Raw genomic sequence first — 115343 nt, 5'->3', positions numbered from 1 at the left:
TATTGGTTATCTCGCCAAAACCGGAGATACCTCCTTTGAGAATATGAAAAGTGCCATTATATATGGTTCTAATCTTGCTTCCTTTTGCGTGGAAAAATTCGGAACAGAAAGGATGCAATCATTATCAGGTAAAGAAGTAAGTAAACGGCTGGGCACTTTCAGGAAATTAACGCAATTCGAAACACAGCTTGATTAAATATAACGCCCTGTAATTTCAGGGCTTTTTTTATGACCAACACAACAACATCCCTAAAGGAAACTACAATATGAGTGATGCTTTAAAACACGAATGCGGAATTGCGCATATTAGGCTTTTAAAACCTCTTGATTACTACAAGAAAAAATACGGGACCGCATTTTATGGTGTGAATAAAATGTACCTGATGATGGAAAAACAGCATAACCGGGGCCAGGACGGTGCAGGTTTTGCCAGCATCAAGCTCAATACGATTCCCGGGGAGCGATACATTAGCAGAGTCCGTTCTAACCAGGCACAACCAATTCAGGATATTTTTGCCCAGATCAATCAAAGGATCAATGAGGAGATACAGGCAAACCCGGAATATGCTGATGATACCGACCTTCAGAAAAGATATATTCCCTATTTAGGCGAAGTATTCCTTGGTCATGTTAGATATGGAACTTTCGGAAAGAATAGTATAGAGAACGTTCATCCTTTTCTTAGGCAGAATAACTGGATGCACCGTAACCTGATCGTGGCCGGAAACTTTAATATGACCAATGTAAACAAGCTTTTTAATAATCTTGTGGAACTAGGTCAGCATCCAAAAGAAAGGGCAGATACGGTCACCGTAATGGAAAAGATTGGCCATTTTCTGGATTCTGAAGTCCGAAAACTATATAAAAAACTTAAAAAAGAGGGTTATTCTAAAGTAGAAGCTTCACCAATAATTGCAGAAAAACTAAATGTTGCCAAGATCCTGAAGAAATCATCCAAAAACTGGGATGGCGGTTATGCCATGGCAGGATTAATTGGTCATGGAGACTCCTTTGTTCTTCGCGATCCTGCGGGAATTAGGCCGGCATATTATTATAAGGATGATGAAGTGGTAGTAGTAGCTTCAGAACGACCGGTAATTCAAACCGTATTTAATGTAGATTTTAAGGATGTACATGAATTACCTCCGGGAAATGCCATTATTACCAAAAAGAATGGAGATGTTTCCATTACGGAAATTATTGAACCTTTAGAAAGAAAAGCCTGTTCTTTTGAGCGTATTTATTTTTCAAGGGGAAGTGATGCAGAAATCTATGAAGAACGAAAAATGCTGGGTAGGCTATTGATGCCTGAAGTTCTAAAATCCATAAACCACGATACGCTAAAAACCGTTTTTTCTTTTATTCCCAATACTGCGGAAACTTCATTCTACGGAATGGTGGAAGCGGCACAGGATGAGTTGAACAAACAAAAGAATGAAGCAATTCTTCAGGAAAAAGAATCCCTGACCGATGCCAGGCTTCAGGAAATACTCTCCCATCGCCTCAGAACTGAAAAAATTGCCATTAAAGATGTAAAGTTAAGAACCTTTATTACTGAAGATAGCAGCAGGGACGATCTTGTTGCCCACGTTTATGATGTCACTTACGGAGTTGTAAAGCCTGAAGATAATCTGGTGATTATTGATGATAGTATTGTTAGGGGCACAACCCTGAAGAAGAGTATCATTAAAATGATGGACCGGTTAAAACCTAAAAAGATCATCGTGGTATCTTCTGCCCCTCAAATCAGGTATCCAGATTGTTATGGGATAGACATGGCAAGATTAGAAGACCTGGTCGCTTTTAGAGCTGCCCTTGAATTGCTGAAGGACAATAACCAATATTACATAGTTGAAAAGGTATATGACAAATGCAAAGAGCAGGTAGATCTTGATGATAAGGAAGTTCAGAATTTTGTTAAGGAAATCTATGAACCATTCACCGATGAGGAAATTTCTGATAAAATTTCAGAACTTCTTTGCGATACCGATGTAAATGCCGAGGTGAAAGTCATTTATCAATCTGTAGATAATTTACATAAAGCATGTCCCAAGAACCTTGGAGATTGGTACTTTACAGGAGATTATCCCACTGCGGGAGGAAACCGTGTAGTAAATCGGGCATTTATGAACTTTTTCGAGGGAAAAAAGGACAGAGCCTATTAAAATTTACCTTTTAACTAATATAATTGCATTTGGTCTAATATTCTTTGGGTGTAGTATAATTCTATCTACTTTAGTGAGGCCATAACATAAGTAGGTTAAGTTCATGGTAGATTTGGGGCAAAAAAAGGTGGATTCGATCCGCCTTTTTTTATTTTCAGTCATCAATTATTTTGTAGAAAAAAACCACTTCTTCTTTTTACAATTTTTTAATTTTCAACTCTTTAACTAATTTTCAGGTACTTCATCTAAAAAGCCCGACACTAGAAATAATTCTGTTTATATTTACTATACCATAGCATAAGTAGGTTAAGTTCATGGTAGATTTGGGGCAAAAAAAGGTGGAATTTTAATTCCGCCTTTTTTTATGGAATTAAATCAAGCTGGATATTCCTTCAAATCATAAAATCATCGATAAAAATTCTCAATTTCCTTCAAAACAGCTTTTTAACTAATATCTATGCGTTTGGTCTAAAAAGTGAAATTTTTAAAATAATTGGGTTTATATTTACTATACCATAGCATAAGTAGGTTAAGTTCATGGTAGATTTGGGGCAAAAAAAGGTGGAATTTATTCCGCCTTTTTTTATGGAATTAACTGAGCAAGCATTAATTGAAAGCGATTCCCTATAACTTAATCAAAGACAAGTTATATTACTTTTCAATATACATTAGCGAAACAAGCTGCATCATTTTTTATCCTGATAGAAAAATTTCTACGGTACAGACAGATGTAGAATACAGGAACAGGTTATTAGTTTAAATTTTATTTACAAACGAGAATCCTGATTATTTTTAATACTGAAGAATAAAAAAAGGCCGCTAATAGCGGCCTTTTCTATTTATATGATATACTTAATTATTTACTTTTTGCCTTGGCATATCTACTGGAAACTTCTTTCCAATCAATTACGTTAAAAAATGCATCGATATACTCTGGACGCTTATTCTGATAATTCAGATAATAAGCATGTTCCCAAACATCAAGACCTAAGATTGGAGTGCCTCCACATCCTACTTCAGGCATAATTGGATTATCCTGGTTTGCAGTAGAACAAACTTCTACCTTTCCTCCTTCATGTACACAAAGCCATGCCCATCCAGAACCAAATTGTCCCGCTGCTGCATTGGAAAATTCTTCTTTAAAGGCTTCAAAAGAACCATAAGCCGACTCTATTGCACTAGCTAGTTCGCCTTCCGGTTTTCCGCCACCATCTGGCGACATAATTTCCCAAAAAAGATTGTGATTATAAAAACCGCCACCGTTGTTTCGAACGGCTTTATTAGACATATCAAGATTTTTTAAAATATTCTCAATATTTTTCCCTTCCATATCTGTTCCTTCTATGGCGGCATTTAGCTTTTTAGTATAACCTGCATGATGTTTACCATGGTGGATTTCCATCGTTTTAGCATCTATATGTGGTTCCAGTGCATCAAAGGCATATTTTAATTTTGGTAACTCAAATGACATAATTATCTGATTTTTTTAGTGATTAGTACTTAAACTCCTTCAAATTTAGCCATTCAGCTATTTAAAGGAAATTATTTAATGTTATAAAATACTTAAAAGCATCTGGGTTTTAAAAGTCATTTTTATTTTAAATTTATGCATTTACTGTTTTATCAATCCTCCTAACATATCACTTTTTTGAAGAATTCCTTTAATATTTATAATGCATCGGCAGGTTCCGGTAAAACTTTTACCCTCGTAAAAGAATATTTGGTTATCCTTTTTACATCTCCTAAAAAGGATCGATATAAAAATATTCTGGCTATAACATTTACTAACAAGGCTGTAGGAGAGATGAAAACCAGGATCATAGAAAGCCTTGCTGAGTTTTCCAAAGGTGAAGTAACTTCTGAAAATAATCCACTTTTTAAAATAGTGGTTGAAGAAACCCAGCTTTCTGCGGAAGCCATCCGAACTAAATCTGCCGAAATTTTAAAAAGTATTATTCATAATTATGCAGCCTTTGAAATTTCCACCATAGATGGTTTTACACATCGCGTATTAAGGACCTTCGCCAGGGATCTCGGGATTCCCATGAACTTTGAAGTGGAGCTTAGTGCAGACGATGTCCTCAAGGAAGCAGTAGACAGTCTTATTAATCGGGCCGGAACCGATGAAAAACTAACAAAGGTTCTAGTAGATTATACCTTGTCTAAAACCGACGATGATAAGAGTTGGGACATAAGCAGGGACCTTTTTAATATCTCAAAACTTCTGATTAACGAAAATCACCAGAAACCGCTTCAGGTTTTGAAAGATAAACGTCTGGAAGATTTTGAAAAATTTGGTAATAAACTAAGGAAGGATATCAAAATCGCGAAAGAAACTCTAAAACTTTCTGCCGATTCCTTTTTTGAGCTTATTCAAAATAATGGAGTTCAGGAAAGTGATTTTAGCGGTCAGTATGTTCCAAAACATTTCAGAAAACTACAAGCCGGAAATAATTCATTGAATTTTAATGCTAAATGGGCCGAGAAAATTGCTGAACAACCACTTTATCCAAAGAAAGCAGCTGCGGATGCAAAAATAGCCCTGGATAACATACAGGCTCAAGTAGTTGATATTTTCAATGCTTCCAAACAAGCCTACTTTCAACTTGAATTTTTAAACGAGATCAGGAAAAATCTTGTTCAGCTTTCCTTATTAAATGAAATTAATCAGGAAGTAGAATCGATTAAAAATGAGAGAAACCTGGTACTTATTTCAGAGTTCAATCCTAAAATTAGTGAACAGGTGAAGGATCAACCGGTGCCTTTTATTTATGAAAGGCTTGGAGAGCGGTATCAGCATTTCTTTATAGATGAATTCCAGGATACTTCCACCATGCAATGGGAAAACCTTATCCCTCTTATTAACCACAATCTTTCGGGTAGTGAAAATAACACCAGCCTTACCATTGTGGGTGATGCGAAACAAAGTATCTATCGATGGCGCGGCGGTCGTGCTGAACAGTTAATCGACCTGAGTTCGCGAAAAAGCCTGCCTTTTCAAATACAACAAAACGTGGTAAACCTTCCAAACAATTTTAGAAGTGGTTCTGAAATTGTGAATTTTAACAATAGTTTTTTTCAGTTTGCAGCGTCTGTATTAAGCTATCCTGAATATTCTGAGCTTTTTAAAGCTTCCCTACAAACTCCGAAAAAAGGTGATTTCGGCTCCGTGAATATCAATTTCGTAGAAGCAGCCAATCGCGAGGAAGAGTTTGAGATCTACCCGGAAAAGATCCTGGAGATTATACAGGGACTGGATTCCCAGGGCTTAAACAGGAGGGAGATTTGCATTCTTACCAGGAAAAGGAGCGAGGGAGTAGCCATTGCAGAGTTTTTAAGTGAAAAAGGTGTGTCGGTAATATCTTCTGAAACATTATTGCTCTCGCAATCACCAAAGGTGCAGTTTATAGTAGACCTGCTAAAATTTTCTATGAATACTGAAGACGATGTCTTAAAGCTTCAGCTCTTTGATTACCTGGCGGAAGAATTTCAATTAAAGGAGGAAGCGTATAATGTACTAATTCAGAATTTAGCAAAGCATGGTTCAGCATTTTTTGACTGGTTGATAGACTATGACATTCAGTTTAATATGAATGAGTTGAAAAGGCTTTCTTTATATGAAGCGGCAGAATATATCATTCGAAGTTTCAATTTAGTTGAAAGATCAGACGCTTACATTCAGTTTTTCCTTGACTTTGTATTTGAAACTGCGCAAAAAACTTCTAACAGTCTGAATGATTTTCTCGATAAATGGGAACAGAAAAAAGATAAGCTCAGCATTGTAGTTCCCGAAACCGACAACGCGGTGCAAATTATGACGATTCATAAGTCGAAAGGCCTGGAATTTCCAGTAGTTATCTATCCTTTTGCCAATTCCGATCTTCAGGATACCAAAAATGATAATTCCTGGTTAGAAATTAATGATGAAACCATTCCCGTTGCCTATGTAAATGCCTCTCAAAAAATGTTGAACTGGAACGAGAATGCGGCAGAAACCTATAAGGATTTGATATATAAAAATGAATTAGACACCTTAAATATATTGTATGTAGCATGTACGAGAGCTTCTCAACAATTGTATATACTTTCAAATTATCACGAAAAACCTAAGAACACTCCAAATATTTCAGATTTACTTATCGATTATCTCCGGTACTCTGGAAAATGGGATGATAACCTGAAATATGAATTTGGTAAAACGGGAATTTTCCAATCAGGGAAAATTGAAAATTTAAGTATTTCCAGCGGGCATTTTTATTCATCTTCCACACAAAATAAAGCGGTTAATATTGTTACACGAGCTGGATCTTTATGGGATTCCCGGCAACAGGAAGCTATTGAAAAAGGAGAACTCGCGCATGAGATCCTTGCAAGAATAAATACTTCAGCAGATGTAGATAAAGCGATAGACTGGGCAATAACTTCAGGAATGATGACCCCGGGATCAAAAAATGAAATTTTCGAACTTATTTCAGCAATTATATCCCACCCGGAATTGAAAAAATATTATTCCGAAGGGATAAAAAATATGAATGAACAAGAGATCATCACCATAGAAGGGCAAAGACTGCGGCCGGATAGGATTAATATGGAAGGAAAACGTATTACCATCATAGATTACAAGACTGGCGGATTTGTGAATCATCACGAAAGACAAATTTCAAATTATGCCACAGCACTAAGCTCCATGGGATATAAAGTGGATAATTGTCTATTGATCTATACCAATACCCCCATTATTATCAAGAATGTGTAAAAGAAATTTAAATTTGTGAATTGAAATAAAAGAGCAGTCCTTAATAAAAACAGAAAATAAACCAATATGTACGGAAAAATAAAGGAACATTTAGAAAAAGAAATTGAAGAGATCAAAAATGACGGGCTCTACAAACGAGAAAGGATCATTACGGGACCTCAGGATGCCGTTATCAAGATTTCAACCGGCCAGGAAGTCATTAACTTTTGCGCCAACAACTACCTCGGGCTTTCTTCTCACCCGGAAGTAATCCAGGCAGCTAAAGATACTATGGACACTCATGGATTTGGAATGTCCAGTGTACGTTTTATCTGTGGCACCCAGGATATCCATAAACAACTGGAGCAAAAGATCGCTGATTTCTACGGAACTGAAGATACTATTCTCTATGCAGCCTGTTTCGATGCCAATGGAGGAATCTTTGAACCGCTTTTAACGAAAGAGGACGCTATAATTTCAGATTCACTTAATCATGCTTCTATCATAGATGGGGTGAGGCTTTGTAAAGCTGCCAGATATCGATACGAAAATGGGAATATGGAAGATCTGGAAAAGCAGCTTAAAGACGCCAATGAAAAAGGAGCAAGATTTAAAATTATCGTAACAGATGGGGTGTTTTCTATGGACGGACTTGTAGCTCCTCTGGATAAAATTTGCGACCTGGCAGATAAATACGATGCGCTTGTGATGATAGACGAATGTCATGCGACAGGATTTATTGGAGAAAAAGGAATTGGAACACTGGAAGAAAAAGGGGTTTTAGACCGTGTAGATATTATTACTGGAACCTTAGGAAAAGCCCTTGGAGGAGCCATGGGAGGATACACCACGGCAAAAAAAGAGATCATTGAAATTTTAAGACAAAGATCCAGACCTTATTTATTTTCCAATTCCCTTGCACCAGCTATCGTAGGAGCATCTATTAAGGTGTTTGAAATGTTAGAAAATGATGATAATCTCCGCAATAAATTAAAAGAGAATACTGCATACTTCAAAAAAGGCATAAAAGAAGCAGGATTTGAAATTATAGATGGCGAGGCTGCGATTGTGCCCGTTATGTTACATGATGCTAAATTATCTCAGGATATGGCTGATAAGCTACTTGAAGAGGGAATTTATGTGATTGGCTTCTTTTACCCGGTAGTTCCTAAGGGAAAAGCCAGAATTAGAGTGCAACTTTCTGCAGCCCACGAGAAAGAACATTTAGATAAGGCCATTAAAGCATTTGTAAAAATTGGTAAAGAACTTAAAGTGATTTAATAAATCTTAGCCTCAAATTTTAGCAACTTAGAAGTGAAAATACCTGATTATCAGTTAATGAAAACACTATAAATCGCTTGGAAAGGCGCTGTAATTAAGAAAACTTTATTATTTTTACTTTTGTTAATATGGTTTAAGCATATACTTTTGCTTACGATTAACACTTAAAACTAAACTATTAAATATGAAACATCTTAGCAAAATTGTACTGGCCTCTTTACTGATATTGGGCTTTACTTCGGTTAAGGCACAGGATGCTGACAACCCATGGGCAATTGGTATTGGTGCCAATGCTGTTGATTTCTATCCAACTGGGGAGGATGCTCCTTTAGGTGGTATGTTTGACGAATATTTTAACACTGGTGAGCACTGGAACATTTTGCCAGCTGTATCAAAACTTTCTGTTTCCAGATATATTGGAGCTGGATTTGTTGGTGAAATAAGCGGTACGATTAACCAGATTGATAAGTATGGTGATAGATCTGTTGGAGATTTAGCTTACTATGCAGTTGATCTTAGTGCAGATTATAGCCTTAGAGCATTGCTAAATGACGGATGGATTGATCCCGTTCTTGGTATTGGTGGTGGTTACACATGGATAGGAGATCAGGATGGAGCTGATCTTGAAAATTTCAGTAATCCTACCTTAAATGGTAAAGCAGGATTAAATTTCTGGTTTTCAGATAATATCGCATTAACACTGGAATCTAAATATAAGCATACATTTGATACTGATGGTGCTCAGCATTTCCAACATGCTGCCGGTATTAAATTCATGTTCGGAGGAACAGATTCAGACGGGGATGGAATATATGATAAAGATGATGAGTGTCCAGAAGAACCAGGTCTTGAAGAATTCAACGGTTGCCCTGATACTGATGGTGACGGAATTGAAGATCGCCAGGATGCATGTCCTAACGAAGCCGGTCTTGCTGAATTTGACGGATGTCCAGATTCTGACGGTGATGGTGTAGCCGATCCTGATGATGAGTGTCCAGAAGTTGCTGGTCTTGCTGAAATGAATGGTTGTCCAGATGCTGATGGCGATGGAGTAAGAGATGATGAAGATAATTGTCCAGACGAAGCTGGTCCTGCTGAAAATGACGGATGCCCATGGCCTGATACTGATGGTGACGGAATCCTTGATAAAGATGATGAGTGCCCAGAACAAGCTGGTCCTGCTGCATCTAACGGATGTCCAGAACCAACTGCAGAAGTGATTTCTGAATTAAATGAATATTCTAAAACTGTTCTTTTTGACCTGAATAAAGCGACAATAAGACCAGATTCTGAAGATGCACTACAGTCAATTCACGATATCATGCATGAATACCCACAGACTATCTTCCATATCGAAGGACATACAGATAGTAGTGGTAGTGATTCATACAATATGAAGCTTTCTAAAGAGCGTGCAGCTTCTGTAGAAAAATGGTTAGAACAAAACGGTATCCCATCAAACAGATTAACTTCTGAAGGATATGGTGAAACTCAACCAATAGCTACTAATAGTACTGCAAAAGGAAGACAGGAAAACAGACGTGTTGAGATTTCTCTAGATAAAGACAGAGAGATGAAAAACAATTCTGGTGACGAGGAAATGAACTAATCTTCCTTAATAATCATAAACAAAACGCTCCGCATTGCGGGGCGTTTTTTTATTTTAGGCGTATGGAATCATTTATACGCGAAGTTTTACAGGATCTTAAAAATTCTCCTACCCCTTTATCTGAAATAATCTTTATTCTTCCCAGTAAACGGGCAGGTTCCTATCTTATAAAAGAACTTTCCATTCTCTCAGATGAAAATATCTTTTCCCCCACTATTTATAGCATTGAAGAATTTACAGAGGTTGTTTCCGGCCTCGAACCTATAGATAACACTATCACCTTATTTGAATTTTATGAAGTCTATAAGGAGTTCACCGATACTGAAAACAGGGAAGATTTCGAAACCTTTATCACCTGGGCGCAAAGCCTTATTCACGATTTCAACGAAATTGACCGCTATTTAATAGACTATAAACCTTTTTTTAATTATCTCTCCGAAATCCAGGATATCAATCACTGGTATTTAAAAGATGAAAAAACAGCCCTCATCAAAAGATACCTGGCCTTCTGGAAGAATTTACCTTTTTATTATGATGCACTCTCAAAGCGACTACTATCCAGGAATGAAGGCTATCAGGGACTTATTTATAGAAAAGCAGCCGCTAATATAAAGTCTTATGCTGCATCTCGCAAAAAGCATGTATTTATAGGATTTAATGCTTTAAATGCCTCGGAACAATACATTATCCAGTTCTTATTAGAAGTTGGCATAGCTGAAATTCATTGGGATTTAGATAAAACTTTTTATAATGACAGTGATCATGGTGCTTCCATATTTATAAGGGATTATTTAAAAAATTGGAAGTATTATGAAGAAAACACTCCAAATAGATTCTCAGCGAATTACGAAAAAGAAAAGCAAATTGAACTTATTGGCGTTCCGAAGAATATAGGTCAGGCGAAATATCTGGGGGAAATTCTAACTAATCTTGAGCCAGATCAATTGAAAAATACGGCAATTGTACTGGGGGAAGAGGAATTGCTTTTACCTGTTCTAAATTCTTTACCTGAAGAAATACAGGAGTTAAATATTACGATGGGATTTCCAATAAAAAATGCCCCTATAAATTCCCTGTTTGAAAACCTTTTTCAACTACATATCAATAAGAACAACTCTTTTTATTACAAAGAAGTAATTTCAATTATAAATCACCCTTCTTTAAATACTTTGCTGAAGGGAGATGCGGAAAAACTAATTATAAAAATAAATTCAGAAAATCTGGTGTATTTAGAACCAGCCCAGATCGTTTCTAATTTTTCAAAAGAATTGAAAGAACTTATTACTGCCTGTTTCAGCCATAAAAATGATTCAGTATCCTCATTCCTATCTGATATTCAAAAAATAATTCAGCAAATAAAAATTCAGCTGAAGCAGGAAAAAGATAAGATTTCCCTAGAATTCCTCTATCATTTTCATGTCCTTTTCAATAAACTAAACAACCTAAATGAAAAATATCCACACTTAAAAACCATTAAATCTCTTTATGGCTTTTATCGAGAATTGGTAGGCACCGAGACATTGGACTTTCAGGGCAGGCCATTCCAGGGACTTCAACTAATGGGAATGCTGGAATCACGAGCCCTGGATTTTGAAACGGTGATCATCACGTCGCTTAATGAAGGCGTACTCCCGGCCGGGAAATCTGATAATTCTTTTATCCCTTACGATTTAAAACAGGAGTATAATTTGCCCACCTATAGAGAAAAAGATGCGGTTTATACTTACCATTTTTATAGGTTGTTGCAGAGGGCAAAAAATGTCTATTTATTTTATAATACGGAAACCGACGGATTAAATTCTGGAGAGAAAAGCAGGTTTATTACCCAACTGGAAATTGAAAAACAGCCATCGCATCAGCTGAAAAAACTGCTTATAAGTCCGGAAGTTCCAACCACTGGTAAAGACCTGAAAAAAGTTGACAAAACTCCGGACATGATGGAGAAAATAAAGGCTTTGGCCTATTCCGGATTTTCGCCATCGGCACTAACTACTTATATAAGAAATCCCCTGGATTTTTATCAGCAATATGTACTTGGTGTTCGAGATCAGGAGGAAGTTGAAGAGACTGTGGCATTTAATACTTTGGGAACCGTGGTACACAATGCTTTGGAAAACCTTTATAAGCCTTTTGAAGGCAAACTGCTAACAGAGGAAATTACGAAGGATTTTATTAAGCAAGCTAACCGGGAAATTATAAAGGAATTTGCCGATACCTATAGTAAAGTTCCCCTGGATAAAGGTAAAAACCTGCTGATTTTTGAAGTGGCCAAACGCTATTTACATAATTTTCTGAGATTTGAATTAAAACGAATCGAGTCTGGTGAAGAAATTGAAATAATTCAGATAGAGAAAGATCTTAAAATAAAGCTTCCTATAGATGATTTACCTTTTTCGGTATATCTTCGCGGAAAAGTAGACCGACTGGAAAATTCAAATGGCACTTCCAGAATTATAGATTACAAAACTGGAAAAGTGGAATCCAGGCATTTAAACGTAACCGATTGGGAGGAAATAACAAAAGATTATGACAATTACTCCAAAAGTTTTCAGGTTTTAACTTATGCCTCCTTGATTGCGCTGGAGAAAGACCTTAAATTCCCCGCGGAAGCTGGAATAATCTCATTTAAAAATTTAAAGTCCGGATTTTTAAAATTTGAGAAAAAAGAAGCAGGAACAAGAAAAAAAGATTCTTTAATCACCCAGGAAACTTTAGAAATGTTCCAAAAAGAATTAAAACGTTTAATTATGGAGATCTGCGACCCGAAGATTCCATTCATAGAAAAGGAAATTAAAAAGAAATATGGAAGTTTCTAAAGAAAAGAACATCGTTATAGATGGCAAACATAATAAACCAATTGCAGCCGATATCATTTTTAAAGATGATGGTAAACCAAAACCTATAGTAATCTTTGCCCATGGCTATAAAGGTTTTAAAGACTGGGGCGCATGGGATAAAATGGGCGAGAGAATTGCCAAAGAGGGTTTTTTCTTCGTTAAATTTAACTTTAGCCATAATGGTACCAATCCAGATAATCCTACTGACTTTTTAAATATAGAAGCCTTTGGTGATAACAATTATGTGATTGAATTAGATGATCTTCAATCTGTAATAGACTGGATTCTTTTACCCAATTTCAAGTTTGCTCAACAAATAAAGCCAGATAATATTAATTTAATAGGTCATTCCAGAGGTGGTGGAATTGTGCTTTTAAAGGCTGCAGAAGATAAAAGAATTACAAAACTAATTACACTTGCTTCAGTTGCCGATTTCGGTTCTCGTTTTCCGGAAGCAAAAGAACTTGAAAAGTGGGAAAAGAAAGGAGTACGTTATATTAAAAACAGCAGAACCGGCCAGGAATTACCTCATCACTACCAGTTCTATAGGAATTTCAAAGAAAATAAAGAACGCCTAAATATTAAAAAGGCGGCTAAAAATCTTGAAATCCCCCATTTAATAGCTCATGGCAGCAGCGATACCAGTGTTTCTATTGGAGAAGCAGGAAATCTTTTTGAATGGAGCCCTGCGCCCAAACTCTTATTGGTGGAGAATGCAGATCATGTCTTCGGAATCCAACACCCATGGGATAAAGAAGAACTTACCAAAGAATTTAACCACGTGATCAGTAAAAGCATCGATTTTCTTAAAACCGATTCTAAAACCCTATGGGACGAATACGGAGATTCTAATGAGGATTAAAACTAAAAAACCACTGCAAAAACAGTGGTTTTTATTTGTGGAGAATATCGGAGTCGAACCGATGACCTTTTGGCTGCCAGCCAAACGCTCTAGCCAGCTGAGCTAATCCCCCGACTGGGGCAAATGTAATAATTTTTCGGAAATATAGAAATGTTTATTTTTTTCTCTTAATAATGATTAGAAAAGCCAAAATCACCGAACTTCAGGAAATAAAAAACCTCACCGAAGCCTGCGCCAGGGCAATGATCAAAAAAGGAATCCTTCAATGGAATGAACATTATCCTTCCCTTAAAAAATTAAAAGCTGATATTTTAAAAGAAGAGTTATATGTTTTCCAGGAACAGAATAAGATCATTGGAATAATTGTTATTACCGAAACAATGGATGAGGAATATATTCCTATCACCTGGTTAAGCAGAACATCTAATAACATCTATATACACAGATTGGCAACACATCCCGATTTCTGGGGACAGGGATATGCCCAAAAACTTATGGATTTTGCTGAAAACTATGCTAAAAAGAATCAATTTGAATCTGTAAGACTGGATACTTTCAGTCAAAATAAGCGTAATCAGAGGTTTTACGAAGCCAGGGGCTACAAACGCCTTGGTAATATTTACTTTCCAAAACAAAGTGAACATCCTTTTTACTGTTATGAATTGCTTATTTAATTCAGGGCATTCTATATTTGCCATTCATTTTCACTCCCTTTGGAAAATTCGGTAAGTTTTAAAAATATCAATAAGATCGCCATTCCCGCAATTATCGCGGGAATTGCTGAACCCCTTATTTCTCTAACCGATATTGCTGTTATTGGAAATGTAGATGATAATTCTATTGAAGCCTTGGCCGCGGCCGGAATCGTTGGATCATTTCTTTCAGCAATAATCTGGATAGTAGCCCAAACGAAAACAGCAATTTCGGCAATTGTCTCCCAACATTTAGGTGCAAATCGCTTACACGCGGTGAAAACGCTTATTCCACAGGCCATTTTTTTCAATTTTATTTTTAGTCTGCTTATATATGCTTTGACCGCCTTCTTTGCTGAAGCCATTTTTAGTGCCTATAATGCCGAGGGCCTCATTTTGCAATATTCTGAAGATTATTACCAGATTAGGGCTTTAGGATATCCTCTAACCTTAGTTACGTTTGCCATCTTTGGAGTTTTTAGAGGTTTGCAAAATACCTTATGGGCAATGAAATGCAGTCTTACGGGAGCGGTGGTAAACGTTGCACTTGATTATTTGCTTGTTTATGGAATAGAAGGTTTTATACCGGCCATGCATTTAAAAGGTGCCGCGTATGCCAGCCTGGCCGCCCAGGCAACGATGTTGATCATGGCGTTATGGTTCTTTTTTAAGAAAACACCTTTTCATTTAAAACTGAGCTTCAATATCAATCCAAGAATGAGAGGGCTCTTGCTCATGGCTGCTAACCTATTTGTTCGGACTGCTGCTTTAAATTTTGCTATTTATCTGGCAAACGCCTATGCTACAGATTACGGAAAAAATTATATCGCCGCCCAAAGTATTTTAATGAATATCTGGCTTTTCTTTAGCTTTTTTATCGATGGTTATGCAAATGCAGGGAATGCCATTGGCGGAAAATTATTAGGCGCCATGGATTATAAGAACCTATGGGAACTCAGCAAAAAGATCAGTAAATATGCTGTTTTGATTGCCTTGATATTAATGGGAGTTTGCACACTGTTCTATAATGAGATTGGTTTACTTTTTAATAAAGAAACTAGCGTGCTGGCTTTATTCTCTTCAGTTTTCTGGATCGTTCTACTTATGCAACCCGTAAATGCCATAGCTTTTATGTTCGACGGAATTTTTAAAGGTCTTGGAGAAGCAAAATATCTTCGGAATGTACTTTTAGCAGCAACATTTTTAGGATTTACTCCTGCTCTGCTTATTTCAGACCATTTCGGATTAAAATTATATGGTATCTGGATCGCTTTTTACGTCTGGATGCTTATTAGGAGTAGTACCCTGGTTATTTATTTCCGAAGAAAATATCTACAAAAGGACGTTTAGATTCTGTTAACGAACCGGCTGCTTTCCTTCAATATCCTTAACTTTGGTAAAAACTAACTATTTATGACCACCAGCCGCGAGAACGGAAGTTTATATACAAATATTGAAAATAAGATCGCCACGATTGAATTTGGCCATCCTGCAAGCAACTCCTTTCCTTCAGTTTTATTAGACCGCCTTGAAAAAGAGATCAATCAGCTTTCTGATAATGACGAAGTAAATGTAATTCTGCTTAAATCTGAGGGTGAAAAAGCCTTTTGTGCAGGTGCTTCTTTTAATGAGTTGATAGAGATCGAAGATCTGGCTACCGGAAAAACATTCTTCTCAGGTTTTGCCAAAGTGATTAATGCCATGAGACAGTGTAAAAAATTAATTGTAGGCAGAGTTCAGGGCAAAACAGTTGGTGGCGGAGTAGGCCTGGTAGCAGCCTGTGATTATTCCATGGCAACAGATGCAGCAGCGATTAAACTTTCAGAATTGAGTATAGGGATTGGTCCTTTTGTAATCGCCCCGGCGGTGGAAAGGAAAATGGGAGTAGATGCTTTGGCGGAATTAACACTGGCAGCCCATGAATGGAAAAATGCCTATTGGGCCAAAGAAAAAGGACTGTATGCAAAGGTGTTTGAATCAATTAAAGACTTAGATAAGGAAATAGCTCTTTTTACTGAAAAATTAGCTTCTTATAATCCCCAGGCTTTAGTTGAAATGAAAAAAATCCTTTGGGAAAATACAGGTAATTGGACCGGTCTTCTGGAAGAAAGAGCAGCAATTTCCGGAGAATTAGTACTTTCAGACTTTACCAAGAAGGCGCTTGCGAAATTTAAAAAATAAGTATGCGCTATCTATTACAGATTTCAAACGGGAATAAGGCTAATCAAATGGATTACGATTTGGGAAATTTTATTGCAGACAATATATTTCTTATTGTGGGTCTAATTGTTGGGATTATTGTGGCTGTTGTAATGAGAAAAAACTTAAAAGCGAAACCATGATGCAGGAACATCTACCAAAAGATAAAGATCCTAACGAAATACAGGAATGGGGATGGACGATCCAGGAATTTATTACTGAAAATTTCTGGTACTTACTGGCCATCCTGATATTGCTGGGCCTCTTTTTCTACGCCCGGCATCGATGGAATGTAAGAAACTCACGAAAATATAAAAATTAATGGATCAGGATACCTGGGAAGTTTTAAGCTATCTAAGCGGAATGGGGTTTTGGCTAATTTTAGCCCTTATCCTTATTGGTGTTTTTTTATATAAGAAATTCAAGAAATAATCACCTCGTTTTAAGCCATCCGGTAATACTCAGCCGTGGAACTTTTACCGGTTTCACTTCATGTTCCAGTTCCTGACTTTCAAATATCACTACCCGACCCGGAAAGGGAAAAATATTAATTTGATCCTCTTCTCCATTTTCCTGGGTATAAATTGCCAATTCTCCCCCATTTTCAGGTTTCCAATCTTCATCATTCAGGTAACAGACCATAGATAATTTTCTTCTACCGTCATTTTGAAATGTATCTAAATGCCGTTTATAGAAAGTTCCCTCAGGATACACCGCATAGTGAAATTCTTTGGCGAGAATCCCCATAAAGCAGGTCCTGTTGAGATAATCTATCAGGGAATTTATCTTATTAAAATAGGTCTTTTCAGCTATTCCTGCTTCGGCTTCATTGATCCAGAGAATAAAATCCCCACGAATAGATCGTTCAATCACCTCACTTGTTTTATTGCCGATCGCAGCTTTTTTGAAATTATCTTCCTCGTACTTTTTCAATAGCTGAGATCTAAGGATAGCAACCTCAGCTTCGTTAAAAAAACCATCAATAATACTATATTTCTTCTCTAGGATATCCTGAATAATCTGCTCATATAGCGGATTCTCTTTAAATTCCAGCTGTTCGAAAAGTTCCTGAATTGATTCTGACATGATCTAGAAAATTTCGCAAATATAATTCAGAAAGTAAATTGTAAAGTGTTAAAAAACCAGGCTTAAAAAATCAATTATCTTTGTACCAAAATATGCCTAGATGAGCAATATCAGAATCACCAAACAATTCTCTTTTGAAACCGGCCACGCCCTGTATGGTTACGACGGGAAATGTAAGAACGTGCACGGCCACAGCTATAAACTGAGTGTAACCGTAATTGGAAAACCTATTACAGATAGTGAAAATGTGAAATTTGGAATGGTGATAGATTTTGGCGACCTGAAGAAAATCGTAAAATCCGAAATTGTGGATGTATTTGACCACGCCACCGTTTTCAATAAAAACACTCCGCACGTTGAATTGGCCAACGAGTTGAAAGATCGGGGCCACGATGTGATCCTGGTAGAATACCAGCCTACCAGCGAAAATATGGTGATAGATTTTGCTAAAAAGATCAAAAAACACCTGCCTTCTCACATCCGGCTGCATTCCTTAAAACTTCAGGAAACCGAAACCTCTTTTGCCGAGTGGTATGCGTCTGATAATAATTAGGGCGCACCCCTAACGGGTCGGGCTATCCGCTCTTAGTCCCGCGAAAAAGCGGGAGCTATCCGCTGCTATCCCTTGCGCAATTCTTCTTAGAGTCATTGCGAGTGCAGCGAACCAATCTCATCAATTTAACTATTTGAGATTTCAACTAGCTTAGCAAAGGAGAAATCTCTTGATTAATTCAAACTCCAATGAGATCTCCCTCTGGTCGAGATGACAAAATTAACATTGCGAGTTAGGTAAAGCAATTGAGATTCTCCCATTGGGCATTTCGACGAAGCATAGCGAAGGAGAAATCTCTTGATTAATTCAAATTTTAACGAGATCTCTCCCTCTGGTCGAGATGACAGATCAATAGAGTTTGACTGAAATTACAAATAACTTCAGGGAAATTATAAAACAAGTTCAGCATGATTAAATTCAGAAATAAAATTGTTCAATGAATATTGGTATTATGAGCAAGGCGAAGCAATCTCGTTCTATTGATTTCAACTAAAAGGAGAAATCTCCTATCTTTATCCCGAATTACGTTTTTATGAACATTCCGTACGGCAAAAAAGTATATTTTTCAAGCGATAATCATCTTGGCGCGCCCACCATGGCTAAAAGTCGTGAGCGGGAAGCGGTATTTGTAAAATGGCTGGATGAAATAAAAAAAGATGCTGCTGCCATTTTTCTACTGGGCGATCTTTTTGATTTCTGGTTCGAATACAAACATGTGGTTCCAAAAGGCTTTGTAAGAACATTAGGAAAACTGGCAGAAATAAAAGACAGCGGAATTCCTGTTTATTTCTTCGTTGGCAACCATGATCTCTGGATGAACACTTATTTTGAAGAGGAATTAGATATCCCTGTATATCATCAACCAAAAGAATTCGAATTTAATAATAAAATTTTTTTGGTAGGCCACGGAGATGGGCTGGGACCGGGAGATAAAGGCTATAAACGCATGAAGAGGGTCTTTACCAATCCGCTTTCAAAATGGTTGTATAAATGGCTTCACCCCGATCTTGGCGTTCCTCTGGCACAATATTTTTCAGTAAAGAATAAAATGATTTCAGGGGATGAAGATCAAACATTTTTAGGTGAAGATAAAGAATGGCTTATTCAGTATTGTAAACGCAAATTAGAACAGAAACACTACGATTATTTTTTGTTTGGCCATCGACATTTGCCTTTAGAGATAGATCTAAACGGAAAAGCTACTTATATCAATACCGGCGACTGGATAAGCCATTATACCTATGCTGAATTTGATGGCGAAAAGACTATTCTAAAAAAATTGTAATTAAAAGTTCACTTTCTATAAGGATACCGGCAAGCGGCAATCATTAAACTTTCATTTTCATATTTATAAACCAGTCGATGTTCGGAAGTAATACGTCTAGGCCAGTAACCTTGTGAATCCCCTTTCAAAGCTTCAGGTTTACCAATACCTTCATAGGGTGTGGGCATACCGCTTTTTATTAGTGCATTTATTCGCTTAAGGATTTTTTTATCTGTGTTCTGGCAATATAAATAATCATCCCACGAGATTGAGGACCAGATTAGTTTCATTTCTCTATAAGTTCGTTTTGAACTACCGAACCAGATTCAAGCTCATTAATAGAATTTAATAACACCTCTCGGTTTTTACCAGTCAATAAATAGGTAATTTCTTTTAAGGAGTTATACTCATCCAGGGATATTAAAACAAGATCCCTATCCCCTTTTCGTCTAATAATCAATTCGCTAACATTATCTATTACCTTATCAAACCAGTATTTCAGGTTAGAGCGAAAATTACTATAGTTAACAGTTTCCATCCTACAAATTTATACGTAAGTACTTAAAATCGTACTTACGTATATGATATTTTTCTATGAAAAATTTAGTGAAATCTATAAATCCTAAAAACTCTCCCGAATATCCTTTAGCTTCAATTGAATTTTAGTATTCCCATTCCAGGTATTTTCATCCAGGCTGTAAACCGCATCGAATTTTTTTCCGTCCCCAATAATTTTAAGTTTTCCCCCAAGATTAAAGCCTATAACATCAAAAGCCGGCCCTCCTTTTTCCTGTTGAACCTGGCATTTTAAGTGGGATTTCTCCTCTCCCACGCACTTGCCAAAACCGGTATCTGTCAACCCCCGGCTAATAAAAACGGGGGACATATTTCCAGGGCCAAAGGGTGCAAATTGTTTTAAGATACGATAGAATTTTGGGGTGATATCTTTCAGAGAAAGTTCGGCATCTATACTAATTTCGGGGGTTAGAAGATTTCGGTCTATACTTCCCGAAACCACTTCCTCAAATTTTTGTTTGAAATTGAGATATTCAGATTCCATAAGGGTGAGTCCGGCGGCATATTTATGTCCGCCAAACTGCTCAATATAATCTTTACAGCTTTCCAGGGCTTCATAAACATCAAATCCTTTTACAGACCTGGCAGATGCCGCTAATTTTTCACCACTTTTGGTAAAGACGAGCGTGGGGCGATACCAGGTTTCGGTAAGCCTCGAAGCTACGATACCAATAACACCTTTATGCCAGTTTTCATCATAAACTACCGTCGTTATTCGTTCTTCTTCCTTCAGCCGAATGATCTGCTGCCTGGCTTCTTCTGTTATGGTTTTATCTGCACTCCGCCTATCTGTGTTATAGGTTTCAATTTCTTCCGCATATTTAGCTGAAACAGCTTCATCTTCTTCCGTAAGCAAATTAACGGCGTGCAAACCGTGTTTCATCCTTCCGGCAGCGTTAATTCTTGGCGCGACAATAAAAACAACATCAGTAATACTCACATTTTTGCGATCGCCCAACAAACTCTGAATTCCTCTACGGGGAGCTACATTAATCACATACAGGCCATGATAAGCCAGAATCCGGTTTTCGCCGGTAATTGGTACAATATCAGCTCCAATAGCGGTAGCTACCAGATCTAGATAGGGCAATAAAATTTCCTCAGGTTCATTATTCTTTTGGGTAATCGCCTGAATAAGCTTAAAACCTACTCCGCAGCCGCATAATTCGTCATAAGGATACGTACAATCTTCACGTTTTGGATCCAGCACGGCAACAGCATCTGGAATTTCAGTGCCGGGACGGTGATGGTCACAAATGATAAAATCTATTCCTTTTTTCTTTGCATAGGCTACCTTTTCTATGGCTTTAATTCCGCAATCCAGCGCAATAATCAAATGAATATCATTATCCTCAGCATAAGCGATACCCTGATACGAAACACCGTAGCCCTCTTCATAACGATCTGGGATATAAGTAGTCACATTCTGGTAGCGAAATTTTAAAAAAGAGGACATCAAAGCCACACTGGTGGTACCATCTACATCATAATCGCCATAGATCATGATATTTTGGTCATTTTCAATGGCTTTTTCAATACGCTCCACCGCTTTTTCCATATCCTTCATTAAAAAAGGATCGTGAAGATCTTTGAGGTCTGGACGAAAGAATTTTTTCGCTTCCTCAAAACTTGTAATTCCTCGTTGCACCAAAAGTCTTGCAACCGGAACACCAATTCCTAATTTTTCTGCCAAAGCATTCACGGTAATAGAATCGGGTTTGGGTTTTAAGGTCCAGCGCATAAAAATTTATTGAAAAAAATTGATACCGAAATTAGCAAAAACAAGTTACAGCAATTTAAATTTTCAGCTTAAAATATCGGCAATTTTATCCTGAAGTTTAGGCACCACATTTTCTTCAAACCACGGATTCTTCATTCTCCAAAATCGGTTTACCGGAGAGGGAAGTGGCAGAATCCAGAATTCTGGAAGATAATTATTATAATTCTGAACTTTTTCAGTGAGGTTATTCCCTTTTCCAAGATAATAATTCGCGGCATAAGAACCAATAATAATTTTCAGCTGAACATTTTTCATTTCTTTCCAAACTGATTCATGCCATAAAGGAGCACATTCTTTTCGGGGCGGCAAATCGCCGGTTTTAGCTTTTCCGGGATAGCAAAAACCCATTGGGAGAATAGCAAAGTTATCTAGCTTATAAAAAGTGTCTTTATCTACGCCCAGCCATTCCCTCAATTTTTTTCCACTTTGATCGTTCCAGGCAATTCCAGATTCATGGACAATTCTTCCGGGTGCCTGACTAATCAATACAATTTTTGAATTTTTACTGGCTTCAATAATTGGCCTTGGCCCTAGTGGAAGATGATCTTCGCAAACCTTACAGTCTCTTATGGTGCATAAAAGATCTTCCAAAATATCAGGATTTTCCTTCTACAATTACCACAATCTCTCCTTTTGGCGGATTGTTAGTATAATGATGAAGTACTTCTGTAGCATTTCCCCGAATGGTTTCTTCATGTATTTTAGTGATCTCTCGGGAAACGGACACTCGTCTATCTTCTCCAAAATATTCCACAAAATGACCCAAGGTCTTCACCAGTTTATGAGGCGATTCATAAATAACCATGGTTCTGGTTTCTTCAGCTAACATCTTAAAACGGGTTTGCCTTCCTTTTTTTACGGGAAGAAATCCTTCAAAAACAAATTTATCGTTAGGCAATCCGCTATTTACCAAAGCCGGGACAAAGGCTGTAGCGCCGGGCAAACAATCTACCTCAACCCCGGCTTCCACACAGGCCCTGGTTAATAAAAATCCGGGATCTGAAATTGCCGGCGTTCCCGCATCGCTAATCAGGGCGATGGTTTCACCCGCTTTAATTCGGGAAACAATATGATCTACGGTTTTATGTTCATTATGCATATGATGACTTTGCATATGCGTCTGAATTTCAAAATGCTTCAGTAATTTTCCGCTATTTCGAGTGTCTTCAGCCAGGATAAGATCTGCTTCTTTCAGCACCCTTATAGCCCTCAAAGTAATATCCTCCAGGTTTCCAATTGGAGTTGGAACCAGAAACAATTTCCCCATAATTCAGAGTATGCTAATTGCTGAATTTATTCTCAATATGCGCCATAAAACGCTCTTCGTAAGCCTCTTTACCTTCCCAGTGATTATAATCTGGCTTCACCACTTTTTCTATAAATTTTCTGGCTTCTTCCAGGCTGCTAAAAGTATTTAATTGCGAAAGCACCCTGTTATAATCTGCCGTATTCCCGGCAAATAAATGTTTTATATAAGCTAAACGCTCATTAAGACCAATATTGATCCCTTTTTTCAAACGATCATTTAAAGACTTTGGTTTATTTGCCTTTTCAACATGGTTTACCGGCTCAAAATCTGGAAGATTATCATAATCTACCCCAATATTCCTGAAGTCCCTTTTTTCCTGTTCCGGACTCGATTGATTAGGCCTTTCCGGAGTTGCATTGATGTGGTTCATCATATGATCTACCTTCTCGGTTTCCGGAGGCATTTGTGCCACGATGTCTTTGATCTTTTCTGTATTTGGTTCCGTAATAGCATCAGAATTCTCATTGTACTCGGTGCCGTCAGGAAAAAATTCATCATAAAAATTTGTTGGCTGTCTCTGCACTGGTTCCTGAACCTTGATCTTTTTTTCCTTAAGGGGCTCTTCTGCCAGATGCTTCTCTGTAAAAGCCAGCACAGTTAGTTTTTCATAAAGATCTTTTGTAATTTTCTTTAGTTGAACAGTATCCATTTTTCCTTTCTCCTGAAGAATTTTTTCAGCAATACGAATAAGTTCAGCTTCAATTTTCTTTTTCATCTGTTTATATTTTTTGTTTTTTATCGATCAGATGTAATTCACCAATAATTATTTGACCTGATACCCTAAATGAGGCGATAGCTTATTTTATAACTTTAATGATTCGGCCTTCACCAGGGTTGTATTTTTAATAAATTTGTCCCACCTTTATGCGAAAGAGGTATTTCCCCGTTTCGATTTGAAAAATACAAAATGTTTCTCGAAAATACAGTAAATCACGAAGAGCAATTTGGCTGGATTGAGGTTATTTGCGGCTCTATGTTTTCCGGAAAAACGGAAGAACTCATCCGCAGACTAAAACGTGCAAAATTTGCGAGGCAAAATGTAGAGATATTCAAACCTGCCATAGACGTTCGTTATGACGAAGAAATGGTGATTTCTCATGATGCCAATGAAATTCGTTCCACTCCGGTGCCTTCAGCTTCTAATATTCGTATTCTTGCAGATGGATGTGATGTGGTGGGAATTGATGAAGCACAGTTTTTTGATGATGAGATAGTAACTGTTTGTAACGACCTGGCCAATCGAGGCGTGCGCGTAATCGTTGCCGGCCTGGATATGGATTTTAAGGGAAACCCTTTTGGCCCTATGCCTAATCTTATGGCTACTGCTGAATATGTGACCAAAGTTCATGCGGTTTGTACCAGAACCGGAAATTTAGCCCAATTCAGCTACAGAAAAGCTATCAATGATGATCTTGTCTTTTTAGGTGAAAATGAAGAATATGAGCCATTAAGCCGTGCTGCATATTATAAAGCTATGCTGAAAGAACGGGTGAAAAAGCTTGATGTTAATGAAGCTGAGGAATTGAATGAAAAACCCAAAGAAGAAAATGCCTGAAGCCAATGAAACCGTTCTGGAAATCAATCTAGGTAACCTGGCCCATAATTATCGGTTTTTAAAATCTAAAATAGATCCTGATGTAAAATTCCTTTCGGTTGTTAAGGCTCACGCCTACGGAAGTGATTCTGTTGCGATCGCAAAAAAACTCGAAGAACTGGGAACCGATTATTTTGCCGTGGCTTACGTGGAAGAAGGCGTTAGGCTGCGGGAAAATGGTGTCACCACACCAATACTGGTACTACATCCTCAGTTCACCCATTTTGAAGAAATTATAGAACATTGCCTGGAACCCAATCTCTATAGTGAAAAAACACTAAATTCATTTATTTCTGTAGCAGAAAAGCTCAACCAAAAAAATTATCCTGTTCATATTAAATTGAATACCGGTCTCAACCGCTTAGGTTTTGATCAACCAGAAATATCAAGAATAAAAGAATTGATTTGGGATACTTCAAGCTTAAAAATAGCTTCGGTATTCTCACATCTTGCAGCAAGTGAAGACTGGAAAGAAAGGGATTTCACGGTTGGGCAGATAGATCTTTTCAGAAAAATGAGCTGGGAACTCATCAAGGATCTTGATTACGAACCCTTACTGCATATTTGCAATACTTCAGGAGTAATTAATTATCCAAAAGCCGCTTTTAGCATGGTAAGAACAGGAATTGGACTCTATGGATACGGAAATGACAAAACTATAGACCCACATTTAAAACCGATTGGAAAACTAAAAACTATTATTTCGCAAATACGGCCTCTGGATCAAGGTGACACCGTTGGATATAACCGTGCACATAAAATCGAAAAGCCTTCCAGGATCGCTACTTTACCGGTTGGCCACGCAGATGGAATTAACCGTATTTATGGTAAGAAAAAAGCCGGAGTACTAGTGAAGGGGAAATTCGCTCCAATCGTGGGAAATGTATGTATGGATATTATCATGATAGATGTTACCGGCATTGCCTGTGAAGAAGGGGATGAAGTCATAATCTTTGGAGGTGACCAGCATCCCGTTGAATTTGCCGAATCAGGTGGCACAATTTCCTATGAATTAATAACCGGAATCCAAAGAAGGGTAACCCGCAAGATTATTCCAGAAAAAGTTGAAAATCAATAATTAGTATTTTTTACCTAAATTAGGCGACACCTAACGCTAAACCCCTTAAAAATGGCCTTTTTCAAAGACTTTAAAGAATTCCTGTTTAAAAAGGATATTATCATGCTGGCTACTGCGGTGGTCATAGGTGCCGCTTTTAACAAAATTGTAAGCTCGCTTGTAGATGATGTTATTATGCCCATTATCGGTATTTTCACAGGAGGAATAGATTTCTCCCAAAAATTCTTCTCTCTTGATGGAAATAATTATGAAAGTCTTGATGCTGCGAGAGAAGCTGAAGCGGCTGTGATCACCTACGGTAATTTATTACAGGCAATTATATATTTTATAATTATAGCATTCTTTATATTTTTGGTGTTACGTGCTTACGAAAACATGAAGAAAAAAGAGGATGTTCCTGCCGCGCCGGCTCCAAAAGGACCAACACCTGAAGAGTTGCTTACAGAAATACGTGACGAACTAAAAAGACAAAATTCATAAAGAAGTACGCTTACCGCTACACTACTTATTTTAACCAAACCCCCGGCAAACACCGGGGGTCTTTTTTTAACAAAATCTACAAATGCGTATAAATTTCTGTAATCAGGACAATTTTTTGGTTTTAAACACATTAGGTTTATCTGCAACTAATACCTTTGCATTCAAATTATTAAAAAGCACTCTGTAAAATGAAAGTAGCTGTTGTTGGAGCCACCGGAATGGTGGGAAGCGTAATGCTAAAAGTTCTGGAAGAAAGAAATTTTCCGCTTACCGAATTAATTCCTGTAGCCTCAGAAAGATCTGTAGGAAAAAACGTCACATTTAAAAATGAGGAATATGAGATCATCGGTTTGGAAAAAGCAGTTTCCTTAAAACCTGAGATCGCCATCTTTTCAGCAGGAGGAGAAACTTCCCTGGAATGGGCACCTAAATTTGCTGAAGCAGGCACTACCGTAATTGATAATTCTTCAGCATGGAGAATGAATCCGGAGAATAAACTGGTGATCCCGGAAATCAATGCCAAACTTCTTACAAAAACAGATAAGGTCATTGCAAACCCAAATTGCTCTACGATCCAGCTTTTAATGGCGCTTAAACCACTACACGACACCTACGGAATAAAGCGGGTGGTTGTTTCTACTTACCAATCTATCACAGGAACTGGTGTTAAGGCTGTTCAGCAATTGGAAAATGAATATGCCGGCGAGAACGGCGAAATGGCGTATCCTTACCCTATTCATAGAAATGCGCTGCCTCATTGTGATGTTTTTCAGGAAAATGGCTATACCAAAGAGGAAATGAAACTTAGCAATGAAACAAAGAAGATCCTGGGAGACGATTCTGTAAATGTTACAGCTACGGCCATTAGAATTCCAGTAGTTGGGGGACATTCAGAATCTGTAAATATTGAATTCAGGAAAGATTTTGATGAAGTCGAGGTAAGACAATTGCTGGCAGATTTCCCCGGAATCACCGTTCAGGATAATCCATCTGTAAATACCTATCCCATGCCTATTTATGCTGAAGGAAAAGATGATGTGTTTGTGGGAAGGATCCGCAGGGATTATTCGCAACCCAATACTTTAAATATGTGGATTGTTGCCGATAACCTTAGAAAAGGTGCGGCGACCAATGCTGTTCAAATTGCCGAATATCTTTTGGAAAACAAGCTGGTATAAAGATTTAAATAATTAATATCTTAAGGGCCTGAAAGGATGTAACTTTCAGGCCTTTTTTATACTTATTTATTTAAAATTGAAACCTATAACATGAAAAAAATCATTACTATGGTCATTGCTACAGGATTATTAGCCTCCTGTAATGATGACAATAAAAAAAATGAAACTACTGCCTTGAATTATCCAGAAACTAAAAAAGTAGATACCGTTACCGATTATTTTGGAACCGAAGTAAAAGATCCTTATCGCTGGTTGGAAGATGATCGCAGTGAGGAAACTGAAAACTGGGTGGAGGCCCAAAATAAAGTGACTTTTAATTATCTCGATAATATACCATACCGGGATAAATTAAAAGAAAGGTTAACCCAGCTTTGGGATTATGAAAAATTAAGTGCCCCTTTTACCGAAGGAGATTATATCTATTTCTTTAAAAATGACGGCTTACAGAACCAAAGCGTAATGTATCGCAAAAAAGGAGAAGATGGTGAAGCTGAAATCTTCCTGGATCCAAACAAATTTAGTGAAGATGGTACAACTTCTCTCGGCGGATTAAGTTTTTCCAAAGATGGTGAAAAATTCGCCTATGCCATTTCAGAAGGAGGAAGCGACTGGAGGAAGATCATCATAATGAACGCTGAAAACAAGGAAATTCTGGGTGATACTATAAAGGATGTAAAATTCAGCGGAATGTCATGGAAAGGAAATGATGGTTTTTACTATTCCAGCTATGACAAGCCAGATGGCAGTGAACTTTCAGCTAAAACAGATCAGCATAAGCTATACTATCACAAATTGGGAACTCCACAGTCTGAAGATAAAGTGATTTTCGGAGATACTTCTAATCAAAAACATAGATATGTAGGTGGAAGTGTTACTGAAGATGATCATTATCTTACTATTTTTGCGCGAAATTCAACTTCCGGCGGAAAATTATTCTTAATGGATCTTACCAAAGAGAATCCCGAACTGATTACTATTTTGGATAATGAAAAAACCGACACCTATTTATTAAAAAATGACGGCAGCAAACTGTTTTTTGTCACGAACCTTGATGCCCCGAATAAGCGTGTGGTGAGCGTGGATGCTTCCAATCCCACTCCAGAAAACTGGAAAGATTTTATACCGGAAACAGAAAATGTACTGAGTCCGTCTACGGCAGGAGGTGATTTCTTTGCTGAATATATGGTAGACGCCATTTCAAAAGTAAAACAATATGATGCTGAAGGTAAACTGGTTCGTGAAGTTGAACTTCCTGGAATTGGTTCAGCCGGTGGTTTTGGAGCGAAAGAAGATGAAGAGGTTTTATATTATTCATTTACCAATTATGTAACTCCGGGTACCATCTACAAATATAATATCGAAGAAGGTACTTCAGAAGTCTATAACAAACCGAATATCGATTTTAATCCTGAGAATTATGAAAGCAAACAGGTTTTCTATAATTCTAAAGATGGCACCAAAGTTCCCATGATCATTACCCACAAGAAGGGAACAGAGATGAACGGAAAAAATCCAACCATTCTTTACGGATACGGTGGTTTCAATATAAGCCTTACTCCAGGTTTCAGCACCGCTATGAGTGTATGGTTAGAGCAGGGAGGAATTTATGCCGTTCCTAACCTTCGCGGTGGCGGAGAATACGGTAAAGAATGGCACGATGCGGGCACCAAGCTTAAGAAACAGAATGTGTTTGATGATTTTATCGCTGCTGCTGAATATCTTATCGAAAACAATTATACTTCCAGCGATTACCTTGCAATTAGAGGTGGTTCCAATGGCGGGCTTCTAGTAGGAGCGACCATGACACAGCGTCCAGACCTAATGCAGGTTGCCTTACCTGCTGTTGGAGTTATGGACATGCTTAGGTACCATACTTTTACTGCCGGAGCAGGTTGGGCTTATGACTATGGAACTTCTGAAGATAATAAGGAAATGTTCAATTATTTGTATGAATATTCTCCTGTGCATAATGTCAAAAAGGGAGTGGAATATCCTGCGACCATGGTCACTACGGGAGATCATGACGATCGTGTGGTGCCAGCTCATTCATTCAAATTTGCTGCGGAATTACAGGAAAAGCATGCTGGAAACGAACCAGTTTTGATACGAATTGAAACTAAAGCTGGTCATGGGGCAGGGAAACCCACCAGCATGATCATTGAAGAATATGCCGATGTTTTTGGCTTCACCCTTTATAATATGGGTTATGAAACGCTTCCCAGTGAAACTGATAAAAAAGTAAAAGGATAACCTTTAAATTACAAATTCCCCGACGGCTCCGCCTCGGGAATAGTCGGTTTCAAGAAATTTTTATTTTATTTCTGAATCTAAAGCGCGGATTATGCTCCGCGCTTTTTTTATTTTAAATTGCCACTACTACTATTTTACCATTATGCTGAAACTTCAGAATGTATCTTTTGCTTATGATAAGGAACCGGTTATAAAGAACCTCAATTTTGAGATAGAGAGCGGAGAGAATATTTCAGTAATTGGAGAAAGCGGTTGCGGAAAAAGTACACTCTTAAAGCTTATTTACGGCTTACTTCACACTGATGGTAAAATCACCTGGAAAGATAAAGAACTATTGGGACCCAATTTTAATCTGGTTCCGGGGGAGCCGTTTATCAAATACCTGGCCCAGGATTTTGACCTAATGCTTCCACTAAACGCTGCTGAAAATGTTGGAAAGCATTTGAGCAACTTCTATCCTGTAAAAAAGCAACGAAGAATTAAAGAGCTTCTGGAAGTAGTGGAAATGGAAGATCTGGCTAATAGAAAAGCCAAATTATTAAGCGGTGGCCAACAACAGCGAATCGCCCTGGCGCGGGCATTGGCAAAAGAACCTGAAATTTTATTGCTCGATGAACCATTTAGTCATATAGATCATTTCAGAAAAAATAATTTAAGGAGAAGGCTATTTTCATATCTAAAAGAGAAAAATATAACCTGTATGATCGCTACGCATGACAGTACCGACGCATTATCGTTTGCAGACAAGACTTTTGTTTTAAAAAATGCCAGGATCTATGCCGAAGGAACTCCGGAAGATTTATATCAAAACCCGCCAAATAAATACGTAGCATCGCTTTTTGGAGATGTAAATCATGTGATGCTGAAAAACATCAGTAAAAATAAATCGAGTAGAAAAAGAGTACTGCTCTATCCTCACGAGATAAAATTTGTCCGTAAATCAGATATTGAAGCCACAGTAACTAAAACATATTTTAAAGGGGAGAACTATTTAATCGAAGCCGATTTAAATGGAGAAAAAATCCTGATAGATCATGAAAAAAACATAGCTACAGGGAAAAAAATAAAACTCAAAATTTCTGAAACACTTATAAAGGAACGACTTAAATGACCTCTATGATATTAAACTCTTTCCCATTCATTACAAACTGATCTCCTTTTTCTTTTCCAAGAAGCTGCTGTGCAACCGGTGCTTTTACGCCAACTGCATAATATTTTTTACCAGCTATTTGAATTTCTCCCGCCGGAATTGAAATAAAATAATTCGCGGCATCTGTAAAAACTATACTTCCCAAAACTGCCTTTCTAGAAGGTTTATGCTCCTCGATCCTTTTAAGAATTTGAGCAAGACGATCATATTCATTTAACTGAACGGTGAGTTTATTCCATTCAATATTAATCATTTCCCTGCCGGTTTCATATTTGTCCCCGGCACTACTTTTAGATTCATTTTCAAGGTCCTCCTTGAGACCGTTCATAGCATTACGCACAACAGCAACTTTTTTATCCAGGTATTCTTGACAAATATGAATTAATGCGGATCGCTCTAAGTCTTTCATTATTCTAAAATGAATTTTCCATAATTCTGCATTTGCCGTACAATCCAGTTCTTTCTTCTTTGAATAAAATCTGAAGCCGGATTAGCTCGATATTCCCGAGGATTTGGTAAAACTGCAGCAATCGCTGCGGCTTCATAAGGACTTAGATTAACAGCATCTTTTTTAAACCAGTATTCAGCCGCTGCCTGGGCTCCATAAATTCCTTTTCCCATTTCAATACTATTCAGGTAGACTTCAAGAATTCGCTCTTTGCTCCAGATGATCTCGATTAAGAAAGTAAAATAAGCTTCCAATCCTTTTCTAAACCAGGTTCTTCCAGGCCAGAGAAAAACGTTCTTAGCAGTTTGTTGCGAAATGGTAGAAGCACCTCTAATTTTGCGGCCAGACCTGTTATCTTCCATAGCTTTCTGAATTGCTTCAAAATCAAATCCGCTATGGTTGGTGAAATTTTGATCTTCACTTGCGATAACTGCAAGTTGAAGATGCCTGGAAATATTTTCCATAGGCTCCCAGTCATGCTCAAAAGGCTCTTCGGGATTTTCAAAATATCTTATTGCCATTAAAGGTGTAAAAGGCACCGGTACCCATTTGTAGATCACTACGATAAGAATGCTGAAAAGAAAAAGGCCCAGCAGTACCTTAAATATAAATTTGAAAATTTTTTTTATCATGATCTTATTGCTAAATCTGCTACTTCCCTGCCTACTAAACTACCAATGGCTATTCCCATTCCGCCTAGCCGAACTCCACAGTAAACATTCTTTTGAATTTCTTTGATGATCGGTTTCTTCTGTTCCCCCACTCCCATAATCCCACTCCAGGATTGCTGGATTTCAAAATCTGTATTTGGTAAAATAGAAGATCTTAAAAGCTCCTCAAGTTGATGCTGAATAAGTTTGGTTGTACCGATTTCATCTGTTTCTTCAGTTTGAAAATCCAGATTTCTTCCTCCGCCAAATAATACCCTGTTTCCAATATTCCGAAAATAGTAATAACCTTTATCTAAATGAAAAGTCCCTTTAAAAGGGATGTTTTTCAATGGTCTGGTGATTAAAACCTGTGCTCTGGCTGGTTTCACATTATCTATTCCCAGCCTGGAAGCGAAACCATTGGTGGCGATAATTAGCTTTTTCGAGTGTAAACTGAATTTATCACTTTTAATACTTACACCATTAACGGTATTATCAAAAGACTTTACTTCCACATTGTTTAAAATCTGAATTCCCTTACTAATGGCCATTTTCACCAAAGAGGTCATCATCTTGCCGGTATCTATCTGCGCTTCAAATTTATTATAAATTAATTTTGGCTGAATTTTTTTAAAACCGAATTTATTTTCACCAAGCTCAAAAACATCTTCAGAAAATATAGGTTTCAGGAGTGTATTTATTTGAGGTAATCTATCCAGACATTCTGTGTATAAATCTTTATCGGCTTCTGTGAATAATTCATAGCCGCCATTCTTTTGGTAATCTAACACCTCATTTCCCAAATTTTTTCTAAGCAATTGAAGACCTTTTGTTCGCTTTTCAACCAGATCTATAACTTCCGCTTCAGAATGGGTCTTAAGATCGTCTAAAATCTCTGATATACTTCCAAAGCAAGCGAAGCCGGCATTTTTTGTACTGGCCCCCTCCGATAGCATTCCTTTTTCGAGAATAATCACCTTTGATTCTGGATTTAGCTCTTTTAGCCTTAGAGCGCAATTTAAGCCGGTGATGCCACTGCCGATAATACAATAATTAATATTTGAGAACCAGGAATCGGTTTCCCAGAAAGAAAAATTCATAGGTTGATTTTAGTCAGGGATCAAAATACAAAAAAAAGACCTCCCAGGTTTTATAAAACCTGGGAGGTCTGAGTATTTAATCCAAAATATCTTACTAGTCTTCCTGAGGTTTCATCTTAAAATCCTCCATGAACTTTGTCGTGTAATTTCCTTCCACATAATCAGGATGATCCATCAACTGTCTATGGAACGGAATAGTAGTCTTAATTCCTTCAATTACAAATTCATCCAAAGCACGCTTCATTTTATTGATCGCCTCTTCCCTGGTTTGAGCCGTGGTGATCAATTTAGCGATCATGGAATCATAATTTGGTGGAATGATATAACCACTATACACATGGGTATCTATACGAACCCCATGTCCTCCCGGAGCGTGCAGGTTTGTAATTTTCCCCGGCGAAGGCCGGAAGTTATGATAAGGATCTTCTGCATTAATTCTACATTCTATAGAGTGCAACTGTGGGAAATAATTCTTTCCGGAAATTGGCACCCCTGAAGCCACAAGGATCTGTTCACGAATAAGATCGTAATCTATCACCTGCTCGGTAATTGGATGCTCTACCTGAATACGGGTATTCATTTCCATAAAGTAGAAGTTTCTGTGCTTATCTACCAGGAATTCAACGGTACCTGCACCTTCATATTTAATGTATTCAGCTGCTTTTACCGCTGCATCCCCCATTTTTTTTCGGAGGGTATCCGTCATAAATGGAGAAGGTGTTTCTTCAGTTAATTTTTGGTGGCGACGTTGTACAGAACAATCCCTTTCAGAAAGGTGACAGGCTTTACCGCTACTGTCTCCAACGATCTGGATCTCGATATGGCGAGGCTCCTCAATAAGCTTTTCCATATACATCCCATCATTTCCAAAAGAGGCATCGGCTTCTTTTCGGGCAGATTCCCACGCGTTTTCAAGGTCTTCCTCTTTCCATACGGCACGCATTCCCTTACCACCACCACCGGCAGTAGCTTTAAGCATTACAGGAAATCCTATCTCATTTGCCAGTTTAAGGCATTCTTTATAATCTTTCAAAATTCCTTCAGATCCTGGAACACAAGGAACGCCTGCTGCTCTCATGGTAGCTTTAGCAGTAGCCTTATCTCCCATTTTTGCGATCATATCTGGTGAAGCACCGATAAATTTAATCTCATGCTCCTCACATATTTTTGAAAATTTCGCATTTTCAGAAAGGAATCCGTATCCTGGATGTATTGCATCTGCATTTGTAATTTCAGCAGCAGCAATGATATTTGATATTTTAAGATAAGAAAGGTTACTCGGTGCGGGACCTATACAAACGGCTTCATCGGCAAATCTAACGTGCAGACTTTCAGCGTCGGCAGTAGAATAAACCGCCACCGTTTTAATTCCCATTTCTTTACAGGTACGAATAACGCGTAATGCGATCTCCCCCCTGTTTGCAATCAATATTTTTTTAAACATACCTAGTTGCTTTTAAAGTTCTGAAGCCCGGAAAGGGCTTAGAGTTGTTAAAACGGGCAGTAATTTATGAGGGATCTACTAAGAATAATGGTTGATCAAATTCTACCGGAGAAGAATCATCTACCAATACTTTTACGATCTTACCAGAAACTTCACTTTCAATCTCATTGAAAAGTTTCATCGCTTCAATGATACAAAGTACATCACCTTCTTTTACAGTATCTCCAACTTCAGCAAAAATAGGTTTGTCTGGAGAAGGCTTTCTGTAGAAAGTTCCAATAATCGGGGACTTTACAGTGATGTATTTTGAATCGTCCTGAGTAGATTCGTTAGATTCCTTTTGTTGCGGCGCACTTTCCTGGGGTGCAGGAGCTGGTTGCTGTTGAGGTTGTTGAGCTGGCATCTGCTGTGGCATTTGCTGCTGCGGAACCTGCTGTACTATGGTAGTTTCCTTTTCGTCTGAACCTGTTCTAATGGTGATTTTTACATCTCCTGTTTCCAGTTTTACCTCACTTGCGCCTGACTTGGCTACAAATTTTATCAGATTCTGAATTTCCTTTAAATCCATAATAATTGGTGTTGGTTTTTATGAGTTATAAGCCCATTTAAGATAAGTAGCCCCCCATGTGAAGCCACCTCCAAAAGAGGCAAATATTAAATTATCTCCTTTTTTAAATTGTTTTTCGTAATCGCTTAATAGTAAGGGTAATGTTGCGGCGGTAGTATTTCCATACCTCTGTATATTCATTAACACCTTGCTCTCATCGTTGAGGTTCATTCTATTTGCTGTGGCATCAATAATACGCTTATTTGCCTGATGTGCAACCAGCCAGTTTATATCCTCATTAGAAAGTTTATTTCTTTCCATGATCTGAGCACTAACTTCGGCCATATTAGAAACTGCAAATTTGAAGACCGTTTTTCCATCCTGCCTTACATAATGTAGTTTTTCAGCTACTGTTTCTGCTGTTGGAGGCATTAAAGATCCCCCGGCAGCAATCTTCAGTGAATTTCTTCCAATGGAGTCACTACGTAAAATTTCATCCTGAAGTCCAAGGCCTTCAGTATTTGGCTCCATAAGAACTGCTCCGGCACCATCCCCAAAAATAATACAGGTAGTGCGATCTTTATAATCAATGATCGATGACATTTTATCGGCGCCAATTACCAGTACTTTTTTATATCGTCCAGATTCTATATAAGCCGCACCCGTAGACATTCCATATAAAAAGCTGGAACAGGCTGCTTGCAGGTCATAAGAAAACGCATTTGTCGCGCCAATTTCTGTTGCCACATGAACACCTGTAGCAGCGACAGGCATATCTGGAGTGACAGTACCTAAAATAATAAGATCTATTTCTTTTGGATCCAGGTTGGTTTTTTGAAGTATATCTTTTGCTGCCTGAATTGCTAAATATGAAGTTCCCTTAGCAGGGTCTTTGAGAATGCGCCTTTCTTTAATTCCTGTCCTGCTGGTGATCCACTCATCTGTTGTTTCCACCATTTCTTCCAACATCTCATTTGTCAGGACATCTTCAGGCACATAGCCACCTACAGCCGTAATCGCTGCTGTGATTTTATTCATAAAATTGGATTTAATTCACCCTACACCGGTCTATAAACGTCATATACATTCATAGAAAAGTACTAAATTTAATTAGAACCGGCGTGCAAATTAAGGTCTTTTTAGGACTTATTCAACTAAAAACAAAAAACTCCCACTATGTGAGAGTTCCTGTATTTTTTTGAAGCTCTATATCCCTGATTAAGCCTCTACTTCTTCAGTATTATCAATCAATACCTGACCACGGTAATATAGTTTACCTTCGTGCCAGTGAGCTCTGTGATACAAGTGGGCTTCACCTGTTACAGAATCTACAGCCACTTTTGGAGCTGAAGCTTTATAATGTGTTCTTCTCTTATCTCTTCTGGTTTTCGAGATTTTTCTCTTTGGATGTGCCATGGCTTCCTGTTAATTATTCGTTTAGTAAATTTTTTAATTTGTCCCAGCGAGGATCTATATCATCCTCTTTTTTCTTTTTCTGATTTTTCAAACTAAGCTCTTCTAGCTTATCAAGTACATCAGATTTCAATGTTCCGTCTTCCACTCCGGGATGAACTCTTTTTGGCGGCACTGAAAGCACTACCAGTTCATAAACATATTGCTGAATGTTCACCTCATATTCTCCATGCGGCAATATGAGTAGATCTTCATCATCGTTATTGAAGTCATCCCCGAATTTGATCACTAAAAACAGTTCACTGTCTATTGGCTGATCGTAAGGCTCGTTAGTAAGATCGCAGTTTACATTTACTGTTCCGGTTGCCCTGAAGGTAAGCTCCATCATAGCGCTTTTTTTCTCGAACAACAGGTCAATCTTAACATCGGCGCTATTGAATTCCTCGTACTCAAAATGTTCAAAGAACTTGTTATCTAACTCATACTCAAACTGGTGCTTCCCAAGCTTTAATCCCTTAAAAGGAATCGTAAACTCTGCTAAATTCCTCATCTCTCCTCAGTTTTGAGTGCCCAACGTTTCCGTTAAGGCGGGTGCAAAGATATAAAAATTAATCAATTATGCTCTTTTTATAAACAAATTTTTGTTTATATCTTCCTGCCTTGTTTCTTTAACGGATTTTCGGTTAAACCTTTATATTCCTCCCGAGCTTTATATATTTCAATCGCTTTAAAAACAGCTTCTTTGAACGAATTAATATTCGCTTCATTTTTACCGGCTATTTCAAAGGCAGTGCCGTGATCTGGTGATGTTCTAACTTTTTTTAGTCCAGCTGTAAAATTCACCCCCATTCCGAAGGATAAAGTCTTAAAGGGAATAAGTCCCTGGTCGTGATACGAGGCCACTACCGCATCAAAATTTTTATAATTCTTAGATCCAAAAAAGCTATCTGCTGAATATGGTCCAAATACAAGGTCTCCTTTATCCCTTATTTTCTGAATTGTTGGTTTTAAAATTTCTTCATCTTCCTTACCAATCACACCATTATCGCCACTATGGGGGTTAATTCCCAAAACAGCTATTCTTGGCTTTTGCACTCTAAAATCCTGCTTTAAAGTTTTCTGTATGGTTTTGATCTTTTTCTCTATTAATTCCGGTGTAATAACCGAAGCAATATCTTTTAACGCCACATGATCTGTTAACAATCCTACCTTCAGGTTATCGGTAATCATAAACATCAGGCTTTCGCCTCCCAGTTCCTGTGCCAGGTAATCTGTATGCCCCGGGAAATTAAATTTTTCAGATTGGATAGTCGCTTTATTGATAGGCGCGGTGACCAGCACATCAATTTCGTCTTTTTTTAAAGCATTTGCAGCAGCTTCTAAAGATCTGAATGCATAATTTCCTATTTTCAGATCTTCTTCCCCAAAATTAATATTTACATTTTCTTTCCAGACATTCACCACATTCACTTTTCCGTCTATAGCATTTGATGGATGATCTATTCCTTGAAAATGCATTGAGAGCTGGTAGTGTTTCTTTAAGAAATTAAGGATCTTTGAAGATGCAAAGATAATCGGAGTACAGAAATCCAACATTCGGGAGTCATCAAAGGTTTTAAGCACAATTTCACTTCCTATCCCATTCAAATCTCCAATGCTAATCCCTAATTTGATCATTTCGCTCTGTTTCATAAACTTTCCCGATATAATATTTTAATTTTACACACAAATGTAACCATTATTATAGAAAACAATGTTCACAGGTATCGTTGAAGAATTAGGAAAAATCACCAGGATCAAAAAATCAGGCAGTAATCTGGATCTTACCATAAGGGCAAAGATGACTCCTGAATTAAAAATAGATCAGAGTGTTTCCCATAATGGTGTTTGTCTTACGGTAGTCTCGATAGAGGAAAATGAATATACTGTAACAGCGATTCAGGAAACCCTGGAAAAGACTAATCTCGGAAAACTAAAAAAAAATGCCCTGGTAAATCTTGAAAGAGGAATGAAGCTTGGAGACAGGCTGGATGGCCATATTGTGCAGGGTCATGTGGACCAAACTGCAACCTGTAAGAACGTAAAAGAAAGAGAAGGTAGTTGGGAGTTTACTTTTGATTATGATCCGGAAATAGGTAATATAACTATTGAAAAAGGTTCTATAACAATTAATGGGGTAAGCCTTACAGTGGTTAATTCCAAACAAAATGAATTTAGTGTTGCCATTATTCCTTATACTTTTAATAACACAACCTTTAATCAATTAAAACAGGGAGATCTCGTTAATCTAGAATTTGATGTGATTGGAAAATACGTAAAAAGAATTACTGAATTTTCTTAAGAAATATTAAAATCCCGCACTTTATAACAGCCATACATCACGCCAACCGCCATTAGCAAGTAGACATAATCATCTATTGGAAGGCATAAACCTACCGGAGGTGGCACTCCGTTACCATTCCCACTATTCCCCTGATTACCAGGATCGCAGGGAGGTCCTTTATGTCTTTTTTCTGTAGGGGCAGGCGGACCATCTTTTTGAGCAAAAGAGGAAGTGGTAACTCCTAACAGGAGTACTAACACTAAGATTATACACCTCATTCGCTCCATTGATGTTCGGTTAGTATTTTCGGCAAAAGCCTTAAAAATGATATTTATCTAAGCAATTTTATGACTAAGGTAAGAATTTTCCGTTACGCGCTTAATTTTCAGAATTTCTAAATGAGCAACAAAAATCTTATCCATATATTAAATACGTAATAAACCTGTGTAAAGTTTTGTGAAAATTTAAATTATGGAAATACTTTTCAAATGAAATTCAATTTTACAAATCTAGTAAACAGTCCTTTATCATATATCAAATGTAAATAATAGTACGATCAATTTAATACTTCAATATTAAATTTTAAATCTCTTAAACTAATTTTTCTTCCTAGTCCCTTTTTTGGATTATAAGTAAGTCACTTTTGCTGTTAATATCAATGGAATTAAATATTTTACAAATCTTTTAATACTTCAATTAATAGCATTTTAGTATTTTTAAACAAATCCAAAATAACGATATGCATAAATTAATCAATTTATTTGCGATTCTGTTTTTAATAGCAGGATGCCAAAATCAAAATAAGGATCTTGCTGAAGAATTCGATAAGCTGGAACGACAACGCGATAGTATTTCCCAGGTACATTCTAAATTTAAGAACACGCATGATGAGATGTTACAAAAGTTTCAAGATGTTAATCAGAAACTGGAATCTATGGAGATACAAGATTCTACGGTATTCGATGATATAGCAAAGCACAGCACCCTATTAGAACAGCATGATGCTATCATTAAAAGTCATGATGAAATTATTGAAGGGCATAAAGAAATGAAAGCAAGCTTTGATGAAAAATCTGATACAGAAAAAAGAGCGCAACTTGATGAAATGATTTCCACACATAAGCAGTTGATGGAAGAGCATCAAGCTATGGAAGAAGAACATCGCATGATGGAACAAGAACATGAATCTATCATGACAAAACTGGATAGTACAAATACTGCTAATCAGTAAAATTTTGATTAGTCAAATTAAAAAACGACTATCCCGCAAAGTGTGTAAAGTTTAAATAACAGTGGTTGGACTTATTTAAAGTCTGACCCTTTTTATAGATCGTAAGGAACTGATTTAAAATAATGCCCCAGTTCCTGATAATGGAATGTCCTTTATAGATATGGCTTTTTTAAAAAAGAAAAATATTGTTGGAGACAGGATTAAATACGAAAAAAGACTTCAAAAAATTATAATATCCGCATTACAGATCAACTGAATGAAATACTTCAATTTTATTTGAATGGTAAGGAAAATGACGATTTCATTTTACCTGTTTTAAACTCGGAGAAATTATCTGAACAGTATAAACAAGTACAGGAAGCAAGAAATCGATATAATAAGGGACTCAGGAGGATTGCCAAAAAATGCGGTATTAGGGAATATCTCACCTCCTACGTTTCAAGACATAGTTTCGCAACCCATGCAATGCCGAAAGATATTCCTCTTCATGTAATTTCATCCATGCTGGGTCACTTCAAACTAAACACCACTCAAATTTATCTGGATTCGTTACCGACCAATATTCTTGATAAATACCATAAACAGCTAGTCCTAATTGAATTTCGGATCCGAATTAAGATTCAATAATTTAAGAATATTTAAATAAATAACATTTTTGTATCATTAACTCACTCTGATTCAATAAGAAAAAATTAGGTCTATAAGAAAATCCAAAATATTCTATTTGTATTTAGTCTAAATAACATTAAGGTTTTTATATTTGTTCGCAGAAAACAAGCAAAAACCAAAAATGAAATCACTACTACTACCTATTCTTTTATTTTTTATTGTGTCCTCTCAGGGACAAAATTCCAGTTTATCTGGAACTGTTTTAGATGAAAATGATGTTCCCATTCCGGGAGTTAATATTATGCTAAACGGAATTAAAGGGACCCTTACTGATTTTAATGGCTACTATGAATTTAAGGATCTTCAACCTGGATCATATAATATGGTGGCCTCTTTCTTAGGCTATGAAGATCAAACGGAAGTCATAGATTTAAAATCAGGGCAGAGTTTAGAATTAAATTTCGCTCTTGAAACCTCGAATGAAAATTTACAGGAAATTGAAATTACCGGAAGACGCGCCAGAACCTATAAAAATGCCATTGCTTTTTCAGGAACAAAAACTGCAACCCCTGTTAAAGAAATTCCACAAGCTATAAGCTATGTCACGAAAGAGGTGTTTGCTGACAGGCAAGCCTACAGAGTGAATGATGTTGTCCAAAACGTAAGTGGAATTAATCAATTCTCATATTATAATGATTATGTCATCCGTGGTTTCAGGTCTCAACAGGAACTGATTAACGGATTGAGAGTCATCAATTTATTTGGTCCTCAGACAATTCTCGCAAATCTAGAAAGAGTAGAAGTGATCAAAGGGCCTGCTTCTGCTATGTTCGGAAATGCCTCTCCGGGAGGAACTCTTAACAGAGTTACAAAAAAGCCTCTAGCTGTAGATCGAAAAGCAATCAATTTTACTACAGGTAGCTTTAATACATTAAGATCTACCCTTGATTTTACCGGCCCCTTGGATGAAAAGAAAACCTTGTTATACAGGCTCAATCTGGCTTACGAAAATTCAGATTCTTTTCGGGACTTACAGGAGTTCAAATCATTTATGGTAGCTCCTTCAATTTCTTTTCTTCCCACCGATAAGACCAGGCTAAATTTTGATCTGGTCATCACAAATTTTGATGGAAAATTAGACCGTGGCCAGCCAATTTTTGGAGCAACATCAGGGACAGATCTTAACTCAACTCCTATTTCCTTTGCCATTGGAGCAGCCAATGATTATCATAAAACCAATGTTGCTTATGGTACACTCTCATTAAATCATCAATTTACCGATGATTTCTCCTTTAATGCTTCTTATATGCGTTATGGTTTTGAGGAAGACCTGTTTGAACATCGAACTTCTAACCGATTTGCTGTAGACAGCCTTGGAAATGAAATTCCAACACTAATGGGTATGAGAATAAGTGCCCGAGAACAAAAGCGTGTGAACGATAATATTAGCTCCTACTTTATTTATAATACTTCAACCGGTGATATTAAACATAAACTATTGCTAGGGTACGATTACATTCAATCTGCAATTCCAACTGGAGGAGGCGGTATTTTCACCAGCAGTGGAGCAATTTATAGAACACAGGACGGGGGATTGGACACTTATAATCCTGAAACCCCAGAGCGGTTCTTTTTTGATGAAAACGGGAATCCCGTACCGAATATACCTCATTTCAATTTAGAGGATCCTGAATACCTGCTGGGTTATCCAAGTGATTATATCCTTGACAGGTATGAAATAGACCCTGATAAATATTATACTAACGGAGTTTATATCCAAGATCAGATGGAATGGAAAAAAATAAAAGTACTGATAGGTCTTCGTCAGGAATTTTATACCGACATTCTCAATTATAAGCAATCAAATGAAGAAGAAAGACAGCAGAAGAAATTCCTTCCCAGGCTGGGACTTGTTTATACTCTTAATGATAACATCAATCTTTATGGAACCTATACCGAAAGTTTTCAACCTCAGAACCCAAGCGACCTAACTGGAGAAAACGGAGGTCCTTTTGATCCCCTAACGGGAAGAATGTACGAAGTAGGTGCGAAATCGACGTTCTTTAAAGATCAGCTAGCAGTAAACCTCGCTCTTTATCATATAGAGAATAAAAACATCCTGATCCCTAATGTTGATACTGGTCAATTAATTCAAAGAGGAGGTGAAGAATCCAAAGGAGTTGAAATTGATGTCAATGGAAAAATATCCCGAAACCTGAGTGTCACGGCTAATTATGCATATAACATTGCTAAAATTACCGAAAGTGCTGATGAATCATTAGAAGGACAAATAAAAGAGAATGCTCCTAAACATTCGGGAGGATTTTTTGCAAATTATAATTTCACAGAAAATTTTCTTGACGGAGTAAACTTCAACCTTGGAACCAGCTTTGTAACAGAACGAAATACCTTTGAACAAAGCCTGCAGCTTCCAGGATACATGGTTTGGGACACGGGATTATCTTATAAAGTAAATAAAGTAAAACTGGCCTTGACCTTAAACAATATTTTTGACAAAACACATTGGGTTGGGGGTTATAGTTATACGCGATTATTCCCTGGAGCTCCTAGAAATTACCTTTTAAGTGTAGGTTATACTTTTTAGTATGAAGTTAAAAAAGAAATATTTTTTTCAATTACACAGTTGGATTGGCACGAAGTTAAGCATACTATTTTTTATAGTATGCTTTTCTGGTACTCTGGCCACGCTCAGTTATTAGATGGACTGGTTATTCAATCCGGCAAGTAGAGCAAATCCTAAAACTGAATTTATTTCCCGAAACACCATCGTCAAAAATTTTCAGGAGAAATACCCAAATGCAGCTATTGGTTATTGGATGCGGCCTGATGAGCCATATTTGTGCGATATTATATATAAAAATGAAAATGATATCCGCACCTATGTATATGCAAATCCGTATACTGGGGAAATCCAGGGAGAGACAGCGATAACCTTTCAGAGGTTTTTTCGGGATCTCCATTATTATTTATTTATTCCATTTGAGCAAATAGGAAATTACATTGTACTATTCTTCGGTTTTCTATTATTGATATCCCTAATTACGGCGCTGTTCTTTTATAAAAAATGGTGGAGGAAATTATTCGAATTAAAACTGAACAAAGGCCCATTGGTATTTTTTAGAAGTACCCACCGGCTTATCGGTTTATGGTCTGTTCCTTTTTCCCTCTTATTTTCCATCACGGGTATCTGGTATTTTATAGAACGCGCTAATATAGCTGGGGTTGGAGAAGAAGTTAATCCAAGTCCTCCCCTCGTTGATAATATAGTCACTAAAACCAACAGTACAAATTTAAGTTATTCGGTAGATTATGATAAAGCGGTTGATATAGCCAAATCTAATATTCCAGGGATTGAAGTGGGAGATATTCTTCCTCCCCAGTCTCCCAGCAGCAATATTTATTTAACCGGTAAGAGTGATATGCCCCTTGTTAGGCAAAGGGCCAACAGGTTATATATAAATCCATATACCTATGAAGTGATCAAAGTACAAAAAGCTGAAGAAATGGATACCGTTATGTGGCTGAATGATATAGCAGATCCTTTGCATTTTGGATACTGGGGTGGACTCATTACAAAAATCATCTGGTTTGTGCTGGGCATGGGTATTTCATTTTTAATTCTTTCCGGAATCTGGATCACTTTAAAAAGAAAAGCCGCAAAAAGTAAAAAGGACGTGGTAATGGGATGGTGGGGTTATTTAAACTGGGGGATATTCCTACTTATTATGTCTGGCATGTACGCAATGCTGATAGAACAATATAAGGCTTCACCTAATAGCATTCTCATCATAAGTGTAGGCTGGATAATTTTTCTGGCACTTACTTATTACATTTTTGTGTTCAGGATGAACAGGGCAGTAACTAAGTAATAACAATGGAAGACAGGGATATCCACATTTTATATTATAATCCGTTTGGAATAGGTTTTTTATGGAATAATATCCCAAAAAAATTGAAAATCCAGCTGGTATTTAGAGATTTGAACCTGGAACTCGAAAAATCTGAATTGGAACTGTTCAGAGAATTAATAGAAGATGCTTCTATTAATTATTCTAAATGTCACAAATGTCAAAATCCTGAAAACTGCCGTAGTATTTTACTGGTAACTCCCTTAACGGGGTTAAGCCTGGTAGTGAGCACAAATGAGCTGAAAGCTATTAAAGATCTAATCGAAGGCGTATTATTCAACTGGAATCTGCAAGATTTACTGGATGATTTAATTTTCTAATTATTCCTACCATATACAGCATAATTAACTCTACGGGAACTTTCCTTAAAATATCTAAGAGCTTATTTTCCCTTTGGAAATGAATTTAAATGTGAAGAACTGTGTTAACAACTAAAATTGCTATCAAATGATCAGTTCTTCTTTCTTTTTATTTTTACACATACTTCGTTGGTTCGATATTCAAGGGGAATCATGTGAAATTCATGAGCTGTTGCGCAACTGTAAATAATCTAAGATTATAAGCCAGAATGCCTTTTCGGATCAATGACTTTTACTTTCGCATAAAAAGTAATGGTCATGGATTATTTCGTTTCTTTCTTATTCGATTCTATCCTCTTCCATTTCATTTTATGCTTTTGTTTCATACATAATACATAAGCTATATGAGTATTTTTAGAAAGAGGCTAAACTATAAACCCTTTGAGTATCCTGAAGTTTTAGATTTTACAGATGCTATCAACCAGTCTTTCTGGGTACACTCTGAAGTAGATTTTACGGCAGACGTGCAGGATTTTCATACTTATCTATCTGAAGGGGAAAAAGACGTAGTGAAGAAAAGCCTGCTGGCAATAGCACAAATTGAAATAGCAGTTAAGTCGTTTTGGGGAGATCTTTATAAGCACTTGCCGAAACCGGAATTCAACGGACTTGGAAGTACTTTCGCTGAATGTGAATTTAGGCATTCGCAGGCTTATTCCCGGCTTTTAGAAGTGTTAGGTTATAACAATGAATTTGCAAAGGTAATTGAAGTGCCGGCTATTAAAAACCGAATCGAATACTTATCTGAAGCCCTGGAATATAGCAAGGCAGATGATCCCCGAGAGTATGTCTCTTCTTTAATTTTGTTTTCCATTTTAATTGAAAATGTGTCCTTATTTAGTCAGTTTGCTATCGTACTTTCTTTTAATCGTTTTAAAGGCGTGATGAAGAATATCAGCAATATTATCGCATGGACTTCCGTAGATGAACAAATTCATGCTAACGCAGGAGTCTATATTATTAATAAAATTCGTGAAGAATATCCCGATTATTTTAATGAAGAACTAAACGAAAAATTATTGAAGATTGTCAAAAAATCTATTGAGGTTGAAGAAGAAATCCTTGATTGGATTTTTGAAAACGGAAAGTTAGAAAATATCAGTAAAAAGAATTTGATGGATTTTATGAAATTTCGTCTAGATGGAAGTTTACAGAGTATTGGACTTCCAAAAATCTATAATATCACTCCTGAAGAATATCAGCCAATGCTTTGGTTCGAGGAAGAAGTTTTTGCTAATAGTCTTGATGATTTCTTTGCAAGACGCCCCGTAGAGTACACCAAGCATGATAAAAGCATTACTGCAGCAGATCTTTTTTAATTAATCCAAAGCTAGAAAAAACGAGAAACGCCATGACTACAACTGTAAAAACTCAGCCTTTAATTGAAAATGAACCTACAAATAAAAGACTTTGGTGGCTTAATGATGAAAGTCAGCAAATATTAAACAGAGGATATCTTTTAAAAGGAGAAACCGTTAAATCTGCTATAGCACGTATAGCTAATGCTTCAGCAAAAAGGTTATATAAACCGGAATTAGCCGAAGCTTTTATTGAGATGATTGAGCGGGGTTGGATGAGTTTAAGTTCACCAATATGGGCAAATATGGGAACAGAACGGGGTTTGCCAATTTCATGTTTTAATGTATATGTGCCAGATAATATTGAAGGCATCACCCATAAACTTGGCGAGGTGATTATGCAAACCAAAATTGGCGGAGGAACCTCCGGCTATTTCGGGGAATTGAGAGGACGCGGCAGTGCGGTTACGGATAATGGAAAAAGCAGTGGAGCAACCAGTTTTATGAAGCTTTTTGATACGGCCATGGATACAATTTCTCAGGGAGGGGTGCGTCGGGGAGCATTTGCTGCATATTTGGATATAGATCACCCGGATATCAAAGAGTTTCTGGAAATAAAAAATATCGGTAATCCAATTCAGAATTTATTCAGTGGAGTTTGTGTACCCGACTACTGGATGCAGGAGATGATAGATGGAGACATGGAAAAGCGTGAAATATGGGCCAAAGTTTTGGAAAGCCGCCAACAAAAGGGATTGCCCTACATTTTATTCAAGGATAATGTAAACCGTTTTAAACCCCAGGTTTACAAAGATAAAAACAGAACCATCCATTCCAGTAATTTGTGTTCTGAGATAGCTTTACCTTCTACGATAGACGAATCATTTATTTGTTGTCTTTCTTCCATGAATCTGGAATTATATGATGAATGGAAAGATACCGAAGCGGTCAAGCTTGCAGTTTATTTCTTAGACGGAGTGCTACAGGAGTTTATTGCTAAAACTGAAGCAAACCATTATTTATCTTCAGCCAACCGTTTTGCTAAAAATCACCGGGCACTTGGCCTGGGAGCCATGGGTTGGCATTCATATTTACAGAAAAATAGAATTCCTTTTGAAGGTATGCGTGCAAAAGGAATTACCCACCAGATATTTGAAGATATTAGCGTTAAAGCCAAAAAAGCTAGTAAAGAATTGGCAGGAATTTATGGAGAACCGGAGATTCTCAAAGGCTATGGATTAAGAAACACCACTTTAATGGCTATCGCACCAACTACTTCTTCTTCCGCAATTCTTGGTCAAACATCACCGGGAATTGAACCTTTCAGTAGTAATTATTATAAAGCGGGTCTTGCAAAAGGAAACTTTATGAGAAAGAATAAATACCTTAAAGGGTTACTTGAAGAAAAGGGATTAGATAATGAAGAGACCTGGAGAAGTATTATGCTAAATCATGGTAGTATTCAGCATTTAGATACTTTGACACAAGAAGAAAAGGATATTTTCAAAACCTTTAAAGAGATTAGTCAGCTGGAAATCATTCAGCAGGCTTCTATAAGGCAGAAATTTATCGACCAGGCACAAAGTCTTAATCTAAATATACCGGCAGGATTACCTATTAGGGAAGTAAATAAATTGATGATAGAAGCCTGGAAACTTGGAGTGAAAACCTTGTATTACCAGAGAAGTCAAAGTGTTTCTAAAGAATTTGTATCAAATATTGTAAGCTGTTCCAGTTGTGAAGCATAAAATTAAAACATGAAACACAATTTATATAATATGCGGTGTTTAGATATTTTTTTATCTGGATTGTCGCAGGAAGAATATAACAAGATCAAGCATCAGATAGATTCTTCAAAGTTGAGAAGGGGGCCTTTATTGAGCTGGGATATTTTTATGGAGAATTATCACAAGAGGATAACTGAAGCAAAGAAAAATGTGGAGATCCAAAAAGTTATTTATTTAGCCAAAAAGTTCAGATGGAGTAATGACCTGAATATAGTATTCAAAGAAAATGATTACGACGCTATAGTCATTACTGATTTAAGTCAAAGAATAATTTGGATTAATGATGGATTTACAAAAATGACTGGTTATTCTAAAAAATTTGCAATGAATAAAACACCTGGATTTTTACATGGAGAAAAGACTTCAATTGAATCAAAAAAAAGATTTAAAGAAAAGATTATTCAGGATCGGCCTTTTCAAGACAGAATAGTCAATTATAAAAAAAATAAAACTCCTTACAATTGTGAAATTAAGATAATCCCTCTATTCAACGATCAGACAACACACTACATCGCTTTTGAAAAAGAAGTAATATGAAGCAAAAAATTGAAAAGTCAAAAACTACAATATTCAAAGCAGTTTTTCCAAATACCACTAATCATTACGATACGCTTTTTGGCGGTACGGCTATGCAATTGATGGATGAAACTGCTTTCATAACCGCAACAAGATTTAGCAGGCAACAAATGGTTACGGTTAGTAGTGACAAAATCGACTTTAAAAAACCTATTCCAGCTGGAACAATAGTGGAATTAAGCGGATACGTTACTAAGGTTGGAAACACAAGTTTAAAAGTTCGGGTTGATATCTTTGTAGAAGAAATGTATACTGACTTCAGAGAAAAAGCAGTCGCTGGAGAATTTACCTTTGTTGCGATAGATGAAAATAAAAATCCGATGAAGATTTCTTAATGCCGTACCGTCATTTATAAAATTTAATGATCAAGGTGCTTTCATATTTACAAAAATTCTAAGCAGGATAGCCACTAGAAGCTGACCTTGATAAATTCAAATAAATGGATGCTTAATTTAAGTCCAAAAACTCTCTATTTGTTAATAATGCGTTTGTTAACATTTTATCAAGCAACTCAAGTTTCTTCATTACTTTTTTATAAAAAGGGTTTTAATCACGGCCATGATTGATTAAACAATGTGTCAAATAAAAGCCATGAAAAAACCCTTATTTCATTTGTGGGTGTAGGGTGAAGTGTAATATGAGTTATTTACACAGAAAAATTCAGTTTCAACTCTGTGAAGCTTTATCAAACTTATTCTTCCTAATTAATTGCTTGTTTTGATCCCCATTGTTTGACATATGTTTGACAAGAAAGCATAAAAAAACCCTGCATCTCTGCAGGGCTTGTTTTAAATGTGGTCCCACCTGGACTTCAGTTATTTTTCTCTATTTTATCCTATTTTCTTTATTCATGGGGCTTAAGGCTACTATTTACAAGGGTTTCAGATTAACCTAAAAATGATGGAATTAAAGCAAATTAAATTTATTCGTCCCCTCATTCGTCCCCTGGGATAATTTTTTAATTTTGCCATATGGCAAACGCAAAATTTATTCTCAAAGAACCAAACTCGAAAGAAGATACCCTTGTTTACCTCTTTTTCAACTACCAATATAAGAGATTTAAATATTCAACCGGGGAGAAAATTTTACCAAAATTCTGGAATCCTTCAAAGCAACGGGCAAAAGAAACCAGAAAATTTAGGGAATATCCTGAATTCAATGCACGTTTGAATCTATTTGAAAATGCAATCAACACTGTTTTTAGACGGCTGCTTAATGATGGTGTGCAGCCAAACAATCCCCTGTTAAAAGAAAATCTGGAAGCCGAATTATCAGGAAAGGTTCTTCAAAATAAAAAAATCACCCTTTTCAAATTTATTCAGGAATATATTGAGGAGAGTAAAGGGAATAAAAAGTTAGGTACTATTAAAGTCTATAATACAACTTTCAACTATTTAGAGAAATATGCAAAAGCCACTCAGAAAGATATTGATTTTGATACCATTAATTTATCCTTTTACAACCGTTATATAAAATACCTAACGGTAGATAATAATCTTTCAGACAATACAGCCGGAAAACATATTAAAACAATTAAAACTTTTATGAACGAAGCTACGGATCGAGGTTTAAATGAGAATCTGGATTTCAAGAAGCGAAAATTCAAAACAATAAGAGAAGAATCGGATTCTATTTATCTTACGAATGCCGAATTAGAGAAGTTTGAAAAATTAGATCTTTCATCCAGTCCTAAACTAGAAAAAACCAGAGATCTTTTTTTAATTGGCTGTTATACCGGCCTACGGTTTTCAGATTTCACTCAGATTAAGCCCGAAAACATTTTAGATAATAACTCTAAAATTCAGATCAGAACACAAAAAACCGGAGAGCGAGTTACAATTCCTTTGCATAAAACGGTTCGTAAAATTCTTGCCAAATACGATAACCAATTACCCAAAGCTTACTCGAACCAGGTCATGAATCGCTATCTTAAAGATGTAGCTTCTCTAGCAGGTCTTAAGCATACTGTTCAGCGAACCATCAAGAGAGCGGGTAAAATTGAAAAAGAACCGGTGAAAAAATTTAATTTGGTTACTACACACACTGCCCGAAGAAGTTTTGCAACCAACCTGTTTTTAGCAGATATCCCTGCTATTTCTATTATGAAAATTACCGGCCATAAATCCGAAAGATCTTTTCTTAAATATATCCGTGTTACCCAGGAACAAAATGCCGATAAATTACTTAATCACCCATATTTCAATTAAAAATAATGCCTGTTACCAAATTTGAAAAGCTCAAAGCAGATTTTGAGCACGAACTAACCTCAGCAAAAAATCAGCCTTTTTTCATCGAAAGAGAGCTTAAAGCCATAAATGAAAGAATTTCTGCAAAATCAAATAATGGTTTAGGAGTAAATCAGCACCTAGGAAAGCCCTTGGAATTTTCGGAAAGCGTATTTGACCAAAATATAATTAGCTCGGATTATCCCTTCAGAGAGGCGTTCAATTCTTTTCTGATTAATGATGAATTTGAGGATCCTTCAGGCTCCGAAGAAATAGTTGATCAGGCGAGGGAACTTTCTCGATATTATTCTTACCTGCAATCAAAAACAGCGCCTATTGAAAAGCAATCGGTTAAAAAAGACAACTCATTAACCCTAAAACAAAAACTCTTGGTTATTTCTTATTTAAATGAGATCTCATTATCTAACGTTAACAATAGCCAACTCGCAAAAATTCTTAGTCAGGTTCTAGAAAGGAGTGAAGAGAATATACGCAAAACACTTACCTATCTACATGCAGGAAAGAACGAAGTTCGAACTAAGAATAATCTAGAAAAGATATCCAAACTATTCAAAGACGAAAGTTTTGGTGAGATCTCAGAAAAGATACAACAGGATTTAGATAAAATGAAGTAAAGATTGTGGTTACCACAGTACCTACCCCAGGCATCTTTCCACCTCATATTTGGGCTATTGTTTAATAAAAAACTAAGAAAGAATGTCTCAAATTTTATTCGAAAATTCAGCACAACAAAATCAATTTAAGCAATGGCTTTCAGAAACAATTGATGAAAAATTTCAGCAGTACATTAAAACCATCAAAAGTTCAACGAATGAACTTATGACCCGGGAAGAGACTGCTGAATTCTTTTCTATATCTCTTCCGACCCTTCATGAATGGACTAAAAATGGCCAGTTAAATTCTTATAGGAAAGGAAACCGGGTGTACTATAAACGCAGTGAAATTGCAGGATCTTTAGAAGAGAGAGAATATTCTATTTCCAAGTTTAGTTCATTTTCTGAAGATGATGACCTATGGTAAAACACAAAAATGATTATTCGGCCATCGTATTTTTTAAGAATGAACCTCAACCTAAAAAATGGTCTTATGTTCATAATCTAGAGAAATTCGGCCGCTTTTTAAATTCAAAACATCCGGATTGGCTTTATATGAATATATATGATCGCCGATCAAAAGAATTTAAAAAACGATTCCGGAAGGAAAACCCGCTTCCCCAATTTCTCCTTTAGTTTTTCTTTTTTTTTAACCTTTAAAACCACCTTCAAGTAAAAGCCCGTAAAAATTCTATTTTACGGGCTTTTACTTTATTTAATCATCACCGGATATCACCCACCATTACTGCATCTCCCGAAGTGTTGCAAGATTAATTTTAAGCAGGTTTTAAGCTGATTTTAGACAACAAAAACCTTTTGAAATACTTATCTATTCCGAAGGATAAAAAAATTAAATACAGCTTCTTATTTCCTTTTAAAAAGAATTTAAATTTTTGCTAGCGATACAAATCAGCATAAAATAAAAAGCCAAGATTCCTCTTGGCGTTTATTTTTGGTGATTTAGCTTAGCAGGAATTTAAATTCTTTTTCTCTATCCTCAGATTCCGATTTGAAGCACTCCCCTAGTAACACGTGCTTCCAATTCCCACTTTGCAATGATTTTCAAGGTTAAATATCTGATTTTTAGAGATGTAAGGTTTTTTCTAAAAATTCTAATTTTTTATACTAAAACCTACCTTATTTATTCTAGTTTAATTTTGAAATATCAATTTATCCTTTATTTCAATATGTTTTATTTCATCTACTCTTATAAAAATAACTTATTAAAATACTCCCCATATATTTTATCCTTTTAGCTTTTGAGATCTATAGTTAGTTCCGTTTTTTGCATTTATAATAATTTCAATAAAAGGTAAATCAGCTTCTGTAAATTTATAATTACGTAATTCGGCAGGAGTCACCCATTCCATCTTATCATGATCGGAAAAAACTCCTCCCACCTTAATTAGATTGCAATGAAATCCAATTAGATTTAATTTAAAATCCTCATAAGCGTAAATAAAGGCCCCCATTCGTTTAACGACTTCTACTTTCATACCTAATTCTTCTTTTAACTCTCTAATCAAAGCTTCACTTTCAGATTCTCCTTCCTCAATTTTTCCTCCAGGAAATTCCCAATAACCTCCAAGTGATTTATTTTTTTTACGCCTAGCAATAAAAATCTTCCTTTTATTATATATTATCCCACAAACTACATGTATCATTGATCAATCGAAAAGGTTACATAATAATCTTTTGGTTCAAGCCTAAAGCATTCTAAGTTTTGGAATGAAGGAGATTTTATCTGTTTGATTTGGACTTCATTCTTTTTTTCGTTTACAATATAAAGCCAGTAGTTTGAATTCTTTTCTGACTTCTTAAGCTCATTCCGAGTTAATATGAATCCATTGTAGCCTGACGATTTTACTTCAATATTTCTCTCTGTTCCATCAACATTCCACGATAATATATCGAATCCTTTACTGAATTTAGTGCTATAATCTTCTACTTTGCTTGCTAGGTCCTCTTCGCCTGCATCTATTAACCTTTGCCTTTCAAATTCCATAACTAACTCTTCAGCTCTTCGGCCTTTCATTCTTTTCCTCTTGTCTTCCTTTTCCCAATCTACATTGCCATCTCTAATAGTTTCATTGGGTGTAGAACGTCTTTGATTAATAGCGTTATTAACGGGATCTATTTCATAAGCATTAAAAACTATTTGAGTGCCAGGAGCTTCTTTTTCTTTTAACCACTCTTGGTATCTATCATTAAATCCTATCATCCTGCAGAAAGAATGTACATCAATGATGTTGATATTTTGATTCATTTTTACTTCAAGAGCATTCTTAACTTGATTTATTAAATCGAGATACGATTTATAGTTATCCCAACTACACTTCTTAGATAAAGAAATTTTGCAACCTAATGTGTTAAAAGCATATTCAAAATTTGTGGTGCTGATGGGAAGGTATTTTCTATCATTTTTTAAGAAAAATAGGAAGGCTAGTACTGAATATTGTTTACCTATTAAACTAATCAAGCTATTAAAAACTTCTTCTGGTTCTGTATTTAATTTGAAAAGGTCAAATAAAACCTTTTCAATACTTTTTAAATTTTTCCCTTTCTCAATTGCTTCAAGCATCTGGTGATGAGGAACACTATTAGGTCCAAATTTTCTCCTTGTCCCAACTAAGTTATTGTTTTCTAAGTCAAAAGTTCGAATTACCCGCTTTAGTATTTCTCCATTACCAACCCATGTATTATCCCATTCTGAAGTTTTTAAGATTGAAAGAGATTCTTCTCTTAGCTCCCTTTTATAGGATTCTCTTTCGTGTAAAAAACCATCACTAAATCCAACAAATCTCTCTCCTCCTGATTCATCATAAATGAATTCTGAAAAATTATTAAATACCTCCTCAAATTTTCTATATGAGATTTTGAAATGACTTATTTCGACGGAAGATTCAAATTCAGCTTCAGCTAATTCTAATATCCGGTCGAAAGTTTTTTTAGATATTTCCCTAACACCATCACGCCAATAATTTGACTTTTTATTTTCAGGAATGGTCTCAATATATTGGCCGTTTAACTTGAAAGGCACTGCTGAGTCAAAAGGTTGGTAGGCAAGTATATCGCAATAGAATTCTTTTTTAGAAGCATTTTCATCTAAATAAATATCACCTATAATAGCAACACCAAAATAATGAGGATCTTTTGACAACCTTAAGTCTTCAAACCTCTTATCTTTTAACTTACCCTTGTAATAGATCACCTTAGTACCTGGAGTGAGAATTTGATGATATTTTGCTGGATAATTATATGAAATACCGGTTTTATCATCCCATTGGGATTCATCATTTTCAGTGATAATTACATATTTCATTTCAACTATATTTACTTAAAGACCGATTCTTTGAAAAACTGGTTATTGTCTTTTACTTTTAACACCTTAATTGCCCCATGGCTTTATGGACCTACCCTTTAAACGTTTTCAAAAAACTTCACAGCATAGTCGCAATATTTAATAATTTGTTCTTTATCAGTATCAAATTCATCTCGGTTTCCTAAATATTTAAAATCTCCTTCTTTAATTTCTTTGCCAGCTTTAAGTTCTGAATATGAAATACACTTTATGTGTTTTTTAGTAACTAAAACAAATAAAGCATTTTCAAAAGGATATTCTCCGTGCTTTTCTATATCAGATAATTTCAGTTCTCCACTTTTTCTATATTTAACTTCTATGAAGTGAGCTCTTTTATCTTTGAATACCACAAAATCGGGCATTTGTCTAATGTTCTTTGCAACATCATCTTTTATTCCTTTTAAAAGATCTTTTATTCCAGGAATTGAATTTTCCATTCCATAACTGAATACTTGAAAACTTAATGATCTGAATAATTCCTCTATAATAGTTTCAGCAATTCTACCTTTTATTACACTTGTAATCCAAGGATTATCTTTCTTTTTCTTTTTTTTCTTCTTTACGGTTTCCTCTAGGAATACCTCTTCTTCAACATAATTCTCAATAATTTCTTTCCGATTATTTTCTTTTTTGTAGCATTTATAGCATAATCCATTTTCAAATTTTGTGTAGGCTTTACATTGAATACATTCAGGCATATATGTTCTTAATTTTAATTTTTTGGGTTGTTGTCAACAGTTATGATTGTCGCCAGTTGCAGGAGTAGGGAGCGGACTAGTCGGGTTAACCATTTCTTTCACGATTTCTAAAATTACACTTTTCTACATACCCGTTAATGGAGATGAACCGCTGTTATACAATGTTTTTTGTTATACAATGTTTTTTATTCCCTATTTTGTGATAATCCTAAAAATTGATAATCAAAAATTTCCGAATTTTCATCTACTAATATTGCTAAATTTTGGGTTTCTGTGGTATCAGCATTTTCTAAATTATAAGTGATGACATATTCCAATTTATAGTATTTATCATTTTTATTCACTTTTTTATACAACTGTTGTAAGGAATCTAAAACTTTTTTATTTTCTTCTAAATCATAATCATTTAATCCTTTCCAAAAATCTAATTCCTCTTCAGGGCTTGAAAAATCTAGTAGTGGGTCGTCGACAGATTTTCTTTTGTTTTGTTGTTCTTTTAAATTAGAAAGTAATATTTCTGGATAATTTTTTATCGAATCTGAATAATCTAAATTGCTTGTATATTTCTTTTTGTAAACTTTTATTTCCTTCTCGTAATATTGGTATTTTTTCTTTTCCGTTTTGCCAATCCTTTCAATTTTTAAATCGTCATAATTATTCCAAGAATCCATCATGATTTTTCTTGTTTCAAAATCAATTTTCGAATAATCTAATTTTTCTTCATTACAAGAATTCAAAAGAATTACTAGAAGTAGAAATTTAAAAAGTTTTCTCATTTAAAAAAGATTGTCTATAACGACCGCGCATAACATAAGTTGGCGGAATAAGTGACGCGGAGTTGTCGATTTAAACTTGGTTTGTTGATCAAAATAATTATTTTCTTTCTAACGCTGCCGCTTATTTGAGTCATACGCTGTTGTGCTGCGTTTAGTTATCAGATTCCACGGATTTTAATATTTGACCGTTCTTTAATTTCCATTCAGTTAATCCATTAGCACTTCTTCCCATGACAACAGCTGCTGCGGCCGACGGACTAGAGAATAAATAGTCTTCTTCGAAAACTAATTTATCGTTAACTCTAGTAATGATATGATCATCTATTAAACTCTGTCTAAATTTTTTCCAGTTTTCAGGAAATGAATTGGTCAACGTATTAGCAATCTCTGAATTTTTCAAAACTACAAATCCTTCATTGGTCATTTGACCTTTCGCATTAGCTCCTCTAGCAGCATCAATATAGAATGTACTATTTATTTGTTCTTCTATCGTTTGATCTTTTCTCAGTTCTTCAAATATTTTAAAACCTAGCGCATTTACTAATAATTTAATATTCTCTAAGAATTCTTCCATTTCTGCCTGGTCTGATTCTGATATTATTGATCTAGTTGGATTGTTACCGTTTTCTAAATCGTATCTATTGACCTTAATGGCAATTTCGTGCAGTCGGCTTTCTAAATACTTTATATGAGCTTTATTTAAATTTTCATCTTTACTAACAAATACAAGTGCTTCGTTCCAAAAATCTTTAGTAGATAAATGCTGATTTAGTCTTTTATAAATCCCTTCGGCCTCCCCAATATACGCTAATTCCTTATTTTCTGATTTGTCCGATTTTCCAAATAAAATATAGATTCCGGTGTTTTCTAATTCTGGTCTGTCAGACGATTCTTTGATTTTCTTTCTAGGAATTTTTAATGCTTTCCCTGTCCAATTTGACAATTCGCATGTCATTCTTCCATTGGGTTCACCATCTACTAGGAATATTTTTATTGTTTTACCAAAGTTTTTCATCTATGTGTTTTAGTGGAATTACAGTATAAATGCTGTAATATGTCTTCGTTTAATACCAGTTTACGCACATTAGAACGTTGGGTATCGGCTTGTCGATTAGTGGTTTGGAGGTTGAAATTATCGATTTCGTTCAAATACTGCACATGGGGCCGTTAACCGTCTTTGTTAGGATCAGTTATTACTATTCTCCATGTTTAATTGTAGTTTGAGATCTTTTTTGGGTCTTTTATTTATCAACATCGCTAATTCATCTTTGTATGACATTACAGGCTCATATAGCTTGTGATAAGCTTTACCAACTGCTCCAGAAAACAAAATCATTTCAGGAACTTGGTTGCCATCTCTCAAAATATGCCAACGTGATATCCCGGGATAGGGATCTATGTAATAGATATGAGTTATTTCTAATTGCCTCGCTTTTTTAGAGCATAATTCACATGGACTTGCAGTGGTGAATAATACCCCTTTTTTTAGCGGCTGTCCTCCATATTTTGAAATTTGAAGCATGGCATTTTCTTCTGCATGAAGTGACCTTGTATGAACTTGATTGTCTTTTTTTTCAATCAAATTTTGAAAATCTTTAAAACAATAAGAACAATTTAATCCTTTTGTTGATTCACCATTTACATCTGCATAATATGTTTTGAATTCGGAATTGAAATCATATTTTTTCTCATCCTTTTCATAGGGGCTGTAGGCTTCTTTATCTATTCCTTCCTTTAAATTATTTATACTTTTTAATAAGCAAGGAGTAACATTTTTTGGAACATCATTCCATCCTGTAGATTTAATTGAAAAATCTTGATCAGTAATTACAGCTCCAACCTGCCTAGAAATACAACCAGAATTACTTTTTGCAACATAAGCCATTTGCATGCATCGTTCTTGAGCTGAGGGGGTAATTAATCCAGGGTGCAAAATTAAGCCTGCATATTTTATAACTTGTCCAACTAAATAGTATTCTGCTCTATCACGAACTTCTTCATTGGTTAAATCTTTCTCCAAATCCTCGAATGGTGGATTGTTATTAAAATGTATATCACTTTTTTGTATACAATTTTGAACATCTTGTAAATAAAAATGTCCTTCTGATACTCCTTTACCCTTGTATTCCTTTTCATCTATTTCGAGTAAATTATTTACTAAATCTTTGTTCTGATATTTTTCAGTTAGAAAATTTCTTCGATGATCTGAATTAACAGAAATCATATAAAATGCTGAATATCTTTCTTTAAAAAACATTATTTCTAATGAGTTTCGAAGTGAATCAATTACGATATGAGTATTTTTCTTTTTAGCTCCTTTTATGATTCTGTTTATCGTCTCAGCTAGTGCGTAAATATTTACGTCGTTAATACTAGAATTTTCAAAACAGATACCTGTTTTTCTAATATTATTCGCTATTTCGGAAAATGTTTTTATTCTTTTTAAAAAACCATCCTCATTTTTTAGAATATCATTAAACTCTCTGGATAGATTCTTGAAAGCTTCACCAAAGAAGAATTTAGCTAGTTTTTTAGCATCTTTCTTTTTCAAATTTTCATCAATTGTTTTGAATGATTTCAAATTAGCTATAAGTTCTGAATATTGAAGTAATAACCTTTTGATTTTATCAATTTGTGAAGAGAAAAAGCCTTGGATTTCTAAAAAACTGATTAAATCTGTGGATTCACTTCTAAGTATATGTAGTAAAATTATATCCTTATAATTTATTAACTGATATATTTTCCAGTTGACCGCAGCAAATCGATATGAAATATTATACTTTCTTTTTTTATTATTAAGATCATCATTTTTTAGGCCTTGAATATCTTTAATTTTAGAAAAATCATTTGATAATATTTCAGCTACATCTGAAACACCAGCGCCTGTCCTACCGGTTAGGCCAACTATAGTAAATGAATTTCGTAAGGAATAAATTTCTTGCGTTGGATTTTTTTTCATGTATTATATTTAGGTTGGTTTTAAAACTAAAATTTTCTTGTAATAACTAATACTAACTCGTTTTACCTGCTAGCCGATTCTATACACACTGTTGTAAGTCGATTTCTGGCATTTCGTCGTAAGTCCTACCATTTAAAGTTCTACCATTTTTCTTTTTATTTTTTCCTCCCCATTGTTTGAAGAAAAAAGCAACCTTTGATTTTTCACATTGTTCCTGAATATCAAGAACCCAATCTGGATTCATTGGACGTGGTTTGTGCCCACTTTCTCCACCAACTATTACCCAATCTATACTTTGAAGATTCAAATTTGGTAAAGGTCCAATTAATGGTTCTAATGACAAGAATTTAACTCTAGCATTAGATTTTCTAAGAATATCTATTCTATCTTCCACTTTGCTATCCTCAACTGAAACGCCCATCCATATATTATGTGACCAATGTAAATCCTTATGAATTTCTAATAATCTTTCTGCTCTTTTTGTTAAAACTTGAAAAACATGTTGTGGATTATCATTCATTACTTTAAATACTTTTTGTACAAAGTCTAATGGAACTTGTTCATGAAACAGGTCACTCATAGAATTAACAAAAACAACTTTTGATTTTTTCCAAGTGTATGGAGTTTCAAGAGCTTCAGGATGAATTCGAACTTCAAAATTATCTTTATATTTTTCTAAACCCATTGCCTTTAATCTTTTAGACATAACTTCTGCGTAGCAAAATTTACATCCTTGAGAGACTTTTGTACAGCCAGTTGTAGGATTCCAAGTTAACTCTGTCCATTCTATAGTTGATTGCGCCATAATTTTCTATTTAAACGTTACAAAAATTTCATCCCCAAAAGTACCCTTACGTGGAGGTTTGCCTTTGTTAGAAATTGCATCTATTTTATCCTCCTCATAAAGAGTTTTTAGAACTTCTTTGTAATTTTTTTTAATGTACGGTGTATCTACATTATGTTCCTCATATAAATCAACCATTTTTATTGTCTTTCCTTTATACTCAGATAATAAATTATCTCTTAATTCGTCAAGAGGTCTAGATAATTGAAATAGCAAGGTTTGTCGTGGTAAGGAGTCGGCTGGGTTATATTCAAATGAAGGAACTCCTTGATCATGATGTGAACTTTCTCTAGCCATGATATCTTTCATAATTTCGTAACCTCTAAAGTTCTTACTTACAAATATTAAGTGATGGCTTGTTCTTTCTCCTTTTACGTTTTTAAATCTAAAAGGTAATACAAACCTAGAGCCATATTGTTTTAATTCTTGACAAAGTTCTTCTACTATTAACATTTCTCTTTCAAAAGGATTTTTATCTGCTAAATTTTCCCTTAATTTTTCACATCTTTTGTCTCCGAAAAGCGCATTCATGTGCTTTTGAACTTTATCGTTATTTAATCCCATATTTATCCGATTGTAATTGAAAAAGAATATTGCATCACAACCCCAATCTTTAAGTACAGAATTAACTAATCTTAATGACAACCCTTTATAACCCCAAGGATCAACAAAAAATAAAGTTGGTATTAAACTGATTTTTTCAAATTTCGCTACGATATTTTCTCCAACTTCTTGGTTCCAAACAGTAGGTTCATATTCGAGAGTTTCTATGTTGTCAATTTCTGATATAGTTTTTTCTAAATCTTGTGAATTATTCTCGTCTTTATCATTAAAAATAGCTACTAATCTTTTGCTTAAATCTGGCTTCTCAATTGCATTAGTAAGAATCTTCAAAGGCGTTGAAACTGTTCCATCTTTATATCTTCCGGGACCTGCAAATAAATCAATGTAAGCAATTTTTTGAGTATGGTTAGGATATCTTTTTTGTGTACTTACAATCACATTAGCCCAGACATCAAAGTATTTTGATACAATTGTTGATTTTACTAATGATTGCTCTTTTTGCTCATTAAAAAAATTGTTGTTTTTCATCTAATTTTAATTTTCGGCTAGCAGGTAACGGTGTCCTTTACTTTGTTTTTGCCGGTTGGCGGAATAAGGGACGCGAATTTGTTGGCTTAGTATTGGTTTGTTGGACAAGTTAGTTAATTATTTTATTTCTAACGCTGCGGCCTATTTGCGATGAACCGCCTTTGTTGGCAAACGTATTTCTATCCTCCCCTTGCAATTGATCTACATTTTTCTCTATCCCATTGAAGTTCTTCTAATTTCAAAGGATTGTAGGTATGGTTCAAAAGGGGACAATATCTTTCTATTAGATCCTTTTCTATTATGAAGTTATCTGTAAGTGGAAAAATAGTAAACTCAGTATTTTCTAATAACCAGTTAGTAATTTTTTCAGTATCTGTTGTTGAAAACTTATAATTTTTTTGATTTGCTTTATTTTTTAAATGACCAGGTATTGGTGTGAATTGCAAAACAGTACCAATACTTCTAAAAAATGTTCCGGGTTTCTTATAATATACTTCCTGGTCTAACCGTTGTTTCAGTGATTGTCCTTTTGCAATTATGAAATATCAGGAAGGTTTTCTTTTACATGTTTGATTGTTTGCTCTGTACGACGTGCAATTTTAACGAAAACTACCTCTTTTCTTGTTGTTATTTCTATGTTCCCATTTCTTATCAAATTTTCAAAATCTGCAACTGTATAGCCTTTCTTAGAGTTTTCCGAGAAATAGAATCCAATATTTCTAATTTTACGCTTAATTTTTTTGTTCTTCTTTATCGGCTCTTCTTTTCTTTGAGATAAGAAATTTGAAATTTTCATATTCTTCTTTTGAAAACGTATTTCTCATAAATATGTTTGCCAAATGGTTATATCAACACTAATATAATTAGATATCAGTAATGCAAGTAGGATAACAATAGGTATAGTAGAAATATGATATTCCATTATTTATTCGTCCCCTCATTCGTCCCCTGAAAATTAAAAACCCCTACAAACTCACTGTCTGTAGGGGTTTTCAGATGTAATTCGTGGTCCCACCTGGGCTCGAACCAGGGACCACCTGATTATGAGTCAGGTGCTCTAACCAACTGAGCTATGGGACCGGATACCTGATTGTATCGCGAGCGCAAATTTAGATAATTGCTTTGTAGCGAACAAAACATTTTTAAATAAATATTCCCTGCAAACCGTTTATGCTCCCTTCCCTTTGTGGAGGGCTGGGGAGGGGCTTTCCTGACACAGCTCCACCAACACTCCGTTAGCATCTTTTGGATGCATAAAAGCGACAATTTTATTATCGGCTCCAGGTTTGGGTTGTTCATTCAGCAACCTAAAACCTTCTTTTTTAAGCCTGTCAATTTCAGCCTTAATATCATCAACATAAAATGCAATATGATGAATCCCTTCTCCCCTTTTTTCAATAAATTTTGAAATGGGGCTTTCAGGATTTGTTGCCGCCAGTAATTCGATCTTACTTTCGCCAATCTTAAAAAATGAGGTAGAAACGCCCTCACTTTCTACTGTTTCTGTTTTATAATGCGCTGCACCCAAAATAGCCTTGTATGTTTTATTGGCAGCTTCCAGGTCTTTTACCGCAATTCCTATATGTTCTATTCGCTTCATTAATCTTCAGTTTGGTAAAACAAATATCATTAATTAATGCTATATAATTCAAATTCCTTTATATGAATATAAATCACAGTTAAATATTTTACTTTTGTAACATGGAAGAAACGAACAGACAAAAAAAGATAGGCGGATTGTTGCAGAAGGACCTGGCAGATATTCTACAAAATTCCCTTAGGGAAAGTGGCAGGACAGGAATTTTGATTTCTGTTTCCAAAGTGCGGGTAACTACAGATCTTTCTATTGCCAAGGCTTATGTGAGTATATTTCCTTCTAAGCATCAAGAAGAAGTAATAAAAGAGATCAACGAAAATAAATCTCAGATAAAGCACGAAATGGCACAGCGTACCAGGCATCAATTACGAAAAATGCCTGATCTTAATTTTTATATCGATGATTCACTGGAATATATCGATGGGATTGAAAAGTCGATTAAAGGAAAAGAAGATCCGGTAGCCAATCCCGATCTTTTAGACAAGCGGAAAAAATCGTAATTTGAAGTTTCCACTCTATATCGCCAAAAGGTATCTTTTTACCAAAAGTAAAAGCAACGCGATCAATATTATTACCATTATCGCGGCGATTGGAGTATTTGCAGGTGCTTTCTCGTTATTTATAGTCCTTAGCGGATTTTCAGGATTAAGGGATTTCAGCCTTTCTTTTTCCAATGAATTTGATCCTGATCTTAAAGCTTTACCTAAAGAAGGAAAGGTCATTAATCTTTCAGAAGAAAAACTTGATCAGCTTCAGCGAATTGAAGGAATTGAAAGTTTCAGTAAAGTTATTGAAGAACGCGTTATCCTGAGCTATAAATCGAAGGAACAACCTGCGTTTATTAAAGGCGTGGATGAGCAATACAGGAGTGTAAATAAAATTGATAGTGCCGTAGTTTTCGGCACCTGGCTTACCAATAGCGAGCCGCAGGTAGTAATTGGCAATGGCCTATCCAGACTGCTCGATATTGGCACCTTCAATTATCAAAACCTTCTGAAAATAATGGTTCCTAAGCCAGGCAAAGCCGCTATTACCATGACTAATTTACAGGATGCTTTTAATTCCAGACAAACCATAGTAAGCGGAATTTACAGCGTGAATGAGGAGCTGGATGATAAATATGTTTTTACGCATCTGGAATTTGCCAAAGATCTTTTGAGCCTTGAGAAAAACGAATATTCTGCAATTGAATTTAGGCTGAAACCTGAAGTATCCACTGAAAAAATTTCGGAAACAATCCTTGAAGTCCTCGGTAATAATGCGATTATTAAATCCAGGGCAGAACTAAACGATGCGCTCAATAAAATGCTGAATTCTGAAAATCTATTCGTTTATTTAATTTTTACCCTTGTATTAACCATCGCGCTATTTAATGTTGTAGGCTCTATTATAGTGATGATCCTGGATAAAAGGGAGAATATTAAAACCCTGCATAGTCTTGGCGCCACCCCAAATCAAATTAAAAATATATTTTTTATTCAGGGAATGTTAATGACAGGTCTTGGAGGAATAGTGGGTCTTGGAGTCGCGGTAATACTTATTTTGCTGCAAATTAATTATGATCTGGTGATGATCACCCCCAATTTGCCCTACCCGGTACAAATGAAAGTTGAGAATATCGTGATCGTACTTCTCACTATTTTTACCTTAGGATTTATCGCTTCTTATATTGCCGCAGGAAGAAGTAAAAAAGCATTGGCGTAAAATAATAAATTAGGCAAATTCGTATCCTGCGAATTCTTTTTCCACCTCATCAAAAGCTTTAAAAACGTCTACGGAATCATCGCTGGTTACCATCTTCATCCGGTATTCTTTAAAGTGCGGAATCCCTTTAAAATAATTGGTATAATGGCGCCTTGTTTCAAAGACACCAAGTTTTTCGCCTTTCCAGTCTATCGACATTTGAAGGTGTCTTCTGGCAGCATCAACACGTTCTTCCAGCGTTGGAGGAGCCATATGCTTACCTGTTTCAAAATAATGTTTCACTTCTCTAAAGAACCAGGGATATCCAATACTCGCCCGACCTATCATGGCACCATCCAGTCCGTAATCATCGCGCATTTCCATAGCCCTTTCAGGAGAATCCACATCACCATTACCAAAAACCGGAATATGCATCCTGGGATTATTCTTTACCTCAGCAATAGGAGCCCAGTCTGCTTCTCCTTTATACATCTGTGCTCTGGTTCTCCCATGAATAGAAATTGCCTTACAGCCTACATCCTGCAGCCTTTCAGCAACCTCGAGAATTTTGATGGAATCATGATCCCATCCTAACCTGGTTTTTACGGTCACCGGAAGTTTGGTGTGTTTCACCATAGCTTCGGTTAAGGAAACCATCAGGTCTATATCTTTAAGGATTCCGGCGCCTGCTCCCTTGGAAACCACTTTTTTTACCGGACACCCAAAATTAATATCTATGATATCGGGTCCAGATTTTTCCACAATTTCAACAGATTGAAGCATGGATTCCAGGTTGGCTCCAAAGATCTGAATTCCAACCGGACGTTCTTTTTCGTAAATATCGAGTTTCATAGTGCTTTTCGCAGCGTCGCGAATAAGCCCTTCTGAAGAAATAAATTCAGTATACACCACATCTGCACCCTGCTCCTTGCACAAGGCACGAAAAGGTGGGTCGCTCACATCTTCCATCGGTGCTAAAAGCAACGGGAAGTCTCCTACATCTATATTTCCAATTTTCGCCAAAACTTCTGTCTATTGAGGTGGCAAAATTACTAAATAATTCTAATGCCTGAAAATAAGTTGCGTAAGCTGTTCTTTTCTAATTTTTGGATTCTAAACGTGCACTTTCTTCAGCAGTAATCGCACGTTTATTATCACCCAACTTGAAATTACCGAATTTATAAATGACTCCAAATCGTATCATTCTTGACTCTGGCATCGCAAAAAAGGAGTTATTCTGATTTAGATATTGCGATCTCAGCGGAATATTCATGGTGTTAAAGATATCCTCCACATTTACCGTAGTTACCAATCGTGAATCGAAGAAAGTCTTTCTAAGACCCAAATTTAAACCGAATTGAGGTTCCTCAAATTCATAGGAACCGGAGATATAATCTGGAATAAAAGTAGTGGTCGCTTCACCGGAGAAGGTTCCGTCTTTAGATAAAGTAAAGAAATTACCGGCGTATATATAAGCTCCAAAAACATCATTGGTAACGATTTGCCCCCCGCTTTCCAACGCAGGAAAATCATTTTGCATATAGAAAAATGAGGTATAGGCAGAAAGAATCCACCAATCGGTGAGATAATCATAATAACTTATATCAAAACTATACTGCTGACTAAAATCCATATTCAAACTTGAGGAGCGCAGATTTCTATTTTCATTATCCTGAAAAGGTATGGTAGCAATTTCATTATTCGCTCTATCCCAATACAGATCAAAGAACAACTTGTTCTTATAGGCATAACTAAACTTGATCATATTGGAAATCGCAGGATTTAGATCCGGATTTCCGTCCTGAAAATTATTCTCATTCAGGAAATATCTATACGTATTTAAATTTTCAAATCTGGGTCTGGTAATTCTTCTGCTATATTCTGCCCCGAAGGAATGATCTTCCGAAAGATTATAATTGAGATAGAAAGTTGGGAATAATTCCAGATAATCCTGGGAATTAACCAGTCCAAGGCTTTCAGAAACTCCCTGAACGTCTGTATATTCCCCGCGTAATCCTAGTTTTAAAGACCATTTTTCCCAGTCTTTAGACATACTGGCGTAAGCAGCATAAATGTCTTCCTCGTAATCCAAATTATCAGAAAGTTCTGCGGAAAACTGCTGGGATCCGGAATTGGTATCAAAATAATCCTGGCCACTTTCAGTCCTTAAACTGGAATATTTCAGTCCGCTTTCAAAACTGGTAGATCCCAACGGTGTCGAAATATCTACCTGACCGGTATATATTTCGCTGTGTTGCTCTGCTTCCGTAGTGAATGAATTGTTTCTAAGAAAACTATCATCCTCTTCAAAATAATTGGTCATGATATGCTGCAATTGACTGTTATCATAATTGATATAATTAGCAATTGCAGATAAAGTGCCGTTTTCACCAAGACTGGTATTATAGGTAGCAGCCAGAAGAACATTATCGGTGGTACTATGCAACCTACTATCTGTAGTGAATAGGGAGTCCAGTGCATTATTACGATCGTAAATATTGGTCAAACCGTTAATATCGTTATCTGAATCTGGAGTGATCTGGATATTAGCACTTAAGCTCAGGCTACTAACCTCACTCAGCGTAAAGTCCAGAATAGTATTGAGACTGTGGGAATACATATACGTATTTTTTTCAAAATCTGTAATCCATCTTGAATCCACACTTCCGTTCGGTTCATAATACTCTATAAAACTTTCATCATTTTTATACAGGTCCCTATCGTTGTAATTATAGCTGGCATACAAATTCAGCCAGTCAGTTTTATAGTAGTGGCTGGTACCAATATTGTATTTTGGTTCTACGGCAATGGTATTGGAAGCATTTAAACTTCCTTTATAGCCAATCGATATATTCTTTGAGGTTTTAATATTTAAGATGGCACCACCTTCAGCATCATATCTGGCCGGTGGATTCGTAATAACTTCTACAGATTTGATATTTTCTGCGGAAAAACCTTCCAGCAATTGTTGTAATTCCTGGGAGCTTAGATAAACCTTTCTATCATTGATATAGACTGTCGCAGGCCTGTTCTTTACCAGTAGTTGTCCCTGGCTCAAAATAACTCCCGGTGTTCTTTTTAAAATTTCAAAAGAATTTCCTGTGGAAAGTGTGGTATTTTCCACTTCAAAAACAAGCCTGTCTATCTTCCGGATTACTTTAGGTTGTCGGGCATTTACTACCACCTCATCAAGATTATCTGAAGATTCTTCTAATATGATTGGCTGCATATTGGTGTTACCATTCACTTTAACCTTCTGAAAACTTTCTGCATATCCCACAAAAGAAACTTTCAGTAAGTATGTGCTGTCTACGATATTTTCCAGTAAAAAACTGCCGTTTTCTTCAGAAATGGTGCCTTTGAAAACGCTTGTGGAATCTTCAGCGCTTAAAAGAATCACATTGGCAAAGGCAACTGGCTTTTTATCCTGATCCTGAATACTTCCGCTAAGTGAACTCTGTGAAAAGACAACATATGGTGCTAGCAGGAAAAGAAGGGGGGCGAACTTTATTTTCAGCATAAAAATTTGAGATAATTTTCCATAAAAGATTGACAAATATAAAATTTATTGAATACTTCAACAGATTTTTAGTAAGTCTCTGGTAAATACTTTATACTATTTTAAATTTTCCGGGAAATTTAAAACCTATTTTTTAATAGCATCATAGATTACCTGCTGGATCTCAGTTCTGGTATTTAACTTGTAAAGCCTTGTATTTGCTCGTGTTGGCAACACCCTGTTAGACAGGAAAATATATAAAAGATCTTCTTTTGGATCCATCCATACCATCGTTCCCGTAAATCCTGTATGTCCAAAACTATCTGAGCTAGCATCTTTTGCAGTATTACTATCTTTTCCTTGGTATTCAAGATAAGGTTTATCAAATGCTATCGCCCGGTGATTTTCATTTTCAGGGAATTGCGTTTTTGTAAATTCCTGTAAAGTAGCTTCCTCTATATATCTTACACCGCCATATTCACCCATGTTCAAATACATTTGCATCAATTTTGCCAGGTCATTGGCATTGGCAAATAAACCGGCATTTGCTGAAACACCACCCATCATTATAGCTCCTTCATCATGAACATTCCCATGGATTCTTTCTTTTCTGAAATTGAAGTCATTCTCTGTGGGAACAATTCTATTTAAATCAAATTTTTGGGCCGGATTATATGTAACGGTTGTAGCTCCTAATTTTTTATAAAAATTATCATTGATATATTTCAGGTAATCTTCCTGAGAAATCGTTTCCACTATGTCTGGCAAGAGATAAAATAGGAGTCCGGAATATTTATATTTCGCCTCTTGCTCTAAGGGAGAATTTTTAATCGCTTTGAACATCTTCTTCCTGTAATTTCTATGCAACCATAAATCGTCACTTACATGAATTGGGTATCTCGCAGAGGAATCCTTTTTAAAAGTGTTCCATTTAAAGCTTCCGTTATTTCTAAGAGTGTTTTTCCAATAGGGAATCCATGGCTTAAATCGCGCCTGATGGGCAAATATTTGCCTGAATGAAGCTTCCGTTTTGTTAGAATTCCTGAAATATGGGAAATAGTCATCGATTCCGGCTTCGAGATCAAATTTACCTTCATCATATAATTTCATGATGGCTGGTAAGGCGGTGGAAATCTTACTAACTGAAGCCAGATCATATAAATCTGTTTTATCAACTTTGATAGTGTCGCTATATTCATGAAATCCGTAAGCTCTGTGAAAAACAATTTTTTGATCTTTAGCTACCAACACTACTCCACCGGGGATTGCTTTAGCACTCATTGCCTGGTGCATTAAAGAGTCTATCCCTTTACCCAGCTTCCTGGAATTCATATTGGCATCTTCCGGAACAGTATATTTAAACCTCATTCCACCTTTTATCTCCAGGCCTTCTCCAGCTTTAAATTTTTCACCAATACTTACTGGAAGTTTTCCTGAAGCTCCTATTCCGCCAAAAATTAATTGAGCAGCAAGTTCCTGGGTGAGATCTGAATCCTGATAAGTTTCAATTAAAACATCAGCATTTTCAATATTATCCAGACTATTGATCACATACGGATTCTTAAATAAGCTGAAAATAATATTGGTTTTTGAAGAGTTTTCTAAAATAAAATTTCGCACCGCTTCCGTTAGATCCAATTCGTTTCTGGGTCGGATGCTGAAATCATGCAAACCTACGATCACTATATTAAATTCCTTAAGCTTTTCGTTTAGCTGTACAATATCCCCTTCTTGAGCATCCCTTTTTAGCTGAAAATTCTTTACTTGAGTGTAAAGATTCAAAGCCTGCTGAAATTTAGTCTCTTTTGAAGCTCCTATGGAAACCGAAGCTATTTTTAAAGTGTCCAGGTGCTTGAGAGGTAATAATGAATTTTCATTCTTTAGTAAAGTTAACGAAGCCTCAACTAGTTGTCTATTTAACCACTTTGACCCGGCACCATTTACCTCCTTTTCAACATTCTCAACAGGTAAAGCTTCGTAATTATCCAGCCCAACCCACTGTTTAACTGCCAATATCTTCCGGCAACGTTCATCGATCTCTTTTTGAGATATGAGACCATTCTTTATAGCCTTTTTAATCTCCGCAATTGCTTTGGGAACATCCTCAGAAAACTCTAAAAGATCATTCCCGGCAAGTATCGCATCTTTATCAACTACTCCCGGTTCATTCCCTTCGGCTACTCCTTTCATATTCATTGCGTCTGTAACAATAAGGCCTTTAAATCCAAGTCTTTCCTTTAATATACCTGTTATAATAGGTTTTGATAAGGTAGAGGGTGTGTTTGTGGAATCCAGGGCAGGAATATCCAGGTGGGCAACCATAACTCCTCCAATTCCCGCATTTATCAATTCTTTAAAAGGATACATTTCCAGTTCGTCAAGTCTTTCAAAAGGATGGTTTATCTGTGGCAAAGCTAAATGCGAATCGGTATCGGTATCTCCATGACCCGGAAAGTGTTTTGCAGTTGCCAATAGCTTCTGACTCTGCATTCCTTTCGTATAAGCAATCCCCTTTTTAGTGACGTTCTCTTTGTCTTCTCCAAAAGATCGGTAATTGATCACCGGGTTCTGCGGATTATTATTCACATCTACCACCGGACCAAAATTGATATGCAAACCCGATCTTTTTATCTGTCTTGCAATTTCAACTCCCATTTCATAAATAAGTTCCTCACCCTGAATCGCGCCAAGGGCCATTTGATAAGGATAGCTTATAGAATTTTCAAGCCTCATTCCTAAGCCCCACTCTGCATCTATGGCGCCAATTAAAGGAGTTTCAGAAGCAAGCTGATAATCGTTCATCAACTCTAGCTGGGATTTGGGATCTCCCTGCATAAAAATAAGTCCGCCTATCTTATACTTTTTTACCTGATCAAGTATTTCCTTTTTATGATCTGTCCCTTTGTTTGAGAAAGCCGGTACCATAAATAGCTGGGCAATTCTTTCATCAGGTGAAAGATTGGCCATAATTGAATCTACCCACTTGCTGTTCTTATATTTCAGAAATTCAGGTTTTTTGACAGTACTTTCCTGCGCCTCCAGGTTAAGACCGTACATGAGACCAATAACTAAAATGAATAAGGTTTTATTTAAATGCATCTTTATTGTATTTCTAAACTTCTATATAAATCTTCTTTTTAACTAAAATCAGAGGTGACGTATAAAATTTAAATCCCGAATCTGAATCGAGTATTCTTCAATAGTTCAAAGCATTTTACTACTATAGCCTGCTTTTACAAATTTTTGAAGTGTAATATCCTTCGAAAAACACTGATCCAAACTTCTTATGTTTATCAGTTATTTAAGTTCAGGTCTAACTTCTTATATCTAAAAAGCCAGGCGGTCTGGTTTCTTTAACCAGACATGAATGATCTAAAACCTAAACTTTAGGCCAAAATACAAACATTATAGAATTGCCAATATCTGCGAGGCATTTTGCTCATTTAGCCGTACTCAATACAAATTATTGGATATCCATGTTTTAGTGTTTCCCGGCAATAAAAATAAGGAGTATTCTCATGATCCTATTGCGGGACTTACTTAGGTGTTTCTCCTTCTTTATTAAATGATCTAAATACTTACTTATTAGAATTCAGACAATTTCTAGTATAAAAATATAAATTTTTAGTAATTAATGAATCTTAAATAAAATTTTTATTTAATTGTTTCCAAAATTGGATTTTTTTTATAATTTTAATTTCTGGTTTAGGAAAATTAAATAATTGAAGTATTTTGAGCTGTTTTTAAATTTTCAAATCATTCTATGACTAAAACTTTACAGGATTTTCTTATCACTAAAGAGGCTCTGGCTGATATTAGCAATATTGAAAGGAAAAAATTCCTTCAAAAAATTAAGATCATCAAGCACCTCTTTTTGAATGGGAGTACTTCCAATGCCGACATATGCTCAAAATTTAATATAAGCCTGCCCACTTCCATGGCCCTTATCAACCAGTTGATGAAAAGCGGGATCGTTGTGAAATCAGGACAGGGAAAATCTGAAGGTGGAAGAAAACCTGACCTTTATGGATTAAAAGAACATTCATTTTTTGTTCTAAGCATACATATAAAGAGGTTCAAGATCAAGATTGCCATCACCGACAACAACCACTCGATAATTACAGAGGAATCTATAGCTACAGAGATCTCTCCAAAATCAAATATTGTAGACCTGTTGTACGAAAAAGCTCAGGAGGTAATTATAAATTCAGGAATAGATGCCGAAAAACTATTAGGGATAGGGATTAGTATGCCCGGGCTGGTATCTACAACTGAAGGCAAGAACTACACCTATTATTTAACTGAACAGGAACCGGAATCTCTCCGCGACAAATTTGAAAAGAAATTTCAAAAACCTGTGGTAATCCTTAATGATACAAAAAGTGCCTGCCTGGCCGAATATAGGTTCGGAATTGCTAAAGACAGGGAAAATGTTTTAGTAATATCTATGGATTGGGGTGTTGGCCTTGGAATCATCATGGGTGGGAAAATGCATACCGGACATTCCGGATTCGCCGGGGAATTTGGGCATATCCCAATGACGGAAGACGGTCTGTTATGCCATTGCGGTAAAAGAGGCTGCCTGGAAATGGAAGCCTCGGGACTTGCGCTGGTGAGAAAAGCAAAAGAAGGTCTTAAGCAGGGACAAACTTCAGTATTAAATGATTTAAGCAGTGAGGAGATGGAGAAAATGGACCTTGCCATCATAATTAAAGCTGCCAATAAAGGAGACCAGTTTGCGATCAACCTGTTGTCTGAAATTGGGATAAGCCTTGGAAAAGGAATTGCCATCCTTATCCAGATCTTTAATCCGGAACTCATTATCCTTGAAGGGGAAATAGCCCACGCCAAACAATTTATCACTACACCCATTCAACAATCTACCAACACTTATTGCATGATGCAACTAAAGGAGAGAACCAGTATCGAGCTTTCAAATCTTGGCTCAAACTCCAGTTTATTTGGAGGTACTATTGCTGTAATGGAAGCTATTTTTAAAGATCAGGTGGCTATGCTTAAATCAAATCTTAATTAATAATGGAAAGATAAAAATAGTTCAGGATTATGGCGAGATTAAATCTATTAGAAGAAACCCGTTTTGAGAAGCTAGCGGTAAGTGTATTTGAAAACGAGCATATTGCTTCCAGGAAAGTCGCTCGCAGAATTGCTGATATTATTATCACTAAGCAAAAAGCAGGAGAAAATGCTGTTCTGGGCCTTGCCACCGGAGCCACTCCTGTAGAGGTTTATACTGAACTTGCCAGATTGCATAGGGAAGAAGGTCTCAGCTTTCAAAATGTCATAACCTTTAATCTCGACGAATATTACCCTATGCACCCCGAAGCGAAACAAAGCTATGTTCGCTTTATGGATGAACAACTCTTTGATCATATAGATATTAAAAAAGAAAACATTCATATTCCCGATGGAACTTTAAAAAAAGAAGATATTGCCGACTATTGCCTTGATTATGAAAGAAAGATTACCGAAGTTGGTGGTCTGGACCTACAGGTGCTGGGGATAGGTAGAACCGGTCATATTGGTTTTAATGAGCCTGGATCGGCACCAAATTCAGGAACCAGACTGGTTACCTTAGATGATCTTACCCGCCGTGATGCTTCCAGGGATTTTGGTGGAAAAGAAAATGTGCCTACGAAGGCGATCACCATGGGTATCGGAACTATTTTCAAGGCAAAGGAGATCATATTAATGGCCTGGAGCAAGAAAAAAGCTCCAATTATTAGGAAAGCGGTAGAAGGTGAGATCTCTTCCAGTGTTCCGGCAACTTTTTTACAGTTGTCTGATAATGTTGAATTCATACTTGATTTTGATGCCGCTTCTGAACTTACGCGGTTTGATACACCCTGGCTGGTAAAAGATTGCATCTGGACACCTCAGCTTATTAAAAAGGCGGTTATCTGGCTTTCGGAAACAATTGATAAGCCTATCCTAAAATTAACCGAAGAAGATTATAATTCCAATGGTATGGCTCAGTTGGCTACTGAACAGGGGCCCGCTTACGATATCAACATCAATGTTTTTAACCAGCTTCAACATAGTATAACAGGCTGGCCCGGAGGAAAACCAAATGCAGACGATTCTCAAAGACCTGAAAGAAAAGACCCTTCCCACAAGCGATCTGTAATTTTCAGTCCGCACCCGGATGATGATGTAATATCCATGGGGGGTACTTTTATACGACTTGTTGACCAGGGGCATGATGTACATGTAGCTTATCAAACTTCAGGAAATACAGCGGTATGGGATACGGATGTGCTTAGATATATGGAGTTTGCGATAGATTTTAAGAAGAGTATTGGCGAGGATGCTTCAAAATTCGAAGCGATATATGAAAAGATGCGTGTCTTTCTCAAAGAAAAGCAGCCTAATGATATAGACCTGGAAGAAATTCAGGAAGTAAAAGGTTTTATTAGAAAAACAGAAGCCATTGCCGGGGCACGCTTTGCGGGCCTGAAGGATGACCAAATTCACTTTATGGCACTCCCCTTCTATGAAACCGGGAAACGTCAAAAAAATCCGGTAACTGAAAAAGACATAGAGCTAACTATGAAATTACTTCAGGAAATTAAACCTCATCAGGTTTTTGCTGCGGGTGATTTTGCAGATCCCCATGGCACCCATATTATTTGCTTCAGGATCGTGCTCGAGGCTTTGAAGCGACTTAAAAAGACTGAAGATTGGGTTAAGGACTGCTGGTTCTGGTTATATCGTGGTGCATGGCAGGAATTCCAGGTTCATGAAATTGAAATGGCAGTACCGCTTTCTCCTCAAGAAGTAAAAAGAAAGAGACATGCTATTTTTCAGCATCAATCCCAAAAAGACAAACCTGTATTTCCCGGAGATGACGAAAGGGAATTCTGGGTGAGAGCGGAGGAAAGAAACCGCGAAACTGCAGTTAACTATCATAAATTAGGACTAGCGAATTATGAGGCTATGGAAGCCTTTGTTCGGTGGAAATTCTAAGCTTAACAGATGAAATTTCAAGGCTTATTTATTTTTGTCCTTTTGGGCTCCCTGATGTTCTCCTGTAGCTCCAATCCTTATTCAAAAACGAATAAGATTTACAAAAAAAGAGCAAAGGAATACGGAAAAGAACTCTCAGAATTCACCCCAAAAAAGAATAAGAAATCAGACACTCTCAATTATGGGGAATATGCCGTTGGAACTACGAATTTCAACCTAAGAAAACCTAATTATGTGGTTATACATCATACAGCACAGGATTCAATTCAGCAAACCCTGAGCACCTTCACCTTGCAAAGAACACAGGTGAGTGCGCATTACGTGATTTCGAAAGATGGAGAGATCTATCAGATGCTGAATGATTATTTTAGGGGATGGCATGGTGGAGTTGGAATGTGGGGCAATAATACAGATCTCAACTCTTCTTCCATAGGAATCGAGCTGGATAATAATGGATTTGAAGAATTCTCAGAGGCTCAGATAGAAAGCCTTCTTGAGGTGCTGAAGCAATTAAAAGACAAATACAATATTCCGGCGAAAAATTTTATTGGACATTCAGATATCGCTCCGGGTAGAAAAGTGGATCCAAATGCTAATTTCCCCTGGGAAAAACTTGCAGAAGAAGGCTATGGGCTCTGGTATGATAAAGATAAAATTGAAAATTTAAAAATGGCCAGTGAATTCTTTTTGCCTTCAATTAAAGGATTTGAATTACAACCTGATCTTACCTCTCTGCCATTCTTAGATAAATATATCTTTCCTGAAGTGGTTCCTGCCGATTTTGATTATGCTCTTGCGCTCAGATTAATAGGTTACGATATTTCAGACCTGCCGGCAGCAGTAAAAGCTTTTAAGCTTCATTTTATTCAGGAAAATTATGAAGATCCATATCTTAATAACCAAGACTTAAAAATTCTATACAACCTCTACAAAAAATTTTTATAAGGATTTTGAATAAAAATTCTCAAGTCCTGTCGTAGGAGTATTTCGCCCTTTTCGGCTCCCGGCTAAAAATCGAAATTTTTTATTTCCCTCACCCGAAATGAGAAAAAACCTCATCCTCAGTTTTATTTCAGCTTGATGAAATATAGTCAATTTAGTCCGCCTCTTCCATTATTTATACTGAACAATATTTTCTTACTATTCTACAGAATCCTCAGATGCATTAGTGAAAATATCATTTTGCTTCAAATATAACAGGTTTTTATCCTGCTCATTAAAAAGCCTTTTACTTCTAAGATAACGTTTGTAATTATACTCATCAAAATCTGATGCCGTTGAATCCATTGTGCTTATATGAACATCTCCCATGGAGTGAATGAACTTATTATCACCCATCCACATTCCCACATGAACCACTCTTTCTGACGTAGAATCTGTTGCCGGCCTGCCAAAGAAAAGAAGATCTCCGGGAATTAAATTTTGAAAGTTCCTGGTTGAATCTATAAGTTTTCCTGTATGTACTTGTTGTGACGCATCCCTTGGGATCACTATGCCGTTAAGAAAGTAAACAGTTTTGGTGAAGCCACTACAATCTACTCCTTTCGGTGAAGTACCTCCCCATAAATAAGGTAGCCCCATCAATTTTTTTGAGGTTTCCACAAGATCTTCCCTGCTCATTTCAAGGGAAGAAAGCCACTGCTGATATGGCTGCGCCTCAGCTTTCGCTATAAAAGCTTCTTTGCCATCAGGATACTTTACCTTATAAAAATCCTGTTCTTCGCTTAGAAGTTCTAAAATATCTCCAGCAACGAGATCTGATACACTCTGTGAAGAATTATCTGCGGTTTCATAAGAACTTCCAAATGGATTTAAATAAATTACCTTTTCTACAGATTTCCAATTCGAGAATTCTTCTTCCGTTTTGTGCACAATTCCGCCTGAATCAACCCATCCCAGATAAGCATCTGGAGTTTGAATGTAATACCAGTCTCCCTCCTTTTTATAAACTTTTAAAGGCATGCCCATGGTGGCCTGGGTAACAAGTTGGGCAGCGTGTTTTGGCTCATCCCTGATGTTTGCCACGGAAATCTTTACTACCCCCCTGGTTTTACCTTCCAGGACTTTTTCGTTGGGCAATAAGCGAATACTATCTTTAAACTGAAGATTTTCAGCTTGCATTTTATTTTTAAGATCATCAACTGCTTCAGGCATATTTGATTCGCCTTTTAAAACATACGAATCACCATTCTTTACAGCTTCAACTTCAAAAAGAGCAATCCTTTTATCTGGGGCATACTTTTCACTCACTTCAGCTATAACAGCATCAGCCTCATTCATCTCTTCTTTATCGGCCGTTTCCTCACAGGAAATCAAAAATAGAAAAGCAAGTATTGCTATATAATTCATTTTTATATTCATGATCTCAAATATTTATTCAAAATTAAACAATTTCGCCCCGGTTCCATTTCTTTTTGGAAAATGAACTTTTCCATTGATGATCTTTACGCCATCGGCAATATCGTTTTTTATAAGCAGGGCACCATCCATATCTACATAATCCAGCATAGGTAAAAGCTGACCAATGGCCGACATAGAAACGGTAGATTCTGTCATACAACCCACCATTACCTTTAGTCCCAGAGATCGTGCTTTTTGAATCATTCTTTTACCTGGTGTAATCCCGGCACATTTTGTTAGTTTTATATTCACCCCATGAAAATAAGGGGCACATTTCTCCACATCTTCTTCCACGAGACAACTTTCATCGGCAATTATAGGAAGTTCAGATCTTTCATATAACTTTTCCATTCCCGCCAAATCTCCAGGTTTTAGTGGTTGCTCCAAAAATTCAACATTCAGCTCTTTTAAAGCTTTGCTGTTTTCAATTGCCTGTTGCGCAGTCCAGGATGCATTTGCATCTATTCTAAAGACCGAATCGGTATGTTTTCGAAGTTCTTCTACGATGGCAATATCATTTTCAGTTCCCAGCTTGATTTTATAAATCGGCCAGGGAAATTCCCTGATCTTATCTATCATATTATCAACCGTATCAATCCCGATAGTATAATTGGTTAGTGGAACTTCATCAATTTTCAGTCCCCAAATTTTATACAAAGGCAGGTTATTTCTTTTACCATGCAGATCATGCATAGCAATATCGAGCGCACACTGGGCAAAAGGATTATGTTTTAAATGCAGATAAGTAAGTTCCCATATTTCTTCAGGACGGCGATGGATATTTTCAGCTACAATTGGTTCTACAGACTGGAGTGAAGCAATCATTTTATCTACACTTACGCCGTAATAAACCGTTGCTGCCGCTTCTCCATAAGCTTTATATTTCCCATCTGAAACTATCACCACTAGCGTTTCCTGAAAATCGCGCGATCCATGACTAATGGTAAACGTATTTTTCAGTTCTAGATTAAAACGCTTATAGGTAATGTCCATTTTTATACGTTATTTCAAATTCCCTTTGCTATAATTCAGCCATAAACCTATGAAAGTTAGAGTCGCCTTCACAAGCAGTATTTCAAAACCGAACTTATATCCATTAAACCAGGCTTCAGAATTTAAATCCAGAATTACAGAAATTATCGGAGCTAGAATACATATTATGGGAACATTACGGTCTTTGACTGCTCTTTTATTCAATAAGCCAAATGCAAATAAACCTAATAACGGTCCATAAGTAAATCCCGCAACCTTAAATACCGCACTTACTACACTGGAATCGTTCAGGCTATTAAAAATAATGATTACCAGGAACATGAGAATTGTAAAGCCAATATGCACCCATACACGCGTTCTTTTTTGATTAGCTTTTTTGTTGGGCAGATCGAGAATGTCCACACAAAAAGAAGTCGTTAAAGCCGTTAAGGCGGAATCTGCACTGGAAAAAGCCGCTGCTATAATTCCTAATAAAAAGACGATCCCAGCCAGGATTCCAAAATGATTCAAAGCAAGTAACGGATATAGTTCGTCACTTTGTTCAGGAATTTTAATGCCCTGATCTATAGCGAATTTATAAAGAAGGACTCCCAACGCCAGGAACAAAACGGTGGATATGAAAAACGTAATCGAAAACCAGAAAATATTTTTTTGAGCGTCTTTTTGATTTTTACAGGTTAAATTCTTCTGCATCACGTTTTGGTCCAGACCGTTCATGGCAATGGTAATGAATATCCCCGCCAGAAATGTTTTATAAAAATTACGGTCGGAGCGCCAATTCCAGTCGAATATATTCGACATCCTGCTTTCTGAAACCGTAGAGATCATTTCTGAAAAATCTAATCCCATCTGATCAACGATCATATAAATACTAATGATCACCGCCAATAGGAGAAAAGTTGTTTGTAAAGTATCGGTCCAGACTATTGTTTTAATTCCGCCGCGAAAAGTGTAAAGCCAAATAAGGATAATCGTGGTTAGAACCGTAACGAAAAATGGAATTCCGAAGGCATCAAAAAAAGCGATCTGTAAAACTACCGCGGCCAAAAATAACCTGAAAGAAGCTCCAATTGTTTGCGAAACCAGAAAAAAAGCAGATCCGGTATAATAAGAGTTTTGCCCGAACCTATCTTTTAAATACTCATAAATTGAAACCAATCTAAGTTTATAAAATAAAGGGATAAGGATAAAAGCAATTACTGCATAGCCAACCATATTTCCCATTACGAATTGCAGGTAGGTCCAGTTAGAATTTCCTACTTCCCCAGGCACCGATATAAAGGTTATCCCGGATAGAGAAGCTCCAACCATTCCGTAGGCTACCAGATACCACGGTGACTGCCTGTTGGCAGTAAAAAAAGTATTGTTATCAGAATTTCCCGAGGTGAAATGACTAATCCCCAAAAGCACTAAAAAATAAATAGCTACAACTCCAAATACCAGTAATGGGGTCATATATTAGCTTTTTAAATTTAATTCTTTGAAATCACTTTGATTCCCTAATCTGTCTACTGCAGTGATCCCTATTTTATCCATCTTTCGTTTTTTCTCCCCAACAATATTCTGAAGACTGAAAGATGTAACAGAAGCATCCAGAATTTTATAATCCCAGTTTCCCCCTTCATATTTGAACCAGAGCACATATCTAGATACCTCATCCGGATCATTGCTTTTCCAGTTCATTAGAAGCCTTTCATTTTCTACTCTGGCAGTTAGCTCGGGCGTTTCCGGCTCTGAATCATCTAACCACGGACTCGGAGGAACCAGGGCTTTTTTTCGATAAGGGCCTTCTATTAAGGCTTTAGCAAGGTTTTCCTGTTTCATAAGCGGCCCGATACTCCAATGAACAGTTCCTTTACTTTGCGGAATCATTCCACGGGTGATCATGATCTGATTAATGGTTTCATCAACATTCTTTTCATCACCTCCCAGGCCAACATTAATTCCCGGCCACAAATGCCTGCCTTTAGTATTCTCTGATTCCCACCAGCCTAATAATTCCGGAAAGCTTTGGCCATATTGATTAATTCGCCAGTATAACTGCGGCGTAAAATAATCTATCCAGCCTTCATTCAACCATAACTTTGCATCAGCATAAAGCTTTTCATATTGATCATAACCTGACACTGATTCCGGAAAACCAGGTCTCCAAATTCCAAAAGGACTTAAGCCAAACTTTACAAATGACTTTTCAGCTTTTATTTCATCATAGATCCTTTTGATGAATTTATTCACGTTCTCCCTTCTCCAGTCTGCTTTAGTAAGTTTTCCATTATTTTGCTGATAGGCTAAAAAAGTATTATTGTCGGGAAAATCTTTTCCGTTGTTATAGGAATCATACGGATAAAAATAATCGTCAAAATGAACCCCGTCAATATCATATCTCTTAACAATATCCATCACCACTGCTGCTGAATGATCCTGAGTTTCCTTTTTTGCAGGATCCAGCCACCACATACCATTGGCAAGTTTAACCGCCAGTTCAGGCTTATTCTTAATTATCGATGCTTCGGTGACTTCTCCTCCGGTGGTATGATGGGCTCTATAGGGATTTAGCCACACATGTAATTCCATACCTCTGTGATGAGCTTCCTTAATCCAGAACTCCAAAGGATCATAATAAGGATCTGGAGCCTTTCCCTGCTCTCCTGTTAGAAAATAGGACCACGGCTCCAGGTTACTGTTGTATAAAGCATCTGCCTGAGGCCGCACCTGAAATATTACTGCATTAAAATTATGCGACTGAAGAAAATCGAGCAGTTTTATAGCCTCCTGCTGTTGTTGATAAGTGGAAAGACCCGATTTACTAGGCCAGTTAATATTAGCTACCGTAGCAACCCAGGCGGCCCTGAATTCTTCGATATTTAATGGCGGATTGGTTTTTTCTTTTCTGGTTATCCTTATTTCTTCCTGTGGTTTTTCCTCTGAAACCTCAGCCGGTGTATCCATTTCGGTTTCATTTTCAGCTTCCTTACCGCCGTTCTCTTCAACTACCTCTGGAATTTTTTTTTCAGTATTTTTTACCGGCTGGGTAGATTTACATCCCATCATAAGAAGGATACATACTACCCACAGGAAATTTAATCTCTTGGTCATTAATGGCTAAATTAATTTTTTGATTTCTTAATCTCGTTATCTATTACATCTAAGAGACCATCAGGTTTATCCCCGGATAATCGCCAAAACATAATTCCTCCAAGCCCTTTATCTAAAGCATATTTTGTCTTTTTAGAAACAGAACCTGAATCATCATAGGTTGCAAATAGCTTCTTTTCTGCGTTGTAAATATATGGAGACTGAGCTATCGAATCCCAGAAATAAACAAAACCGGGCGAATTAGCTATTGATTTATAGCTTAAAATTCCAGGGCTTTCAGCCCTGTACACCAAAACTGCTTATTTTTTATCCTGAGTATGCTTTAACACTGCACGAACACTGCCATGCTCTTTTAAAAGTTTTCCGGCTTCCTCTTCCTCAACTCCCAGTTCTTCCATGATCATCCTGATTCCTCTTCCCACAAGTTTTACATTAGAAAGCTGCATATCTACCATTTTGTTCCCTTTCACTCTTCCTAATTTTATCATTACTGAAGTGGAGATCATATTAAGCACCAGCTTTTGGGCAGTTCCTGCTTTCATTCTGGTACTACCGGTAACAAACTCAGGCCCGGTGACTACCTCAATGGGATATTCTGAAGCTTCTGCAAGGGGACTGCCTGAACTACAGGTGATACAACCTGTGATAATACCTCTTTTTCGACTGTCTTGAATTCCGCCAATCACATAAGGAGTAGTTCCGGAAGCTGCGATTCCAACAACCACATCTTTCTTTGATAAATCATGTTCCTGTAGATCATTCCAGGCCTGCTTAGTATCATCTTCAGCGTTTTCAACAGCGTCACGAAGTGCTTTATCCCCTCCGGCGATAAGACCAATGACAATACCCGGGCTCACTCCGAATGTTGGGGGACATTCGGAAGCATCTAAAACACCAAGCCTGCCACTGGTCCCTGCGCCTATATAGAATAATCTTCCTCCAGCATCAATTTTTGGAACAATCACATTTACCAGTTTTTCAATATTGGTGATCTGTTTTTTCACAATGCCTGGAATGGTTTGATCCTCTTTGTTAATATTTGAAAGCAGCTCAAATGTGTTCATCTTTTCCAGATGATCATAATTGGAAACTCTTTCAGTATCAGGATTCTTTTTATTCATTTAATCTTCTTTTGACAATATTTCTGTGAAAACTCCTTTTTCAGAACTACTTCTCCATTTGACTTCAGGACTCTTGTGATAGTTAATTTCAAGTTTATCCATTCTTTCCCCGTGTTTCGCCAGCCTATTTACGAAATCTTTGAAATCCCTACTGGAATCATTGCTCCAACCTATTTCAGCAACGGCTATACTTCGGGGCCATAATCTATCATCGGCCCTGTCATCACTAATTACCAGCTCGCTCCAAACAGGGGCTTCAACGCCAATAACCCGGGAATCATCAGTGCTATAACTATAAACGGTTTCCAAGCTCACCCCGGCAGCACTACACCATTTATAGGTATTTTCCTGATCGGGTATATTTCCATGATCTAAATAGAAAAATTTACAAAAAGAGTCTATGATCTTTTGATCTTCCTTTATTTCTGTTTGGCCATTCCATCTCTGAACGATAAAGTTATCGCTGAGATCTGCTTTCGCACTTTCCTCCCAGCCTATGGCTGTTTTATTATATTTTTTTACGATAGAATCGGCTTTCTGAATAAATTCCTCGTACAGCGGATCTTCAATTTCATCTCCTCCAATATGCAACCACCTACCTTTAGTGATCTCTGCCATTTCCCTTATTATTGTATCCACAAATTCATAAGTTGAAGGATCTTCCAGGCATAATCTGGTCCAGCCAACGTTATACCCATCATAGAGATCTGGTGGTAACGCCCTTTTAGGATCAATATTTTCATTATCCTCACAGTTTAGTTCAGGGTAAGAAGTTAAGGCGGCATACACATGACCAGGCATATCGATCTCAGGAATAATTACAATATTTCTATCTAAAGCATACTCTTGTAAATCCTTATATTCCTTCTGAGTAAGAAAGCCTGAGCGTCCATTTTTTACAGCGCTCTTCCCCCCTTTTTTAGCCAGTTCCGGATAATCCTTAATTTCTATTCGCCATCCCTGATCATCGGTAAGATGAAGGTGTAAACGGTTTAATTTATACAGCGCCATCCGGTCTATATGCTTCTTGATATATTCTTTGCTAAGAAAACTTCTAGCGATATCCAGCATACTTCCTCTCCAGGAATATTTTGGTGTATCTGTAATCTTTACAAAAGGAAGATTAACCTCTGAAACCTTTTCGCCTGATTCAATTTCTGAAGGGAATAATTGTCTCAAAGTCTGAATTCCATAAAATAAACCTGCCTCGGCTGCACTTTTCACGGAAACTCCAGATGCATTAATTTCTAAATGATAACCTTCTTCTCCAAGTTCATTTTCTAAAGATCTATCTATCTTCAGGTTCCAGTTCCCACAATTCTTTTCATTTGACAAAGAAAAATCCTTTCCTGTCGCATTCATTAGTTTTTCGATCCACTTTACCGATTCCTTGCTATTGGAATCATAACAAATAGTATTTTTCTGAGGGACAGAGTATTCCTTTGCACCCCATTCAATTTTTTGAGGTATCGGGATTATTGCCGGAGAAATGCTTCCTTCAGATTTCCTCGTTGTATCCTGCATAGCGAAACCTGAATGAAGCAGTAGGACGAAAATTGAAAATAAAGCAATGTGGTAATTTTTTGAAACCATAGGATCTATATTAAATTTTATTATTCATATCTATTTTTAATATCCAGCATAGCGATCTCAAGGATAAGGTCTCCAAGTTTTTGAGAAACTGCCTCAAAGAACTTTGCCCCCTTTTCTTTGGTAGCTTTCCTTGGATCTCCAATTCCGGTATCTTTAGTGACCAGAGACCACTCTCTTTCGGCCCAGGCCCAGCCTTCTCTAATGCCAGTGATCTTCGATTTATTTTCAGCACCATCTCCGGCTTCTTTAAGATCTGAAACCAGTTCAGAATGAAGATGAAGCATCAAACTTGTTTCCATCTCATCAGCATGATCTCCCTCCTCTTCAAAGAATCTCGATTTATCAACCACCTGAAAAAAGTTAGACATCACTAATAGCATTTTAGGATATTTCAGCCCTAATTCTCTTAAAATCGGTTTGAAATTATTGCCGCCGTGACCGTTAAATAAAATCAGCTTATAAATTCCCTGCCGATTTAAAACTTCGACGATATCAGCCAAAATGGCTAATTGTGTACTCGGGTTTAGATTAATATCCAGTTTTATATCTGCCTGACCGGTATTCACGCCAAACGGAATATTAGGAAGTACTTTAACCTTTGCTCCATTGTTCCAGGCAATTTTTCCTGCTTCAGCAGCAATGGCCTCAATTTGATAATTATCTGTGCCATATGGTAAATGGTAATTATGTGCTTCAGTAGCGCCCCAGGTCAAGACGGCTACCTCTATTTTTTCATCTTTTAAAGTCTTCCATTTATTTTCAGATAATATATATGGTCTCATGATTTTCTAATTTTATATCCCGAAACGGCAAAATATAGGATGAATAAGTAACAAGGTACCAATACCCAATAGGCATCCTGAGGATTCACGTTTTCAGCTAAAGCGCCATAAGCAAGTGGTATTATAGCACCCCCGGCAATTCCCATGACCAGTAACGAAGAGGCCGCTTTGGTAAACCTTCCAACATCGGCTAAGGCTAATGGCCAGATAGCCGGCCACATTAGTGAATTTGCCAGTCCTAATAATGCAATAAAAGCAAGGGAAACGTATCCCTCGGTAAATATTGCTACTATTGAAAACACTATTCCCAGAACTGCTGAAACTCGTAAGGCATTTTCCTGACTAATAAATTTTGGAATGGTAATTATTCCAATAATATATCCAATTACCATAGCCACCATAGTCCCGGTGGCAAAATATTTTGCGGTGGTAAGCGCGATCCCCTGGGAAGCGCCATAGCTAATAATACTATCTGCAGCAATCACCTCTACTCCCACATAAATGAAGAGTGTAATGACCCCAAGAATCACATGGGGAAAATCAAACACACTTTTCTTAGATGCATTTGTTGAAGAAAGGTTTTCATCCTCCTCATCTGTATCCACTTCCGGAAGACTGGATTTATAAACCCATAAGGCCAATAATAAAAGTACTATTATGATCCCAATATACGGAGGGATCACTCTCATCGCCATTTCATTCAGTTCATTAAGTCTTTCTGATGTGGTTAAATTAGCAATTTCAGACTGTAATTCATCTGCTTTCTCCAGTTGTAAAAAGAAGCCAATAAGTATGGGTGCGATTGCCCCGGCGAGCTTATTACAAATACCCATGATACTTATACGCTTGGCAGCACTTTCAGCAGGTCCAACAATGGTTACATAAGGATTTGAAGCTGTTTGAAGGATCGCCAGTCCGCTTCCCATAATAAACAGGCCGGAAAGGAATACAATATAAGTTCTTGTAATCGCTGCAGGAATAAATAATAATGCTCCAAAAGCCATGATCAAAAGAGCCACCGACATTCCCTTTTTAAAACCAAGTTTATTTAGAGTGCGTGTAGAAACCGGTGCCATGACCACATAGGCGATATAAAAGGCAAAAGTCACAAAGAAAGATTGAAATTTGGTTAATTCACAGGCAATTTCCAGGTAAGGTATCAACAGCGAATTAAGCCAGGTCACAAAGCCGAAAATAAAAAATAACGCTCCAATAATGATTATGGAACGTGTGGTATTTCCTGAGGATTTAGCTGGATTATACTGATCTTTTACAACTGAATTTGCCATAGAATAAGAATGAAATTAAGGTAGGGTAGATATGATACTGTTTGTCGATTCTAAAGAATTAGAAATTATGAGAGCTGCTGCTCCAAGTATTGATGTGTTTTCAAGTTCTGAGGTCTGAATAACCAATTGATCAAGTACCTTTTTAAATGGAAAATCACTGATAGACCTCCTTAATTGCGGTTCAAAAAATTTAAAAGATTTACTAACAGATCCGCCTAGAAAGATCGCTTCGGGAGAAAGGATAAATAGGATTGTCTTTATTGCATTCCCTAAGTGATCGCCAAATTCATCAAAAATCTTTAATGCTTTCTCATCGCCCTGTCCTGCTCTGTTGTAGAGATCAGTTCCTTTGAGATGGTGCTCGTTCCTGAAAAATTTTCCGCTGCAGTAATCTTCAATAGTCTTATCTAAATAACTAAGACTTCCCAATTCTCCGGCACTTGAGTAACTTCCGGAGTACAATTTATGATCTGCAATGATCCCGGTACCAAATCCGGTTCCCATGGTAATTCCCACCAAGTTTTTATATTCTTTTCCTGTTCCAAAAATTTTCTCTCCAAGCGCAAATACATTCGCATCATTGGTAATTCTCACAGGGATATTAAAATGATCTTCTAAATGCTTTTTAAGATGAACTTTCTTCCAGGATGAGATATTAAGCAAGTCATAAACAATTCCCTTATTTTCAGCTACCAGCCCGGGAACTCCAATCCCAATCCCTTCAAATTTGTGATCGCCCAAAGATTCTATACCCTGGATTAGGTTTTGAACAATATCTTCTTTTGAGGAATTTGAAAGAGTAGGAAATTTTATTGCTTTTATAACCTTTGCATCCTGAACAATCCCAAGTTGAATTTTGGTTCCACCAATATCAACACCCAATATTTTCTTAGTCATTTAAGGCAATTTGAAAGGAATTAATTGAAGTTTCTTAAGTAAAATAACAAATGAGCATTAACAAAGTATGTATATTTTTTTAATATAAGCAAATACTTTTATAAAAAAATTACAAAAGTTATGTTTTATTACTGATTCTTACACAATGTTAACAGAAAAGATTGTCATTCCAGAATTATTCTCTCAAGAGATACAAATAAACTATATTTGCAAACTTAAATGTGTTGATTAATTCTATTAATTAACAGGAAATTTGGAGATGAAGAATATTCGAAACTTTTGCATTATCGCACATATAGATCACGGGAAAAGTACACTCGCAGATCGTTTACTGGATTTTACCGGCGCTGTGACTGAAAGAGAAAAACAGGAACAGCTTCTGGACAGTATGGATCTGGAACGTGAACGAGGGATCACAATTAAATCCCACGCTATCCAGATGGATTATGTACATGAAGGTGAGGAGTTTGTTTTGAACCTAATAGACACGCCAGGCCATGTGGATTTCTCTTATGAAGTTTCACGTTCTATCGCTGCCTGTGAAGGTGCGCTACTAGTCGTTGATGCTGCTCAGAGTATTCAGGCACAAACAATTTCGAATCTATATTTGGCTTTAGAAAACGACCTGGAAATTATTCCGGTTTTGAATAAGGTAGACTTGCCGAGTGCAAATCCCGAAGAAGTAACAGATGATATCGTAGACCTTTTAGGCTGTGATGCTTCTGAAGTTATTCCTGCCAGTGCAAAGACCGGCCTTGGAATCAAGGAAATTCTTGATGCTATTATCAATCGAATTCCAGCTCCAAGCGGAAAAGTAGATGCTCCTCTAAGAGCATTGATCTTTGACTCGGTCTACAACCCTTTTAGAGGTGTGGAAACTTATTTCAGGGTGATTAATGGCTCCATTAAGAAGGGGGAAAAAATTAAATTCGTAGCGACCAATAAAACCTATGACGCCGATGAAGTTGGGACATTGCGTTTAAAACAGTTTCCGCGGAAAGAAATTAAAACCGGAGATGTAGGTTACCTGATTACGGGAATTAAAGATGCCCGCGAAGTTAAAGTAGGGGATACCATTACCAGTGCTGCTAACCCGACTACTGAAGCGGTAGCCGGTTTCGAAGACGTAAAGCCGATGGTTTTCGCCGGAATTTATCCCGTGGATACTGAAGATTATGAGGAATTGAGAGCTTCCATGGAGAAACTTCAGTTAAATGATGCTTCACTTGTATTTACTCCTGAAAGTTCTGCCGCTCTTGGCTTTGGTTTCCGTTGTGGATTCCTGGGAATGTTGCATCTGGAGATCATTCAGGAAAGACTGGAACGTGAGTTTGATATGACTGTGATCACTACGGTTCCCAACGTTTCTTATCATGCTTATACCAATAAAAATCCCGATGAGGTGATTTTGGTAAATAATCCGTCAGATCTTCCGGAGCCTTCAAGTTTAAACAGGGTAGAAGAGCCTTTTATTAAAGCTACCATTATCACCAAAGCCGATTACGTGGGGAATGTGATGGGGCTTTGTATTGAAAAGAGGGGAGAGATCACTAATCAAACATATCTAACCACTGAGAGGGTAGAATTATCTTTCGATATGCCTTTAGCCGAAATTGTTTTCGACTTCTACGACAGGCTGAAAACTGTTTCCAGAGGTTATGCCTCGTTTGATTATACTCCAATTGGATTAAGACAATCTAAACTGGTAAAAGTAGATGTACTCCTGAATGGTAATACCGTAGATGCACTTTCAGCCTTATTACACGTAGACAATGCTTATGATATTGGTAAGAAAATGTGTGAGAAGCTAAAAGAACTCATTCCAAGGCAGCAATTTGATATACCTATTCAGGCGGCCATTGGCGCTAAGATCATCGCCAGAGAGACCGTTAAAGCGCTTCGTAAAGATGTTACCGCAAAATGTTACGGGGGAGATATTTCTCGTAAACGTAAGCTTCTTGAAAAACAGAAAAAAGGTAAAAAGCGTATGCGTCAGGTTGGGAACGTAGAGATCCCTCAGGAAGCGTTTATGGCAGTACTCAAGTTGAATGACTAATTAGTCCTTAGACTGTAGTCTAAAGTCTTTAGAATTTTTATTTACTCAGGTATTTCATAAGAGATGTTATCATTTTGGATAATTCAGCTAAGTTATTTTTAAATTGAAGCTGAATATCCTGTTTTAGAAATGATTGTCTGTATGCAATTTCTACGCATACGACACTTTCTTTTACTGAATTCAATACTATTTGAAGATACCTTTTAAATTCTGGATTTGAACTACCTGCTCCTTCAGCAATATTTAAAGCTTTAGAAGTTGCTGCTCTCCGAAACTGAGAACTTAGTCCTTAAACCTCTGCTTTTGGAAAATCTTTCGTAAACAAATAAACCTCATCTATAAACACCAAAGACTTCTGGTAGACCTCAAGTTTTTCAAAATTAAACATTTCCATCTTCTGACTCTTTAAATAAAATTAGGTCAAACTATTCATTTACAATAGCAAGAGAGGTAATTTTCTTCATGTGTACATTTTTTTAACTTTGTAGTTATCTCAAATTTTTAAATTATAATCGGTAGAAAATCTACCGTCTAATGACTAAAAACTACAGACTATATCATGGCCGGACATAGTAAATGGGCGAATATTAAGCATCGAAAAGGAGCACAGGATAAGAAAAGAGCTAAACAGTTTACCAGGGCGATCAAGGAGATCACGGTAGCGGTTAAAGATGGCGGTGGTCCCGATCCTGAAGCAAATCCTGCATTAAGAAATGCCATTTCCAATGCAAAGGGTGTAAATATGCCTAAAGACACTATTGAAAGAGCCGTAAAAAAAGCGAGTGGCGCAGATGCCGATAACTATGAAACGGTAACTTTTGAAGGTTACGGCCCTAACGGAATCGCCATTTTTGTGGAATGTACCACAGATAATACCAATAGAACAGTGGCTTCGGTAAGATCTATATTTTCAAAGAATGGTGGAAGTCTTGGCACTAACGGATCACTGGAATTTCTATTCGACAAAAAAGGAGTTTTTGTGCTTGAAAAAGAAAAGATTGAGATGAATCTTGAAGAATTTGAGCTGGAATTGATTGAAGGAGGTGCAACCAAAATCGAAAAAGAAGATGATTTTATTACTATTTATACAGACTTTACAGATTTTGGATTAATGTCTTCAAAATTGGAGGAATTAAATATAGAACCTAAAAATTCAGAGGTCCAGAGGATTCCAATGAATACGATAGAATTACCGATAGAGGAGGCTAAAAAGATCCTGGACCTCGTAGAGAAATTTGAAGACGATGATGACGTTCAGAATGTGTATCACAACCTCGAAATAACCGATGAACTTATGGAAGAAGTGGAGCGGGAATAGCGGTTATTCCTGCTTAATGTTTTCTTCAATATTTTCTTTCTCCTCACTTTCTCCCGGTTCCATTTGCTTTCCAAGATAAACCAGCATAAATCCTTCTTCTATCTCCACTTCCATGCTGTTGGATGGAATAATGCTTAATTCTCCTTCAGTATTTTTAACAAATAGTGGAATTATATCAGGATCGGTCTTACTGATCTCTATAAGCCCTTCATAATGTTCTTTAGAATTGAGATCTAATTCGTGAATGGATGGATATTTCCGGGCAAGGTTGGTCAACTTGATATAATCATCGGTTTGAGAAAAGAGACCTTCTTTAGGATTATTTTCAGGATCATACATTTCATCTGAAGAAACAACTCTAAAAGAACCATTTTCACCAAAATGTTTTCGGAATTTATCGATTGCATTTGTATTCACCTCTGTGTTGCCAGTTAAGGCCATTAAATATCCAACGTCGCTTAATTCGATATTATTGATAAGATCATCTGAATATACATTTTCCTGAATCGCGTCCAATCCTAGCTCCCTGGCTTTTTTAATATTCGCCCCATTACTGTCTACAAGTACCACATGCCTATTATTCTTTTTAAGATAAGAGGCAATAAGCCTTGAAATCGTAGATGCACCAATAATAAGTATTCCCTGGGAATTCTTCAGAAATACTCCAACTAACTGCGCAAAAAGTCTTGCGGTGGTAGCATTTAAAAGTACCGTTCCCAGAACGATCATAAATACTAACGGAGTGATATATTCGGCACCAGGAACTCCCTGATTTGCCAGTTCTATACCGAAAAGGGAGGCAATACCCGCAGCTACAATACCACGAGGCCCTACCCAGCTTATGAATAGTTTTTCGTTCGTTTTTAAAGAGGAGCCAATACTACTTACAAAAACACCTAAAGGCCTCACCACCAGTACAACCGTAGCAAAAAGGATCAGGGCTTTAATATCATACACCAGCAATAAATCTTCAATATTGATATTGGCTGCTAATAAGATGAACAGAATAGAAATTAAAAGAACGCTTAAGGATTCTTTGAAATAGAGAAGTTCCTTCAGGTTTGGCAAATTAATATTACCCATTACCATTCCCATGACTACTACTGCTAACAGTCCGCTTTCATGCGCAAACATATCTGCCAGAACAAAAACTCCCAGTACAGTGGCAAGCGTCAGTACATTCAGAAGATAATGCGGGATCACATTCTTTTTTATAGCAAAAGCGAGGGCATGGGCAAAAGTGAATCCAAAAGTAAAGCCGAAAAGAACGATTTTACCAAATTCCATCAAGGCAGTTTCAGTAAATTCGGTTCCGGTTCCTGCACTAATAAATTCAAACATTAATACTGCAACCAGTGCACCTATGGGATCAATAAGGATTCCTTCCCATTTAAGGATTGCTGATATATCTTTTTTCAGAGGTATATTCCTAAGAATTGGCGTAATTACCGTTGGTCCCGTTACGATAATAAGAGCGGCAAATAAAAAACTGATCTGCCAGGTAAGCCCAAATATTAAATGCGCAGCGATCCCGGCTCCAAAAAAGGTAACTATCACCGCGATGGTAATAAGTTTTAAAATAACCGGTCCTACATTTAGAATTTCACCTTTTCTAAGAGTTAATCCTCCTTCAAACAGAATAATACCAATTGCCAGGGAAACAAAATAAAACAAACTTTGACCTGGGAATAATCCCGATTCACCATCCCAAATAGGTTCAATAAGTTTAGAACCATCTACCGTAAAAAATGTGGAAAGCGGCCCAACTGCTAGACCTATAAGAATAAGTGGCAGAATTGCCGGAATTTTAAATCGCCATGCTAACCACTGGGCCAAAATACCCAAAATAACTATTCCTGCTAATTCTATCATAAGTTCGTCGTTTGCTAATTGAAGCTAAAAATATTAAAAATGTTTAATTCTGAAAGCTTATTATCTCAAGGCTTTCATAAAATTGATCTTGTTAAATGAAGTGAAAATAATTCGAAAAGGCTCTAAGATTTTCTATTTTGCGGAGTATTTTCAAAAAAACCTTTATGAAACTCTATCCTATTGAAGCTGGAAATTTTAAACTTGACGGTGGTGCGATGTTTGGCGTGGTACCAAAAAGCCTTTGGACAAGAACGAATCCTGCTGATGAAAATAATATGATAGACATTGCCGCACGATGTCTGCTCATTGCAGATGGAGACCGTCTTATCCTCATAGATACAGGAATGGGAGATAAGCAAAGTGAAAAATTCTTTGGATACTATTATCCCTGGGGTGATCATAGCATTGATAAATCTCTAAAAGAACACGGTTTTCACAGAGATGATATTACCGATATTTTTATGACGCATCTTCATTTTGACCATTGTGGCGGAAGTATTCAGTGGAATAAAGATAGGACTGGATATGAACCGGCTTTCAAGAATGCACGGTTCTGGAGCAATAAAGAACACTGGCTATGGGCAACTCAACCTAATGCCCGTGAAAAAGCTTCTTTTTTAAAGGAAAATATTATTCCGATGGAGCAAAGTGGAAAATTACATTTTCTGGAAAGGGAAGAAGCAAAGAACTTTCAGAATTATGAAAATCTTGGGTTTGGCGTATTATTTGTTGATGGTCACACCGATAAGCAAATGATTCCGCATATAGATTATAAAGGAAAAAAACTTGTTTTTATGGCAGACCTTCTGCCTACTGCGGGGCATATTCCCCTGCCTTTTGTGATGGGATATGATACCCGGCCCTTGCTAACACTTCCGGAAAAGAAGAAATTCCTGGAAACTGCAGCAGATGAAAATTATTATTTATTTATGGAGCACGATGCCCACAATGAAATTATTACTCTAAAACATACAGAAAAAGGTGTGAGACTTGATAAAACTCATACTTTCGATGAATTATTTAACTAAGATAGCCCATGAAAATTCCATTTTTTAAACCATTATTATACCTGATTGCAGCCGGTATTATAACTGGTTGCAGCAGTACCTCTCCAAAAATACTTTCAACCCCGGTAAGCAATATAGATTCTATTCCTCTAAAGGTTCGTGATCTTACGGATGCTCAGCTTAAAGACTGGACAAATGCAGACCTTGTTAGTGATACCATCCCGGGGATGAGTGTTAATAAGGCCTATGCTGAAATTATTAAAAATACAAAACCTTCACCCGTTATTGTAGGAGTTGTAGACAGCGGGGTAGATATTGAACACGAAGACCTGGAAGGAGTAATTTGGACCAATGCCGACGAGATTCCGGGAAATGGAAAAGATGATGATAACAATGGATATATAGATGATATCCACGGATGGAACTTTTTAGGGGATGCGGTTGCTGAAAATATGGAATATACCCGTATTTATAAGCGGTTAAAGCCGAAATACGAAGGCAAATCTGAAAGCAGTATTAGCACTGCAGATCGTGAAGAATATAATACCTACAAAGCTGCAAAAGCAGAATATGAAAAAGAATACGCTGAAGCGGTGCAAACCCGCGAGCAATATCTTCAAATTAAAAGTCAGATAACTGCAGCCCATAACGCTGTTTCTGAAGCTTTGGGAACTGAAGATTATACCAAAGAGCAGCTTTCAGATTTTAAACCTGAAACGCAGCAGATGGGTCAATATAAATCTATTCTGACTCAAATTCAGAATAATGTAAACGAAAATATTCCGGAAGCACTTACTGAATTGGAAGAGGCAATAGACTATTATAAAGAACGTCTTGCCACGCATTTTAATATGGAATTAGATGGACGTGCTAAGGTTGGAGATGATCCCTACGATATTACGGATACTAATTATGGAAATAATGAAGTTTCAGGCCCTGAAGCAGATAAAGAAAATGTAAAACATGGTACCCACGTTGCCGGGATCATTGCTGCAGATCGTTCCAACAATATTGGGGTAAAGGGAGTTTCCAATAATGCCAGAATTTTAGTGGTAAGAGCAGTACCAGACGGTGATGAATATGATAAAGATATTGCCCTGGGAATTAGATACGCCGTGGATAATGGAGCTAAAGTGATCAATACCAGTTTTGGTAAATATTTCTCTCCAAATCCAGAATGGGTAATAGATGCTATAAAATATGCTGCGGAAAATGATGTGCTTATCGTTAATGCAGCAGGTAATGAAGGAATTGATCTTGATGTAAAAAGAGTGTATCCAAACGATCAGGATCCTAACAATTCAACTGAAATTGCAGATAATTTTCTAACTGTTGGAGCCTTAAATTACGATTATGGTGCAGGCCTGGTGGCAGATTTTTCTAACTATGGAACCTCAAACGTTGATGTATTTGCACCAGGAACTAAAATATGGTCTACCACCCCAAATGATACCTATGAATATTTACAGGGTACTTCTATGGCTGCCCCAGCCGTTTCCGGGATCGCTGCCATTATTAGAGGATATTATCCTCAGTTGACCGCGGCTCAGGTAAAACAAATCATTATGGATAGCGGTTTATCTACTAAAGCATCAGTTATAGTAGGTGGAGATACCAATAACACTAAAAAATTCCAGAATTTGTCTGTTTCAGGAAAAATGGCCAATCTTTATAACGCACTAATTTTAGCTGATCAAATCTCAAAAAACAATTAAACATGAATAAAATATTTTTAAGCTTTTTATTGATTACCACCGGGTTTTTACAAGCCCAGAATAATACTTCTTACTGGCAGCAACATGTAGATTATACCATGGAAGTAGACATGAATGTTGATAATTTTAGGTACACTGGTACCCAGGACCTGGTATATACCAACAATTCACCAGATACTTTAAACCGGGTTTTTTATCATCTTTATTTTAATGCTTTCCAACCCGATAGTGAAATGAATGCGCGTTTGGAAAGTGTTCCAGATCCGGATGGTAGAATGACCATAAATAAAGGAACAAAAGAAAATCCTGAGATTGTAAGCAGAATTACCGGACTTTCAGAAGATCAAATTGGATATTTAAGAGTTAATTCTCTTACCCAAAATGGAACTGAACTTCAGTACGATGAAGTTGGAACTGTTTTGGAAGTCGAATTAGCTAATCCTATAATGCCGGGCGAAAAGACCACTTTCAATATGGAATTTGAAGGACAGGTGCCGGAACAAATTAGAAGATCTGGTAGAAATAGTGCAGAAGGAGTTGCGCTTTCTATGAGTCAGTGGTATCCTAAATTAGCCGAGTATGACTTTCAGGGATGGCATGCAGATCCTTATATAGCACGTGAATTTCAGGGAGTATGGGGAGATTTCGATGTAAAAATTACTATAGATAAAGATTATACTATTGGAAGTACGGGATATCTTCAAAATCCACAGGAAATTGGTCATGGCTATGAAAAAGAAGGTACTAAAGTAAAAAAGACTAAGGGAGATAAGTTAACCTGGCATTTTATAGCACCCCAGGTGCATGATTTTACCTGGGCGGCAGATCCTGAATATATTCATGATACACTGGTTGCAGAGGATGGAACTGTGCTTCATTTCCTTTACAAAGACAATGAGGAGATCAAGGAAAACTGGAAAAAACTTCAGCCAAAAACTGCTGAATTATTAGCCTATTTCAACGAACATATAGGTCCTTATCCATGGGATCAGTATTCTGTAGTACAGGGTGGAGACGGTGGTATGGAATATGCCATGCTAACCCTGATTACCGGGGAACGTTCTTTTGGAAGTCTTCTTGGGGTAACTGCTCATGAGATGGCTCACGCCTGGTTTCAGCATTTAATGGCTACCAATGAAAGTATTCACGAATGGATGGACGAAGGTTTTACTTCTTATATTTCTTCTGAAGCTGAAAATGTAGTGATGGGTACCAATGCTGAAAATCCACATAAAGGATCTTACAGAGGCTATCAATATTTAGCGAGTTCCGGTAAAGAACAGCCACAAACCACACATGCAGATCGATATGCGATGAATGCGCTTTATGGAGCTTCAGCATATTCAAAAGGAGCTGTATTCCTTGCTCAACTGGGATATGTAATTGGAGAGGAAAATTTATCCAGGACTCTTAAACGCTATTACGATGAATGGAAATTTAAGCATCCAACTCCAAATGATTTTATCAGAATTGCTGAAAAAGTTTCCGGGGCAGAATTAGACTGGTATTTACAGGACTGGACGCAAACTACCAATACGATAGATTACGCTATTAATTCTGTAGAATCTGAAGGAGAAACCACTACAGTTAACCTGCAGAGAATAGGACTGATGCCAATGCCGTTGGATATTGATGTGACCTATGCAGATGGTTCAAAAGAGACTTTTTATATTCCATTGCAAATAATGCGTTGGGAAAAACCTGCTGAAGAAGGAACCAATAGAACCATAAAAGAAGACTGGGCGTGGGGATTCCCAACTTATGAGCTGGAAATCCCAAGTTCAAAAGAAGAAATTACTTCTATTGAAATTGATTCTTCCCAGCTAATGGCAGATATTAACAGAAATAATAATACCTGGGGGAAATCTGAAACTGAGAACACAGAGTCTGAGAACTAATATTTTCTGGCTAAGAATTATCAAAAACCCTTTCTTAACGGAAAGGGTTTTTTATTTACAGGATGCTTACTTTTGAAGCATGAAGGAAAGTTTTGGAAAATCGCAAAAACTTAAAAGCAAGAAGCTCATAGACCAACTTTTTATGGAGGGAAAAAATATCAAATCCTATCCTTTAAAACTGGTATACATTCCCATTGTTCATTCTGAAAACCGAGAATTAAAAACGGGGGTTTCGGTTCCAAAGAAACTTGTTAAAACCGCCGTGAAGCGCAATAGAATTAAACGATTGATGCGGGAAGTTTTCAGAAAAAATAAGTATCTTGTTACCAAAGACTTAACTACTTCTTACGCCTTCATGTTCATTCATATTTCACGCGAGGAAATGAGCTATGAAAAACTTGAAAAAAGCATGATCAAAATTCTGGAAATTTTCAGAGAAAAAAATAATTAGATGAAAAAACCATTCAGCAGACTTATTATACTTCCGCTAGTTCTTATTGGAATATTTCTGGGAACTGCGAGTTTCAAATCAGATTTCTTTGAGATCGCGAAGCAAATAGAAATCTTCACTACTCTTTTTAAGGAAATCAACATGAATTATGTTGATGAAACCAATCCGGCAGATTTGATGGATACCGCCATAAAATCTATGCTTACAGATCTTGATCCTTATACTAATTACTGGAATGAACAGGATGTTGAGGCAGCCAGAATAAACAGTGCAGGTGAATATACCGGAATTGGTGCTTTGGTTAAAACAGGTGCAGAATCTCTTACGGTGATGGAAATTTATAAAGATTATCCAGCCGATAAAGCCGGTTTAAAAGCCGGAGATGAAATTATAAAGATTGGAAATATCAATGTAGCCGATTTTAAAGAAGAAGCGGGAGAATTGCTTAATGGCGCTCCAGATAGTAACATTGATATCACGTTTCGCCGACAGGGAGAAATTAAAACCACAAGTTTAAAACGAAGCTCTGTGGAACTTGATGCGGTTCCTTTCTACAATTTATTAGACGATAATACCGCTTATATCGTTCTATCAAAATTCAATGCCAAGGCTTCCACACAGGTAGCAAAAGCATTTAAAGAACTTAAAAGTCAGGGAGCAGATAAGGTGATTTTAGATCTCCGGGGTAATTTGGGCGGACTTTTAAACGAAGCTATTAATGTGAGTAACATCTTTATTCCAAAGGATGAATTAATCGTTACCACAAAATCTGTTATCGAAAAATATAACCGGGAATATTTTACACAGAAGGAACCTATAGATACCAAAATTCCCTTGGTAGTACTGGTAAATGGTAGAAGTGCCTCTGCCAGTGAAATAGTAGCAGGAGCGGTACAGGATCTGGATCGAGGTGTTATAGTTGGTGCCAGAAGTTTTGGAAAAGGCCTTGTGCAAAGACCTAAAGAACTTGCTTATGGTACACAACTAAAAATTACCATTTCGAGATATTATACTCCTAGCGGAAGATGTATCCAGGCCCTGGATTACCGATCCAGAAACGAACAAGGAAAAGCCGTAAGGACTAGCGTAGACGATTATAACGAATTCACTACGCGAAGTGGTAGAAAGGTCTATGACGGCGGCGGGATTTTACCGGATGTACAACTGGAAACGTCAGAATTTAGTGATATTACCCAGTCGCTTCTTTTACAGGATGCGATTTTTGATTTCGCCACCAAATATTATTATTCCCATGAGTTAAACGACCCAAAGGAATTTAATTTTACAGATGCCGATTTTAATGAATTTAAAAAGTACCTGGAATCTTCAGACTTTGAATACCAAACAGCTACAGAAATGGAATTGAGCGAAATGATAGACAAGGCCGAAAAGGAAGAATTAAAGTCTAAAATTTCTACGGAAATTGAGAAGATAAGAGCACAGATTTCAGCATTCAAAAAGCAGGAACTTGATAATAAGAGACCAGAAATAGTTAGTTTAATCACCGATGAGATCATTAAAAGATATTTTTATAAGGAAGGTCTATATGAATATTATACAGATCATAATCCTGAAATAGCCAAGGCTCAGTCCTTACTTAATAATCCTTCAGAATACGCTAAAATATTAAAATAGAAACCTGATATTGGAAAGTTTTCTTTTCTTCTTTGAAGCTATGCCGAACTGGCAAAAGTTGCTTTGGATCATTCTCGTACTCGGCGGATTCTGGATCCTGGAAGGTTATTATGCGCTGGTTAAATTCAGATATAATAAATGGAAACATGCCAAAACCAATTTTCTTTTACTCAGTGTTGTAATTCTAATAAATATTGGCTTCGGAATTCTAACCGGTGGGGTATTTCTTTGGCTCGATGACTCCCGTTTTGGAATTTTAAAATTATTAGAATTACCAATTTGGTTAGAACTCCTTTTGGCGATCATGGTTCTGGATCTTATCGCACAGTATGTTGTACATTTTCTGCTCCATAAAGTAAAGTGGATGTGGAGATTGCACCTGATTCACCATACAGATACCCATGTAGATGCCACGACCGGCACCAGGCACCATCCTTTCGATTTTATGATCAGGGAAAGTTTTGCCTTAATTGCCGTGATTATAATGGGAATGCCTATTGCTTTCTATCTTTTCTACCGGATATTAAGCGTTTTCTTCACCTATTTTACCCACGCGAATATCAGCTTGCCTAAAATTATAGACAGAACTTTAAGTTATGTATTTGTAACTCCAAACATGCATAAATTTCACCATCATTTTCAATTACCCTGGACCGATAATAACTACGGAAATATGTTAAGCATCTGGGACCGTATTTTTGGAACTTTTGTATATCAGGATACAAAAGATATTCGCTATGGAATTGATATCGTGGAAGATAAAAATGCCGATGATTTTAAGTATCAACTGGGAATTCCTTTCAACAAATCTATTAAAACAAAGAATTAATCCTTTATCATTGCAATATGCGGAATACCATCTTCAAGATATCCTTCTCCCGTGGTTTTGTAACCGTGAGATTCATAAAATTTAATGAGATACTGCTGGGCAGATAATTTGATATTTGATGTTTTGTAATATTTTTGGATCGCTTTATCTGAAGCCTTCATTATATCATGTCCATATCCAAATTTGCGTTCTGTATCTTTTACCACAACACGTCCTATTGCGGCTTCATCAAAATAGAATCCAGGCTCAAAGCAACGGGTGTAAGCTATAATCTCACCATTTTTAGAGCCAATCACATGTAGAGCCTGGTCATCTTTACCATCAATATCCTGATAAACACAATCCTGTTCTACTACAAAAACTTCAGATCTTAATTGTAAAATATCGTAAAGTTCAGTGAGCTTTAATTCACTGAACTTTTTTACTTCAATTTGTAAACTCATAGGTTATTAACAATACTTTTTAGCTGGAATCTTATCTACCCTTCTCTGATGGCGACCACCTTCAAATTCAGTATTTACAAAGGTTTCCATCATTTCGGTAGCTAATTCTTCTGAAACAAATCTGGCAGGAATACTTAAGATATTAGCATTGTTATGTTCACGGGAAAGTTTAGCGATTTCCACATTCCAGCATAAGGCAGAGCGTACTCCCTGATGTTTATTTGCGGTCATATTAGCACCATTTCCACTTCCGCATATAATAATGCCGAGATCAGCATTATTATTTTCCACATCTTCCGCTACAGGATGAACAAAATCCGGATAATCTACACTGTCTTCAGCGTTGGTTCCATAATTCTTTACCGTATGTCCCAGGGACTCCAGTTTTTCCTGGATCATTTTTTTATAATCGGTTCCCGCGTGGTCATTACCAATTGATATTTTCATAGTTATGTTATTTGCTACAAAGTTAAAAAATCACAGTATTAACCCGCTTATTTTTCATTGTTAATTACTTTATAGAATAGCTTAATTTCCAATACATTAAAATTGACATTCAATTGTGCAAAACCTCTGATGATTTACTTAAAAAGAAATTTGGTTATTAAGAAAATAATAACAATAGCTTCATATAAATGAATAAATCAAATTATAACTGTAGAAATTTTTAGATACTTATGAGCACTTAAAAACACCTTGTTGACAATTGTTGATTCTAAACTTATCAATAAATTTTATTAAAATAATTTTAGGAACTTTTGTTAAGTAAATCTTAAAACACTTAGAATATCAACTGGTTAAGAATTAACACATGTGTTGATAAACTGTTATCAAAAACTTACAAGTGAAACACCAAAGATTATCTAGTAAAATTATGCTACAAATTAACACACCATCATATAACATCATTTTAATTTTTTAAAAAAGAAGAAATAAATAATATAATATATAATGTTTATAACTAAAGCTGATTAAACGATTCTGAGATTAGAAGATTTGTCGTTTAAAGAATCTAATATTTGTTTTGCTTTAGAAACGTGGGAGGGATGAACCATAAGTCGAATTCCTCCGATGGCAAATGATGATAAAGGCAAAAGGCCTATAAGAGTCTCGTTCTGAAAATAATGCTCAATTCCATCTACTTCCAGCTGTAGTTTAAGAACGAAGTATTCGTGATGATAAGTAAAGGTAGCCAGGTATTTATAAGCTTTCATAGTCAAAATTAACCTATTTTAAAATAGGTTTTATTCTTCATTAAAAATAGCGACTTCTGGAGCTCGAAACTTATCAGCTTCAGGAAAGACTTCTGTTTTTTTAGTGAGGGATCTATGAATACTGGTAACAAAAAATATTAACCCGAATAAGAATATTAGGAAGAAAAGCGCCGAGTATTTTGTTGACTTACTTATTTTCATAATTATAGTCGTAAAAGTAGGGGGCTTTGTCTTGGGGAAAGTTAAATCTAAATTAAGTAAAAATTAAGAATTAAAATAATTTTATGTTAAAAAAAATAAAAAATATTTTTTTTAATAAATTGTTGGTCAGATTTTTTCTTTGTTTAACTACTTAACAAAACTTTAAAATGAAAAAGTTCCTGTCTTATTTTAATCGCGTAATTTTATCGTATACTAAGTGATAATGAAGAATAAGAAAAAGACGAAAACAAAAATACAGGGCAATCTTTCCAGAAGTATCATCGATATACTTCGAAATAATTCAGGGAAAACATATAATTATAAGCAAATTGCTTCTATTCTAGGAGTTGATGATGCCAGTAGCAGGAATCAAATAATTAAAAAACTAGCGCAATTGGCTGCTAAAAAAGAAATACAGGAAGTAGAAAGAGGTAAATTCAAAATAGAAGGAAATAAAAATTATTACACTGGGGTACTGGATCTTACTACCAAAGGCTACGGTTATGTAATGGTGGAAGAATTTGCCGATGATATTTTTATTGCACAAAAAGATCTAAATGCTGCTTTTGATGGAGATACGGTAGAAATATATGTCTATAACCGTAGAAGAAGAAAGCGTTCTGAAGGTGAAATTACCAAAATCCTAAAGAGAAAACGTACTGAATTTGTTGGAACGCTTCAGCAAAAAAAGGATTTCGGCTTTGTGGTTATCGACGATAAGTCCATGTATACCGATTTTTTTATTGCCGGAAATAAGCTTAATGGAGCGGAAAATGGGGATAAAGTGGTGGTAGAATTTGAAGAATGGCCAAAAAAAGCAGATTCTCCCTATGGGAAAATTACCAGGGTTCTTGGAACACCGGGAGAACATCATACTGAAATTCATTCTATCCTTGCTCAATACGGTTTACCGCACGAATTTCCGGAAGAAGTTGAAGAATATGCCAACCAGATAGATACTTCAATTAATCAAGAAGAAATTAGTAAAAGAAGGGATATGCGAGATGTACTAACTTTTACTATAGATCCAAAAGATGCTAAAGATTTTGACGATGCACTTAGTTTTCAGAAACTTGATAATGGGAATTATGAAATAGGAATTCATATTGCAGATGTTTCTCATTATTTACAACCGGGAACGGTCCTGGATGAAGAAGCTTACGATCGCGCAACTTCGGTATATTTAGTAGACAGGGTAGTGCCTATGTTGCCGGAAATATTATCTAATAATGCCTGTTCTTTAAGGCCGAAAGAAGAAAAATTCACCTTTTCAGCAGTTTTTGAAATAGATGATAATGCCAATGTAAAAAACCAATGGTTTGGTAGGACGGTAACCTATTCAGATGAGCGCTTTGCTTATGAAGAAGCACAGCACATCCTGGAAACAGGTACTGGAACCATTCCAGATGATGTTTCTATAAGAAACCATTCCTATACCGTAAAAGGTGCATTGGTAGAAGCTGTGGTTACTTTGAATAGACTGGCTAAGAAGATGCGTACCAGAAGAATGAGGGATGGTGCGATCTCTTTTGATAAAGTTGAAGTAAAATTCAATTTAAATGAAGAAAATAATCCAGTAGGTGTATTTTTCAAGACCGCCAAAGATGCCAACAAGCTTATCGAAGAATTTATGCTGCTAGCCAATCGAAAAGTAGCTGAATATATAGGAAAACAAAGTCCGAAGAAGACTTTTGTCTATAGATGCCACGATGAACCAGATGATCAGAAACTGGCAGCTCTTCAAACAATTGTAGGAAGATTTGGGCATAAATTGAATTTGAAGGATCGCAATACCACTACTTCATCTTTAAACAAGTTACTGGAAGATGTTCAGGGTAGAAAGGAACAGAATATGGTAGATACTCTGGCTATAAGAACAATGAGTAAAGCTTACTACGGCACTGAAAATATTGGGCATTACGGCCTGGCTTTCGATTATTATACGCATTTTACCTCCCCCATCAGGAGGTACCCAGATGTGATGGTACATAGATTGCTTCAGCATTATTTAGATGGAGCAAAATCTGCCAGTGAAGAGGAATATGAAGAAAAATGCCACCATAGTAGTGAAATGGAAAACCTTGCAACCAATGCAGAGAGGGATTCCATTAAGTATATGCAGGTTAAATTCATGCAGGATCATGAAAATGAAGAATTTCTGGGAGTGATTTCCGGAGTTACCGAATGGGGCATTTTTGTTGAAATAGTAGAGAATAAATGTGAAGGAATGATCCGTTTAAGGGATATGAACGATGATCATTATGAATTTAATGCTGATGAATTTGCGGTGGTTGGTAAAAAAACAGGACAAACTTATACCCTTGGAGATGAAGTTTATGTAAAAGTAAAAAATGCCGATCTTGTAAAAAGGCATTTGGACTTTACATTACTCGGAAACAGGGAAGAAATAGAAGCCTCTTAATCCAGATTTGTTATATTCCTTCGTCTCAACTTTTAGGCTTTTAAACAGATAAACTGGATAAAAGAACAAAAAGTTTACATTTGCAAAACAACTTAACTGTATGTTACAGGATGTTTTAGCAGCATTACCGCTAGGTTTCTTTTTAGCTTTTTTATTTGGTCCGGTATTTTTTGTATTACTGGAAACCGCAGCTATTAAAGGATTTAGGGCTGCTTTTGCTCTAGATCTTGGAGTAATCATTGCCGATATAATCTTTATCGCCATTGCTTATTTTAGTACCACCAAACTGCTGGAGAGTTTAAAAGATGATCCCGCTCTATTTATTTTTGGAGGTATGATCCTGGCTACCTATGGACTTATGAGTTTTCTTCAAACTAAAAAAACGATCCAAACTGAAGATGAAAGACCAGAAATACGAAAACTGGGAAAAAGTGATTATTTTGGACTTTTAGCAAAGGGTTTCCTGCTTAATTTTATCAACATTGGAGTTCTGGGCTTCTGGTTGGGAGTTATCATTGTTTTCGGCCCTAAAATGGAAATGGAGACTAACAGGGTAGCTGTATTTCTTACGAGTGTTCTGGTTACTTATCTTATAGTGGATATTTTTAAGATTTTACTAGCGAAAAAGTTGAATAGAAAACTTACCCCACACAGAATTTATAGGATGAAAAAAGGGATTAGCCTTTTACTCATTTTATTTGGGGGCGTGCTTATTTTTCAGGGATTATTTCCAGATCAGGTAGATGAAATAAAAGATCAGATTGAAGAAATAACTCCAAATGATTCTTTAATTGGAAAACTGGATGATCTAGGTAAAAGCTTAGTAGATAAATAAAAAAAGCTTCCCAATTTTAGGAAGCTTTGTTGAGGCATCGAGCGGATTCGAACCGCTGTACAAGGTTTTGCAGACCTCTGCCTAGCCACTCGGCCACGATGCCTTATTAAGGGTTGGCAAATGTAATAAAATTTTAAGTTTCAAAACTAAAATCTAGCGGGATTTCTTTCTGCTTACACTAACCATTGCAACATTTCCTCCAATTGGCGGGTTAATTTTTGAAACGTTCACCTTTGCTTTCTGAACCATTATAATCTCCTTCATTATCCTGTTCAAAATCCTTTCTGCTACGGTCTCCAGTAATTTTGAACGTATGGCCATCTCCTCTTTTACGATTTTGTTTAAATGAACATAATCTATCGTATCTGCTAGCTTATCTGTTTTGGCTGAGTGTGAAAGATCTCCATGAACTTTAAGATCTATACGGTATTCGCTACCAATTTTTCCTTCTTCGTCAAGGCAGCCGTGATATGAAAAAACCTTGATGTTTTTAAGTTTTATTACTCCCAAATCCTTTTCTTTTTACAAAGATATATGCTCTAAAATTTTTTTGACTTATTAATTAAGTTTTTCTCCAATCATTTCGATTAAAAATCCAAAATTACCTGCTAATGTCGGTAACTATGGTCCTTTCAGTTCTATATTTGGAGCTATATACTGAAAAATGTTGTTTAATTTCCAACACTTGTCAAAACTATTAAGCAGACAATAACTTGCTGAGGTCTTGTAGAAATTTAAAACTAATAATAGCACTAAACAATTGAGATCACTAAGAGAGAAATACTTAAACCATTCATTACCTATTATCATTCTAAACTTCAACCATAACATTTAGAAAGAATACCCATTGTTGAAATTTTATTCCCGAAAATGCTGCATATAAAATAATTATAGCGATATCCTGTGTACCAATATTGAACTTAATATTCTCAGGTTATTAAACTTTACATATACTATTAATCATAAGCTGTATGTTTCGACTTAAAATTTGATAAATTTGCATTCTATTTAAAATCAGTTATGGCCGAAGGAAAAAAGTCGCTCAATTTTATTGAGCAAATCATAGAAGAAGATCTAAGTAACAATTATAAAAAAGAAGACCTTAAATTTCGGTTTCCACCGGAACCAAATGGATATCTACATATTGGACATGCCTCTTCCATTTGTCTTAATTTTGGATTGGGAGAAACCTACAACGCGCCGGTAAACCTGCGTTTTGATGATACAAATCCGGCCAAAGAAGAACAGGAATATGTAGATGCCATAAAAAAGGATATTGAGTGGCTAGGTTATAAATGGGCAAAAGAATGTTATGCTTCAGATTATTTTCAGCAGTTATATGACTGGGCGGTGGAAATGATCAAAAATGGAGATGCTTATGTAGACAGCCAGACTTCAGAAGCGATTGCTGAACAAAAAGGTACTCCAACTCAACCTGGAAAGGAAAGTCCTTATAGAAATCGTTCCGTAGAAGAAAATCTGGAACTTTTCGAAAAAATGAAAAATGGGGAGACCCCGGAAAAAGGAGATGTGCTACGGGCAAAAATAGACATGGCAGCTTCAAATATGCTTATGCGCGATCCTGTAATGTACAGATGTCTGCATAAGAGCCATCATCGTACCGGAAATGATTGGAAGATTTATCCAATGTATGACTGGGCGCATGGTGAAAGCGATTTTATCGAGCAGGTTTCCCATTCATTTTGTACCCTGGAATTCCTTCCACATCGTGAATTATATAACTGGTTTATCAAAAAAGTAAGTAATCCGGGAGAATTTGAGCCAAAACAGCGTGAGTTTGCAAGAAGGAATTTAAGCCACACCGTGGTTAGTAAAAGAAAATTGCTTCAACTGGTAGAAAAAGGAATTGTAGATTCCTGGGATGATCCCAGAATGCCAACCATTTCAGGTTTAAGAAGAAGAGGTTACACCCCTGGAGCTATAAGAAAATTTGCAGATTCCATTGGAGTAGGGAAGCGGGAAAATTTAATTGATGTCGCACATCTTGAGTTTTGTGCACGGGAGGATCTTAATAAAATAGCCCCAAGAGTAATGGGTGTTTTAGATCCCGTAAAGTTGGTAATAACGAATTATCCTGAAGGAGAAGAGGAATGGCTGGATGCCGAAAATAATCCAGAAGATGAATCTGCCGGTAGCAGGAAAGTTCCTTTTTCCCGGGAATTATATATTGAAAAGGAAGATTTTAAAGAGAGTGCGAATAGAAAATTTTTCAGATTGACCCTAGGAAAAGAGGTAAGGCTTAAAAATGCCTATATTATCAAAGGGGAAGATGTAATAAAAGATGCTGAAGGAAATATCACCGAGATCCATTGTACCTATGACCCAAAAAGTAAAAGTGGAAGTGGGACTGAAGAATCACTTAGAAAAGTAAAGGGCACCCTCCACTGGGTATCTGTAAAACATGCGATCGAAGCTGAAATTAGGCTTTACGACAGACTTTTTACAGAAGAAACTCCAGATGGTATCAAGGATAAGGATTATCTGGATTTTGTAAATCCGGAATCTCTGAAAGTAGTTACAGGATATTTGGAACCCAGCCTGAAGGACGCTCAAGTACAGGAGAAAGTACAATTTCAACGTATTGGTTACTTCTGTGTAGACAGGGATTCTTCCGAAGTTAAGCCGGTTTTTAATAGAACCGTAAGCCTTCGTGATTCCTGGGCTAAGATTAAAAACTAACTTTTTCAAAATTCCTTTAAGAATATTTTAGCATTGGTTTTTTAACATATTAACCGGTTATTAACAAGCTGTGGATGCTACTTAAGTTATCTTTGAAAGAATAATAACTTAAAATTCAAAAACTTATGGCAAGTACAGGAAATACCCTTTTAGCATTAATTACAGGCGCTGCAATCGGTGCAGGAGTTGGATTATTATATGCTCCGGACAGCGGCGAAAAGACACGTAAGAAACTTAAAAAAGATGCTCAAAAGGCCCAGGATAACTTTAACAAGCGTTATCACGAAACTAGCTCTAACCTAAGTGAAAAAGCCAAAAAAGCAAGGACGGATTTTGAGACAAGACTGGAAGAGACCTTATCTTCTGCAAGTCATAAAGCAGATGATATCCTATCTGCAATGGAGACCAAACTTGAGGAGTTAAGAAAACAAAATGCTAAATTGCAAAAAGATAAATCAGGCAAATCTGCTGGAACTTCACCAGATAAAGCCGTAGTATAATCTTTATATGGCATTTGAGAAACTATCCGACAGCGTCGATGATTTAAATAATAATATTCAGTCTTACCTGAAGAGTAATTCTGAATATTATAAGCTTAGGGCTTTTAAACAGGGAATGAAAGGTGCTACGGCGCTTGTACGGTTCCTGATTATGGGTTTTCTACTGAGCGTTGCAGGGATCATGCTTTCATTTGCCATTGCTATTGTAATAAGTCAGGCGATAGGAATACCTAGTTCCGGTTATTTTATAGTCGGAGGATTTTATATAATTATTCTCGTTTTAATTTACATCTTTGGAAAAGAACCTATTGAAAAGCTTATTCTTAGAAAATTCTCAAAATCAGTTTTTAACCATAACGATCAATAATGAGAGTGTATTCGTCTTTTGAAGAAATAGATAAAGATCTTAAAATTTTAAAATTACAAACCGAGATCGATAAAGAAGAAATTAAACTTAGCCTGGATCAGACTAGAGAAAGTTTATCGGCAAAATCTATTATTGGAAGTGGTTTTGGAGCTGTTTTTCAAAAATTACTGGCCTTAAAAGCGATCTCTAAGATCATGGGAGTTAAGAATACCGATCATGGCTACATTCATAAATAGATAAGGGAGTGATAGAATTATTAAAAGCCACCATTTCGGTGGCTTTTATCATTCTGAAAATATACAACCCTTGGCAATGGTGTCCGTTAAGGATTTTAAAGTATTAACCTGAAGCCTGTACTGTCAGTAGCTCGAGAATTTTTACTATTATCTATACCCTGTTTTATAGAATTTTGAATTGTGGCATACTTTGAAAAAAACAATTTTTAAATTACCTTATTTATCAGTTAATGAAGTCCATTTTTAATTTTTATATCTACAAGCGAAGTGGTGTGGTTTTTTAACCCGACAAGAGTGAATTTTTATAATTAAATTCTACTCATTTTTCTGGTTAGGTTTTTTTCCTGATTTACCTGCCTGCTTTCTATTATGCTCTTTCATAGCTTCCCCAATTTGATTAGATGCTGTAAAAGACGCCACCATATTATTCAGCATATCACTACCGGCTTGTGGCGAATTGGGCAGTAAGATCAAATTACTATTGGTTTCTTCGCCAATCGCCTGTAATGTATCGTAATGTTGTGTTACCACAATTAATGCTGAAGCTTCCTGTGAGTTGATACCGACATTATTCAAAACATCCACACTTTCTTCAAGTCCGCGTGCTATTTCCCTTCTTTGGTCTGCAATTCCCTGTCCCTGTAAGCGTTTGCTTTCAGCTTCAGCCCTTGCTTTTGCTACTATCTTTATACGGTCTGCTTCCGCGTCGTATTCGGCAGCTACCTTTTCACGTTCCGCAGCATTTATACGGTTCATGGCCGCTTTTACCTGTACATCCGGATCGATATCGGTAACCAGGGTTTTAATGATATCATAACCGTAAGACTGCATGGCTTCATTTAATTCCCGGTTTACTGCAATTGCAATATCATCTTTACGTTCAAAAACATCGTCCAGCTTCATTTTAGGCACTTCTGCGCGCACAACGTCAAAAACATAGGCCGTAATCTGATCATGCGGACTTTCAAGCTTATAAAAGGCGTCATATACATTATCCTTACGTACCTGGAATTGAACCGATATTTTCAGTTTCACAAAAACATTGTCTTTTGTCTTGGTTTCTACTAACACGTCAAGTTGCTGAACCTTTAAATTTATTCTCCCCGCAACCTGGTCTATCAACGGAATTTTTAACTGAAGTCCAGAACTTCTAATGCTGGTGAATTTTCCAAATCGTTCAACAACAGCGGAAGTTTGTTGCTTTACGATAAAAACACCGGAAAATATAATGAGGAGTAAAAGAATACCCAAAATGGGGAATAAGACTAAATTAAGCATGGAAAAATTTTTGAATTAAGAATGCTTCAATTTAGGAATAAAAGCTTGAATCCTTATAAAATAAAAAAACCGACTCTCTCTGGAGAGAAAATCGGTTTGTTAAGTAAAAATTATAGCTACTTTAAAGTTTCTACTGCTTTTTCAATTCGATCTATACTTTCTTCTTTTCCTATAAATTCAGCAATTTTATAAAGATCTGGACCCTGTAAAGCGCCCACGAGTGCTATTCTTAAAGGCATCATTACTTTTCCAAAACCAATTTCCTTGCTTTTAATCCAGGTTTTTACCTTTTCCTGTAAAGCTTCGGCTTCAAAATTATCTATAGATTTTAGAAATTCAGCCAGTTCTTGCATTAGCTGACCAGTATCTTCTTTCCAGGCTTTTTTAGAATCTTTAGGATCGAAGGAGGTAGGGGCAATAAAAAAGAAATAGCCCTGATCCCAGAAATCTTTAGGAAACACCACTCTTTCTTTAATCAATGCCACCACTTCTGAAATATATTTTTTATCAGCTTTTATCTCTTTTTTCTCTAACTGTTTTTGAAATTCATCAGCTAGAATGTCATTATCAGCCTCCTGAATATAATGCTGTTGAAACCATTTCGTTTTTTCAGGATCAAATTTAGCACCTCCTTTATGTACTCTTTCCAGTTCAAAAGCAGCTATTAATTCTTCCAATTTGAAGAATTCCTGTTCAGTTCCCGGGTTCCAGCCTAGAAATGCCAACATATTAACCACCGCTTCCGGGAGATAGCCTTCTTCTTTATATCCGGCAGAAATTTCTCCAGATTTAGGATCTTTCCACTCTAATGGAAAGACCGGAAAGCCCATTTTTTCTCCGTCCCTTTTGCTTAATTTTCCTTTACCCTGTGGTTTTAGAATAAGCGGTAAATGAGCAAATTCTGGGGCCTTCCATCCAAAAGCTCTGTATAACATAAAATGTAAAGCAAGAGAGGGGAGCCATTCTTCTCCACGAATCACGTGGGTTATTTTCATCAAATGATCATCTACAATATTAGCCAGATGATAAGTAGGCATGCCGTCGCTTTTAAATAGCACTTTATCATCAAGAATATTAGTATCTATTTCCATATCCCCACGAATCACATCTTTTAAATCTAAAGTTTCATCCTGCGGAGATTTAAACCGGATCACATAATCTTCATCGGCTTCCAGCTTTTTCTCCACTTCTTCTTGAGATAGTGAGAGGGAATTTTTCAGCTTTTCCCTATTATGCCAGTTATAAATGAAAGTCTTGCCTTTTTCTTCATGGTCTTTTCGATGTTCGTCAAGTTCATCTGCAGTATCAAAAGCATAATACGCATCTCCTGATGCAATTAATTTTTCAGCATATTCACGGTAAATATCTTTGCGCTCACTTTGTCTATAAGGACCATGACCTTTTTCCTTTCCAGGCCCTTCATTAAATGGAATCCCGCACCAATTGAGGGATTCAATAATATAATCTTCAGCGCCTTCTACATACCGGTTTTGATCTGTATCTTCAATTCTCAGTACAAAATCACCGCCATGTTTTTTAGCGAATAAATAATTATATAAGGCTGTTCTTACCCCACCAATGTGTAATGGACCGGTGGGACTGGGAGCAAATCTTACTCTTACTTTTGAAGACATAATTTTCTAATTTTTGCTGACAAAGATACAACCTTCTTAATCCAATCCTAAACCCTAAAGGCGGCATCCTTTATAAGATCTAATTTTATTGTATTTTTAAGGAAACTTTGCTATGAAAATGGAGAATTTCGGATTGGTGCAGGAAAAGCTGGAAGCTTTTATTAAAAAATATTATCTCAATTTAATACTTAGAGGTAGCTTATTATTCCTTGCTACTGGTTTGCTTTATTTTCTGCTTGTGGTTAGTCTGGAATATTTCTTCTGGCTCTCCACCACGGGAAGAAGTATTTTATTCTGGCTTTTTATTTTGGTTGAATTGTGGCTTCTCTTCAGGTTTGTTGGCATTCCTTTATTTAAACTTCTGAAAATTTCAAATGGAATAGATGAATTTCAGGCTTCAGAAATTATCGGAAATCATTTCCCCGAAGTAAACGATAAGCTTAAGAATTTACTTCAGTTAAAGACAAATGGGAACCAATCAGATTTATTGCTGGCCAGCATTAATCAAAGATCAAAAGAACTCACTCCAATCCCATTCTCTCAGGCCATAGATCTACGTAAAAACAGGAAGCAGCTTAGGTATGTAATTTTTCCCGTTTTGATAATTGTTGGTTTAATGGTCGCTGGAAAGGCAGAAGCGATCACAAACAGTTTTGCACGATTATCAGATTATAACAAGGTCTATGTTAAACCTGCGCCTTTTCAGTTTATCATTCTGAATAAGGATTTAATTGCCAGGGAAGGGGAGGATTTTATTCTTCAAATAAAGACAGTGGGAGATTATGATCCAGAAAACGTGAGGCTTCTTGTGCAGGATAATGAAAACTATATGAAACTCACCGGTACTGGAAGTTTTGAATATACTTTTAATGATCTAAATGAGGATATTGAATTTCAACTTCTTGCAAATGATGTGGTTTCAGAAAATTTTAAATTGAATGTTATCAAGGTTCCAAAATTATTGAATTTTGAAATGGGTTTTGATTATCCCAGTTATACGGGCATAAAGGATGAAAATTTATCTGGCACAGGAAATATGACCGTTCCTGAAGGAACCCGGATCAATTGGAATTTTAAAACACGAAATGCGGAAACCATCCTCTTTAAGTCTCCAGATTCAACAATACAACTTAATATTAGTGAAAATAAAGTCAGTCATGAAAAAACGCTGGTTTCAGATTTGTTATATTCTGTAAGCACTTCCAATCAACAAATCAGGGATTACGAGAATCTTGACTATAGTATAAAAGTCATCAGGGATCAATATCCGGAAATCTCTGTCAAAGCTGAAATAGATTCATTAAATACTGATATACAATATTTTAAAGGAGATGTTTCAGATGATTATGGGTTGAGTAAGTTACAATTGGTTTATTTCAGTGAACAAAATATAGAAAATCCCCGGATTGTAGATATTCCTGTTTCAAAAGAGAGTTTTGATGAGTTTCACTTCACCTTTCCAGGAAATATTGATCTGGAAAGCGGTCTAAGCTATTCTTATTTTTTCAGAATTTTTGATAACGATGGGGTGAACGGTGCAAAATCTGTTAATTCTGAAACCTATTCCTACAGAAAAAAAACACAGGAAGAACTGGAAACAGAACGACTAAAGGAGCAGGATGAGACCATAAAAAATATGGATAAAAAACTAGAAGATTTTAAAAAGTCAGAAGAAGAACTTGAAGAAATTTCCAGGTTGGAAAAGGAGCGGGAAGAACTTAATTATAATGAAAGAAAAAAACTGGAGGAATTTCTAAAACGGCAGAAAAAGCAGAATGAAATGATGAAGTCTTATTCAGAGAAACTTAAAAAAAGTTTTGTTGAAAATAAGGATGATAAAAATTCTTCCATGGAAAAACAATTGAGCGATCGCCTGGAGAATAATGAAAAGCGTCTTGAGGAGAATGAGGAATTATTGAAGGAACTGGATAAGTATTCAGAAAAAATCCAAAAAGAAGACTTAGGTAAGAAATTGGATAATTTATCTAAACAGAATAAAACCAATCAAAGAAATCTGAAGCAGTTATTAGAGCTAACCAAAAGATATTATGTAGAGGAAAAGAAGCAAAAATTATCAAGGGAGCTTGAAGATCTTTCAAACAAACAGGAACAAATTTCAAAAGATAAAAACGGCAACACCCCGGAAAACCAGGAACATCTTAATGAGAAATTTGAAGAATTTCAGGACGAGATGGATAAGCTTGAAAAGGAAAATAAAGCTTTAAAGCAACCTCAGGATCTAAATAGAGAAAATGGCGAAGAAGAAAATATTAGGAAAGATCAGGTGGATGCGAAACAAAAATTAGAGGAGAATAAGGAGCCTGCTGCTAAAGAGAAGCAAAAGGATGCAGCGAAGAAAATGAAAAGTATGAGCCAGCAGATGCAACAGTCTTCTAGGATGCAAGCTGGAGAGCAGTTAGAAGCAGATGCGGAATCCTTAAGGCAGATCCTGGATAATTTAATCGTGTTTTCCTTTGAGCAGGAAGCGCTTCTTGAAAATTTTAAGGATATCCAGCAGAATAATCCCAGGTATGCTGGTAAGCTTAGGGAGCAAAGTAATTTAAGGGAAAATTTCAGGCATATAGATGATAGTTTATACATGCTGGCAATGAGAAATCCCATGATCAATGAAGTAATTACAGATAAACTGACCAATGTTGAGTTTGATTTGGAAAAATCTATTGAACGGCTCTCGGAAAATGCAATACCTCAGGGAACCGCCAGTCAGCAATATGTGATCACCGGAGCGAATGATCTCGCAAATTTACTTGATAGAATTCTGGGATCCATGCAGCAGATGATGGCGAATCCTCAGGCGGGAAAAGGTGAAGGAGGTGAAGAATTTCAATTACAGGATATCATTGAGGAACAGGATAAGTTAATGCAGCAATTGAAAAAAGGTACCGAAGGTCAATCTAAACCCGAGCCAAACGGACAGGATCAGAATGACGACGGGGAAAGTATGAATGGCGAATTATATGAAATTTATAAAGAGCAACAGATGTTGCGTATGCAGATGGAAAAATTGCTCGAGCAGAATGAAGGTGAGGGTGGCAGCAAAATTACTGAAGAAATGAAACAGGTGGAAGATCAATTATTGGATAAAGGTTTTGATCCTGAAAGTGCCCGAAGAATGCAACAATTGCAATATGAGTTATTGAAATTTGAAAAGGCATTCCAATTGCAGGGAACCGATGATAGAAGAAAATCAGAAAGTAATAATACCGACTATAAAAACAGCATTCAGAATCAGATAAATAGCGCAAAAGAATATTTTAATTCTACTGAAATTTTAAACAGACAAATCTTACCTTTGCAGCAAATTTACAGAGAGAAAGTAAAGGAATATTTTGGAAAAGGGAGAGATTAATTTTTTCTGCGAAAACAACTTTTCGCTTACTGAAGAAAACGTGTATAAGAACTGGCTGGATTCCGTTATTAAATCGGAGGACAAACATACAGGAAATATTAATATTATTTTTTGCGATGATGATTATCTTCATGAAATAAACCTTAAATATCTCTCTCATGATACCTATACAGATATTATAAGTTTTGATTCCAGTTTAGGAAATACCCTGCAGGGTGATATTTTTATAAGTACCGAGAGGGTGGAAGAAAATGCAGAGAATTTTAATACTGAATTTATCGAAGAATTAAAACGAGTTTTAGCACATGGGATCCTTCATTTTTGTGGTTATAAAGATAAAACTGAAAGGGAGAATGATTTAATGCGACGCAAGGAAGAAGAGAAGATCAAATTGTTCCACGTGGAACAATAGATAAAAAGACGATTTCTATATGTTCGAAAAGGAATATGATGTTATTGTAGTTGGA

Annotated in this window: 105 protein-coding genes, 3 tRNA genes, 1 pseudogene and 1 riboswitch (2 of these 110 only partly in view); of the genes and pseudogenes, 55 read left to right on the top strand and 54 right to left on the bottom strand. The window is 36.5% G+C overall.

All coding sequences use genetic code 11. The features are described from left to right. Together Q1K34_RS00875 and Q1K34_RS00870 are read left to right on the top strand one after the other, a co-directional pair. Positions 1 to 196: the end of a PfkB family carbohydrate kinase gene (locus Q1K34_RS00875; protein ID WP_300433775.1), read on the top strand. Its footprint begins 728 nt before the window's first position; the window shows 196 of its 924 coding nt (coding positions 729-924); the start codon falls outside the window, past its left edge; its stop codon occupies positions 194 to 196. A 70-nt stretch (positions 197 to 266) separates the two neighbouring features. Beyond that, complete coding sequence (locus tag Q1K34_RS00870; protein ID WP_300433774.1) at positions 267 to 2165, top strand: amidophosphoribosyltransferase; 1899 nt, start codon at positions 267 to 269, stop codon at positions 2163 to 2165. A gap of 856 nt (positions 2166 to 3021) precedes the next feature. Here the strand turns inward: Q1K34_RS00870 and Q1K34_RS00865 are convergent. Then, the gene (locus Q1K34_RS00865) at positions 3022 to 3636 is read right to left on the bottom strand and encodes a superoxide dismutase (RefSeq protein WP_300433773.1); all 615 of its coding nucleotides are present in this window, start codon (positions 3634 to 3636) and stop codon (positions 3022 to 3024) included. 177 nt (positions 3637 to 3813) lie between these two features. Here Q1K34_RS00865 and Q1K34_RS00860 point away from each other — a divergent pair, with 177 nt between their 5' ends. The 5 genes from Q1K34_RS00860 to Q1K34_RS00840 all read left to right on the top strand — a co-directional run bounded on the left by Q1K34_RS00860 (position 3814) and on the right by Q1K34_RS00840 (position 13489). After that, positions 3814 to 6921: an exodeoxyribonuclease V subunit beta gene (locus Q1K34_RS00860; RefSeq protein WP_300433772.1), complete on the top strand. Its 3108-nt coding sequence runs from the start codon at positions 3814 to 3816 to the stop codon at positions 6919 to 6921. 66 nt (positions 6922 to 6987) lie between these two features. After that, complete coding sequence (kbl, locus tag Q1K34_RS00855) at positions 6988 to 8181, top strand: glycine C-acetyltransferase (protein ID WP_300433771.1); 1194 nt, start codon at positions 6988 to 6990, stop codon at positions 8179 to 8181. 184 nt (positions 8182 to 8365) lie between these two features. Further along, the gene (locus Q1K34_RS00850) at positions 8366 to 9790 is read left to right on the top strand and encodes an OmpA family protein (RefSeq protein ID WP_300433770.1); all 1425 of its coding nucleotides are present in this window, start codon (positions 8366 to 8368) and stop codon (positions 9788 to 9790) included. A 62-nt stretch (positions 9791 to 9852) separates the two neighbouring features. Then, on the top strand, positions 9853 to 12606 hold the full coding sequence (locus tag Q1K34_RS00845; RefSeq protein WP_300433769.1) for a PD-(D/E)XK nuclease family protein: 2754 nt from the start codon (positions 9853 to 9855) through the stop codon (positions 12604 to 12606). Beyond that, a complete protein-coding gene (locus Q1K34_RS00840; RefSeq protein WP_300433768.1) occupies positions 12593 to 13489 on the top strand; it encodes an alpha/beta fold hydrolase in 897 nt (298 codons plus the stop codon). The genes Q1K34_RS00845 and Q1K34_RS00840 overlap by 14 nt, the downstream gene beginning before the upstream one ends. Before the next feature lie 38 nt (positions 13490 to 13527). Here Q1K34_RS00840 and Q1K34_RS00835 read toward each other — a convergent pair. Further along, positions 13528 to 13601, bottom strand: a tRNA-Ala gene (locus Q1K34_RS00835). 61 nt (positions 13602 to 13662) lie between these two features. Between Q1K34_RS00835 and Q1K34_RS00830 the strand changes: the two genes are divergently transcribed. From Q1K34_RS00830 to Q1K34_RS00810, 5 genes are all read left to right on the top strand, one after another. Beyond that, positions 13663 to 14163 (top strand): GNAT family N-acetyltransferase, encoded by a 501-nt coding sequence (locus tag Q1K34_RS00830; protein ID WP_300433767.1) that lies wholly within the window; start codon positions 13663 to 13665, stop codon positions 14161 to 14163. 39 nt (positions 14164 to 14202) lie between these two features. Further along, positions 14203 to 15531, top strand: a complete 1329-nt coding sequence (locus Q1K34_RS00825) for an MATE family efflux transporter (RefSeq protein ID WP_300433766.1) — start codon at positions 14203 to 14205, stop codon at positions 15529 to 15531. A gap of 63 nt (positions 15532 to 15594) precedes the next feature. Beyond that, the gene (locus Q1K34_RS00820) at positions 15595 to 16362 is read left to right on the top strand and encodes an enoyl-CoA hydratase/isomerase family protein (RefSeq protein ID WP_300433765.1); all 768 of its coding nucleotides are present in this window, start codon (positions 15595 to 15597) and stop codon (positions 16360 to 16362) included. Between the two features lie 2 nt (positions 16363 to 16364). Continuing rightward, positions 16365 to 16523: a hypothetical protein gene (locus Q1K34_RS00815; RefSeq protein ID WP_300433764.1), complete on the top strand. Its 159-nt coding sequence runs from the start codon at positions 16365 to 16367 to the stop codon at positions 16521 to 16523. After that, positions 16520 to 16702 (top strand): hypothetical protein, encoded by a 183-nt coding sequence (locus Q1K34_RS00810; protein ID WP_300433763.1) that lies wholly within the window; start codon positions 16520 to 16522, stop codon positions 16700 to 16702. Before Q1K34_RS00815 ends, Q1K34_RS00810 begins: the two co-directional genes overlap by 4 nt. A 110-nt stretch (positions 16703 to 16812) precedes the next feature. Here the strand turns inward: Q1K34_RS00810 and Q1K34_RS00805 are convergent, their stop codons facing one another. Next, on the bottom strand, positions 16813 to 17466 hold the full coding sequence (locus tag Q1K34_RS00805) for a 2OG-Fe(II) oxygenase (RefSeq protein ID WP_300433762.1): 654 nt from the start codon (positions 17464 to 17466) through the stop codon (positions 16813 to 16815). A 100-nt stretch (positions 17467 to 17566) separates the two neighbouring features. On the opposite strand from Q1K34_RS00805, the gene Q1K34_RS00800 reads away from it, so the two are divergent. Both Q1K34_RS00800 and Q1K34_RS00795 read left to right on the top strand, forming a co-directional pair. Beyond that, positions 17567 to 18019, top strand: coding sequence for a 6-carboxytetrahydropterin synthase (locus Q1K34_RS00800; protein ID WP_300433761.1), 453 nt, complete (start codon positions 17567 to 17569; stop codon positions 18017 to 18019). Between the two features lie 532 nt (positions 18020 to 18551). Then, positions 18552 to 19304, top strand: a complete 753-nt coding sequence (locus Q1K34_RS00795) for a UDP-2,3-diacylglucosamine diphosphatase (RefSeq protein ID WP_300433760.1) — start codon at positions 18552 to 18554, stop codon at positions 19302 to 19304. A gap of 8 nt (positions 19305 to 19312) precedes the next feature. Here Q1K34_RS00795 and Q1K34_RS00790 read toward each other — a convergent pair whose 3' ends face one another. The 6 genes from Q1K34_RS00790 to Q1K34_RS00765 all read right to left on the bottom strand — a co-directional run bounded on the left by Q1K34_RS00790 (position 19313) and on the right by Q1K34_RS00765 (position 23663). Further along, positions 19313 to 19573: a Txe/YoeB family addiction module toxin gene (locus Q1K34_RS00790; protein ID WP_300433759.1), complete on the bottom strand. Its 261-nt coding sequence runs from the start codon at positions 19571 to 19573 to the stop codon at positions 19313 to 19315. After that, positions 19570 to 19821 (bottom strand): type II toxin-antitoxin system Phd/YefM family antitoxin, encoded by a 252-nt coding sequence (locus Q1K34_RS00785; protein ID WP_300433758.1) that lies wholly within the window; start codon positions 19819 to 19821, stop codon positions 19570 to 19572. The genes Q1K34_RS00790 and Q1K34_RS00785 overlap by 4 nt, the downstream gene beginning before the upstream one ends. 84 nt (positions 19822 to 19905) lie before the next feature. Beyond that, the gene (gene recJ / locus Q1K34_RS00780) at positions 19906 to 21600 is read right to left on the bottom strand and encodes a single-stranded-DNA-specific exonuclease RecJ (protein ID WP_300433757.1); all 1695 of its coding nucleotides are present in this window, start codon (positions 21598 to 21600) and stop codon (positions 19906 to 19908) included. Between the two features lie 63 nt (positions 21601 to 21663). Then, complete coding sequence (locus tag Q1K34_RS00775; RefSeq protein WP_300433756.1) at positions 21664 to 22230, bottom strand: uracil-DNA glycosylase family protein; 567 nt, start codon at positions 22228 to 22230, stop codon at positions 21664 to 21666. 4 nt (positions 22231 to 22234) lie between these two features. After that, positions 22235 to 22906 (bottom strand): 16S rRNA (cytidine(1402)-2'-O)-methyltransferase, encoded by a 672-nt coding sequence (rsmI, locus tag Q1K34_RS00770; protein ID WP_300433755.1) that lies wholly within the window; start codon positions 22904 to 22906, stop codon positions 22235 to 22237. Between the two features lie 13 nt (positions 22907 to 22919). Further along, the gene (locus tag Q1K34_RS00765) at positions 22920 to 23663 is read right to left on the bottom strand and encodes a hypothetical protein (protein WP_300433754.1); all 744 of its coding nucleotides are present in this window, start codon (positions 23661 to 23663) and stop codon (positions 22920 to 22922) included. 192 nt (positions 23664 to 23855) lie between these two features. Between Q1K34_RS00765 and Q1K34_RS00760 the strand changes: the two genes are divergently transcribed. The 6 genes from Q1K34_RS00760 to Q1K34_RS00735 all read left to right on the top strand — a co-directional run bounded on the left by Q1K34_RS00760 (position 23856) and on the right by Q1K34_RS00735 (position 30639). Then, the gene (locus tag Q1K34_RS00760; RefSeq protein WP_300433753.1) at positions 23856 to 24503 is read left to right on the top strand and encodes a thymidine kinase; all 648 of its coding nucleotides are present in this window, start codon (positions 23856 to 23858) and stop codon (positions 24501 to 24503) included. Further along, positions 24496 to 25620, top strand: a complete 1125-nt coding sequence (gene alr / locus Q1K34_RS00755) for an alanine racemase (RefSeq protein WP_300433845.1) — start codon at positions 24496 to 24498, stop codon at positions 25618 to 25620. Before Q1K34_RS00760 ends, alr begins: the two co-directional genes overlap by 8 nt. Positions 25621 to 25671: 51 nt before the next feature. Further along, on the top strand, positions 25672 to 26100 hold the full coding sequence (mscL, locus tag Q1K34_RS00750; protein WP_300433752.1) for a large conductance mechanosensitive channel protein MscL: 429 nt from the start codon (positions 25672 to 25674) through the stop codon (positions 26098 to 26100). A 188-nt stretch (positions 26101 to 26288) separates the two neighbouring features. Beyond that, the gene (locus Q1K34_RS00745; RefSeq protein ID WP_300433751.1) at positions 26289 to 27278 is read left to right on the top strand and encodes an aspartate-semialdehyde dehydrogenase; all 990 of its coding nucleotides are present in this window, start codon (positions 26289 to 26291) and stop codon (positions 27276 to 27278) included. Between the two features lie 90 nt (positions 27279 to 27368). Then, positions 27369 to 29528, top strand: a complete 2160-nt coding sequence (locus Q1K34_RS00740; RefSeq protein WP_300433750.1) for a prolyl oligopeptidase family serine peptidase — start codon at positions 27369 to 27371, stop codon at positions 29526 to 29528. Between the two features lie 142 nt (positions 29529 to 29670). Next, positions 29671 to 30639 (top strand): ABC transporter ATP-binding protein, encoded by a 969-nt coding sequence (locus Q1K34_RS00735; protein ID WP_300433749.1) that lies wholly within the window; start codon positions 29671 to 29673, stop codon positions 30637 to 30639. On the opposite strand, the gene Q1K34_RS00730 is transcribed toward Q1K34_RS00735, so the two are convergent. The 9 genes from Q1K34_RS00730 to pdxA all read right to left on the bottom strand — a co-directional run bounded on the left by Q1K34_RS00730 (position 30632) and on the right by pdxA (position 37972). Then, positions 30632 to 31087 (bottom strand): transcription elongation factor, encoded by a 456-nt coding sequence (locus Q1K34_RS00730; protein ID WP_300433748.1) that lies wholly within the window; start codon positions 31085 to 31087, stop codon positions 30632 to 30634. The two genes, Q1K34_RS00735 and Q1K34_RS00730, sit on opposite strands and share 8 nt — an antisense overlap. Continuing rightward, the gene (mtgA, locus tag Q1K34_RS00725) at positions 31087 to 31758 is read right to left on the bottom strand and encodes a monofunctional biosynthetic peptidoglycan transglycosylase (RefSeq protein WP_300433747.1); all 672 of its coding nucleotides are present in this window, start codon (positions 31756 to 31758) and stop codon (positions 31087 to 31089) included. The genes Q1K34_RS00730 and mtgA overlap by 1 nt, the downstream gene beginning before the upstream one ends. After that, entirely contained in the window at positions 31755 to 32876 is a 1122-nt protein-coding gene (locus Q1K34_RS00720; protein WP_300433746.1) for an FAD-dependent oxidoreductase, read from the bottom strand. Before Q1K34_RS00720 ends, mtgA begins: the two co-directional genes overlap by 4 nt. A gap of 94 nt (positions 32877 to 32970) precedes the next feature. Then, positions 32971 to 34320 (bottom strand): acetyl-CoA carboxylase biotin carboxylase subunit, encoded by a 1350-nt coding sequence (accC, locus tag Q1K34_RS00715; protein WP_300433745.1) that lies wholly within the window; start codon positions 34318 to 34320, stop codon positions 32971 to 32973. Between the two features lie 64 nt (positions 34321 to 34384). After that, positions 34385 to 34888: an acetyl-CoA carboxylase biotin carboxyl carrier protein gene (gene accB, locus Q1K34_RS00710; protein WP_300433744.1), complete on the bottom strand. Its 504-nt coding sequence runs from the start codon at positions 34886 to 34888 to the stop codon at positions 34385 to 34387. Between the two features lie 18 nt (positions 34889 to 34906). Further along, positions 34907 to 35905, bottom strand: coding sequence for a beta-ketoacyl-ACP synthase III (locus Q1K34_RS00705; RefSeq protein WP_300433743.1), 999 nt, complete (start codon positions 35903 to 35905; stop codon positions 34907 to 34909). 180 nt (positions 35906 to 36085) lie between these two features. After that, a complete protein-coding gene (rpmF, locus tag Q1K34_RS00700) occupies positions 36086 to 36283 on the bottom strand; it encodes a 50S ribosomal protein L32 (protein WP_026932948.1) in 198 nt (65 codons plus the stop codon). A 13-nt stretch (positions 36284 to 36296) separates the two neighbouring features. Continuing rightward, positions 36297 to 36830: a DUF177 domain-containing protein gene (locus Q1K34_RS00695; RefSeq protein WP_300433742.1), complete on the bottom strand. Its 534-nt coding sequence runs from the start codon at positions 36828 to 36830 to the stop codon at positions 36297 to 36299. 95 nt (positions 36831 to 36925) lie between these two features. Beyond that, the gene (pdxA, locus tag Q1K34_RS00690) at positions 36926 to 37972 is read right to left on the bottom strand and encodes a 4-hydroxythreonine-4-phosphate dehydrogenase PdxA (protein WP_300433741.1); all 1047 of its coding nucleotides are present in this window, start codon (positions 37970 to 37972) and stop codon (positions 36926 to 36928) included. A gap of 61 nt (positions 37973 to 38033) precedes the next feature. Here pdxA and Q1K34_RS00685 point away from each other — a divergent pair, with 61 nt between their 5' ends. Continuing rightward, positions 38034 to 38621 (top strand): riboflavin synthase, encoded by a 588-nt coding sequence (locus Q1K34_RS00685; RefSeq protein ID WP_300433740.1) that lies wholly within the window; start codon positions 38034 to 38036, stop codon positions 38619 to 38621. Here Q1K34_RS00685 and Q1K34_RS00680 read toward each other — a convergent pair. Further along, entirely contained in the window at positions 38618 to 38881 is a 264-nt protein-coding gene (locus Q1K34_RS00680) for a hypothetical protein (RefSeq protein WP_300433739.1), read from the bottom strand. The genes Q1K34_RS00685 and Q1K34_RS00680 overlap by 4 nt on opposite strands. 461 nt (positions 38882 to 39342) lie before the next feature. On the opposite strand from Q1K34_RS00680, the gene Q1K34_RS00675 reads away from it, so the two are divergent. From Q1K34_RS00675 to Q1K34_RS00625, 12 genes are all read left to right on the top strand, one after another. Then, a complete protein-coding gene (locus tag Q1K34_RS00675; protein ID WP_300433738.1) occupies positions 39343 to 39834 on the top strand; it encodes a hypothetical protein in 492 nt (163 codons plus the stop codon). 204 nt (positions 39835 to 40038) lie between these two features. Continuing rightward, positions 40039 to 40461, top strand: coding sequence for a tyrosine-type recombinase/integrase (locus Q1K34_RS17980; protein WP_367183288.1), 423 nt, complete (start codon positions 40039 to 40041; stop codon positions 40459 to 40461). A 163-nt stretch (positions 40462 to 40624) separates the two neighbouring features. Then, positions 40625 to 43048 carry a TonB-dependent receptor gene (locus Q1K34_RS00670; protein ID WP_300433737.1) on the top strand — a complete coding sequence of 808 codons (2424 nt, stop codon included), beginning with the start codon at positions 40625 to 40627 and terminating at the stop codon, positions 43046 to 43048. A 115-nt stretch (positions 43049 to 43163) separates the two neighbouring features. Continuing rightward, positions 43164 to 44333, top strand: coding sequence for a PepSY domain-containing protein (locus tag Q1K34_RS00665; protein ID WP_300433736.1), 1170 nt, complete (start codon positions 43164 to 43166; stop codon positions 44331 to 44333). Between the two features lie 5 nt (positions 44334 to 44338). After that, on the top strand, positions 44339 to 44692 hold the full coding sequence (locus Q1K34_RS00660; protein ID WP_300433735.1) for a DUF6686 family protein: 354 nt from the start codon (positions 44339 to 44341) through the stop codon (positions 44690 to 44692). Positions 44693 to 44863: 171 nt separating this feature from the next. Further along, positions 44864 to 44986: riboswitch (adenosylcobalamin-variant (AdoCbl-variant) riboswitch) on the top strand. An 89-nt stretch (positions 44987 to 45075) separates the two neighbouring features. Beyond that, positions 45076 to 46050 (top strand): ribonucleotide-diphosphate reductase subunit beta, encoded by a 975-nt coding sequence (locus Q1K34_RS00655; protein WP_300433734.1) that lies wholly within the window; start codon positions 45076 to 45078, stop codon positions 46048 to 46050. A gap of 32 nt (positions 46051 to 46082) precedes the next feature. Further along, positions 46083 to 47777 (top strand): ribonucleoside-diphosphate reductase subunit alpha, encoded by a 1695-nt coding sequence (locus Q1K34_RS00650; RefSeq protein WP_300433733.1) that lies wholly within the window; start codon positions 46083 to 46085, stop codon positions 47775 to 47777. Positions 47778 to 47786: 9 nt separating this feature from the next. Continuing rightward, a complete protein-coding gene (locus Q1K34_RS00645) occupies positions 47787 to 48353 on the top strand; it encodes a PAS domain-containing protein (RefSeq protein WP_300433732.1) in 567 nt (188 codons plus the stop codon). Beyond that, positions 48350 to 48727: an acyl-CoA thioesterase gene (locus Q1K34_RS00640; protein ID WP_300433731.1), complete on the top strand. Its 378-nt coding sequence runs from the start codon at positions 48350 to 48352 to the stop codon at positions 48725 to 48727. The genes Q1K34_RS00645 and Q1K34_RS00640 overlap by 4 nt, the downstream gene beginning before the upstream one ends. Before the next feature lie 636 nt (positions 48728 to 49363). Beyond that, positions 49364 to 50599 carry a site-specific integrase gene (locus tag Q1K34_RS00635; RefSeq protein WP_300433730.1) on the top strand — a complete coding sequence of 412 codons (1236 nt, stop codon included), beginning with the start codon at positions 49364 to 49366 and terminating at the stop codon, positions 50597 to 50599. A gap of 5 nt (positions 50600 to 50604) precedes the next feature. Next, entirely contained in the window at positions 50605 to 51252 is a 648-nt protein-coding gene (locus Q1K34_RS00630; RefSeq protein WP_300433729.1) for a hypothetical protein, read from the top strand. An 82-nt stretch (positions 51253 to 51334) separates the two neighbouring features. Beyond that, a complete protein-coding gene (locus tag Q1K34_RS00625; RefSeq protein ID WP_300433728.1) occupies positions 51335 to 51658 on the top strand; it encodes a helix-turn-helix domain-containing protein in 324 nt (107 codons plus the stop codon). Positions 51659 to 52475: 817 nt separating this feature from the next. Here Q1K34_RS00625 and Q1K34_RS00620 read toward each other — a convergent pair. The 12 genes from Q1K34_RS00620 to mce all read right to left on the bottom strand — a co-directional run bounded on the left by Q1K34_RS00620 (position 52476) and on the right by mce (position 62561). Beyond that, positions 52476 to 52895: a (deoxy)nucleoside triphosphate pyrophosphohydrolase gene (locus Q1K34_RS00620; RefSeq protein WP_300433727.1), complete on the bottom strand. Its 420-nt coding sequence runs from the start codon at positions 52893 to 52895 to the stop codon at positions 52476 to 52478. Then, positions 52892 to 54553, bottom strand: a complete 1662-nt coding sequence (locus Q1K34_RS00615) for a DUF3883 domain-containing protein (protein WP_300433726.1) — start codon at positions 54551 to 54553, stop codon at positions 52892 to 52894. The genes Q1K34_RS00620 and Q1K34_RS00615 overlap by 4 nt, the downstream gene beginning before the upstream one ends. A 98-nt stretch (positions 54554 to 54651) precedes the next feature. Further along, on the bottom strand, positions 54652 to 55290 hold the full coding sequence (locus Q1K34_RS00610; protein ID WP_300433725.1) for a hypothetical protein: 639 nt from the start codon (positions 55288 to 55290) through the stop codon (positions 54652 to 54654). Positions 55291 to 55475: 185 nt separating this feature from the next. Next, positions 55476 to 56066, bottom strand: a complete 591-nt coding sequence (locus Q1K34_RS00605) for a hypothetical protein (RefSeq protein WP_300433724.1) — start codon at positions 56064 to 56066, stop codon at positions 55476 to 55478. Between the two features lie 151 nt (positions 56067 to 56217). Next, on the bottom strand, positions 56218 to 57081 hold the full coding sequence (locus Q1K34_RS00600) for a GIY-YIG nuclease family protein (protein WP_300433723.1): 864 nt from the start codon (positions 57079 to 57081) through the stop codon (positions 56218 to 56220). 171 nt (positions 57082 to 57252) lie between these two features. Further along, positions 57253 to 59025, bottom strand: a complete 1773-nt coding sequence (locus Q1K34_RS00595) for a hypothetical protein (protein ID WP_300433722.1) — start codon at positions 59023 to 59025, stop codon at positions 57253 to 57255. 79 nt (positions 59026 to 59104) lie between these two features. Beyond that, a complete protein-coding gene (locus Q1K34_RS00590) occupies positions 59105 to 59830 on the bottom strand; it encodes a phage Gp37/Gp68 family protein (protein WP_300433721.1) in 726 nt (241 codons plus the stop codon). 6 nt (positions 59831 to 59836) lie between these two features. Further along, a complete protein-coding gene (locus tag Q1K34_RS00585; RefSeq protein ID WP_300433720.1) occupies positions 59837 to 60961 on the bottom strand; it encodes a three-Cys-motif partner protein TcmP in 1125 nt (374 codons plus the stop codon). A gap of 179 nt (positions 60962 to 61140) precedes the next feature. Beyond that, positions 61141 to 61479 (bottom strand): GIY-YIG nuclease family protein, encoded by a 339-nt coding sequence (locus tag Q1K34_RS17975; RefSeq protein ID WP_367183287.1) that lies wholly within the window; start codon positions 61477 to 61479, stop codon positions 61141 to 61143. A 17-nt stretch (positions 61480 to 61496) separates the two neighbouring features. After that, the gene (locus Q1K34_RS00580) at positions 61497 to 61757 is read right to left on the bottom strand and encodes a hypothetical protein (RefSeq protein ID WP_300433719.1); all 261 of its coding nucleotides are present in this window, start codon (positions 61755 to 61757) and stop codon (positions 61497 to 61499) included. A gap of 210 nt (positions 61758 to 61967) precedes the next feature. Continuing rightward, a tRNA-Ile gene (locus Q1K34_RS00575) sits at positions 61968 to 62041 on the bottom strand. Between the two features lie 88 nt (positions 62042 to 62129). Beyond that, positions 62130 to 62561, bottom strand: a complete 432-nt coding sequence (mce, locus tag Q1K34_RS00570) for a methylmalonyl-CoA epimerase (RefSeq protein WP_300433718.1) — start codon at positions 62559 to 62561, stop codon at positions 62130 to 62132. 101 nt (positions 62562 to 62662) lie between these two features. On the opposite strand from mce, the gene rbfA reads away from it, so the two are divergent. Both rbfA and Q1K34_RS00560 read left to right on the top strand, forming a co-directional pair. Beyond that, positions 62663 to 63058, top strand: coding sequence for a 30S ribosome-binding factor RbfA (gene rbfA, locus Q1K34_RS00565; RefSeq protein WP_300433717.1), 396 nt, complete (start codon positions 62663 to 62665; stop codon positions 63056 to 63058). Between the two features lies 1 nt (position 63059). Continuing rightward, positions 63060 to 64262, top strand: a complete 1203-nt coding sequence (locus tag Q1K34_RS00560; protein WP_300433716.1) for an FtsX-like permease family protein — start codon at positions 63060 to 63062, stop codon at positions 64260 to 64262. A 9-nt stretch (positions 64263 to 64271) separates the two neighbouring features. Here Q1K34_RS00560 and dusB read toward each other — a convergent pair whose 3' ends face one another. From dusB to Q1K34_RS00545, 3 genes are all read right to left on the bottom strand, one after another. Beyond that, a complete protein-coding gene (dusB, locus tag Q1K34_RS00555; protein ID WP_300433715.1) occupies positions 64272 to 65264 on the bottom strand; it encodes a tRNA dihydrouridine synthase DusB in 993 nt (330 codons plus the stop codon). Positions 65265 to 65340: 76 nt separating this feature from the next. Beyond that, a complete protein-coding gene (locus tag Q1K34_RS00550; protein ID WP_300433714.1) occupies positions 65341 to 67761 on the bottom strand; it encodes an outer membrane beta-barrel family protein in 2421 nt (806 codons plus the stop codon). Between the two features lie 126 nt (positions 67762 to 67887). After that, positions 67888 to 70839 (bottom strand): glycoside hydrolase family 3 N-terminal domain-containing protein, encoded by a 2952-nt coding sequence (locus tag Q1K34_RS00545; protein ID WP_300433713.1) that lies wholly within the window; start codon positions 70837 to 70839, stop codon positions 67888 to 67890. Positions 70840 to 71503: 664 nt separating this feature from the next. On the opposite strand from Q1K34_RS00545, the gene Q1K34_RS00540 reads away from it, so the two are divergent. Genes Q1K34_RS00540 through Q1K34_RS00530 form a run of 3 tightly spaced genes read left to right on the top strand, consistent with a single transcriptional unit; the run spans position 71504 to position 75669 of the window. Further along, positions 71504 to 72775, top strand: coding sequence for an ROK family transcriptional regulator (locus Q1K34_RS00540; RefSeq protein WP_300433712.1), 1272 nt, complete (start codon positions 71504 to 71506; stop codon positions 72773 to 72775). Between the two features lie 29 nt (positions 72776 to 72804). Beyond that, the gene (nagB, locus tag Q1K34_RS00535; protein WP_300433711.1) at positions 72805 to 74724 is read left to right on the top strand and encodes a glucosamine-6-phosphate deaminase; all 1920 of its coding nucleotides are present in this window, start codon (positions 72805 to 72807) and stop codon (positions 74722 to 74724) included. 9 nt (positions 74725 to 74733) lie between these two features. Then, positions 74734 to 75669, top strand: coding sequence for an N-acetylmuramoyl-L-alanine amidase (locus tag Q1K34_RS00530; RefSeq protein ID WP_300433710.1), 936 nt, complete (start codon positions 74734 to 74736; stop codon positions 75667 to 75669). Between the two features lie 195 nt (positions 75670 to 75864). Here the strand turns inward: Q1K34_RS00530 and Q1K34_RS00525 are convergent, their stop codons facing one another. The 10 genes from Q1K34_RS00525 to Q1K34_RS00480 are packed head-to-tail and all read right to left on the bottom strand — an operon-like array spanning position 75865 to position 86895. Then, positions 75865 to 77085: an NlpC/P60 family protein gene (locus tag Q1K34_RS00525; RefSeq protein ID WP_300433709.1), complete on the bottom strand. Its 1221-nt coding sequence runs from the start codon at positions 77083 to 77085 to the stop codon at positions 75865 to 75867. 12 nt (positions 77086 to 77097) lie between these two features. After that, a complete protein-coding gene (locus Q1K34_RS00520) occupies positions 77098 to 78117 on the bottom strand; it encodes a dipeptide epimerase (RefSeq protein WP_300433708.1) in 1020 nt (339 codons plus the stop codon). A 9-nt stretch (positions 78118 to 78126) separates the two neighbouring features. Then, positions 78127 to 79572, bottom strand: coding sequence for a sodium:solute symporter (locus tag Q1K34_RS00515; RefSeq protein WP_300433707.1), 1446 nt, complete (start codon positions 79570 to 79572; stop codon positions 78127 to 78129). A 3-nt stretch (positions 79573 to 79575) separates the two neighbouring features. Then, positions 79576 to 81213: a family 10 glycosylhydrolase gene (locus Q1K34_RS00510; protein ID WP_300433706.1), complete on the bottom strand. Its 1638-nt coding sequence runs from the start codon at positions 81211 to 81213 to the stop codon at positions 79576 to 79578. A gap of 11 nt (positions 81214 to 81224) precedes the next feature. Then, positions 81225 to 81503 carry a glycosyl hydrolase family 18 protein gene (locus Q1K34_RS00505; RefSeq protein ID WP_300433844.1) on the bottom strand — a complete coding sequence of 93 codons (279 nt, stop codon included), beginning with the start codon at positions 81501 to 81503 and terminating at the stop codon, positions 81225 to 81227. 9 nt (positions 81504 to 81512) lie between these two features. Next, on the bottom strand, positions 81513 to 82334 hold the full coding sequence (gene murQ / locus Q1K34_RS00500; protein ID WP_300433705.1) for an N-acetylmuramic acid 6-phosphate etherase: 822 nt from the start codon (positions 82332 to 82334) through the stop codon (positions 81513 to 81515). Continuing rightward, entirely contained in the window at positions 82335 to 83927 is a 1593-nt protein-coding gene (locus tag Q1K34_RS00495; protein ID WP_300433704.1) for a beta-N-acetylhexosaminidase, read from the bottom strand. 20 nt (positions 83928 to 83947) lie between these two features. Beyond that, complete coding sequence (locus tag Q1K34_RS00490; protein ID WP_300433703.1) at positions 83948 to 84709, bottom strand: creatininase family protein; 762 nt, start codon at positions 84707 to 84709, stop codon at positions 83948 to 83950. After that, the gene (locus Q1K34_RS00485) at positions 84706 to 85998 is read right to left on the bottom strand and encodes a sugar MFS transporter (RefSeq protein WP_300433702.1); all 1293 of its coding nucleotides are present in this window, start codon (positions 85996 to 85998) and stop codon (positions 84706 to 84708) included. The genes Q1K34_RS00490 and Q1K34_RS00485 overlap by 4 nt, the downstream gene beginning before the upstream one ends. A gap of 15 nt (positions 85999 to 86013) precedes the next feature. After that, on the bottom strand, positions 86014 to 86895 hold the full coding sequence (locus tag Q1K34_RS00480; RefSeq protein ID WP_300433701.1) for an ROK family protein: 882 nt from the start codon (positions 86893 to 86895) through the stop codon (positions 86014 to 86016). Between the two features lie 259 nt (positions 86896 to 87154). Between Q1K34_RS00480 and lepA the strand changes: the two genes are divergently transcribed. After that, positions 87155 to 88951 (top strand): translation elongation factor 4, encoded by a 1797-nt coding sequence (gene lepA / locus Q1K34_RS00475; RefSeq protein ID WP_300433700.1) that lies wholly within the window; start codon positions 87155 to 87157, stop codon positions 88949 to 88951. Positions 88952 to 88988: 37 nt separating this feature from the next. Here lepA and Q1K34_RS00470 read toward each other — a convergent pair. Together Q1K34_RS00470 and Q1K34_RS00465 are read right to left on the bottom strand one after the other, a co-directional pair. Continuing rightward, positions 88989 to 89228: pseudogene (locus Q1K34_RS00470) on the bottom strand (four helix bundle protein); the annotation flags it as partial. 12 nt (positions 89229 to 89240) lie between these two features. Next, positions 89241 to 89345 (bottom strand): four helix bundle protein, encoded by a 105-nt coding sequence (locus Q1K34_RS00465; protein ID WP_300433699.1) that lies wholly within the window; start codon positions 89343 to 89345, stop codon positions 89241 to 89243. A 165-nt stretch (positions 89346 to 89510) separates the two neighbouring features. Here Q1K34_RS00465 and Q1K34_RS00460 point away from each other — a divergent pair, with 165 nt between their 5' ends. After that, positions 89511 to 90269 carry a YebC/PmpR family DNA-binding transcriptional regulator gene (locus tag Q1K34_RS00460; RefSeq protein WP_300433698.1) on the top strand — a complete coding sequence of 253 codons (759 nt, stop codon included), beginning with the start codon at positions 89511 to 89513 and terminating at the stop codon, positions 90267 to 90269. 3 nt (positions 90270 to 90272) lie between these two features. Here the strand turns inward: Q1K34_RS00460 and Q1K34_RS00455 are convergent, their stop codons facing one another. Next, positions 90273 to 92141: a sodium:proton antiporter gene (locus tag Q1K34_RS00455; protein WP_300433697.1), complete on the bottom strand. Its 1869-nt coding sequence runs from the start codon at positions 92139 to 92141 to the stop codon at positions 90273 to 90275. A 164-nt stretch (positions 92142 to 92305) separates the two neighbouring features. Between Q1K34_RS00455 and Q1K34_RS00450 the strand changes: the two genes are divergently transcribed. The 6 genes from Q1K34_RS00450 to Q1K34_RS00425 all read left to right on the top strand — a co-directional run bounded on the left by Q1K34_RS00450 (position 92306) and on the right by Q1K34_RS00425 (position 99676). Then, positions 92306 to 93169 (top strand): MBL fold metallo-hydrolase, encoded by an 864-nt coding sequence (locus Q1K34_RS00450; protein ID WP_300433696.1) that lies wholly within the window; start codon positions 92306 to 92308, stop codon positions 93167 to 93169. Positions 93170 to 93177: 8 nt separating this feature from the next. Further along, positions 93178 to 94863: a S8 family peptidase gene (locus Q1K34_RS00445; protein WP_300433695.1), complete on the top strand. Its 1686-nt coding sequence runs from the start codon at positions 93178 to 93180 to the stop codon at positions 94861 to 94863. A gap of 2 nt (positions 94864 to 94865) precedes the next feature. Further along, the gene (locus Q1K34_RS00440) at positions 94866 to 96761 is read left to right on the top strand and encodes a M1 family metallopeptidase (protein WP_300433694.1); all 1896 of its coding nucleotides are present in this window, start codon (positions 94866 to 94868) and stop codon (positions 96759 to 96761) included. A gap of 79 nt (positions 96762 to 96840) precedes the next feature. Continuing rightward, a complete protein-coding gene (gene rnpA, locus Q1K34_RS00435) occupies positions 96841 to 97212 on the top strand; it encodes a ribonuclease P protein component (protein ID WP_300433693.1) in 372 nt (123 codons plus the stop codon). Then, complete coding sequence (locus tag Q1K34_RS00430; protein ID WP_300433692.1) at positions 97213 to 98847, top strand: S41 family peptidase; 1635 nt, start codon at positions 97213 to 97215, stop codon at positions 98845 to 98847. It begins immediately after the preceding gene. A gap of 10 nt (positions 98848 to 98857) precedes the next feature. After that, positions 98858 to 99676 carry a sterol desaturase family protein gene (locus tag Q1K34_RS00425; protein WP_300433691.1) on the top strand — a complete coding sequence of 273 codons (819 nt, stop codon included), beginning with the start codon at positions 98858 to 98860 and terminating at the stop codon, positions 99674 to 99676. Here the strand turns inward: Q1K34_RS00425 and Q1K34_RS00420 are convergent. The 3 genes from Q1K34_RS00420 to Q1K34_RS00410 form a co-directional block, all read right to left on the bottom strand. Further along, complete coding sequence (locus tag Q1K34_RS00420) at positions 99673 to 100119, bottom strand: GNAT family N-acetyltransferase (RefSeq protein ID WP_300433690.1); 447 nt, start codon at positions 100117 to 100119, stop codon at positions 99673 to 99675. The genes Q1K34_RS00425 and Q1K34_RS00420 overlap by 4 nt on opposite strands. 6 nt (positions 100120 to 100125) lie before the next feature. After that, positions 100126 to 100566 carry a ribose 5-phosphate isomerase B gene (gene rpiB, locus Q1K34_RS00415; RefSeq protein WP_300433689.1) on the bottom strand — a complete coding sequence of 147 codons (441 nt, stop codon included), beginning with the start codon at positions 100564 to 100566 and terminating at the stop codon, positions 100126 to 100128. Positions 100567 to 101090: 524 nt separating this feature from the next. Then, positions 101091 to 101333, bottom strand: a complete 243-nt coding sequence (locus tag Q1K34_RS00410) for a DUF2007 domain-containing protein (protein ID WP_300433688.1) — start codon at positions 101331 to 101333, stop codon at positions 101091 to 101093. Between the two features lie 424 nt (positions 101334 to 101757). Between Q1K34_RS00410 and rnr the strand changes: the two genes are divergently transcribed. Beyond that, positions 101758 to 103956: a ribonuclease R gene (gene rnr / locus Q1K34_RS00405; RefSeq protein ID WP_300433687.1), complete on the top strand. Its 2199-nt coding sequence runs from the start codon at positions 101758 to 101760 to the stop codon at positions 103954 to 103956. Between the two features lie 100 nt (positions 103957 to 104056). Further along, the gene (locus tag Q1K34_RS00400; protein ID WP_300433686.1) at positions 104057 to 104791 is read left to right on the top strand and encodes a LysE family transporter; all 735 of its coding nucleotides are present in this window, start codon (positions 104057 to 104059) and stop codon (positions 104789 to 104791) included. A gap of 32 nt (positions 104792 to 104823) precedes the next feature. On the opposite strand, the gene Q1K34_RS00395 is transcribed toward Q1K34_RS00400, so the two are convergent. Together Q1K34_RS00395 and folB are read right to left on the bottom strand one after the other, a co-directional pair. Then, positions 104824 to 104894: transfer RNA gene (locus tag Q1K34_RS00395), tRNA-Cys, on the bottom strand. Between the two features lie 50 nt (positions 104895 to 104944). Continuing rightward, entirely contained in the window at positions 104945 to 105301 is a 357-nt protein-coding gene (gene folB, locus Q1K34_RS00390; RefSeq protein ID WP_300433685.1) for a dihydroneopterin aldolase, read from the bottom strand. Between the two features lie 510 nt (positions 105302 to 105811). On the opposite strand from folB, the gene Q1K34_RS00385 reads away from it, so the two are divergent. The 4 genes from Q1K34_RS00385 to Q1K34_RS00370 all read left to right on the top strand — a co-directional run bounded on the left by Q1K34_RS00385 (position 105812) and on the right by Q1K34_RS00370 (position 108594). Further along, complete coding sequence (locus Q1K34_RS00385) at positions 105812 to 107491, top strand: glutamine--tRNA ligase/YqeY domain fusion protein (RefSeq protein ID WP_300433684.1); 1680 nt, start codon at positions 105812 to 105814, stop codon at positions 107489 to 107491. Positions 107492 to 107616: 125 nt separating this feature from the next. Further along, positions 107617 to 107991: a YtxH domain-containing protein gene (locus Q1K34_RS00380; protein WP_300433683.1), complete on the top strand. Its 375-nt coding sequence runs from the start codon at positions 107617 to 107619 to the stop codon at positions 107989 to 107991. A 7-nt stretch (positions 107992 to 107998) separates the two neighbouring features. Further along, complete coding sequence (locus tag Q1K34_RS00375) at positions 107999 to 108358, top strand: phage holin family protein (RefSeq protein WP_300433682.1); 360 nt, start codon at positions 107999 to 108001, stop codon at positions 108356 to 108358. After that, positions 108358 to 108594: a DUF6327 family protein gene (locus tag Q1K34_RS00370; RefSeq protein ID WP_300433681.1), complete on the top strand. Its 237-nt coding sequence runs from the start codon at positions 108358 to 108360 to the stop codon at positions 108592 to 108594. Before Q1K34_RS00375 ends, Q1K34_RS00370 begins: the two co-directional genes overlap by 1 nt. A 315-nt stretch (positions 108595 to 108909) precedes the next feature. Here the strand turns inward: Q1K34_RS00370 and Q1K34_RS00365 are convergent, their stop codons facing one another. Together Q1K34_RS00365 and gltX are read right to left on the bottom strand one after the other, a co-directional pair. Continuing rightward, positions 108910 to 109872 (bottom strand): SPFH domain-containing protein, encoded by a 963-nt coding sequence (locus Q1K34_RS00365; RefSeq protein ID WP_300433680.1) that lies wholly within the window; start codon positions 109870 to 109872, stop codon positions 108910 to 108912. Between the two features lie 116 nt (positions 109873 to 109988). After that, positions 109989 to 111506 (bottom strand): glutamate--tRNA ligase, encoded by a 1518-nt coding sequence (gene gltX / locus Q1K34_RS00360; RefSeq protein ID WP_300433679.1) that lies wholly within the window; start codon positions 111504 to 111506, stop codon positions 109989 to 109991. Positions 111507 to 111618: 112 nt separating this feature from the next. On the opposite strand from gltX, the gene Q1K34_RS00355 reads away from it, so the two are divergent. The 3 genes in view from Q1K34_RS00355 to mnmG are tightly spaced (at most 19 nt apart) and all read left to right on the top strand, a layout consistent with a single transcriptional unit that may run on beyond the window. Continuing rightward, a complete protein-coding gene (locus Q1K34_RS00355) occupies positions 111619 to 114876 on the top strand; it encodes a DUF4175 family protein (RefSeq protein ID WP_300433678.1) in 3258 nt (1085 codons plus the stop codon). Beyond that, positions 114857 to 115288 carry an rRNA maturation RNase YbeY gene (ybeY, locus tag Q1K34_RS00350; RefSeq protein WP_300433677.1) on the top strand — a complete coding sequence of 144 codons (432 nt, stop codon included), beginning with the start codon at positions 114857 to 114859 and terminating at the stop codon, positions 115286 to 115288. The genes Q1K34_RS00355 and ybeY overlap by 20 nt, the downstream gene beginning before the upstream one ends. Before the next feature lie 19 nt (positions 115289 to 115307). Continuing rightward, positions 115308 to 115343 carry the start of a tRNA uridine-5-carboxymethylaminomethyl(34) synthesis enzyme MnmG gene (gene mnmG / locus Q1K34_RS00345; RefSeq protein WP_300433676.1) on the top strand. It continues 1836 nt past the right edge of the window, so 36 of the gene's 1872 nt are visible here — the first part of the coding sequence; its start codon is at positions 115308 to 115310; its stop codon lies beyond the right edge, outside the window.

Source organism: Christiangramia sp., from assembly GCF_029937855.1.
Lineage (GTDB): Bacteria > Bacteroidota > Bacteroidia > Flavobacteriales > Flavobacteriaceae > Christiangramia.
The sequence above is the reverse complement of the archived record's forward strand: the minus strand, read 5'-3'. Positions and strand labels throughout refer to the sequence as shown.

Coding starts and splice junctions, on each gene's coding strand:
- Q1K34_RS00620 (WP_300433727.1), bottom strand. CDS start 52,895: ATGATACATGTAGTTTGTGGGATAATATATAATAAAAGGAAGATTTTT.
- Q1K34_RS00830 (WP_300433767.1), top strand. CDS start 13,663: ATGATTAGAAAAGCCAAAATCACCGAACTTCAGGAAATAAAAAACCTC.
- Q1K34_RS00380 (WP_300433683.1), top strand. CDS start 107,617: ATGGCAAGTACAGGAAATACCCTTTTAGCATTAATTACAGGCGCTGCA.
- Q1K34_RS00745 (WP_300433751.1), top strand. CDS start 26,289: ATGAAAGTAGCTGTTGTTGGAGCCACCGGAATGGTGGGAAGCGTAATG.
- Q1K34_RS00400 (WP_300433686.1), top strand. CDS start 104,057: ATGTTACAGGATGTTTTAGCAGCATTACCGCTAGGTTTCTTTTTAGCT.
- Q1K34_RS00660 (WP_300433735.1), top strand. CDS start 44,339: ATGGAAGACAGGGATATCCACATTTTATATTATAATCCGTTTGGAATA.
- Q1K34_RS00645 (WP_300433732.1), top strand. CDS start 47,787: ATGAAACACAATTTATATAATATGCGGTGTTTAGATATTTTTTTATCT.
- Q1K34_RS00520 (WP_300433708.1), bottom strand. CDS start 78,117: ATGGACATTACCTATAAGCGTTTTAATCTAGAACTGAAAAATACGTTT.
- Q1K34_RS00445 (WP_300433695.1), top strand. CDS start 93,178: ATGAAAATTCCATTTTTTAAACCATTATTATACCTGATTGCAGCCGGT.
- Q1K34_RS00685 (WP_300433740.1), top strand. CDS start 38,034: ATGTTCACAGGTATCGTTGAAGAATTAGGAAAAATCACCAGGATCAAA.
- Q1K34_RS00840 (WP_300433768.1), top strand. CDS start 12,593: ATGGAAGTTTCTAAAGAAAAGAACATCGTTATAGATGGCAAACATAAT.
- Q1K34_RS00785 (WP_300433758.1), bottom strand. CDS start 19,821: ATGGAAACTGTTAACTATAGTAATTTTCGCTCTAACCTGAAATACTGG.
- Q1K34_RS00670 (WP_300433737.1), top strand. CDS start 40,625: ATGAAATCACTACTACTACCTATTCTTTTATTTTTTATTGTGTCCTCT.
- Q1K34_RS00845 (WP_300433769.1), top strand. CDS start 9,853: ATGGAATCATTTATACGCGAAGTTTTACAGGATCTTAAAAATTCTCCT.
- Q1K34_RS00615 (WP_300433726.1), bottom strand. CDS start 54,553: ATGAAATATGTAATTATCACTGAAAATGATGAATCCCAATGGGATGAT.
- Q1K34_RS00370 (WP_300433681.1), top strand. CDS start 108,358: ATGAGAGTGTATTCGTCTTTTGAAGAAATAGATAAAGATCTTAAAATT.
- Q1K34_RS00530 (WP_300433710.1), top strand. CDS start 74,734: ATGAAATTTCAAGGCTTATTTATTTTTGTCCTTTTGGGCTCCCTGATG.
- Q1K34_RS00430 (WP_300433692.1), top strand. CDS start 97,213: ATGAAAAAACCATTCAGCAGACTTATTATACTTCCGCTAGTTCTTATT.
- Q1K34_RS00385 (WP_300433684.1), top strand. CDS start 105,812: ATGGCCGAAGGAAAAAAGTCGCTCAATTTTATTGAGCAAATCATAGAA.
- Q1K34_RS00605 (WP_300433724.1), bottom strand. CDS start 56,066: ATGAGAAAACTTTTTAAATTTCTACTTCTAGTAATTCTTTTGAATTCT.
- rpmF (WP_026932948.1), bottom strand. CDS start 36,283: ATGGCACATCCAAAGAGAAAAATCTCGAAAACCAGAAGAGATAAGAGA.
- Q1K34_RS00465 (WP_300433699.1), bottom strand. CDS start 89,345: ATGGAAATGTTTAATTTTGAAAAACTTGAGGTCTACCAGAAGTCTTTG.
- Q1K34_RS00410 (WP_300433688.1), bottom strand. CDS start 101,333: ATGAAAGCTTATAAATACCTGGCTACCTTTACTTATCATCACGAATAC.
- Q1K34_RS00795 (WP_300433760.1), top strand. CDS start 18,552: ATGAACATTCCGTACGGCAAAAAAGTATATTTTTCAAGCGATAATCAT.
- Q1K34_RS00515 (WP_300433707.1), bottom strand. CDS start 79,572: ATGACCCCATTACTGGTATTTGGAGTTGTAGCTATTTATTTTTTAGTG.
- Q1K34_RS00665 (WP_300433736.1), top strand. CDS start 43,164: ATGGACTGGTTATTCAATCCGGCAAGTAGAGCAAATCCTAAAACTGAA.
- Q1K34_RS00450 (WP_300433696.1), top strand. CDS start 92,306: ATGAAACTCTATCCTATTGAAGCTGGAAATTTTAAACTTGACGGTGGT.
- mce (WP_300433718.1), bottom strand. CDS start 62,561: ATGAAGCGAATAGAACATATAGGAATTGCGGTAAAAGACCTGGAAGCT.
- Q1K34_RS00675 (WP_300433738.1), top strand. CDS start 39,343: ATGCATAAATTAATCAATTTATTTGCGATTCTGTTTTTAATAGCAGGA.
- lepA (WP_300433700.1), top strand. CDS start 87,155: ATGAAGAATATTCGAAACTTTTGCATTATCGCACATATAGATCACGGG.
- Q1K34_RS00625 (WP_300433728.1), top strand. CDS start 51,335: ATGTCTCAAATTTTATTCGAAAATTCAGCACAACAAAATCAATTTAAG.
- Q1K34_RS00540 (WP_300433712.1), top strand. CDS start 71,504: ATGACTAAAACTTTACAGGATTTTCTTATCACTAAAGAGGCTCTGGCT.
- Q1K34_RS00650 (WP_300433733.1), top strand. CDS start 46,083: ATGACTACAACTGTAAAAACTCAGCCTTTAATTGAAAATGAACCTACA.
- Q1K34_RS00740 (WP_300433750.1), top strand. CDS start 27,369: ATGAAAAAAATCATTACTATGGTCATTGCTACAGGATTATTAGCCTCC.
- Q1K34_RS00815 (WP_300433764.1), top strand. CDS start 16,365: ATGCGCTATCTATTACAGATTTCAAACGGGAATAAGGCTAATCAAATG.
- Q1K34_RS00460 (WP_300433698.1), top strand. CDS start 89,511: ATGGCCGGACATAGTAAATGGGCGAATATTAAGCATCGAAAAGGAGCA.
- murQ (WP_300433705.1), bottom strand. CDS start 82,334: ATGAATAAAAAGAATCCTGATACTGAAAGAGTTTCCAATTATGATCAT.
- mscL (WP_300433752.1), top strand. CDS start 25,672: ATGGCCTTTTTCAAAGACTTTAAAGAATTCCTGTTTAAAAAGGATATT.
- Q1K34_RS00495 (WP_300433704.1), bottom strand. CDS start 83,927: ATGGTTTCAAAAAATTACCACATTGCTTTATTTTCAATTTTCGTCCTA.
- Q1K34_RS00525 (WP_300433709.1), bottom strand. CDS start 77,085: ATGAATATAAAAATGAATTATATAGCAATACTTGCTTTTCTATTTTTG.
- rnr (WP_300433687.1), top strand. CDS start 101,758: ATGAAGAATAAGAAAAAGACGAAAACAAAAATACAGGGCAATCTTTCC.
- Q1K34_RS00545 (WP_300433713.1), bottom strand. CDS start 70,839: ATGCATTTAAATAAAACCTTATTCATTTTAGTTATTGGTCTCATGTAC.
- Q1K34_RS00420 (WP_300433690.1), bottom strand. CDS start 100,119: ATGAGTTTACAAATTGAAGTAAAAAAGTTCAGTGAATTAAAGCTCACT.
- kbl (WP_300433771.1), top strand. CDS start 6,988: ATGTACGGAAAAATAAAGGAACATTTAGAAAAAGAAATTGAAGAGATC.
- Q1K34_RS00595 (WP_300433722.1), bottom strand. CDS start 59,025: ATGAAAAAAAATCCAACGCAAGAAATTTATTCCTTACGAAATTCATTT.
- Q1K34_RS00590 (WP_300433721.1), bottom strand. CDS start 59,830: ATGGCGCAATCAACTATAGAATGGACAGAGTTAACTTGGAATCCTACA.
- Q1K34_RS00490 (WP_300433703.1), bottom strand. CDS start 84,709: ATGAGACCATATATATTATCTGAAAATAAATGGAAGACTTTAAAAGAT.
- Q1K34_RS00865 (WP_300433773.1), bottom strand. CDS start 3,636: ATGTCATTTGAGTTACCAAAATTAAAATATGCCTTTGATGCACTGGAA.
- Q1K34_RS00440 (WP_300433694.1), top strand. CDS start 94,866: ATGAATAAAATATTTTTAAGCTTTTTATTGATTACCACCGGGTTTTTA.
- Q1K34_RS00610 (WP_300433725.1), bottom strand. CDS start 55,290: ATGCCTGAATGTATTCAATGTAAAGCCTACACAAAATTTGAAAATGGA.
- nagB (WP_300433711.1), top strand. CDS start 72,805: ATGGCGAGATTAAATCTATTAGAAGAAACCCGTTTTGAGAAGCTAGCG.
- pdxA (WP_300433741.1), bottom strand. CDS start 37,972: ATGAAACAGAGCGAAATGATCAAATTAGGGATTAGCATTGGAGATTTG.
- Q1K34_RS00850 (WP_300433770.1), top strand. CDS start 8,366: ATGAAACATCTTAGCAAAATTGTACTGGCCTCTTTACTGATATTGGGC.
- Q1K34_RS00680 (WP_300433739.1), bottom strand. CDS start 38,881: ATGAGGTGTATAATCTTAGTGTTAGTACTCCTGTTAGGAGTTACCACT.
- alr (WP_300433845.1), top strand. CDS start 24,496: ATGCCTGAAGCCAATGAAACCGTTCTGGAAATCAATCTAGGTAACCTG.
- accB (WP_300433744.1), bottom strand. CDS start 34,888: ATGGATTTAAAGGAAATTCAGAATCTGATAAAATTTGTAGCCAAGTCA.
- mtgA (WP_300433747.1), bottom strand. CDS start 31,758: ATGATAAAAAAAATTTTCAAATTTATATTTAAGGTACTGCTGGGCCTT.
- recJ (WP_300433757.1), bottom strand. CDS start 21,600: ATGCGCTGGACCTTAAAACCCAAACCCGATTCTATTACCGTGAATGCT.
- Q1K34_RS00655 (WP_300433734.1), top strand. CDS start 45,076: ATGAGTATTTTTAGAAAGAGGCTAAACTATAAACCCTTTGAGTATCCT.
- Q1K34_RS00600 (WP_300433723.1), bottom strand. CDS start 57,081: ATGAAAAACTTTGGTAAAACAATAAAAATATTCCTAGTAGATGGTGAA.
- Q1K34_RS00765 (WP_300433754.1), bottom strand. CDS start 23,663: ATGAAAAAGAAAATTGAAGCTGAACTTATTCGTATTGCTGAAAAAATT.
- Q1K34_RS00800 (WP_300433761.1), top strand. CDS start 17,567: ATGAGCAATATCAGAATCACCAAACAATTCTCTTTTGAAACCGGCCAC.
- Q1K34_RS00485 (WP_300433702.1), bottom strand. CDS start 85,998: ATGGCAAATTCAGTTGTAAAAGATCAGTATAATCCAGCTAAATCCTCA.
- rsmI (WP_300433755.1), bottom strand. CDS start 22,906: ATGGGGAAATTGTTTCTGGTTCCAACTCCAATTGGAAACCTGGAGGAT.
- Q1K34_RS00805 (WP_300433762.1), bottom strand. CDS start 17,466: ATGTCAGAATCAATTCAGGAACTTTTCGAACAGCTGGAATTTAAAGAG.
- rbfA (WP_300433717.1), top strand. CDS start 62,663: ATGGAAGAAACGAACAGACAAAAAAAGATAGGCGGATTGTTGCAGAAG.
- Q1K34_RS00870 (WP_300433774.1), top strand. CDS start 267: ATGAGTGATGCTTTAAAACACGAATGCGGAATTGCGCATATTAGGCTT.
- Q1K34_RS00580 (WP_300433719.1), bottom strand. CDS start 61,757: ATGAAAATTTCAAATTTCTTATCTCAAAGAAAAGAAGAGCCGATAAAG.
- Q1K34_RS00735 (WP_300433749.1), top strand. CDS start 29,671: ATGCTGAAACTTCAGAATGTATCTTTTGCTTATGATAAGGAACCGGTT.
- Q1K34_RS00810 (WP_300433763.1), top strand. CDS start 16,520: ATGATGCAGGAACATCTACCAAAAGATAAAGATCCTAACGAAATACAG.
- Q1K34_RS00790 (WP_300433759.1), bottom strand. CDS start 19,573: ATGAAACTAATCTGGTCCTCAATCTCGTGGGATGATTATTTATATTGC.
- Q1K34_RS00510 (WP_300433706.1), bottom strand. CDS start 81,213: ATGACCAAGAGATTAAATTTCCTGTGGGTAGTATGTATCCTTCTTATG.
- Q1K34_RS00375 (WP_300433682.1), top strand. CDS start 107,999: ATGGCATTTGAGAAACTATCCGACAGCGTCGATGATTTAAATAATAAT.
- Q1K34_RS00635 (WP_300433730.1), top strand. CDS start 49,364: ATGGCAAACGCAAAATTTATTCTCAAAGAACCAAACTCGAAAGAAGAT.
- accC (WP_300433745.1), bottom strand. CDS start 34,320: ATGTTTAAAAAAATATTGATTGCAAACAGGGGGGAGATCGCATTACGC.
- Q1K34_RS00455 (WP_300433697.1), bottom strand. CDS start 92,141: ATGATAGAATTAGCAGGAATAGTTATTTTGGGTATTTTGGCCCAGTGG.
- Q1K34_RS00550 (WP_300433714.1), bottom strand. CDS start 67,761: ATGCTGAAAATAAAGTTCGCCCCCCTTCTTTTCCTGCTAGCACCATAT.
- gltX (WP_300433679.1), bottom strand. CDS start 111,506: ATGTCTTCAAAAGTAAGAGTAAGATTTGCTCCCAGTCCCACCGGTCCA.
- Q1K34_RS00630 (WP_300433729.1), top strand. CDS start 50,605: ATGCCTGTTACCAAATTTGAAAAGCTCAAAGCAGATTTTGAGCACGAA.
- Q1K34_RS00480 (WP_300433701.1), bottom strand. CDS start 86,895: ATGACTAAGAAAATATTGGGTGTTGATATTGGTGGAACCAAAATTCAA.
- Q1K34_RS00695 (WP_300433742.1), bottom strand. CDS start 36,830: ATGAGGAATTTAGCAGAGTTTACGATTCCTTTTAAGGGATTAAAGCTT.
- Q1K34_RS00730 (WP_300433748.1), bottom strand. CDS start 31,087: ATGAAAGACTTAGAGCGATCCGCATTAATTCATATTTGTCAAGAATAC.
- Q1K34_RS00720 (WP_300433746.1), bottom strand. CDS start 32,876: ATGAATTTTTCTTTCTGGGAAACCGATTCCTGGTTCTCAAATATTAAT.
- Q1K34_RS00705 (WP_300433743.1), bottom strand. CDS start 35,905: ATGAATAAAATCACAGCAGCGATTACGGCTGTAGGTGGCTATGTGCCT.
- rpiB (WP_300433689.1), bottom strand. CDS start 100,566: ATGAAAATATCAATTGGTAATGACCACGCGGGAACCGATTATAAAAAA.
- Q1K34_RS00640 (WP_300433731.1), top strand. CDS start 48,350: ATGAAGCAAAAAATTGAAAAGTCAAAAACTACAATATTCAAAGCAGTT.
- Q1K34_RS00365 (WP_300433680.1), bottom strand. CDS start 109,872: ATGCTTAATTTAGTCTTATTCCCCATTTTGGGTATTCTTTTACTCCTC.
- rnpA (WP_300433693.1), top strand. CDS start 96,841: ATGAAGGAAAGTTTTGGAAAATCGCAAAAACTTAAAAGCAAGAAGCTC.
- Q1K34_RS00820 (WP_300433765.1), top strand. CDS start 15,595: ATGACCACCAGCCGCGAGAACGGAAGTTTATATACAAATATTGAAAAT.
- Q1K34_RS00585 (WP_300433720.1), bottom strand. CDS start 60,961: ATGAAAAACAACAATTTTTTTAATGAGCAAAAAGAGCAATCATTAGTA.
- Q1K34_RS00760 (WP_300433753.1), top strand. CDS start 23,856: ATGTTTCTCGAAAATACAGTAAATCACGAAGAGCAATTTGGCTGGATT.
- Q1K34_RS00355 (WP_300433678.1), top strand. CDS start 111,619: ATGAAAATGGAGAATTTCGGATTGGTGCAGGAAAAGCTGGAAGCTTTT.